A 112,514-nucleotide genomic window follows, 5' to 3' on the forward strand; every position below is an offset into this window, starting at 1 on the left:
GCCGCCCTCGTTGGTGAGGCGTATATAGTCGCCACCAACAAGAACTGTCAACAGCTCATTCGAAGTTTTTGAACTTTTTGCGACAGAAATTTCGGGCTCACTTTGTTGGTAGCCGACTGCCCCAACGGAACGCGGACAACACGGGTGGGCGGCCACGAAGGAGCCCTATTGCCGCCGCATTGCCGTTCGACACCAAGGCCAATGAAAAGGGCGTGGCGCCAACCGCGCAGTGCCCTTTCAAGAGCCTTATATGGAAGTGCGCGATAAGCTCTGCAGACAGGGTGCACCGCCTCTCTTTGTAGAGGGCTCTATAAGAGAAGTGCGCGAGGGGGAAACGACCGGGGCCTGGGGCTTCGTTGACTTCACCTGCCGTGACAGGCAAATGTCATGGCCACAACAAAAGCGACAAGCCGTTCCGCCCGGGGAAGAAGCAGCCCTTCTGGATGCCAGACACGGAAGATGTCATAGCCGAACTCGGCAACGAGCCGCCGCTTATCGCGGACGGCCGCAGCGGCCCGCCCGATCGGCGTGAGGTTTCCGCACGCTGGCTGTCGGGAACCTTTCTCACCGGCGTGACCTCGAGCGTGCTGATGGGCGTTGCGCTGTTCGCCGCCCTCGACGGGCGCCAGCAGCTGGCGACCCCGCCCGAAATTGCCGAACTGATCGGCCTGGCCAGCAATGGCGATTCCGGCGAGGTGGCCAAGACGACAAGGCTGGTGGCGCCGCGTCAGATCGCCAAGGCCAAGGACCGCCGCCGCATGGAAGTGTCGATGGTCACCAAGGTCGGCGACCGTGACGTCATCCACACCATGCCTTTCGTGCAGATCAAGATGGCGCTCGCCGCCGGCCACACCACCAACCGCGCCTACCCGCCTTTCGACCCCATGCAGGTGTTCGGCGACGACAGCGACGACGGTGCGGCGCAGCCGGCGGCGGCCTCCGCCGCTTCCGGCCAGATCTACGGCGCCAAGGTCGAAAGCGAGATGAGCCTGAAGACCGTCGACTTTCCGATCGAGACGGCTTCCTTCGACGAAAAGAGCGACCTGTCCGCCGATGAGGTGGAAAAGGTGGTGCGTGAAGCGGGCACCGACCTCAGCGACGGCGCCGTCCAGGTTGCTTCGCTCCATTATGTCGATCCGCAGCGATTTGGCGAAGCCTTTGCCGAGAGCATGGCCGGGTCCTACGACGTCAAGATCGTGCCGGAAAACGTCTCGGTGGCGCCGCGCGCCGCCGCCGACGACCAGGCGCCGGCGTTCGCCGAGGAAATCATCCCCTTCACCAAGGATCTCGACATCACCGAGGCCTTTGCTGATTCGGGCTATACGGGAGACGACGCCACCGGCATGGCCGAGGCGATCACCAAGCTGCTCAACGCGACGGCGCTCAAGGCCGGAACCGTACTTCGTGTCGGTCTCGAGGTGCGTGGCGATGCCGCCAAGGTCGTCCGCACCAGCGTCTACGACAGGACCCAGCACATCGTCACCATCGCGCTCGACGATCGCGGTCAGTATGTGCCGGCGCAGGAGCCGGATCCGAACCCCGAATTGCTGACGGCGTTCGATGATTCGTCGGCACCGGTGGTGGTGCGCGGCAACCTGCCCAACATCTATGACGGCATCTACCGCACCGCCTATTCCTACGGCATGTCGAAGAAGATGACACAACGGCTGATCAAGCTGCTGGCATCAGACGTCGACTTTCAGTCCCGCCTCAACCCCTCCGACCGCCTCGAAGTGCTGTTCTCGCAACCCGATGGCGACGACCAGACCTCGGACAGTTCCGAACTTCTTTACGTCTCGGCGACATTCGGCGGCACGACACGCAACTTCTATCGCTTCCAGATGCAGGACGGCAGCACCGACTATTTCGACGAGGACGGCTCGAGCGCCGAGCAGTTCCTGCTGCGCAACCCGCTGCCCAACGGCAGATTTACCTCCGGGTTTGGTGCCCGCAAGCATCCAATCCTCGGCTATGTCCGCATGCACACAGGCACCGATTGGGCCGCTCCCATCGGATCGCCGATCATCGCCGCCGGCAACGGCGTCGTTGAGAAGGCGGGCTGGGCCGGCGGCTATGGCAAGCAGATCATCCTGCGCCATGCCAACGGCTACGAGACGTCGTACAACCACCAGAGCGCTTTTGCCAAAGGCATCGAACCCGGCGTTCATGTCCGCCAGGGCCAGGTCATCGGTTATCTCGGCCAGACCGGTCTCTCCACCGGTCCGCACCTCCATTACGAGCTGATCGTCAACGGCACCAAGGTCGATTCGATGCGCGTCCGGCTGCCGGTTGGCAAGGTGCTGAAAGGCGATGACCTCGTCGCCTTCAAGCGCGAGCGCGAGCGCATCGACGACCTGCTGAAGCAGGAAGACAGCGATTCGCTGAAAGTCGCGAGCGCCAAGATCGACGGCTGATTCGTTGAAGTTCAGCCTTGGGGATCTTCGGCACGCCGCGACCATGGCAGCCGCTCGCCGGAAATGGTCGTCCACGCGATGACAGCCGAAAGCAGGCAAAGCAGCGCTGTCACCGACGAGACAGCGGAAAACGCAGCATCGCTGGCGGCGAGCCTTGCCGCATCGAGTGCCGGCGCAAGTCCGGCCGGTGCCGGTTCGCCGAAGCCAGGTACGCCGGGCACCGCATTCCCATCCAGTGCATTCGTGTAGACCCAGGCGGCAAGCGACCCCATCGCCGCCACCGCGATCAGGCCGCCGATGCGCGAAACGGCATTGTTTATGCCTGAGGCAGCGCCCGTATCCTTGTCTTCCACTGCCGTCATGATCGCGGTCGACAGCGGCGACACCACCAGCGCCATGCCGAGCCCCATCAGCGCCATCAGCGGAAATGTCCCCGCCCAGAAATTGTGGATGCCGGCATGGGTAAGCAACGCAAGTCCGGCGAAGGCGAGAGCCACGACCAGACTGCCGCAGGCAATCGGAAAACGCGGCCCGATCCGATCCGACAGCTGGCCGACCGGTCCCGACAGGAGCGCGATCGATGCCGACAAGGGCAGGAAGATGAAGCCGACCTCGGCCGTGCTCAATCCCCAACCGGCGATCAGCAGCATCGGCAGATAGAAAAGATTGGCCGACAGCGCGAAATAGAGGAAGAACGTTGCGACATTGGCGCCGGCGAAAGCGCCGATGCGAAACAGCGACAGATCGATCATCGGCTCGCGCTGCCGACGCTCGAAGAAGATGAAGACAGCCAGCAATACGGCGCCGGCGGCAATGCTTGGTCCCGACATATGACCCTCGCCGCTGGCGCTCATCGAGGTCAGCCCGTAGGCGAGCGCGCCGAAGGCCAATGTCGCAAGCGCCGCACCGCCGAGATCCAGACTGCGTTTGGCCGTCGGCGCATCGGCCGGGATCTTGGCCAGCAGAAGATAGATCGAGATGAGGCCGAGCGGCAGGTTGATGGCGAAGATCGCCCGCCAGATGCCGTCGCCGAAAGCCGAGAGCACAAGGCCGCCGAGCACCGGGCCAAGCGCCGTGGTCAGCGCCGAAGCCGCCGCCCAGATGCCTATCGCGCGGCCGCGTTCTTTCTTCGGGTAGGCCTTGGCGATGATGGCGAGGCTGCCCGGCACCATGATCGCGGCACCAATGCCCTGGATGGCGCGAAACGCGATCAGCACAGCCGCATTCGGCGCCAAGGCACAGGCAAGCGAGGCAACAATGAACAGCGCAATGCCTGCCACAAAGGCGCGGCGCAACCCGAATCGATCGCCGGCGGCGCCGCCGGCAAGGATCAGCGCCGAGAGCGTCAACGCATAGGCATTGGAAATCCATTGCGCCTCGGCAAGGCTGGCGCCGAGGTTGACACGGATCGCCGGCATGGCGATGGCCAGGATCGAACCGTCGATGAAGCCAAGTGCCGAGGCCAGGATCGCCGCGATCAACACAAATCGCCGCCGCGATTGCGGACAGAACGTACCGTTCGTGGCCGGGCTGGCCAGCGGGACCGTGGCGACTTCGCTTGGGGAATGCATGGAACCTTGCTTAGACCTCCAGCGCGCCGGCAACAACCGGCCAGTGGCTCGCAGTCATTGAAACCAGTCTCACCCTCAGACCAGCGGTCTTGCCAGGGTGGCACCTCTCCGGGTGCAAACGGCGGCAGTCATGCTAAGTTTCCGGGGAGCTGCTGGCGGGGAGAAATCGATGAAGCGTCCACTCGAACCATCGGCGGAGGGACGCGGCCGCATCGTCGGCATCACCGACGGGGTGTTCGCCATCGCGCTCACCCTGATCGTGCTCGAGATCCGGGTCCCGGCGCACGAGCCGATCCATTCGGAACGCGATCTGCTTGCCGCGATCGCAGCACTCGCGCCACGCTTCCTGACCTATGCCTTGAGTTTCCTGACGCTGACGATCTTCTGGTTCGGCCAGCAGGCGCAGCATGGGTTGATCGCCAAATCCGACAGACGGCTTGCCACGCTGAATCTCTGCTTTCTCGCCTTCATCGCCCTGCTGCCGTTCTCGACCGACCTGTTGGCCGACTTCCTCGAATTAAGGACCGCGGTGCTCGTCTACTGGCTCAATCTGCTGATGCTCGGCGTCACGCTGTTCGCCAGCTGGCGTTATGCGGAGCAAAGCGGCTTTCTGGCGGAAGATGTCGATGCGGAGACGCGACACACGGTCTACCTGCGTATCGTCAAGGCGCAGATCCTGTGGGCGATCGGGGCCGCACTCTGCCTGATCACCCCGTTGCTCAGCGTCGGCTTCATTCTGGTGGTGCAGCTGATCTACGCGGCCACGCCAAGCGCGAAGTGGGTGCGCAGGATCATCGGCTGAGGCGCAGCGGAGGCCGCTGGCTCTTCAATCGACAAACTCAACGGTGACACCCGGCGAGACGAGCTTGGCGAGTTCTCGCGCATCCCAGTTGGTCAGGCGCACGCAGCCATGGCTTTCGGTCTTGCCGATCTTCGACGGGTCCGGTGTGCCATGGATGCCATAGGTCGGCTTGTCGAGCGCGATCCACACCGATCCGACCGGGCCGTTGGGACCCGGCGGAATGGTCAGGATCTTGTCGTTCTGACCCTGCTTGAAATTGATGTTGGGGTTGTAGGTGTAGTTCGGATCGAGCGCGACGCGCGACACCGTGTGCGTACCGGACGGTGACGGCGTATCCGAAGAGCCGATGGTCGCGGGATAGGCCGCGACCAGCTTGCCCCCCGCGTCATAGGCGAAAACCTCTTTCTTGCCCTTGTCGGCGACGATGCGGGCGACCGGCGTCGAGACCAGCCGGCCAAAATTGGCCACCTTGATGATCGTGCCCGGGCGATTGAAGTTGGCGTCCGGGTTGAGCGCCTTGAGATAATTCTCGTCCATGTGGAAGCGCTCGGCGAGCGCTTCGGTCACCGAAATGTAGCCCATGCGGTCGAGCTGCGCCTTCTGGCTGTAGTCTTCCGGGATCGAGGCGACATAGGGGCCGGCCGCATCTTCCGGTGTGATGGTGTAGTTGGCGAAGGCATCGCCGCCGGATTGTGCAAGGGCCGTCTGGATTCCGACCGCATCGGTCGATCGCAGATTGCTGCCCGTGATTTCGTTGTAGGCGGCGAGCGCCTTGTCGACATTCGAACCGAACCGCCCATCGATGACGCCAGGTGAAGCGCCGCCCCGGTCGAGCAGCACCTGAAGCGCGGCGACATCCTGGCGCGCTCCCAGCGAAAGCGACGGCTCGACAGTGGTCTTGTCGCCGGCCTTTGGTGGCAGTGCCGCCTGATCGGCAGGCGCTGCCTGTTCGGCGGGCGCTGCCGGCTGGACAGGTTCTATCGATGCCTCGTCGAGCGGCTGACGCTTGATGGTGCGCGGCTCTGCCGGCTGTGGTGCCTCGGGATAATTGTTGTCGTAGCTGCCGTCGTCCTGGGGCGCCGGCGGGTAGGCTTCCACCGAATTGTCACTATTGGGATCGTATTCGTCGGCCGGCGGCGGGATGACCCGGCCTTCCTCTTGCAACTGCTTGCGGCGGAGCCGCGCCATATCTTCCGGATCGTCGAGATAGTAGCGGTCGTCTTCGGCGGGGACGCGACCAAGCTCGCGCAGCCTTGTCTCACGACGTAGCGCGCGACGGTCGAGCCGTGTCTGCGGCGGCTGGATGGCGATCACCTTGCCGGTATCGGCATCGACAATGACGCGGTTGCCCCTGGCGTCGTAATAGATGTCCAGATTGCCGTCCTGGGCGACAAGGATGCCGCTGGCAGCAGCAGTGCGAACAGCCCGTGGCGAGGTATCGTCGGTCGGCGCGGCCATTGCACTTGAAGAAAGTATCCCGGCGGCGAGCGCCGAGAGGGTGAAGATCGTCCGCAACATGGTGGCCAAACTCTCCGGTCCGTAATTGCCGCCGCCCGGCAGTGTCCCTGTGAGGCGAACCCTTCGCCAACAAACCAGTTACCCAACATATGGTTCCAACATGAACCGGGCATGAAGATGGCGGTTTTCCGGCGCCTCGATGAATGTCAGCTAGCGTGCGGCAAGCCCCAGTTCCTTGCACGCCTGCTTCGTCAGCTTGAGGACAACCAGGCGATGGCTCTCGCGCAGATAGTCCTTCAGCGCAGCATCATCCACACTCTGGCTTGTCCGACGCTGGATCCATGTCATGCCGCGCGAGGCAAGATAGGGCGCCGGCCGCAGTCCCGGTAGCTCCTTGAGCACGTCATAGGCAATGTCGGAGCATTTGAAGGTGACGAAGAGCTGCTGGCCTTGATCCCAGCCGCCGATCGCAAAGACCTTGGCCCCGACCTTCCAGACATGGGCACCGCCCCATTGGACGACATGGGTCGTTGAAGGCAGCGAGGCACAGAAGCTGTTGTACTCGTCCAGCGTCATCCCTGCCCTCGCCATTCATATGAAAACGCCGCGCATCCAGAATGGATGCGCGGCGTCGTATCAGGCTGCTGCCTCGGCCGCGACTATCGTCGGCTTCGAGCGGAAGTTCAGCCGGTCGGAGCCGGCCGTCACCTTGACGGTCGAGCCGTCGAGGATGTCGCCAAGCAGGATCTTCTCCGCCAGCGGATCCTGCAGTTCCTTCTGCATCACCCGCTTCAATGGCCGCGCGCCATAGGCCGGGTCGTAACCCTTGGCCGCCAGCCAGTCGATCGCCTCCTGGTCGAGGTCGAGCGTGATCTTGCGGTCGACAAGCAGGTTTTCCAGCCGCTTGAGCTGGATCTCGACGATGCGGCCCATATCCTGCCGGCGCAGCCTGTGGAACAGGATCACCTCGTCGATGCGGTTGAGGAACTCCGGCCGGAACGAAACCTTGACGACGTTCATCACCTCGTCGCGAACCTGGTCGACATCCTGGTCCTCGCCAAGATTGACCAGATATTCGGCGCCGAGATTCGACGTCATGATGATCAGCGTGTTGCGGAAATCGACGGTACGGCCCTGCCCGTCGGTCAGGCGACCGTCATCGAGCACTTGCAGCAGCACGTTGAACACGTCCGGATGCGCCTTCTCGATCTCGTCGAAGAGCACGACCTGATAGGGCCGGCGCCGCACGGCTTCGGTCAGCGCGCCGCCTTCCTCGTAACCGACATAGCCGGGAGGCGCGCCGATCAGCCGCGAGACCGAGTGCTTCTCCATGAACTCCGACATGTCGATGCGCACCATGGCGCTCTCGTCGTCGAACAGGAAGCTGGCCAAGGCCTTGGTCAGTTCGGTCTTGCCGACGCCCGTCGGTCCGAGGAACATGAACGAGCCGATCGGCCGGTTCGGATCCTGCAGGCCGGCCCGCGCCCGGCGCACGGCTTTCGAGACGGCTTGCACCGCCTCGCCCTGGCCGACGACGCGCTTGCCGATCTCGTCTTCCATGCGCAACAACTTGTCGCGCTCGCCCTGCAGCATCTTGTCGACCGGAATACCGGTCCAGCGCGAGACGATATGGGCGACGTGGTCGGGGGTGACCACCTCTTCGACCATGCCGACCTTGCCGTCCTGGGCTTCGGCGTCCTTGAGCTTCTTTTCCAGCTCCGGGATCTTGCCATAGGCAAGCTCGCCAGCGCGCTGGAATTCACCCTTGCGCTGGGCAATGGCGAGGTCGTTGCGAGCCTCGTCGAGCTGCTTCTTGAGGTCAGCCGCCAGCCCGAGCTTCTGCTTCTCCGCCTGCCATTTCGCGGTGATCTCGGTCGATTCCTCCTCGAGGCCGACGAGTTCCTTTTCCAGGCGGGCGAGCCGGTCCTTCGACGCGTCATCCGTCTCGACCTTCAGCGCCTCGCGTTCGATCTTGAGCTGCATGATGCGGCGATCGATTTCGTCCAGCGCCTCGGGCTTGGAATCGACCTGCATGCGCAGCCGCGAGGCGGCTTCGTCGACCAGGTCGATCGCCTTGTCCGGCAGGAAGCGGTCGGCAATGTAGCGGTTGGACAGCGTCGCCGCCGCCACCAGCGCCGAATCGGAGATGCGCACCTTGTGGTGCTGCTCATATTTCTCCTTCAGGCCGCGCAGGATCGAGACAGTGTCTTCCACCGACGGCTCGTCGACGAACACGGGCTGGAAACGGCGGGCAAGAGCGGGATCCTTCTCGACATGCTTGCGATACTCATCCAGCGTGGTCGCGCCGACGCAATGCAGTTCACCGCGCGCCAGCGCCGGCTTCAAGAGGTTCGACGCATCCATGGCGCCATCCGCCTTGCCGGCACCGACTAGCGTGTGCATCTCGTCGATGAACAGGATGATCCCGCCAGCGGCAGAGGTGACTTCCGAAAGCACGGCCTTCAGCCGCTCCTCGAACTCGCCGCGATACTTGGCGCCCGCGATCAATGAGCCCATGTCGAGCGCCATCAACTGCTTGTCCTTGAGCGATTCCGGCACGTCGCCGTTGACGATGCGCAGCGCCAGGCCTTCGGCGATCGCCGTCTTGCCGACGCCCGGCTCGCCGATCAGCACCGGATTGTTCTTGGTGCGGCGCGACAGCACCTGGATGGTGCGGCGGATCTCGTCGTCACGGCCTATGACCGGATCGAGCTTGCCGGCACGGGCATCGGCGGTCAGGTCGCGCGCATATTTCTTCAGCGCGTCATAGCCCTGCTCGGCACTCGCCGAATCGGCGGTGCGGCCCTTGCGGAGGTCATTGATGACCTGGTTCAACGCCTGCGCGGTGACGCCGGCCTTGGCCAGGATCTCGGCGGTCTTGGCCGATTTCTCCATGGCGAGCGCCTGCAGCAGCCGCTCGACCGTGACAAAGCTGTCGCCGGCTTTCTTGGCCAGTTCCTCCGCCGTCGAAAACACCTTGGCCAGCGGCTGTGCCAGATAGAGCTGGCCATTGCCGCCTTCGACCTTCGGCATCGCCTCGAGTGCCGCCTCGACGCCGAGTTTGACGTCGCGAACGCTGCCGCCGGCGCGCTCGATCAGCGACGCGGCCAAGCCCTCGTCATCATCGACGAGAACTTTCAGCATGTGTTCGGGAGTGAATTGCTGGTGGTTGCGCGAGAGCGCCATGGTCTGTGCGGACTGGATGAAACCGCGCACGCGCTCGGAATATTTCTCAAGGTTCATATCTGTCTCCTTCCATCACCGGCCCGCTTTGCGGCACCGGATCAGATTGCGGTGACGGACCCGCCCATTCGAGCCGGATCCTGTTCAGCCGAGATATGGTGCATAGGCCATGCTGTCTCAAGACGCTTTGATATCGGTCAACGCATAATATTCCGCCGCGGCACAAAACAAAAACGGCGGAGATTTCTCCCCGCCGTTCAATGTCTTGAAGAGCCGTTCGATCAGTTGTCGATGTCGACGATCACCGGTTCGGCGTTGCCGCTGTCGACCGGGGCTATAGCCACCTCGCCGGCGTCGGCATTGTCGCCACCACCGTCGACCTGGTCGGCATTGACGCGCGGACGGCGCGGACGCCTCGGGCGACGGGCGGCACTGCTTTCGGCAGCCTGCTCATTGAGTTCTGCCCGGGCGGCAAGATCTGCCGGCGACAGGTGCTCGAACAGCGGAGCCACCTCGGCGGCAATGGATTCGGACGCACTGGATTCAGTTGGCGAGCCGGTCTCCGCCTGGATCGGGGCCTCGTTGCGCTGCTGCTGACCGCCTTGTTCGGCCGACGAACCATAGTCGCGCTGGCCACCCTGGCCATAACCGCCATTGGGGCGACGATCGCGATGGCGCCCGCCATTGTTGTCGCGGCCGCCATTGTTGCGTCCGCCATTGTTGTCACGCGTGTCGCGGCCGCCTTCCCGGTTCAGCGCGACCTCGGCCGGCATACCCTCGATGATCGGCTGCGGACCGGCGCCATGGCTGACTGCGGGCACCTGTGTCTCGGAATTGGCGTTCCCGCTATTGCCGGCATTATCGAACTCGTCACGATCCTCATCGCCGTCATCGTCGAAGTCGTCGCGATTCTGCTGGACGTTCTGGATTGGCATTTGCGCCTGCGCGGCCGCGATGATGCGATTGTAGTGTTCGGCGTGCTGGAGATAATTTTCCGCCATGACCCGGTCGCCGGAGCTGTGCGCGTCACGGGCAAGGGTGGCATATTTTTCGGCGATCTGCTGAGCCGATCCGCGAATCTTCACGTCCGGGCCATTGCTCTCGTAGTTGCGCGTCAGGGGATTTGGCCCCTTGCGGTTGTTGTTGTTATTATTGTTGTTGCCACCGCCGCCGCCACTATTGTTGCGACCGCGCATGCGCCTGTTCTGCTGTTGTGGCCTCATTCGACTCTCTTCATTTTGAAATTTTCGAAAAACTCTTCACGAACGGAGGCGCTCATGCAGCCAGCCGTTTCGTCTCTTCACCGGCGTTCGCCCGCATCGATTGCGTTGGCGCCACGTGCCATCCTGTTCCGGTTACATCACTTGCCGGACGATTCCCGCACGAAGCTTGGGCGTCGTTTGCGCAAGAAGGCAGCTATTTCCAAGGGAACCGAATCGCTAAGAGCACTGCCTGCTTCGTCTCATCCGGTTGAGGCGACCCTAGCCGCATTCCCCTGTATTGCCAAGCGCTTTTTTCGCACTGCGTCAAGGCTTTCCCTGTTGAAAGACAAGAACCCTGTCGTTTCCGCCGAGATCGCCAAACACCCCAGCGGCCGCATAGCCGGCTGCGCGGAATATCTCGCTGACCTGGTTGCGCTGCGTGTGGCCGATCTCAACCGCGATTCTGCCTTCGGCTTCCAGAAACCTTGCCGCCTCGGCGGCGATGATTCTGTACGGGGCCAACCCATCCGCACCGCCATCAAGGGCCAGGCGCGGGTCGAAATCGCGGACTTCGTCCTGCAGATTTCCAATGTCTTGCGATCGTATATAGGGAGGGTTTGCGGCAATTACATGGTAACGGCCGGAAACTTTTTCGAACCAGTCGGACTGGAGCGCCGTGAACCGGCCGCCAAGCCCGAGTTGCCTGGCATTACGGGTCGCCGTCGCCAGCGCGCCAGCGGCAATGTCAACGCCTGTGGCGATCGCGGCCGGCGCGACGCTGAGCAGCGCCAGCGCAATGGCGCCGGTTCCAGTGCCGAGATCAAGGATGCGGCATTCGCCTTCCCGCGCCGCAATCGCCTCGACGAAGGGCAGCGCCGCCTCGACCAGCGTTTCGGTATCCGGCCGCGGTTCCAGCGTTTCCGGCGACAGCGACAGGCGCAAACCGTAGAATTCACGATAGCCCAGGATGCGGTGCACCGGCTCGCCGCCAGCGCGTCGTCGCAAAGCGGCATCGATTGCCGCGAGAGCGGCCGCCTCGACCTTGCGTTCCGGATCGGCAATCGCCTGCGTACGGCTCGTGCCGGAAAAATGTTCGACGATCAGCCGCGCGTCGAGTGCCGGATCATTGGCAGCGGCCACGGCAAGCCGCGACCGCGCTTCCCGAAGCAGCGGCCCCAGCGTCTCGGGCAGTTTGTCAGCCATCGATGCCGATGTCGGCAAGCAGCTTCGACTGGTGATCGGCGATCAGCGCGTCGATGATCTCGTCGAGTTCACCCATCATCACCCGGTCGAGCTTGTAGAGCGTCAGGTTGATGCGGTGGTCGGTGACCCGCCCTTGCGGGAAATTATAGGTGCGGATGCGCTCCGATCGGTCGCCCGAGCCGACCTGCGACTTGCGCGATTCCGAGCGCTCATCGTCAACCTTGCTACGCTCCAGGTCATAGAGTCGTGCCCGCAGGATCTGCATGGCCTTCGCGCGGTTCTGGTGCTGCGACTTTTCCGCCTGCACCACCATGATGCCAGTCGGCAAATGGGTGATGCGGACGGCCGAATCGGTGGTGTTGACGTGCTGGCCTCCGGAGCCGGAAGCGCGCATCGTGTCGATGCGGATGTCTTCAGCCCTTATGTCGATGTCGACTTCTTCCGCTTCCGGCAGCACGGCCACTGTCGCCGCCGACGTGTGGATACGGCCGCTCGCCTCGGTCGCCGGCACACGCTGCACGCGATGCACGCCGGATTCGAATTTCAGATGGGCAAAGACACCCCTGCCCGACACCGTGGCGATGATTTCCTTGTAGCCGCCGGCATCGCCGTCGCTGGCCGACACCGTCTCGAACCGCCAGCCGCGCGCGGCGGCGTAGCGCTCATACATGCGAAACAGGTCGCCGGCGAACAGGGCTGCCTCATCGCCGCCGGTGCCGGCGCGGATTTCGAGAATGGCATTCTTGTCGTCGGCGGCATCCTTGGGCAGCAAAAGGATCTGGATGTCCTTCTGCAGCGCCTCGATGCGGTCCTCGACCTCCGGCAGGTCGGCCTCCGCCAAGGCTCGCATCTCGGCATCGGTGCCCTTGTCGGAAAGCATCGCTTCGAGGTCGGCCTGCTCATGCTCGGCCGCGCGCAACGCCCTGACCTTTGCCACCATGTCCTGGATTTCGGCATATTCCGACGCCATCCGCACATAGGCATCCGGCGCCGGCCCGGCCGACATCTGCGCTTCGAGCATCTCGAAACGCTTGACGACTTGATCCATACGATCGCGGGGCAGGTTGACCATGATCAGGCGCTACAATGGGATCGAGCGGTCGTCGGCAAAGGCCTGCAGCAGCGCCCGCATCGGCAGCCCCTGCGCCGGCGCCATCAGATTGTCGTCGAAGAACGCCTTCAACTCCTCCAGCGGCAGTTCCGTCAGCATCGCCTTGACGGGGCCGATCGAGGCCGGCGACATCGAGATCGAGCGAAAACCGAGACCGATCAGGGCCATCGCCGAGATCGGCTTGCCGGCGAGTTCGCCGCACAGCGTCACCGGCGTGTGGTTACGCACGCCGGCATCGGCGATCTGCTTCAGGACGCGCAGGAACGGCGCCGACAGCGTATCGAAGCGGTTGGCCAATTGTGTGTTGCCGCGGTCGACGGCCATGACGAACTGGAAGAGGTCGTTCGAACCGACCGAAACGAAGTCGACCGCTTTCATCAATTCGTCGAGCTGGAACAGAAGCGACGGCACCTCCAGCATGGCGCCCAGCTTGAGGCTGGTCGGCAGATGGTGCGCAAAACGCGACAGATGCCGCACCTCGCGGTCGATGATCTCGCGCGCCTGGGCAATCTCGCCAAGCTCGGTCACCATCGGCAGCATCAGCTTGAGCTCACGCCCGCCACTGGCCTTGAGCAAGGCGCGGATCTGGGTGCGCAGCAGCCCCGGCCGGTCGAGGGTGAGACGAATCGCCCGCCAGCCGAGCGCCGGGTTCTCTTCCTGGATGGAGCCCTTGAAATAGGGCAGCACCTTGTCACCGCCGATATCGATGGTGCGGAAGGTAACCGGCTTGTCGCGCGCCGCGTCGAGCACGTCGCGATAGAGCCGCTCCTGGGCCTCGGCACGGGGAAACGTCGAAGCGACCATGAACTGCAGTTCCGTGCGGAACAGGCCAATGCCGGCCGCCCCGGCCTCGGCAAGCTGCGGCAGGTCGACGGCAAGCCCCGCATTCATCAGAAGGTCGACCTGCACCCCGTCCTTGGTCATCGACGGCTTTTTGCGCAGCTCGCGGTAAACCTCTTGCCGGCGAGCCCGGAAACGCACCTTTTCGGCATAGGCGGCCTCGAGATCGGGCTGCGGCCGCAAATGGATCACGCCCTCTTCGCCGTCGACGATGATGGCATCGCCATTTTCCGCCATGGAAACGGCGCCCTTCATCTGGCCGGCGACCGGGATACCCATGGCGCGCGCGACGATGACGACGTGGCTGGTGGCGGCACCATCCTCGAGTACCAGCCCGCGCATCTTCTCTCTGGGATAGTCGAGCAGTTCGGCGGCCCCCATCGAGCGGGCGACGATGATGGCGTCCTTCGGCAGCGAGGCCGCGACATCCTCCGGCCCGCGCCCCATCAACTGGCGCAGCAGCCGGTTGGCGAGGTCGTCGAAATCGCTCATCCGCTCGCGCAGATAGGGATCGGTCATGTGCAGCATGCGGGCGCGCATGTCGCTCTGCACTTTTTCCACCGCGGCCTCGGCCGTCAGGCCATTGCGGATCGCCTCTTCCAGCCGGCGCACCCAGCCGCGATCGTTGGCGAACATGCGATAGGCTTCAAGCACCTGGCGATGCTCGCCTTCGAAGGCGACGTCGCGGCGTTCCAGCATGTCGTCGATGGAGAGCCGGAGCGAGCCGAGCGAGCTTTCGAGCCGCCGAACTTCTTCCTCGCTGTCCTCGTTGAACAGATTGGTGACGACGATGCGCGGCTCGTGCAGCACGACGTGACCAAGCCCGACGCCTTCATTGAACGACAGGCCGGTGAAGCTGACCGGGCGGCGCAAATCGAGTTCGAGCCCGGGTCGGGTCAGCCGCGCCAGATCGCCGGTGGCGATCATCTCGGCAATGACCATCGCCGTGGTTTCCAGTGCCTCGACCTCGTCATCGCGGTAGTGGCGCATGGTCTTGTTCTGCACGACCAGCACTCCGAGCGTGCGCCCTGCCCGCAGCACCGGCACGCCAAGGAAGGAATTGTAGATCTCTTCGCCGGTCTCCGGCAGGTAGGCGAAGGCCGGATGTTCCTGCGCGTTGGAAAGATTGAGCGGCCGCGCGCTTGCCGCGATTGTGCCGACCAGACCTTGCCCCAGCCGCAACTGCGCCAGGTGGACGGCGTTCGGGTTCAGACCCTCGGTGGCGTAGAGTTCGAGCACCGAGTCGGCGCGCAGCACGTAGAGTGAGCACACTTCGGCGACCATGTTGGAGGCGATGTCGCGCACAATGCGGTCAAGCCGCTCCTGCGGCTCCAGCGGCTCTTGCATGAGCTCGCGGAGCCGTTTTAGCAAAACGCGCGGGCCACTGGCCTGATCACGCATCGCGGCTTCTTCTCCAATGGGCATTTTGCCCGCCGCAGTTTCGGCTGCGGCCGGCGCTCACGCAACAACTGATTCAGTCTTGCTACTGCTTATCCAGACCGTAGACCGAATGCAAAGTACGAACCGCGAGTTCAGTGTACGGACCGTCGATCAGGATCGAAATCTTGATCTCGGACGTCGTGATGGCGCGGATGTTGATCGACTTGTCGGCCAGCGCCTTGAAAGCGGTGGCGGCGACGCCGGCATGGCTGCGCATGCCGATGCCGATGACCGAGACCTTGGACATTCCGGCTTCCGATTGCACGACGTCATAACCGATGGAGGCCTTCAGGCGTTCGAGCACGGCAAGCGCCTTGTCGACATCCCCCGAAGGAACGGTAAACGTCATGTCGGTGTACTTGCCGTCCTCGGAAATGTTCTGGACGATCATGTCGACATTGATGTTTGCCTCGGCCAGCGGCCCGAAGATACCGGCGGCGACGCCCGGCCGGTCGCCGACACGGCGCAGCGAAATCTGCGCTTCGTCCTTGGCATAGGCAATTCCGGTGACGACCTGCTGTTCCACGATCTCTTCCTCGTCGCAAATGAGCGTTCCGGGCGGATTGAGCAAATCCCCCATTCCGGGCGCATCGGGATCGTCGAAGGACGACCGCACGAAGGTACGCACCCTGTGCACCATGGCAAGCTCGACCGAACGCACCTGCAGAACCTTGGCGCCGAGCGATGCCATTTCAAGCATTTCCTCGAAGGAAATCTTGGCCAGCCGCCGCGCCTTGGGCTCGATGCGCGGATCGGTGGTGTAGACCCCGTCGACGTCGGTGTAGATGTCGCAACGATCGGCCTTGACCGCCGCGGCGATGGCCACGGCACTGGTGTCGGAACCGCCGCGGCCAAGCGTGGAGATGCGATTGTCCGGGCCGATGCCCTGGAATCCGGCGATCACCGCCACCTGGCCCTCGCCGAAACGCTTGATCAGGAACGCGCCGTCAATGTCGAGGATGCGCGCCGCGCCGTGGGCGTTGTCGGTCTTGATCGGGATCTGCCAGCCCTGCCAGGAGCGCGCATGCACGCCCATATTCTGCAAGGTGATCGCCAGGAGGCCGGCCGTGACCTGTTCGCCGGAGGCGACGACCGCGTCATATTCGCGTGCGTCGTGCATCGGCGAGGCCTCGCGCGTCCAGCCAACCAGTTCATTGGTCTTGCCGGCCATCGCCGAAACGACGACCGCCACCTCGTGGCCGGCATCGACCTCGCGTTTGACGTGACGCGCCACATTGCGGATGCGGGCGATGTCGGCGACGGAGGTTCCGCCGAATTTCATCACGATGCGCGCCATGGAAGCGAAATGCCTTTGACTGAAGCCGGCTCGAAGCCGAAAGCGGAAGAGAACGCCCGGCTGACGCCGGCCGCTGAATGCGCGGCCTCCTTAGCCAAATGATGAAGGTTTCGCAAGGCTGGCGGCGGATTGCCGACTTCAAGACGGCGGCATATTGCGTTCCGGCGCGGCGGCCCTTACCAAATGCTGCCTGTGGGGAGTTCCTTTTGGTTCGGCATAACAGATGATTGTTCGTCTTCGGCGTGCCATGCGACGGCAATCGCTGCCGCTCGTCATCGGTTTCGCGGTGCTGGCGCTGATCGTCGGCACCCGAGCCGTGCTCGTCGAGAGCCAGAGGGCCAATCGCGCCGCCGCCCGCCAGGCAATCGAGTATCAGGACGCGCTTTCCGGACTGCTTTCGCTGGCGCAGGATGCGGAAATCGGTCAGCGCGGCTACCTGCTGACCGGTGAGAAATCCTATCTCGAGCCTTATCGGCAGGCCGTCGAGGCTATCCCGGGGCAACTTGCCCGCATCGACAGCATGACTGCTCCTGACAACGAACTCACCCCGCAGATCAGCCATATCAAAGAGGCGCTTTCGCAAAAGCAGGCCGAATTGGCAGAGACAATTGCCCTCTACGACCAAGGCAATGCAACGAAGGCGCTGGAACTGGTGCGCAGCGGCCAGGGCAAGGCCGCCATGAACGAGATCCGGGCCGGCATGGACGCGATCCGGCGTATCGGCGCTGCCACCATCGCCGCCCGCGACGAGCATACCGACCAGGTCGAGGCCTGGCTGCGCATCGGCTCGCTGGCCGCCCTGCTGGCGATCTTCCTGCTTGGCGCCTACACCATCCGTGAATCCCGGCGCCGCTTCCGCGAGGTGGCCGTTGCCCAGGAGGAGCTGATGCGCAAGAACATAGCGCTCGGCAATGAAATCCAGACGCGCGAAAAGGCTGAATCCCAGATTCGCCAGATGCAGAAGATGGAGGCCGTCGGTCAACTGACTGGCGGCATCGCCCATGACTTCAACAACATGCTGGCGGTGATCATCAGCGCCATGAACCTTGCCCAGCGCAAGCTGGCGCGTGGCGAGAACGACATCGCGAAATTCATCGAAGCTGCGACCGACGCGGCAACCCGGGCCGCCAACCTGACAGCCCGGCTGCTTGCCTTCTCGCGCCAGCAGCCCCTGGCGCCGCAGATCGTCGACACCAACCGTCTGGTGACCGGAATGTCCGATCTGCTGCGGCGGGCGCTCGGCGAAACCATCCGCATCGAAACCGTGCTGGCAGGAGGCTTGTGGAAGACCCACGCCGACCCGAGCCAGATCGAGAACGCCATCCTCAACCTCGCGGTCAACGCGCGCGACGCCATGGGCGACGACGGCAAGCTGACCATCGAGACCGCCAACAGCCACCTCGACGACGACTACGCCGCCACCAATGCGGAGGTCACGGCCGGCCAGTATGTGATGATCGCGGTCAGCGACACCGGTGAGGGCATGTCGCAGGAAGTCATGGCCAAGGCCTTCGAGCCGTTTTTCACCACCAAGCCGGTCAACAAGGGCACCGGCTTGGGATTGAGCCAGGTGTTCGGCTTCGTCAAACAGTCGGGTGGCCACGTCAAGATCTATTCCGAGCCCGGCGAAGGCACGACGATCAAGATCTACCTGCCGCGCTTTTTTGGGACCGAAGAAGCCGCCGTGCCGCCAGGGCGTGGCGAGCGTCCTGCGCCTGTTACCGAAACCATCCTCGTCGTCGAGGACGACGCCCGCGTGCGTGCTGCCACCACGGATGCCATGCGTGAACTCGGCTACACCGTCATCCATGCGGCGAGCGGCCAGGAAGCGTTGCAGAAGCTGGCGGAAAACCCCACTGTCGCACTCCTGTTCACCGACATCGTCATGCCGGGGATGAACGGCCGCAAGCTTGCGGAAGAGGCCGTGTCGCGCCGGCCCGGGCTGAAGGTCATCTTCACCACCGGCTTCACCAAGAACGCCGTGGTCCACAATGGCGTGCTCGACCATGACGTGCACTTCCTGGCCAAGCCCTTCACGATCGAGCAACTGGCGGCCAAGTTGCGCGACGTGCTCGACGCCAGCACTTGAGGTCTGGCACTTGTCAGCATTCAAAATTGCCGCCTTGACATTCGCGCCCTCACGCCCGACTTCCTAGCGCTCGAGGAGACCAATCTATGCCAGAGCCCCGACGATCGACGATCGATGCCGGAGAAGTGGAACGCTTTTCCGCCCTTGCCGCCGAATGGTGGAATCCGAACGGCAAGTTCCGCCCGCTGCACAAGTTCAACCCGGTCCGGCTCTCCTATATCCGCGACCAGATAGCGACGCGTTTCGGCCGTGATCCACGCGCGGCACGGCCTTTCGAGGGCCTGCGCATCCTCGACATCGGCTGCGGCGGCGGCCTTTTGTGCGAGCCGATGGCACGGCTTGGCGCCGAGGTGGTGGGAGCGGATGCCTCCGAAACAAACATCGAAGTGGCGAAGTTGCACGCGGCCGAGGGTAATGTGAGCATCGACTATCGCGCCACGACGGCTGAGGACCTGGCCGACGCCGGCGAGAAATTCGACGTCATCCTCAACATGGAAGTGGTCGAGCATGTCGCCGACATCGATCTGTTCGTCGCCAAGTGCGGCGAGATGGTTCGGCCCGGCGGCATCATGTTCGTGGCCACCATCAACCGCACGCTGAAGGCGCTGGGCCTTGCCATCATCGGCGCCGAATATGTGCTGCGCTGGCTGCCGCGCGGCACGCATCAATTCGGCAAGCTGGTGCGCCCGGAAGAGCTCGAAAAGGCGCTTGGCGGGGCCGGCCTGACCATCATTGACCGCACCGGCGTCACCTACAACCCGCTTGCCGACCGGTGGACGCGGTCGAAGGACATGGACGTCAATTACATGGTGCTGGCGGAAAAGGGATCGGTCTGACCCTGTATCCATTCAGGCATTGGATGTCCTATGCCATCTGACTTTCTGACTTTGCGCCATGGTGGTGATGAACACCCCGGCGGTGACGATGATCGCGCCTGCCCAGGTCAGCAACTGATAATGCTCGCCGAGGAAGATGGTGCCGGCAAACAGGCCGACGGCTGCGGCCACATAGCCGATCTGGCTGAGATAGACCGGGCCGCCGACCGCCTGCAGCCGAAAGAAGAAGGCGAACATCGCCGACGCCGACGCGACCTGCGCGACGACCACCAGCGGCACCCCGCCAAGCGGAGTGAAGGCCCCCACGCCCAGCAAGGCGAGAATACCGGCTAGCAGCAGCGCCGCCGATGCCAGATGGCTGCCGACGGCGAGCTCGATCGGGCCGGTGCCTTCCGGCCAGTCGACCGTGCGGTAGATGTTGCCGGCGGCAAGGCTGACCGGAATGAGCAGGCCCATCACCACCCAGAACAGCTCGGCCGGCTGACCGGCCTCGCCGCGTGTCACCGCCACCATGACGGCACCGACGAAGCCGACGGCGATGCCGACGATGCCCAGCATGTTAGGGCGCCGGACACGCAGCAGGATCGAGAACACCAGCGTGATCACCGGCGACAGCGTGAACATGATGCCGGTATAGCCGGCGCCAAGATGCGGTATGGCCGAGAACATCAGGAGATTGGGGACGGCATAGGACACAGCCGCGGTGACGAAGAAGTAGCGCAATTTGTGCGTGGTGAGCCGGATGCGCTGGCCGCGCAGCAGCAATGAGCACAGCAGCACGCCGCCGGCGCCGAGCGAGATGACGAAAGCCCAGACCATGGCTGGAACGCCGGCAGCCGTGGCAAGCTTGCCGAACGGCAGCGTCAGGCCGAGCAGGCCGCCGGTGACGACCAGCAGGCCGAGCGCCGAATCCCAGAGTAATTTCATGATCGAGCCCTGTCGTGCGCGGCCCTTGGCCAGCATTGCGTCTTGCGGTAAGATAATGGAAAGATTCTTAACGTCAAGATACATGATGGTGAGACAGTTGGACAGGGCTGCAAGAGCGATCGAGCAATGGAAACGGGAGCGGCCCGATCTGGATGTCTCGCCGATGGCCGTGCTCGGACGGCTGAACGAGGCTGCATCCCTGATCGCCCGCGAACGCCTCGCGCCGCTGTTTGCCCGCTATGGATTGCAGTCCGGGGAATTCGATGTGCTGGCGACGCTGCGTCGCTCCGGATCACCCTACGCGCTGACGCCGACCGCCCTCTACGAAGCGACGATGGTGACGTCGGGCGCCATGACCAACCGGCTCGACCGGCTCGAAACGTCCGGATTGATCCTGCGCGGCCCGCACCCCAACGACCGGCGCGGCATTGTCGTGCGGCTGACCGAAAAGGGTCTCGCCCTGGTCGACGAGGCCGTTACCGCCCATGTGGCCAACGAACATCAGATCCTGTCCGGCCTGACCCAGGCCGAACGGGAAACGCTCTCTCGTCTGCTGGAGAAACTGATCGGGACCGTGACCTGACCGGTCAGTTGCGGTCGTCCGGAAACACCGGGATCGGCATGAACTCGACGCCATCCTCGGCCAGGCTCTTGGCCTCCTCCAACGTCGCCTCACCATAGATGCCGCGCGCATCGCTCTCGCCGAAATGGATCTTGCGCGCTTCCTCGGCAAACTTGTCGCCGACATAGTCGGCGTTCTCGCGCACCTTCTCGGCCATCGCCTTGAGCTGCGCCAGGGCCTGCTTCTGCGCTTCGCCCATGGCGAGCGCTATCGTTTCCTGCTTGCGTGCCGTGGAGACGGCCGGTGCCATCAGCGCTTTCTGCACCTTGTGCGAGCCGCAGGTCGGGCAATCGACGAAGCCACGTTTCTTCTGCGTGTCGAAATCGTCGTTGCTGCGGAACCAGCCCTCGAATTCGTGCTCGTGCTCGCAGATCAGCGCAAAGCGTATCAAGACGCCGCACCCCTGAGTCGCAGCGCCTCGGACGAACCGGCATTGACGGTGAAATCCCGCGCATTTTTCAAGTTGGGGATCTTCTTGCGCGCCGCGGCCGACTGCGCCGGGTCGATCTCGGCGACGATCACCGCCGGCTCGTCATGCGCGGCTTCGGCGATGATGCGGCCCCACGGGTCAACGATCAGCGAATGGCCATAGGTCTCGCGGCCGTCCTCATGCAGGCCACCTTGCGCTGCGGCGACGACATAGGCGCCGTTTTCGATGGCGCGCGCCCTGAGCAGCACATGCCAGTGCGCCTCGCCCGTCTGACGGGTGAAGGCGGCGGGTACGGAGAGCAGATCGGCGCCGGCCAGCGCCTCGGCGCGGAACAATTGCGGGAAGCGCAGGTCGTAGCAGACCGCGAAACCCAGCTTTGCGCCTGCGATCCCTGTCACCACGGCCTCGGTGCCTGGCTCATAGGCGGCGGATTCGCGCCACGACTCGCCATTGTCGAGATCGACGTCGAACATGTGGATCTTGTCGTAGGTGGCGAGCGTGGCGCCGTCCGGGCCGAACAGCAGCGCCCGGTTGGCGAGCTTGCCGTCGGCACGCAGGATGGCGGTCGAGCCGATATGCAGGAAGACGCCGAGCTCGCTCGCCAGTCCGCGCGCGGTCGAGACAATGATGTCCTTGTCCTCGGAGGTGAAGGACGCGGCGCGCGCCTCCCTGTCGCGGATCAGCGCCCCGGTCATTTCCGGCGTCTGGATGTAGCTCGCACCTTGAGCCGCCGCTTCGCGCACCAGCCGTTCGAGATCGATCGCGTTGCGCTCGGGGCTTTCGCCTGAACGCATCTGGATCGCAGCGGCCTTGAAAACACCCATCGTCATATTCCTCAAATCGTCGCACCGTTGGCGAGCAGTCTGTCCAGCCGGCCCTCGGCCTCCAGCTCGTGGAGGTCGTCGCAACCGCCGACATGCGTGTCGCCGATGAAAATCTGCGGAAAGGTCGAGCGGCCATGAGAGCGGGAAATCATCTCCTGGCGCAGCTCCGGCGAAAAGGAAGCGTCGTGCTCGGTGTAAGCGACGCCCTTGCGCTCGAGCAGCCGCTTGGCTGCTGTGCAATAGCCGCACATCATGCGGGTGTAGATCGTGACGTCGACCATGGCGAATTCCGCTGTTCGTTGCCGACTTATATAGTCGCGGACTCGTCCGCCCGGAAGTCCCCCGGCAACACACGCGCAAAGGTCAGCACGTCGACAGCGCCGGCGCCACCCTTTTTCAGTGCCTTGGTGGCGGCGCGCACAGTGGCGCCCGTGGTGTAGACATCGTCGATCAGAAGCACCCTGCGGCCGGCAATCTCGATTTCCGCCTCGGCCGGCACCCGAAAGGCGGCCCGCACATTCTCCTCGCGTTCCTTTCGCTCCAAGCCGACCTGCTGGCGGGTGAGTTTCACGCGCCGCACCGCGGAGGGGGCGAAGGGCAGATCGCTGAGCACCGAGACCGCCCTTGCCAGTTCCGCCGACTGGTTGAACCGCCGCCTGAAGAAGCGCCGCCAGTGCAGCGGCACCGGCACCACCACATCCGCCTCGGCGATGAGATCCGCGCCGGCGCGCACCATCCAGCGCGCCATCCATGGCGCGAGATCCGTGCGGTCCTGGTATTTCAGCCCTTGCACCATCTGGCGGGCGACGCCGGAATACGCCACCGCGGCCCGCGCCCGCTCGAAGGGCGGTGGATCGGCAATCGCCTCGGCCGACAGAAAGCCCTCGCCCATATGGTGGGTGAATGGCGTGCCCATCACCGGGCACCATGGCCGTTCCAGCAGCCGCAGCTTCGGCCAGCAGGAGCCGCACAGCACGCCGGGCTGCGAGACATGCCGGCGGCAACCGGCACAGACCGGCGGAAACAGGATGCGCGCCGGCCAGGCGAGCGCCGATCGGGCGAAGTTGCTGATCGCGATGGGCTTGATCTTGGGCATCGGATCGGCCACGTGATTGGTCTTCGACGCCACTATATCAACTATATCAGAGCGTGGACAAACAAGGATCCGCCCGTTGCAGCCTATAATGGACACCTCTCTCTGGCTGGCGCACAAGCGGCGCGCGCTCACCGATCCGGTCGACGGCGCGGACTTCCTGATGAACCGCGCCGCCGAGGATCTTGCCGATCGGCTGGGTGCCGTCGAGCGCAAGTTCGGCAAGGCAGCGGTGCTGTTTTGCCAGACGCCGGCGGCGGCCAACGTGCTTGGCGACAGCGGCAAGGTAGCCGACATCGTCCGCGTCGAGACGGACGCTGCCTTCCTGAATGGCGCCGCCGGCTTGATCGCGCCGCTGGAAACCGTGCCATTCGAGCCGGAAAGCCTCGATCTGGCGGTCTCCCTTCTGTCGCTGCAAGCCGTGAACGATATCCCAGGCATGCTGATCCAGATCCGCCGCGCGCTGCGGCCGGACGGACTTTTTCTCGGCGCCTTCGCGGGTGCCGGCACGCTCGGTGAATTGCGTGAAAGCCTGCTTGCGGCCGAGACCGAGCTCTATGGAGGCGCCAGCCCGCGTGTCACCCCGTTCACCGACGTGCGCGATGCCGGTGCGCTCCTGCAGCGCGCCGGTCTCGCACTGCCGGTGGCCGACGTCGAGACGGTGACGGTGCGCTATGCCAGCCTGTTCGGCCTGATGGCGGACCTGCGCGCCATGGGCGAAACCAGCGCGCTCACAGATCGCAGCCGGCGGCCCGGCGCTCGCAGGCTGTTTGCCCGAGCGGCGGAAATCTACGCCGAGCGGTTTTCCGACCCCGACGGTCGCGTGAAGGCAAGTTTCTCGATCGTCTGGATGTCCGGCTGGGCGCCCGACGCCTCGCAGCAAAAACCGCTGAAACCGGGTTCGGCCAAGGTCTCGTTGAAGCGGATACTGGAAGGTCGCTAAGGGCAATAAACCGTCCGCAGGAGCGGACGCGCCAGGGTCAGGGCGCGAAGGCGTTCGAAAGCCTGCTGGTGTTGTCGCTGAACAGCCATGTGATCGAGTTGAAGACCTGGCCGACACCGCCAATGATGGTCAACGACAGCACCGCGACGATCAGGGCATATTCGACGACCGTGGCGCCGTTCTCGTCCTTCAGAAATCGTTGCAGCACTGTTTTCATGACCTCGATCCCTCTTGCCATGACTCTACCCTCGATCTGTTAAGAAAGGTTAACGGCAAAGGCTTAACAGGCGGTGAAACCACCGCCGTTTCGCAAATGCCTTAACCATGTCAGCAGTCGCCGCTGCTCTTGCCATCGGACCGGATAATGCAGACCGAATCCGGCTGCGGCTGCAGCACGCTGCGGCGCACCGTGTAGGTGTCGTGATGGCTGACCGAACCGGTGGCCGTCATGTCGAGCCCGCCAGGGAAATCATTGCGGGCAGCCAGCGTGCGCGTCTGGCTCTCGAGGAACGGGGTCGCGATCAGCGCCAGCGCCACCGCGGCAGAACCGAACAGCAGCGTGATGCGCAATATGCCCATGCCGGCGTCGGCGGCACGAAAGCCGCGCTCGGGCCGGATCGAGTCCCAATCCCTGTCTAGGCTCATGCTATCGCTCCCCAGCGAATCGGCGGCGCTGCCGCGACTTGCCTCAATTTTTCATGACGAGATAAATCTTCCATTAACGCTGGCTGATACGACACCCCGGCCGGCAGCCGGGCGCCTTCAAAGAAGATCGATGAGGAACGGGATCAGCGGTGCGTCGGCCGGCGGCATCGGATAGTCGCGCATCTGCTTTGGCCGCACCCATTTCAACGCCTGCCCTTCCCTGGGCTGAGCGATGCCGCGGAAGCGACGGCAGATGAACAGCGGCATCAGCAGATGGAACTCGTCATAGGAATGACTGGCGAAGGTGAGCGGCGCCAGGCAAGGAATGTCGGTTTCGATGCCGATTTCCTCATGCAGTTCGCGAATGATGCATTGTTCGGGCGTCTCGCCGGGCTCGACCTTGCCGCCGGGGAACTCCCACAGGCCGGCGAGTTGCTTGCCCTCGGGCCGCTGCGCCAGCAGCACGCGGCCATCGGCATCGACCAGCGCGCAGGCGGCGACCAGGAGCAGGCGCTTGCCGGCGATCGTCACGCCACTCATGCGCCAGGCGGCCGGCGATAGTGGTAGCGATAGACTTCGTCGAAGCCGAGCGAGCGGTAGAGCGCCAGCGCCGGCGCATTGCCGGCCTCGACCTGCAGCCAGGCTTCGCGCGCGCCACGCAGCCGCGCCCATTTCAGCGCCGACAGGATCAGGTTGCGGCCATGGCCCTTGTTGCGCGCCGACTTGTCGGTGGCGACCTCGAACAGGCCGGCGAGATCGCCGTCGTGCACGCAGATCAGCGTCGCCAGCGGTTCGGCCCCATCTTCGAGCGCGAAAAGCCCGGCCTCGGGCTGGATGGCGCCGATGATCTCCGACAGGCCAGGCCGCAGCGAAACATCCGAACCACTGACCTTGAGCGAGGCACCGATGAAGCGGCTGATGTCCTTCAGCGGGATCTGGTCCATGGCGGCATCGAGCTGGGCATCGGCCAGCGGCAGCCGCATGACCAGCGATTCGTCGAATTTGCTCCAGCCCTCCCTGTCGAGATGGCTGGCAAGATCGGGACCGGACAGCGGCGACATGCGGAAGGTCAGCGGCCTGCCATAGGCATCGAAACGGCGGCTGGCGCGGCCGATGCGATCGGCAATGTGCTGGATGTCGCCCGGATCGAGCGGATTGACCGAGTTCAGCCGCTTGGCCGGATGGCCCGCGGTCAGCCGCACCACCCAGGTGCCGTCATAGTGGACAGCGGCTGCCGGCCAGGCGCGAAAGCCGGCCGCCTCATAGCGGCGTACGATCGCGAGCATGCTTGCCGGATGCTTGGAAGCCAAAACCATCAGCTCCGATAATCGCCATTGATGGCGACGTATTCCTTGGTGAGATCGCAGGTCCACACCGTCGCCTTGCCGCGACCAATGCCGATATCGGCGCGGATGCGGATATCGTCGCGCTTCATGTAAGCCGACGTCGCTTGCTCGGAATAGCCCGGGTCGCGCTCGCCCTCGTGCGCCAGCCTGTTGTCGCCGAACCAGATCGACAACCGGTCGCGGTCGGCGGGCTCGCCGGCCTTGCCTACGGCCATGACGACGCGGCCCCAATTGGCGTCTTCGCCGGCGACCGCCGTCTTGACCAGCGGCGAATTGGCGATCGACAGCGCGATGCGCTTGGCCGATCTTGCCGACTTCGCCCCGGTGACCGTGACTTCGACCTGCTTGCGGGCGCCCTCGCCGTCGCGCACCACTTGCAGCGCCAGCGATTTCAGCACCTTGCCGAGCGCCCGGCGGAACGCGCCGAGGCGCGCATCCTTTGGATCGGAGATCGCCGGCGCGCCGCGACCGGCGGCCTTGCCGGTGGCGAAGATCAGCAGCGTGTCGCTGGTTGAGGTGTCGCTGTCGACGGTGACCGCGTTGAAGGTCTTGGCGGTGCCGCGCGACAAGAGATCCTGCAGCACGGGGGCGGCGATCGGCGCGTCGGTGGCGATGAAGGAGAGCATCGTCGCCATGTCGGGTGCGATCATGCCGGCGCCCTTGGCGATGCCGTTGATGGTGACATCGGTGTCGCCGAGCTTGACGGTCGCGGTCGCCACTTTCGGATAGGTATCCGTGGTCATGATGGCCTTTGCCGCTTCGGTCCACAGGTCAGGCTTGCCGTTGCTGACCAGTCCAGCCAGCAGATGGCTGAACTTGGTGGTGTCGAGCGGCTCGCCGATGACGCCGGTCGATGCCAGGAAAACCTCGCTGGCCTTGCAGCCGGCCGCCTTCGCCGCCGCCTCGCCCGTCACTGCGGTGGACTCGCGACCCTTCTTGCCGGTGAAGGCATTGGCGTTGCCGGAATTGACGACCAGCACCCGCGCTGTGCCAGCCCCGAGATTCTGGCGGCAGAAATCGACCGGGGCCGAAGGGCATTTCGATTTCGTGAAAACGCCGGCGACCGCGGTGCCCGCGTCGAAGACCATGGTCAAAAGGTCGGTGCGGTTCTTGTACTTTATCCCCGCCTCGGCGGTGGCGATGCGCACCCCCTCGATGGCCGGCATCTTGGGGTATTTCTTCGGCGCGAGCGGTGAAATCGTCGTGGACATGGGACCTCGGGCGGCAAAAATCGCAAGGGAAGGCCGGTTTGCCCGATACGCCGCGCGGGCGCAAGGGCGTTTTCGTCGCTGCCACCAAGCCGGAGCTCGCCCGGGATTAAGCTTGCATTTCAAATCTGTTGGCGTTGCCGGGGGCCATGGCATTATGATCCTGCCCCATGGGCAGGCTTGCGATCCTCGCTTGGGCATTTCTGGGACTTTTGCTGCTGAGCGCCGACGCTGAGCCGCAGCGGCGCGTGGCGCTCGTCATCGGCAACGGCACTTACGCCGAAGCCGGTACGCTGGCCAATCCGGTCAACGATGCGCTCGATATCGCCGACAAGCTGCGCTCCATCGGCTTCGAGGTCATCGAAGGCAATGATCTCGGCAAGCGCGAGCTCGAACGCAGCATCGGTGAGTTTTCCGATGCGCTCGAAGGCGCGGGCGTCGGGCTTTTCTACTATGCCGGCCATGGCCTGCAGGTCGAAGGGCGCAATTACATCGTGCCGGTCGACGCCAGGCTCGACATGCCGGTGAAGCTGCAGCTCGAGGCCGTGCCGATCGACGAAGTCCTCGACATCATGGAACAGCAGACCAAGGTCAGCCTCGTGTTCCTCGATGCCTGCCGCAACAATCCATTTGCCCGCAGCCTGAGCCGCAACGCCACAACCCGCTCGGCGACGGCGCTGGCCGGGCTCGCCCAGTTCGATTCGACGCGCGGCTCGTTCATTGCCTTCTCGACCGCGCCTGGCGCCGTCGCCATGGACGGAAGCGGGCGCAACTCGCCCTTCGCCGCCGCCCTGCTGCGGCACATCGCCGAACCCGGCCAGAGCATCAACGACATGATGATCGCGGTGCGCCGCGACGTGGTCTCGCAAACGCGAGAGGCCCAGCGGCCCTGGGAGCAGGGCTCGCTGCTTGAGCGTTTCGAGTTTGTGCCCAGCGGCGAGCCGGCGCTGCCAGCCAAGCCGGCGGCCGCACCGGTGCCGGCCACGCAGGTGGCGGCGCTTGAACGGTCAGTCGGCGACGACAAGGGATCGATCGAAAAATTCCTGCGCCAGGACTACCTGGTGCCCGATACCAGGGCGATGACCGAGACCGTCAAGCGGCTCTATGCACCGTCGGCCACCATTTTCGGCACGCGCTACGACGCCGATGCCATCGCCAGGGTCAAGACCGACTGGTTTGCGCGATGGGCCTCCTGGTCGCTCGGCCTCGAGCCCGGCAGCCTGGAGGTCACCTCGCATGGCGAGGACCGCACCGAGGCCGTCTTTGCGATGCGCTATGACTATGTGCCGAAGGACAAGTCGGCGGCACGGCTGACCGGCAAGGCGCGCGTCACGCTTGGGCTGGTCAAGGCAGACGATGGCTGGCGCATCGTCTCGGAGACATCGGAAGCGATGAATTGAACACCGGCCGGTGACGGCGAATGTCAGGGTGGGCCACCCCGCTATCATTGGCGACCTCCCCGGTGGTAATCCACGGTGCTGATCGCTTGCTTGTGGAAACAGTTCTGAAAACGGGCCGTTTCGTTTCGTCCCCAGCTCAACTATGATTGCCGGCGAAATTGTTGGCGAGGATGACAGGAATGGCCGAAGACGCCGATCCGGCGCGCAAATCAATCGGCGCACGGCGCAACCCCGACAGCGCCGGCGCCATTCTCGATGCAGCTGAAGCGGTGCTGGTCGAGGCCGGCTACGCCGGTTTCTCGATCGAGGCCGTGGCGCGGCGGGCACGCGCCGGCAAACCCACCATCTACCGCTGGTGGCCGAGCAAGGCGGCACTGCTGCTCGAAGTCTACCAGCGTCAGAAGCGTGTCGACATTCCCGATACCGGAAGGCTGGAGGAGGATCTCGTCGGCTTCCTGAAGAACCTGTTCTCGCACTGGCGCGAGACATCGTCGGGCAGCGTGTTCAGGTCGCTGATCGCCGAGGCGCAGTCGGATGAAATCGCGGCCGCGGCCCTTGCCGACTATGCCAGGGGACGCCGGGCTCATACCGGCCAGATGGTGGAGCGCGCCAAGGCCAGGGGCGAAATTGCCGACGATGTCGATTCAGCGCTGGTCGCCGACCTGATCGCGTCGTTCGCCTGGACGCATCTGTTGACCAATCGTCTCGACGAGGACGAAGCGACGATGCGCAAGGCGGTCCACTACGTGATCCGAGGCATAGCCGCGCCCGGCAAATAAAACACGACCGGCACTGGGTCGACAAAAAGAGGGCGCGGCAACCCTTGGCTGCCGCGCCCTCTTTCGAAAACTCTTCCAAGCTTACTTGGCGCTTTCCAGCGTATCGACCGCCTTCTTCAGGTTGGCATCCGGAATCTCGACCTTGGCGGCGCCGCGCAGCGACTTGACCAGCGCGAAATACTTGTCGCGGATGACCGCCTGCTTGGCCTGGTCCTTGACCTCGTCGAAGGCCGGCGGCTGCTTGGCGCGCTTGTCCTCCAGCTTGATGACATGCCAGCCGAACTGCGACTGCACCGGCTGCTCGGTGTACTTGCCGACCTCCAGCGCAAAGGCCGCCTTGTCGAACTCCGGCACCATCTGGCCAGGTCCGAACCAGCCGAGATCGCCGCCATTGGTCTTGCCTGAGGGGTCGCTGGTGTGCTCGTTGGCGAGCTTCTGGAAATCGGCGCCGCCGTCGAGCTGCTTGATGATGGCCTCGGCCTCTTCCTTCGTCTTCACGAGGATGTGACGGGCATGAACCTCGTTGACCGGCGGCGTGTTGGCGATTTCCTGGTCGTAGCGGGCGCGAACCTCGGCGTCGGTGACCTTGTCGACGACGCCCTTCTCGACCATCTCGCCATGCAGCGCGCGTTGCTGCAGGAAGGCCATGCGGCGCTGGAAGTCGGGATCCTTGTCGAGGCCGGTGGTGACCGCCTGGGCAGCCATGACGCGGATTTCGATGGCCGCCGAAAGCGCGGCGGCGCGGCGCTGCTCGGCCGGCAGCTGCGCGAACTGCTGCGACAGCTCGCCTTCGGCGAGCACGAGGTCGGCCTCGGTCAAGGGCTGGCCGTTGATCGTGGCGACGACGGCGTTCGGGTCGACGGGTGCAGGGGCAGGTGCTGCTGCGGGGGCAGGTGCAGCGGCATCAGCCGGGGCGGGAGCGGTTTCCTGCGCCATCAGGGGCGACAGCGAAAGAGCCGACAGGCCGAATGCCAGGCCAAGGCTGGCGAGCGACGCGCGGCGGAACAACAAGGACATGAAGATGACTCCGGTGAGGGATTGTAAAGAGCGGGGTGGCTTCCAGATCAGCCAGATTGTGGCGGAATTTGGCGCGACCGGCAGGGCCAGCGCGGCGTTGACATCAGTTGAGCCCCCTCTTATCTGTCCAACGACTTTGCGTCCAGAACCGTTTTCCGGGCGCTTTTTGTGTTTGCCCGTATTCAGGCGGTGCGTTCACGCGGAATTGATGGGGCCGGCCGGCGCCTGTCTCAAGATTGAGAATTCTATCGAAAGGACCATTGGATGGTCAGTCTCGGCGGTCTCGCCCGTAAGGTTTTCGGTTCCTCCAACGACCGTCGGGTCAAATCGACCCGGCCCCGTGTCGAGGCGATCAACGCCATGGAAAACGAGATGCGGGCGCTCTCCGACGAGGAGTTGGTCGGCCGCACCGCGAAATTCCGCCAGGACATCGCCAATGGCGCCACGCTCGATGACCTGCTGGTGCCTGCCTTTGCCACCGCCCGCGAGGCGGCGCGCCGTGTGCTCGGCATGCGTCCCTTCGATGTCCAGCTGATCGGCGGCATGGTGCTGCACAATGGCGGCATTGCCGAGATGCGCACCGGCGAGGGCAAGACCCTGGTCGCGACGCTGCCGGTCTATCTCAACGCACTCGCCGGCAACGGCGTCCATGTCGTCACCGTCAACGACTATCTCGCCACCCGCGACTCCGAATGGATGGGCCGCGTCTACAAGTTCCTCGGCCTCTCGGTCGGCGTCATCGTCCACGGCCTGTCCGACGAGGAACGTCGCGTCGCTTACGCCGCCGACGTCACCTACGCCACCAACAACGAGCTCGGCTTCGACTATCTGCGCGACAACATGAAATACGAGCGCGCCCAGATGGTGCAGCGCGGCCACAATTACGCGATCGTCGACGAGGTCGATTCCATCCTGGTCGACGAGGCGCGCACGCCGCTGATCATTTCCGGTCCGCTCGAGGACCGCTCGGAAATGTACAACACCATCGACACCTTCATCATCCAGCTGCAGCCGCAGGACTACGAGATCGACGAAAAGCAGAAGACCTCGATCTTCACCGAGGAAGGCACCGAGAAGCTGGAGAACCTGCTGCGCGACGCCGGCCTGCTGAAGGGCGAGTCGCTCTATGACGTCGAGAACGTCGCCATCGTCCATCATGTCAACAATGCGCTGAAGGCGCACCGGCTGTTCCAGAAGGACAAGGACTACATCGTCCGCAACGACGAGATCGTCATCATCGACGAGTTCACCGGCCGCATGATGCCCGGCCGCCGCTATTCGGAAGGCCTGCACCAGGCGCTCGAGGCCAAGGAGCACGTGACGATCCAGCCGGAGAACCAGACGCTGGCCTCCGTCACCTTCCAGAACTATTTCCGCCTCTACAAGAAGCTCGCCGGCATGACCGGCACGGCGCTGACCGAGGCCGAGGAATTCGGCAACATCTACAATCTCGACGTCACCGAGATCCCGACCAATCTGCCGGTCATCCGCAAGGACGAGGACGACGAGGTCTACCGGACGGTCGAGGAGAAATACAAGGCGATCGTCAAGGAGATCCGCGAAGCCAGCGCCAAGGGCCAGCCGACGCTGGTCGGCACCACCTCGATCGAGAAGTCCGAGCAGCTGGCCGAGCGCCTGCGCAAGGAAGGCTTCAAGGATTTCGAGGTGCTGAATGCTCGCCACCACGAGCGCGAGGCAGCGATCGTCGCCCAGGCCGGCAAGCCGGGCGCCATCACCATCGCCACCAACATGGCCGGCCGCGGCACCGACATCCAGCTCGGCGGCAATGCCGAGATGCGCATCGCCGACGAGCTGGGCGACATGCCTGAAGGGCCCGAGCGCGAGGCCATGGAAAAAGCGATCCGTGACGACATCGCCAGGCTGAAGGAAAAGGCGCTGGCTGCCGGCGGCCTCTATGTGCTGGCCACCGAGCGCCATGAATCGCGCCGCATCGACAACCAGTTGCGCGGCCGCTCCGGCCGCCAGGGCGATCCTGGCCGCTCGAAATTCTTCCTGTCTCTCCAGGATGACCTGATGCGCATCTTCGGCTCCGAGCGCATGGACGGCATGCTGCAGAAGCTCGGCCTCAAGGAAGACGAGGCGATCATCCATCCCTGGATCAACAAGGCGCTGGAAAAGGCGCAGAAGAAGGTCGAAGCGCGCAACTTCGACATCCGCAAGAACCTGTTGAAGTATGACGACGTCTCGAACGACCAGCGCAAGGTGGTGTTCGAACAGCGCATCGAGCTGATGGACGGCGAGGGCCTGCCCGAGATCATCGCCGAGATGCGCGAGGGGGTCATCGACGAGATCGTCGCCAAGGCCATTCCCGAAAACGCCTATGCCGAGCAATGGGATGTCGCGGGCCTGAAGGCCGAGGTCGCCGAATTCCTCAACCTCGACCTGCCCGTCGACGAGTGGGCCAAGGAAGAGGGCATCGCCGAGGACGATATCCGTGAGCGCATCACCCAGGCCGCCGACGCCGCCGCCAAGGAGCGCGCCGATCGTTTCGGTCCCGAGGTGATGACTTATGTCGAGCGTTCGGTGGTGCTGCAGACCCTCGATCATCTGTGGCGCGAGCACATCGTCAATCTCGACCATCTGCGTTCGGTCGTCGGCTTCCGCGGCTACGCCCAGCGCGATCCGCTGCAGGAATACAAGGGCGAGGCATTCGAGCTGTTCCAGGCGATGCTCGGCAATCTGCGCCAGGCCGTCACCGCGCAGCTGATGCGCGTCGAGCTGGTCCGCCAGGCCGCCGAGGCGCCGCCGCCGGAGGCGCCCGACATGTTCGGCACGCATATCGACGGCACCACCGGCGAGAATGATTTCGAAGGCGGCGAGACCGCCCTACTGGTCCGCCCGGATGCGACCGCCATCGTTGCTCCCGAGGACCGCGACCCGAACGACCCGGCGACCTGGGGCAAGGTCGGCCGCAACGAAGCCTGCCCGTGCGGCTCCGGCAAGAAGTACAAGCACTGCCACGGCGCGTTCGCGTAAGCACGCATTCTTCCTTCTCCCCGTTCACGGGGGTGAGGCGTGGTCCGCGCAGCGGACGAAAAGCCAATTGCTTGGCTTTTCGAACAACGAACGCCCGGAGCGATAGCGAAGGGCTTGCCCGAAGGGCGGATGAGGGGCAGCGCTGACTTTCGAAATTGGCGTCGCTAAAACCCTGCGAATGCCGCCTCGTCAACGGTCACTTCCTCGACCATCTTCACGCGCACGCCGATCTTCTGCTCCTTCAGCAAAGTCGCATAGCCCATCGCCATCGAGCAGGTCGATGGCCAGAGCCCCGTCGCGCAGGCTCGCGCGAGCACCCAAAAGCCCGTGCACAGGCGCTGCTGGACCAGCGCAGCGCAAATCTCCAAACCCTACGCGGCCCCTCATCCGCCTGCCGGCACCTTCTCCCCGTGAACGGGGCGAAGGAAGCCCCCCACCCAACCGTTTCTTAAGGTGTCTCCGCTACACCAAGGCCTGAAAAAGAGGCGGAAAACGGAGAGTAATCGGGGTGCGCTTTTCCGCGGCCACGACAGCCGGGCGGTTCCTGCCGCAGCGTTTGGCGCTGCGCATCGGGCCGTTGCTTGACCGCATCGACGCCGTTCTGTTCACCGCCGACGAGCGCGGCGAGGCCGGCCGCATGTCGGTCATCGCCTTCTCCATCCGCATCATCAGCGCCGTCATCGCCTTCGTCAGCCAGGTGCTGATGGCGCGCTGGATAGGCTCGTTCGAGTACGGCATCTTCGTCCTCGTCTGGGTGACGATGGTCATCGTCGGTAACCTCGCCTGCCTCGGCTTCCACACTTCGGTCATCCGTTTCATCCCCGAATACCGCGAGCGCGGCTTGATGGACGAACTTCGCGGCATCGTGCTGGCCAGCCGCCTGTTCGTGCTGATTGCCTCGACGATCATCGCCGGGCTCGGCGCGCTCGGCGTCTGGCTGGCTTCGCCGTGGATCGAAAACTACTATGTGATACCGTTCATCCTCGGCGTCATTTGCCTGCCGATGATCGCGCTCTCGGATCTGTTGCAAGGCCAGGCCAGGGCGAACAGCTGGGCGCTGTTCGCCCTGTCGCCAACCTATCTGGTGCGGCCGGTGTTGATCCTGCTGTTCATGGCGCTGATGCTGCTGGCGGGTTACGCACCCGATGCCAGGACGGCGATATTCGCCTCGATCACCGCCACCTACGTCACCACGCTCGGTCAACTCATCGGCGTCACCCATCGCCTGGAAAAGCGGATACCGGCCGGGCCGATGAAGGTGCATTTCGCCGAATGGTTCGTCGTCTCGCTGCCGATCTTCCTGGTCGAGAGCTTCTTCTTCCTGCTCACCAATGCCGACGTGCTGATGGTCGGCGCCTATATGGACCCCAACGACGTCGCCATCTATTTCGCTACGGTCAAGACGCTGGCGCTGGTGCATTTCGTCTATTTCGCCGTCAAGGCCGGCGTTGCCCAGCGCTATGCGCAGTTCACCCATGGCGAGCCGGAGAAACTTGCCGCCTTCGCCCGCGAGACGGTGTCGTGGACATTCTGGCCGTCGCTGTTGATGGCGACGCTGGTGCTGGCGCTGGGCGAGCCGATGCTGGTGCTGTTCGGCCCCGAATTCACCAGCGGCTATCCGCTGCTGTTCCTGCTCGTCTTCGGCGTCGTGGCGCGGGCCGCCGTCGGCCCTTGCGAAAGCCTGCTGACGATGAGCGGCAACCAGAACATCTGCGCCGCCGTCTATGCCATGACGCTGGCCTTCAACATCGCTCTCAACGTGGTGCTGATCCCGCTTTTCGGCCTGTGGGGCGCCGCGATGGCCACTGCCTTTGCCATGATCTTCGAGGCCAGCGCGCTGTCCTTCACGGTCTGGCGCAAGCTCGGCATCGTCATGCTGATCTTCGTACCCGCGAAAGGAGCCGCGTGATGGCCGCCGTCCCGTTGCTCGAGGAAACCAGCGGCGGCACGGCCGGCGCGATGGTGTCCGGCCTTGCCGGGCTGACCCGCGACGCCGATCCCGCCCATATCGAAATCCTCGCCAACAACCGGCCCGAGCGCAAACTGGCCATCTACCCGGCATCGGCCGGCTTCGACCTGGTCGAGGAACTGGACTATCTGTGCGCCCGCACCATCGAGCCGAACGTTTTCTTCAATCCGCGCTTCCTGGCGCCCGCCATGCCCCGGCTGGAGGATCGCGAGGTGCGGCTGGCGGTCATCCGCGACGGCGACGAATACCGCAACCGGCTGCGCCTGCTGGTGCCGTTCTCGGTCGAGCGGCCTGTGATGCCGCTCGGTGTCCCGGTCATGCGCACATGGTCGAGCCCGTTCGGTCCGCTCGGCACGCCGTTGGTCGACCGCGACGACCCGGTCGGCGTCGTCGAGGATTTCTTCGCGATGCTGTCACGCCCGCACCTCAAGCTGCCGAAAGTGTTCGTCCTGCCCGACATCCGGCTCGACGGCCAGGTGGCGAGCCTGCTCGCCACCGTGGCCGAGACGCGCGGCCTGATGCTGGTCACCACCGGCCAGACCGAGCGCCCCGTGCTGGAGAGCGCGCTCGACGGAGACGACTATCTGAAGGCCTCGCTGCGCTCACACCATTATCGCGAGTTCCGCCGCCTGAAGCGGCGCCTTGGCGACCTCGGCAAACTGGACCATATCGTGGCGCGCGGGCCCGAAGAGATCCGCCACGCCATCGAAAGCTTCCTGACGCTGGAAGCGGCCGGCTGGAAAGGTCGCGAACGCACCGCCATGGCGATCGACCGCTACCGCGCCGCCTTTGCCCGCGAAGCCGTGCACCGGCTGGCCGAGCAGGACATGTGCCGCATCCATTCGCTGACGCTCGACGGCCGCACCATCGCTTGCTTGATCGTCTTCGTCGAGGCCGGCGTCGCCTATACCTGGAAGACGGCCTATGACGAGACGCTGTCGGCCTATTCGCCGGGCACGCTGCTGATGATCGAGGTGACGAAGCAGCATCTCGACGACCCCAACATCATGATGACCGATTCCTGCGCCGTGCCCGACCATCCGGTGATGAGCCGGCTGTGGACCGAGCGCAAGCCGATGGGCACGCTGGTGATCGGACTGACACCCGATGCCGACCGACTCACCCGCCAGGCCGCCTCGCAACTGCATCTCTACCGCGAGACCCGCAACATGGCCCGCCTGTTGCGCAACCGGATGAAGAGCTTGTTGAAACGGCGGTAGACCATGATCTCGAACTTCCGCGGCTGGACGGGCACGCCCCTGCCGAGACCCGCTATTCGCACAATTCCACAAATCGGGACGGGCATGCATAATCCGATGCGACGCATGATCTCGAGGGCTGGAATGATCGGGCGGCACGGTTTCACTTTCGTGAGCACCGTCGTCGCCGTTTGGGCTCTGTCAGGTCTTCTGCCGGCGGCGAGCGCCGCCAACGCGTCGGTGTTCCTTGAAGACCAGACCTGGACCGAACTGCGCGATCTGATCGGCGCCGGCACGACGACGATCATTGTCCCGATAGGCGGCACCGAACAGAATGGTCCCGCCATGGCTTTGGGCAAGCACAATGTGCGGGTCAAGTTCCTGGCGGAAAAGATAGCCGGCCAACTGGGCAACGCCTTGGTCGCTCCCGTGATCTCCTATGTTCCGGAAGGGACCATCGATCCGCCGACCGCCCATATGCGGTTTCCCGGAACGATCACCATCAGCGACAAGACGTTCGAGCAACTGCTCGACTCCGCGGCCCGCAGCTTCAAGCTGCATGGCTTCAAGACCATCGTGCTGATCGGCGACCACGGCAGTTACCAGGCCGACGAGCGCCTTGTGGCGGATCGTCTCAATGCCGAATGGCGCAAGACCCCGGTCCGGGTTTTCGCGGCGCTCCAATACTATCAGATCAGCCAGGGCGCCTATGTCGACAAGCTCTTGTCGGCCGGTGCGACGCAGCCCGAGATTGGAACGCACGCCGGATTGGCCGACACATCGCTCATGCTCGCCATCGACCCTTCCATGGTGCGAAAGGATCGCCTTGCTGCTGCCCCGAAGCTCAATGCCGGCGACGGCGTCTATGGCGGCGATCCGACACGATCGTCGGCCGAGTTTGGCCAGCTCGGCGTGGACCTGATCGTCAATGGAACGACCGAAGCGATCCGCGAATTCACCGCAAAGCAGCAACCCAGATGATCAGGACATATTCGTGGTTCACGAGCTTGTTCGCGCCGCTCGTGTTGTCGCTCGCGCTGTCGTCGACATCAGCTCCGGCTGGCTCGTGCCCGGAGGATTGCAGCGATCCGCCGACGTCGCGCAGCCCCGTCAATATCTACGACCAGACGACGGCCGACTATTCGAGCCCGGCGACGATGGGCGCGTTACCACGCGTTTATGTTCCAAATCGTTCGTCCAACAGCGTATCGGTCATCGATACCGCAACCCTGAAGGAAGTGGACAGGTTCCCTGTTGGGCTGAAGCCGCAGCACGTCGTTCCCTCCTGGGACCTGCAGACCCTGTGGGTCGCCAACAACGCCAGCGGGACCGGCAAGGGCAGCGTGACGCCCATCGACCCCCAAACCGGCAAACCGGGTCACGAAATTCCAGTCGATGACCCCTACAACATGTATTTCATGCCGGACGGAAGTTCGGCCATCATAGTCGATGAAGCCTACGAGCGGCTCGATCTGCGCGATCCGCGGACAATGGCGCTGAAATCGACGATCCCCACGCCGACCTGCCCCGGCATCAATCACGCCGATTTTTCCGCCGACAATGCCTATGCCATCTTCACATGCGAATATGGCGCTGGCGGCCTCCTGAAGGTGGATCTGAAGAACCAGAAGGTGCTCGGCCACCTCGCTTTGTCGAAGATGGGCATGCCGCAAGACATCCGGCTTTCCCGCGACGGCAAGGTCTTCTATGTCGCCGACATGATGAACGACGGCGTGTTCCTGATCGACGGAGACAGCTTTTCCGAGATCGGCTTCATTGCCACCGGTATCGGAACGCACGGGTTTGTCGTCAGCCGTGACGGGACAAAGCTCTACGTTTCGAACCGCGGCTCGCACAAGATGGAGCAAGGCCGTTCGAAGGGGCCTGGCAGCGTGACCGTCATCGATTTCGCCACCCGCTCGGTCGTCGCGCAATGGCCCATACCTGGCGGCGGCAGCCCCGACATGGGAAATGTCAGCGCCGACGGCAAGCAATTGTGGCTGTCCGGCCGCTTTGACAGCGAGGTCTACATGATCGACACGGCCTCGGGCGCCGTGACGAAAATCCGGGTCGGCGTCGAGCCTCACGGCCTGACGGTCTGGCCTCAGCCCGGCAGATACTCGCAGGGCCATACCGGCAACATGCGCTGAGCACCGACGGCTCGATAAAATGAAATGGTGCCCCTAGCCGGGATCGAACCAGCACTCCTTGCGGAACTCGATTTTGAGTCGAGCGCGTCTACCAATTCCGCCATAGGGGCTCAGGCCGGGCGGCCTGGATGGGCGCGGACTATACGGTCGGAGGCCTGTTCGTCAACTGGCCAATTCTCAGCTACCCCGGATGCGACCAAACTGCGCCTTTCGATTTCGTGATGGTGCTGCCATTGTGCAGCGCGGAAAATCTTTCTAGACAGGCGGCGCATCAAGGCGCGGCGTGTCTGAAGAGATGGATGGCGTGCTTTGGGTTCCTTGTTTTGTCCCGAAACCGCTGCGCACTTTTGGGCGACACGCATTAGGAGTGCCGATGCTTCGCGGACTTTACGATTGGACCTTGTCGCTGGCGGCCAGGAAATCCGCTGAATGGTGGCTGGCCTTCATCGCTTTCGTCGAAAGCTCGGTGTTTCTGGTGCCGGCCGACGTGCTGTTCTTGCCGATGGCGCTGTCGCGGCCGGATCGCGCCTACCGCTATGCGCTGATCGCCACCGTCGCGTCGGTGCTGGGCGGCATCGCCGGCTGGTTCATCGGCCACTACGCCTATGACGCGGTGGCGAGGCCCATCCTCGAATTCTACGGCAAGTATGACGAGTTCGAGCAGTTGCGCACCTCGTCGGGCGTTGGCTTCATCATCCTGATGCTGATCACTTCGGGCGCTGCCCATTTGCCGCCGATCAAGGTCGTGACCATCCTGTCCGGCGTCATCGGCGTCAATCTGGCGCTGTTCATCGTGCTGGCGATCGTGGCGCGCGGCGCCCGCTTCCTGCTGCTGGCCTGGCTGTTGCGCCGTTACGGCGAGCCGATCCGCGAGTTCATCGAAAAGCGCCTTGGCCTGATCGCCGGTGCTGCAGCGGCTGCCCTGATTTTGCTCTATATCCTGGTCAAATACGCCCTCTAGTCCATCTCGCCCAGCGGCTTTGGGACACATGGATTGAAACGAGACTGAGCGGGCGGCGAACGCAAACGGACGAAAGACCCATGACAGCGACCATGAATGCCGACACCGGACGCCAGCGGACGCGGACCGCCTTGTTTCTCGCCGTCGCCATGGCCGCCACGGTGGGCTCGGCGCTGGGCTTCCAGTATCTCGGCGGTTACATCCCCTGCCACCTTTGCCTCCAGCAGCGCACGCCCTACTACGTCGGCGTGCCATTGATGGTGCTGGCGGTGCTTGCATCAACGCTGCATGCACCCGCATGGGTGCCGCGCGGCCTGCTGGCCGTCGGCGGCCTGCTGATGCTCTACGGGCTCTATCTCGGCGTCTACCACTCCGGCGTGGAATGGGCGTGGTGGCCGGGCCCGACCGATTGCACCGCGGGCGCCGGGCCGGTCGACACCGGCGGCAAGGGCGTGCTTGACGCGCTCGACAAATTCGTGCCGCCGTCCTGCGACAAGGCGGCGCTTCGCATCCTCGGCCTGTCGCTGGCCGGCTGGAACGCCATCGCCAGCCTTGTCCTCGCCGCCGTCGCCTTCCGCGGCGCCCTCACCCGCGATTAAGTACTGCGCCGACGCGAAATCGTTCAAAGAATTCGGCAGGCTGAGTCGTATGGAGTGATTGTCGAGAACCGAAGCGGAGCGGACATTTGGTCCGTGAGCATCGGAAGCGCAGACAATTGCTCCAGACGGCCAGCCTCCCGAATTCTCCAACGATCTCAAGGTTCGAGTTCAACATCCCAGTAGAGATAATCCATCCAGCTTTCATGCAGATGGTTGGGCGGGAACAGGCGACCGTTGTTGTGCAGATCATGCACCGTCGGCTGGAAAGGCTTCTGCAGCGGCCACATCTTGGCATGCGCCGGCATCATGCCGCCCTTCCTGAGATTGCAGGGCGAACAGGCGGCGACGACATTCTCCCACGTCGTCGCGCCGCCACGATGGCGGGGGATGACGTGATCGAAGGTCAGATCCTCGGGCGTGCCGCAATATTGGCACTGGAAGCGGTCGCGCAGGAAGACATTGAAGCGAGTGAAGGCCGGATGCCTGGACGGCTTCACATAGGCCTTCAGGCTGACGACGCTCGGCAGCTTCATCGAGAAGGTCGGCGAGGATACGGCGTGCTCGTATTCGGCGACGATATTCACGCGGTCGAGGAACACCGCCTTGATGGCGTCCTGCCACGACCAGAGCGACAGAGGGTAATAGCTGAGCGGACGGTAATCCGCATTCAGCACCAGCGCTGGAAGCCCATCCGGAGATACGGCAACCGTCACGTGTTGACCTCCTTCGTTCTAGGACCGAACGGCGCGGATACTGTAAGCCCGACATGACAGGGATGTGAAGCGGATTGTCGCGTCGCTGAAGCGCCAAAAACGCATGATTTTTATGCCTTTTCGCGGATTCAGGCCGGGGGCGCGGCATCCCGCCCCCTGGTTTCGCGATAATAGGACCAGAAAAGCCGCGATGCGACACCTCGCCACGGGCTCCATGATTCGGCCAATGCGATCAGCGTTTTCTCCGGCGGACGCGGATCGATCCCGAGCGCATGGCCGACGGCGCTCTGCAAGGCGACGTCGCGCGCGGGGAAGATGTCGGGGTGGCCGGCGGCAAACAAAAGATACACTTCCGCCGTCCACGGGCCGATGCCGGGCACCGCCGTCATCGTCGTGATCGCCTCCTGGGCGTCGAGCGAACAGAGGTGGTGAAGGTCGAGGCCGCCGACCACGGCCTGGGCGACGGCGATCAGACCACGCTGCTTCGGCCGCGACAGGCCGGCCTCGCGAAACATGTCCTCGCCGGCGGCAAGGATCGCCTGCGGCGTCAAGGGATCGACGAGCCTGATCAGCCGTCCAAAGATGGCATCGGCACTGGCGCGGGACACTTGCTGTGAGACGACGATCGAGGCGAGGCTCCTGAACCCTGGCTCCGAGAGCCGCAGCGGCACTTCGCCTGCCATGCCGCGTACCTTTTCCAGCCGCGGGTCGATCACGCAAAGCGCGTCGAGCCCCCGTGCAATGTCGTCGAGCGTGGCGATGCGTTGCATGCTTTCTTGTTCCTTGATCCTCTACAGGGTAGCAATTGGCGAAGCGCCGCAAAACATGATTGCCGCCGGACAGATGACACTCCTGACATTCCGCTTCGCGCCCAGCCCCAACGGCGAACTGCATCTCGGCCATGCCTATTCGGCGCTGCTCAATCAAAAATTGGCGCGCGCCGCCGGCGGGCGGCTGCTGCTGCGCATCGAGGACATCGACACGACGCGCTGCACGCCGCAATTCGAGGCAGGCATGCTTGCCGATCTGAAATGGCTGGGGCTTGGCTGGGAGGAGCCGGTGCGCCGCCAGTCCGAGCATTTCGCCGAGTATGGGGCGACGCTTGACCGGCTGATCCGCGAGGAACTCGTCTACCCCGCCTTCATGAGCCGTGGCGAAATCCGCGCCTTCATCACCGACAGCGAACGGCGCGGGCGCGACTGGCCGCGCGATCCCGACGGCGTGCCGCTCTATCCCCCGGCCGACAAGGCGCTGCCGGTGAAGGAACGCAAACGACGGATCGCCGACAACGCGCCCTTCGCCTGGCGGCTGGATGTCGGCACCGCCATGGCGCGTGTCGGCAAGGACCTCGCATGGGCCGAATTCGTGGATGAGACGCTTTCCGCGACGCGCTCCGTCGAAGCCCGTCCGCAGGACTGGGGCGACGTGATCGTGGCGCGCCGCGATATCCCGACCAGCTACCACCTCGCGGTCGTCATGGACGATGCGCTGCAAGGCGTCAGCCATGTCGTGCGCGGACAGGATCTGTTTTCCGCCACCGGCGTGCAACGCCTGCTGCAGGAAGTCCTGGAACTGCCGCGGCCGGCCTATTTCCACCATCGTCTCATCCTCGGGCCGGACGGACGAAAGCTGTCGAAGAGCCTGAAGGACACGGGCCTTGCCGCCTTGCGCGATGCCGGCGCGTCCCCGGAGGACGTCAGGCGGATGGTCGGGCTTTGATCTCTGCGCGGTTAGAGCAAACCACGCCTCGAATCCGCCGCCCGTTGAATTCCGGTGATGCATGGATCAATCGTTTCGTTTTGCGCGCCGGGTTGAACCGGATTAGAGCAGCGCCAACGGTCAATTCTCTGCAGCGCGGCGGTCTCCGGAAAATGCACAGCATCAAGCGGTTCATCCCCGCCACCTTCGTTGTCCTGTGGGCAACCGGCTTCATCGGCGCGCGCTACGCCATGCCATGGGCGGAGCCGTTCACCTTCCTCGCCGCACGTTTCGTCATAGCTGCCATCTTGCTGGCTATCCTGATGCCCGTGCTGGGCTCGAAGCGAGCCACGCGCGAAGAAGCGCTGCATGCCACCGGCGCGGGCATCCTGATGCATGGTGTCTATCTCGGCGCCGTCTTCTGGGCCATCCACAGGGGCATGCCGGCGGGGTTCTCGGCCCTGATCGTCGGCCTGCAGCCGCTGATCACGGCCGTTCTTGCCGGCAAGTTTCTCGGCGAGGCGATCCTGCCGCGCCACTGGCTTGGCCTCGGCATCGGCCTCGTCGGCATCGTCATCGTGCTGTGGCCAAAGCTCGGGGCGCTCGGCGGCGGCGTGACGGCGGCCACGCTGACCGCCTCGCTGGTCTCGGTGCTCGGCATGAGCGCCGGCACCATCTGGCAGAAGCGCTTCGCCTCCGGCGGCGACCTCGTCGCGGCGACCATGTGGCAATATGTCGGCGGTGCCTCGCTGATGATACTGGCCTCGCTCGCTTTTGAAACACGCACCGTCGTCATCAACGGCGAATTGATCTTCGCCATGGCCTGGCTGGTACTGGTGCTGTCGCTCGGCGCCATCTTCCTGTTGATGCTGATGATCCGCGACGGCGAGATGTCGAAAGTCGCCTCGCTGTTCTACCTGGTGCCGGCGGTGACGGCCATCATCGCCTGGGCCCTCTTCGACGAGCAGCTCAATGCGCTGCAGATCGTCGGCATGGCGATTACGACCTTCGGCGTTGGCCTGGCAACGGCTCGACAGACCAGGGCACAGGGTCAGCCGACTCGGGCACGCGCCTCCAGGTAGCGGCTGATCGCGGCATTGAGCTCGCCGCCAAGGATGAAGATCGCCGAGATCATATAAAGGAAAACCACCGCGATCATGATCGAGGCAAGGCCGGCATAGGTCGTCACATAGGACGAGAAATGATCGAGGTAGGAAGCGAAGACGGTCGAGCCGACAAGCCATGCCGCCAATGTGAAGATGATGCCCGGTACGATCGACACGAGGCGGCGCTTGCCCGCCGGGAGCCAGAAATGCACGGAAAACAGCCCGCCGACAATGACCACCGAGGCGATGACGTAACGCCATAGCGTGATCGTGCCCATATAGGGCTTGATACCCTCGATATGGGCTTCGGCGAGCCGCGCCAGCAGCGGCGCGAACACCAGAAGCACGCTGATGGCCAGGAACCCGGCCGTCGCGATCAGCACGAAGACGATGCTCTGCACCCGGCGGTAGATGATGCCGCGCGTCTCAGACACGCGATAGGCGCGGTTGAGCGAGGTGCGCAGCGCCTCGATGCCGTTCGAGGCAAAGTAGGCAGCCAGCAGCACGCCATACGTCAAAAGGTCGGTGCGCCTGACGGTCAGTACATTGAGCACTTCACGCGCGATCGGCTTGGCGATCTGTTCGGGCCAGGTGTCGAAGACCAGGTGCACCGCGGTGTCGGAGAACGCCTGCGCGCCAAGGAAGCTGGCGAGCGTCGTGGCAAAGATCAGGAACGGGAACAGCGCCATCAGCGAGGTGATCGCCAGATGGCTGGCCATCGCCCAGCCGTCATCGGTGTTGAAATGGCCGAGCGCGTCATAGAGAACGCGCTTGAGGGCTACGATCTTCCGCATTGAGAACCGCGTCCCTCCAATTGTCTCCACGCCGGGAATATGGGAAGGGATTGCGGCAAATGGCAACCCTTGGCGAAACCACGAGCAATCCCGCGCGAGAATTGCGCTCGATCATCGTCACCGGCGCATCCTCGGGAATAGGCGCCCACTGCGCACGTGCGTTGAAGACCGAAGGCTGGCGGGTGTTCGCGACGGCGCGCAAGCCTGAGGATATCGCTGCGCTCGAGGCTGACGGCATCGAGGCCTTCTATCTCGATTATAGCGAAGCCGCATCCATTGAGGCGCTGGTTGCATCGGTTCTCGAGCGTACGGGCGGCAAGCTCGATGCGCTGTTCAACAATGGCGCCTACGCTCAGCCCGGCGCCGTCGAGGACTTGGCCGTTGCGGCGCTCAAGGAGCAATTCGAGGCGAATTTCTTCGGCTGGCATGACCTGACCCGCCGTCTGGTGCCGGTGATGCGCCGTCAGGGTCATGGCCGCATCGTGCATTGTTCGTCGATCCTCGGCCTGACGCCGGTGCGCTTTCGCGGTGCCTATTCGGCGTCGAAACACGCGCTGGAGGCCTTGATGCTTTGCCAGCGCCAGGAACTGGCCGGCAGCGGCGTCCATGTCTCGCTGATCGAGCCTGGGCCGGTGACATCGAAGATCGCCAGCAATGGGCTGGTGTGGTTCTTGAAGAACATCGACCACGAGAACTCCGTGCATCGTGCGGACTACCAGGCACAACTGGAACGGCTGAGGGCCGGCGGCAGCCAATCACGGCTGAAGCCTGGGCCGGAAGTGGTTCACAAGGCGCTGCGCCATGCACTTCTGTCGCGGCGCCCGCGCCCGCACTATGTGGTAACAGTGCCGGCCAGAATCGGCGCCGCGCTCAAGCGCGTCCTGCCGGCATCGATGCTCTATCGCCTGCTCGCCAAACGCGCCTGACGCAAGGGAACTGGGAACGCAACAATGGCCACCACCTTCAACATCCTCGCCATTCTGGTCATGGTCGCCGTGGTGATCGTGCTCATTCGCGGTCTCATCAACATGATGCGTGGCGGTTCCGGCGTCACCTCGAACAAGCTGATGCAGGCGCGTGTTCTCCTGCAGGCCATGGCGCTGGCGCTGATTCTGCTGGCGGTGTATTTCACCCGCAAGTGAGGATATCGGCCGTTCGGGAGGCGACGTGGTCAAGCTCAACAAGATCTACACCCGCACCGGCGACGATGGCACCACGGGTCTCGGAACCGGCGAACGGCGGCTGAAATCCGATCTGCGGGTGGACGCCTATGGCACGGTCGACGAGGCCAATGCCTGCATCGGCATGGCCCGCGTCCACACCGCGCAGACCTATCAGGCGATCGACGCCATGCTTTCCCGCATCCAGAACGATCTCTTCGATCTCGGCGCCGATCTCGCCGTGCCCGACGACGGCAAGCCGCTCGGCTATGAGCCGCTGCGCATCATCGCCGCGCAGACCGGCCGGATCGAAAAGGATATCGACCTGCTCAACAAGGACCTTCAGCCGCTCAGATCCTTCGTGCTGAACGGCGGCTCGCCGGCGGCCGCCGCCCTGCATCTGGCCCGCACCGTGGCGCGGCGGGCCGAACGGCTGATGGTGGCCCTGGCCCAGGACCCGCGCGAGCACGTCAACCGCGACGCGCTGAAATACATCAACCGTGTCTCGGATTTCCTGTTTGTCGCCGCTCGGGCGGTCAATGACAACGGAAATGCCGACGTGCTATGGGTTCCCGGCAAGAACCGCTGAACTGTCCGAAAAGCGGAAGGGGCCGGGGATCGATGTTCATCCCGCTTTACGACACCAACAGGCTGCGGCATATCAGGCTGCAATATGTGACGATCGGCCTGATCGTGGTCAACGCCGTGGTCTATCTCATCACATCGCTCGGCGGCGAGAACTTCACCAATGCCGCGGTGCTCGGCCTCGGCTTCATCCCGTCGGTCGTTCATGACACCGCCGAGCTCGACCCCCGCTTTGTCGTCATCCCCGAAAGCCTGAGCTATCTCACCTATTCCTTCCTGCATGCTGACATCTTCCACCTGGGTGGCAATATGCTGTTCCTGTGGGTGTTCGGCGACAATGTCGAGGACGCGCTCGGCCATGTCCGCTATCTCATCTTCTACCTCTTGTGCGCCATCGCCGGAGCAGCCTTCCAGGGGCTCGTCGGATGGGACTCGCAGGTGCCGCTCATCGGTGCGTCGGGCGCCATTGCCGGCGTGGTCGTCGCCTATCTGATCCTCTATCCGCGCGTGAAGGTATGGGTGCTGGCTTTTGCCCGCATCCCGCTGCGCATTCCAGCCTTCATCCCGCTCGTCCTGTGGGTGCTTTTCCAGGTGGTGATGTTCGTCGCCGGCGGCGAGGACCAGATTTCCTGGGCTTGCCATATCGGCGGCATCATCGCCGGAGCCGTACTGGTGCTTGTCCTGCGCAGCCGCGGCGTACCGCTGTTTGCGCCCGCTGACGAGGATGTCGCCGTTACCCGTCCCGAACAGTCTCCGGTTTCCGCCCCGATGACGCCCGAGCCGCCCGCCGCGACGCCGCGCTGGGGGCGTGGAAACACGTCCAGTCCCGACTGAACCGATTTGAGCGGCTTGCCGCGTATTGACGTGCAGGGTTGCCGCAACTACGGAAACGTCTCCGTCCGAGCCCAAGGCGGTCAAAGACCAGAATTTCCATCCGGCCAGAATTCCGTCTGGCCGGAATTCAGTCAGGAATGTCGGCTTTCGACAACTCAGAAGGGGCGCAGGCTGTTATAGCGCGCCCAACTATCGTGAAGAGGTGACAGGCAAATGAAGATCCTTGTGCCCGTGAAGCGGGTTGTGGATGCGAATGTGAAGGTTCGCGTGAAGGCTGACGGTTCGGCGGTGGAGCTCGCCAACGTCAAGATGGCGATGAACCCCTTCGACGAGATCGCGGTCGAAGAAGCGATCCGGCTGAAGGAAGCCGGCAAGGCTGAAGAGATCATCGTCGTTTCGATTGGTCCGCAGCAGGCGCAGGAAACCCTGCGCACCGCGCTCGCCATGGGCGCCGACCGCGCCATCCTGGTCAAGACCGACGAGCAGACCGAGCCGCTCGGCGTTGCCAAGGTGCTGAAGGGCGTCGTCGACGCCGAGAAGCCCGGCCTCGTCATCCTCGGCAAGCAGGCGATCGACGATGATTCCAACCAGACCGGCCAGATGTTGGCCGCATTGCTCGGCTGGGCGCAGGGCACCTTCGCCTCCAAGGTCGTGATCGAGGGCGACAAGGCCAAGGTGACGCGCGAAGTCGACGGCGGCCTGCAGACGGTGGAGCTGAAGATGCCGGCGATCGTCACCGCCGACCTTCGCCTCAACCAGCCGCGCTATGCCTCGCTGCCCAACATCATGAAGGCCAAGAAGAAGCAGCTCGACGAAAAGACCCCGGCCGACTACGGCGCCGACGTCAAGCCGCGGCTGAAGGTCATCAAGACCGAGGAGCCAAGCGGCCGCAAGGCGGGCGTCAAGGTCAAGAGCGTCGCCGAACTGGTCGACAAGCTCAAGAACGAAGCCGGCGTGCTGTAAGCGATCGGGAAAGGAAAAAGAAAATGGCTATTCTTCTGATTGCTGAACACGACAACGCCACGCTTTCCGACCAGACTGCCAAGGCGCTTTCGGCCGCCCTGCAGATCGGTTCGGACGTGCATGTGCTGGTTGCCGGCAAGGGCGCCAAGCCGGCAGCGGATGCCGCCGCCAAGCTCAAGGGCGTAAGCAAGGTGCTGCTCGCCGACGCCGACGAACTCACCGAGCGTCTCGCCGAACCGATGGCCGCGCTCGTGGTGTCGTTGGCTGGCGCCTATGACACCATCATCGCGCCGGCGACCTCGTCGGGCAAGAATGTCGCGCCGCGCGTTGCCGCGCTCCTCGATGTCGCGCAGGTGTCCGAGATCATCGAAGTGGTCTCGCCCGACACCTTCAAGCGGCCGATCTATGCCGGCAACGCCATCCAGACGGTGCAGTCGACCGACGCCAAGAAGGTCATAACCGTCCGCACGGCCTCCTTCCAGGCTGCCCCCGAGGGTGGCTCGGCGGCGGTCGAGACGATCAAGGCGGCGGCCAATCCCGGCCTGTCCACCTTCGTCGAGAACAGGCTGTCGGAGACCGACCGTCCGGAACTGACCTCGGCCAAGATCATCATCTCGGGCGGCCGCGCGCTCGGCTCCTCGGAGAAGTTCCAGGAGGTCATCCTGCCGGTCGCCGACAAGCTCGGTGCCGCCGTCGGTGCTTCCCGCGCCGCGGTCGATGCCGGCTACGCGCCGAACGACTGGCAGGTCGGCCAGACCGGCAAGGTGGTGGCGCCCGATCTCTACATCGCCGTCGGCATCTCCGGCGCCATCCAGCATCTTGCCGGCATGAAGGATTCCAAGGTCATCGTCGCCATCAACAAGGACGAGGAGGCACCGATCTTCCAGGTTGCCGACTACGGCCTCGTCGGCGACCTCTTCGTCATCCTGCCGGAACTGCAAAAGGCGCTTTGACGCTTTCTGCCAAAGCGTATTAAATTGTGAGGGGTGGGGTAGACGAAGTCGCCCCGCCCTTTTAGTTTGCACCGCACAAAAAGCAGGCTGCAAAGGCCTTTTGACGGGATCGGTGTAATGAGCAAGATCGAGACGATCGGCATCATCGGCGCGGGCCAGATGGGCGGTGGCATCGCCCATGTCTCCGCGCTTTCGGGCTACAAGGTGCTGATCTACGATATATCGCCCGACCGGATCGAGAAGGGCATCGCCACCATCAGCGGCAACATGGCCCGTCAGGTGGGGTCCGGCAAGCTCGACGAGAAGGTGCGCAACGACGCGATGGCGCGCATTTCGGCAGCTCCGGCCATGGCCGATCTTGCCGGCGCCGATCTCGTGATCGAGGCGGCGACCGAAGACGAGACGGTCAAGCGCAAGATTTACGCGCAGCTCTGTCCCCTCCTCAATCCCGAAGCCATCCTGGCGACCAACACCTCGTCGATCTCGATCACGCGGCTCGCCGCGCAGACCGACCGGCCGGAGCGTTTCATCGGCATCCATTTCATGAATCCGGTGCCGCTGATGAAGCTGGTCGAGCTGGTGCGCGGCATTGCCACCGAGGACCAAACCTTCGAGGCGGCAAAGACCTATGTGAAGCAGCTCGACAAGACGATCACGGTTTCGGAGGATTTTCCGGCCTTCATCGTCAACCGCATCCTGCTGCCGATGATCAACGAGGCGATCTACACGCTCTACGAGGGCGTCGGCTCCGTCGATGCCATCGACACCGCCATGCGGCTCGGCGCCAACCATCCGATGGGGCCGCTGCAGCTTGCCGATTTCATCGGCCTCGACACCTGCCTGTCGATCATGCAGGTGCTGCACGACGGCCTGTCGGATTCGAAATACCGCCCCTGCCCGCTGCTGGTCAAATATGTCGAGGCCGGCTGGCTCGGCCGCAAGACCGGGCGTGGTTTCTACGACTATCGCGGCGAACATCCCGTTCCGACGCGCTAGTCAGGTTCGCGTCAGCGAACAGGCCGCCGGCCGATTGACCCTGATCAGGACGCGGCAGCCAGCGGCTCGGGCGGTTCTGTCTTGTTGTCGACCCCATCCGGCGCGACGGAAACGCATCCACGGCCGGCCGCCTTGGCGGCATAGCAAGCAGCGTCGGCTCTCGCGATGATTTCGTCGACCTCGCCACAATTGGCGCCGATCGCAGCCAACCCGATGCTGGCGCCGATCAGGTGGGGACGGCCGTCCCAGGTGAAATCCAGGCCGGCTATCGCATCGATGATGGATCGCGCCACAATCTTGGCGCGGGCAGCCGAACCCGATTTCAGGATGACCGCGAATTCGTCGCCGCCCAGGCGCGCGACGATGTCTTCGGGGCCAAGGACGCCGCGGATAGCCTCGGCGACCCGCTTGAGCAAGGCGTCTCCTGCCGCGTGGCCGCCAGTGTCGTTGACCAGTTTGAAGTGATCGAGGTCAACGAACATGAACTGATGTCCGCCGCCTCCGGCCGACACTGTCGTACAGTCCTTGCGCGCCTGAGCGACCAGTTCCTCCATCGTGCGGATGAAGCTCGAGCGATTGGCAAGGCCGGTCAGCGCGTCATGCGCGGCGGCGTGGGCAAGCTGTCGCTGCAGCGCGCGCGCATCGGTGAAATCCTGGAAGACGATGACCAGTCCGCAGAACTCGTTCCGCTCGTTCATGATCGGCGACACGACCTGACGGATGCTGCATCGCGTGTCGTCGCGCCGGATGAGGACGGCGCGGCTGTTCTGGTCGGAAGGGGCCTGGCCGATCGCCGGCCGAGTTACGCCGATCCTGTGACCCGTCTCCTCGTCTACCGCCCAGTAGACATGACCGAGCATCTTGCCGAGGGCCTCGCCGCCGGAAACTCCGGTCAGCTTTTCGGCGACCGGATTCATGAAGGTGACGCGGTTCGCGGCGTCGGTACAGATAACGGCATCGCCGATCGACTGGAGCGTCACTCTGAGTCGTTCCTTCTCGTCGGCGAGCATTGTCGCCGACACGGCGAGGCACTCTTCGGCCTGCTTGCGCCGGGTGATGTCGGTCAGGCTGCCAATGGCCCTGATCAGCCTCCCCCCGGCGTCACGCTCGATGACCTTGCCGCGGTCGAGGATCCATATCCAGTGGCCGTCCTTGTGGCGCATCCTGAACTCGGCCTCGAAGAATGGCGTCTTGCCTTCGAGATGGGCGCGATCCGCCTCGGCGACGGTCTCGCGATCGTCGGGATGGATCATCGTCAGCCAATGGTCGGGATCGCCATCGAGCTCGCCATCCGCATAACCAAGCATCCTGACCCAGGTCGAGGAATAGGTCGTGCCGCCCTTGCGCATGTCGAGGTCCCAGACGCCTTGGCCGGCGCCGGCGAGAGCGAAATTCCAGCGCGTTTCCGCTTCGGCGACGCGCGCCTCGGCCTGCTTGCGTGCGTCGATGTTCTCGATCTGCGAGACGAGATAGAGCGGACGGCCGCTTTTCTCGTCGCGAATGACGGAACCGGCAAGATGGGCCCAGACGGGGGTGCCGTCCTTCCGCAGGTAGCGCTTCTCGAACTGGAAGGCGTCGACGGTGCCGGCCTTCAGACCGGCCATCGTTTCCCGCCCTATCTGCAGATCGTCGGGATGCGTGATCTGGAAAAAGGTCAGCGCCTCGATCTCCTCGCGGCTGTAGCCGAGCATGGCGGCGAAGGCCGGATTGGCCTCGAGAATGCGCCCGTCGAGGCCGACAACGGCGATACCGATCGCCGAATCCTTCATCGCGCGGCGGAAGCGCTCTTCGCTCTGCGCGATCTGCCGGCGGTCCTTGGTGATCCGCCGAGCGAACAGGGCGGCGAGGAAGAGGCCACCCACCGCCACCCCTGCCGAGATCCGCAGCCAGAGTTTCAGCGCGTCAGGGCCGAGATCCAGTCGCGACAACACCATCGAGGCAACCGCGGCACAGAGGCCGGCCACGAGCAGCGCCGACCCTGCGTGCCCAAAAAATCGTCGGCCGGTCAATCCTCGCCACATCGCGATACGTGCCACCCCCGTGCGCAAACGGATGTTGTCGCGCTGAGCCTGATGGATTGGCTTTAAGGAAAGGTTGCCTGCGGCATGCCCGCGCCATCGCTAACCGACAAACATTGCCGGCATGATTAAGGATCCGTGTGCACGGAGCGCGATCGCGGCGGGCACTACCAGCGCACGAAAAACCGCCCGCCGAGCGCGCCGAGCAGCGCCAGCATCGCGATCGCTATGGTGTACCAGGTGGCGACGAAAAGCGGCGAATCGTCAAAGCAGTGCGCGGCGTAGAAGGTCGCAGCCAGTCCGCCGGCGAGCAGGCCGGCGACCGCTCCGGCAAGCACCGGCCGTGTCGGTGCGCCGTAGCGCAGCATCCACAGGAAGATGGCAAGCGGGCCGATGCCGATTAGCGGAATGAAGCCCATGCAGATCATCATGTTGGAGCCGACAAGGCGCGTTCCCCAGTCGGCTTCCGGCACAGCGAAAAGCTCCAGAACCACCGCCACCGCGACCAGCAGTGGAGCGGCCACCATCCAGGCCATCGCCCGGCCGGTGGCCGCGCCGGGCGTCGACAACGCACGGATCAGCGCGAAGGCGCTGACAGCAAGCACGATGGTGAAAACGAACTTTGAGACAAAACGCATCGTGTGCATCGCTGCCATGAAGTCCGGGCGCGGGCCGATCGTCAGCAGGAAAACGACTGCCGCGATGATGGCGGCCGCACCGGCGGCCAGCCACCATGCCGAGCTCAGCGGCATCGCCTTGCTGCGGGCATCGGCGTCCAGCGCCTTGATGAGATCGTCCGTCCTCATGTCATTCCCGCCCGAACCGCCCCTGCCCAAATCGCTTGGCTATCGCGGCAAGTCCCCGATGCAGCGACACCCGCACCGCCGTCTCGCTGATGCCGAATTTCGCCGCGGTCTCGCCGATTGACCGTCCTTCCACCGATACGGCCGAAACCACCGAACGCTGTGCCGGCGACAGCCCGTCCAGGGCCCGGTTTATGTCGCGCTCGCTGACGGTTTCCGTTTCCGGCTCGGCGAAAGTCTCGGCGATATCGTCGACATCGATCTCGATGCGCCGTCCACGCCGCCGGAACGCATCGATGAGCTTGAAGCGGGCAATCGCATAGATCCACGGCAACACCGGCGCATCCTGGCGCCAGGTATGCCGTTTCACATGAATGGCCAGCAAGGTTTCCTGCACGACATCCTCGGGATCGACCCCGCCCTGTACGATCTTGCGCCTGACAAAACCGCGCACCAGCGCGGCAATCCGGTGCAGAAAGTCGGCATAGGCCCTTTCGTCTCCCGCGATCGCGGCTCGCATCAGCCGGGAAAGCTCGGCCTCATCCTTGCCGCTCACAAGAGTTACTCCCCGGGTTTTCGCGCCTTGGCGCTGATTTGTTACGTGGCCGGCGAAATAATGTCCAAGGCAAATTACGGGCAAATCACGAAAGTTTGCGGGTTCCGGAGCGGCGACCGCAAACCGCTTCGCCTTACATCGGTAACGGCCTCGCGAACACACAACGGGCCAATCCGCCGAGCGGGCATCACGCGGAATTGTCCATCTGGCACCGGCTTTTGCGCCTCAGCGACCGATTGAAGCAGATCATCAATCTTGACTATCGCTGTCAGGTATCGATAGGTGCAGCCTGCGAGACCAAGACCAACGAGACCGAGGACGACGCCATGAGATACGCTCTTTCCACCCTTGCCGGCGCGGCGGCGCTTGCAATCAGCCTGATCGCCGGCCCGGCGATGGCGGAAGACGATGGCATCATTGTCTACAACGCCCAGCACGAAAACCTGACCAAGGCGTGGGCCGAAGGCTTCACCAAGGAAACCGGCATCAAGGTCACCGTGCGCAATGGCGGCGACAGCGACTTCTCCAACCAGATCGTCGCCGAAGGCTCATCCTCGCCGGCCGACGTGTTCCTGACCGAAAACTCGCCGGCCATGGTGCTGGTCGAGAGTGCCGGCCTGTTCGCACCCGTCGACGCCGACACGCTGGCGCAGGTTCCTCAGGACTATCAGCCGGCCAGCGGCAAATGGGTCGGCATCGCGGCGCGCAGCACCGTCTTCGCCTACAACAAGACCAAGCTCAACGCCGATCAGTTGCCCAAGTCGCTGCTCGATCTCGCCGACCCAAGCTGGAAAGGCCGCTGGGCCGCCTCGCCATCGGGTGCCGATTTCCAGGCGATCGTCAGCGCGCTTCTTCAGCTCAAGGGCGAGACCGCCACGGCGGACTGGCTGAAGGCAATGAAAACGAATTTCACCGCCTACAAGGGCAACAGCACGGTGATGAAGGCGGTCAATGCCGGCGAGATCGAAGGCGGCGTGATCTACCACTATTACTACTTCGGCGATCAGGCCAAGACAGGCGAAAACAGCAAGAATGTCGAGCTGCACTACTTCAAGAACCAGGACCCGGGTGCCTTTGTCTCGATTTCCGGCGGCGGCGTGCTGGCCTCGAGCAAGCATCCGAAGGAAGCCCAGGCCTTCCTGAAATGGGTCACGGGCAAGGGTGGCCGGGAGATCCTGAAGACCGGCGATTCCTTCGAATACGCGGTCGGCAAGGGTGCCGAGTCCAATCCGAAGCTGGTGCCGCTGGCCGATCTGCAGGCGCCGAAGGTCGACGCAACGACATTGAACTCGAAGAAGGTCACCGACCTGATGACCGCAGCCGGCTTGCTTTAGTTGCCGTTCGTCCTAAAAGGACAACCGACCGCGCTCCCGCGGGGAATTCACCTTCCGCGGGAGTGCTTTGTTTTTCGAGATGGCATTCGTCCATGACGACACGCTGTGTTCCCGACCGCAATCGCGGTCCTTCAATTGCTGCCACCGGGCGGCAGCGGCGCGGCGCCTGAACTGATGCAGTCCGTGGTCGATCTCGCACGCTCGGGCCTGCCTTCGGGCACAGGCCAAAGAACGCTGCGGCGCATGGCACCATGGATAGTCATCGCCGCCATCTTCGTTTCGCTGCTGTCGCTGCTGCCGCTTGCCTTCATTATCTGGATCGCGGTGCAGACCGGCTGGGAAACCGTCTCGGCGCTGGTCTTTCGGCCGCGCGTCGGCGAGCTTCTGGTCAACACCGGCCTGCTGGTGTTGCTGGCCGTGCCGATCGCCATCGTGCTGTCGGTTGCGCTGGCCTGGCTGACCGAACGCAGCGATCTGCCTGGCGCCCGGCTCTGGTCCTGGCTGTGCGTGGCGCCGCTGGCCATCCCCGCTTTCGTGCACAGCTATGCGTGGATCACCATGGTACCGCGGCTGCACGGTCTTTGGGCTGGCGTGCTTGTTTCCGTCATCGCCTATTTCCCGTTCCTCTACCTGACGGTGTCGGCGGCACTGCGCCGTCTCGATCCTGCCCTGGAGGACGCCGCGGCGGCGCTCGGCCTTGGACCCTGGCGTGTCTTCCTGCGCGTCGTGCTGCCGCAACTGCGTCTCGCCATCTGCGGCGGCTCGCTGCTGGTCGGACTGCATCTGCTGGCCGAGTATGGCCTCTATGTCTTCATCCGCTTCGACACCTTCACCACGGCGATCGTCGACCAGTTCCAGTCGACCTTCAACGGACCGGCAGCCAACATGCTGGCCGGCGTGCTGGTGAGCTGCTGCTTCGTGCTGCTCGGCATCGAAGTGCTCGTGCGCGGCGAAGAGCGCTATGCCCGCGTCGGCTCCGGCGCCGCGCGCTCTCAGCAGCGCACGCGTCTCGGTCGCGCCACCATCCCCAGCCTGTTGTTGCTCCTCGCCACCACACTGCTGGCGCTTGGCGTGCCGTTCGTCACCATCGGCCGCTGGCTTGTCGCCGGCGGCATGGAAGTCTGGCGCTTCGACGAGATTGGCCTGGCGCTCGGCCAGACGCTGTTCCTGGCGCTTGCCGGCGCGTTGCTGGCCACCGTTGCCGCCATGCCGATGGCCTGGATCTCGATCCGCGCGCCGGGACCGCTGCAACGCTTGCTGGAGAGTTGCAACTACATTGTCGGCTCGCTGCCCGGGGTCGTCATTGCGCTGGCGCTGGTAACCATCACCGTGCGCGTCGCGCTGCCGCTCTACCAGACCCTGTTCACCATCCTGGTTGCCTATGCGCTGATGTTCCTGCCGCGTGCCCTGGTCAGCCTGCGGGCGTCGATCGCCCAGGCGCCGGTCGAGCTCGAACGCGCCGCCTCGAGCCTCGGCCGGCCGCCGCTCAATGCGCTGTGGTCGACGACGATCCGCCTTTCGGCACCGGGTGCCGCCGCCGGCATGGCGCTGGTGGCGCTCGGCATCATGAACGAACTGACCGCGACCCAGATGCTGGCGCCGAACGGCACCCGCACGCTGGCGATGGCGTTCTGGTCCTACAGCGGCGAGATTGATTATGCCTCGGCGGCGCCTTACGCCTTCATCATGGTGGCGATGTCGCTGCCCCTGACCTGGCTGCTCTATGTCCAGTCGAAACGGATGGCCGGACGATGAGCTTTCTCGAGATCAGTGGCCTGCACAAGCATTACGGACCGGTGGCGGCACTTGCCGGTGTCGATCTGAGTGTCGCCAGCGGCAGCCGCACCGCGATCGTCGGCCCGTCCGGCTGCGGCAAGACGACCTTGCTGCGGCTAATCGCCGGTTTCGAGGCGCCGGACCAGGGCCGCATCGCGCTCGACGGCGAAGTACTGGCCAATGGCGGCAATGCCGTGCCGGCGCACCGCCGCGGTATCGGCGTGGTGGCGCAGGACGGCGCCCTGTTCCCGCATCTGACCATCGGCGACAACATCGGTTTCGGCATCAGCCGCGGCGACGACAAGCGCTCCGAGCGCATCGTCGAACTCGCCTACATCGTCGGACTGGACAAGGCGATCCTCAAACGCCGCCCGCACGAGCTCTCCGGCGGCCAGCAGCAGCGTGTGGCGCTGGCCCGCGCCATGGCGATGAAGCCCCGGCTGATGCTTCTCGACGAGCCGTTCTCGGCGCTGGACACCGGCCTGCGTGCCTCGATGCGCAAGGCGGTGGCCGAGCTTCTGGAAGCGGCCGGCATCACCACCATCCTGGTGACGCACGACCAGGCCGAGGCGCTGTCCTTCGCCAGCCAGGTGGCGGTGATGCGCGACGGCAAGTTCTCGCAGGTCGACACGCCGCGCGAGCTCTATCTCAGACCCAGGGACAGGATGATCGCCGAGTTCCTCGGCGACGCCATCATCCTGCCGGCAAAGATATCGGGTGGTTTCGCCAACTCGCCGCTCGGCCGCATCCCGGTCGACACCGCCGACAATCGCGACGTGGCCCGCATCATGCTGCGGCCCGAGCAGATCGCCCTGAAAAGAACCTCGCGCGAGGGGATGTCGGGCACGCCCGATATGCTGTTCGGCGAAGTGACGGAATCGGAATTCGGCGGCTCGATGTGCATGATCGCGGTGCGGCTCTTGAACAGTGCCGATCCGCCGGACGCGGCCGCGATCGGCAACACGCCGCTGATCCTGCGCAAGCCAGGCATGGATGCCCCTGCGGTCGGCGAGATTGTCCGGCTGACCGTGTTGGGGAAAGCGCACGTGTTTGCCTGAGCGCCCCACGCGTTAACACACGTGTGGATTCAGGCTCGGTCGGGTGCCATGTCCGCGGTGATGCGTTCACCGGTTTCGGCGGAATAGGTCGGCCACTGCTCCAGAAAATCGCAGCCATGCACCACCACGCGCCCGCCTGCGCTGTCGATCAGGATGACCGCGTAGGATGGCGGCGCCTGCTCGACGATCTCGCTCGATCTGTCGAGGGCAAGCGCGAACCTTGCATTCAGGCCGCGCTGTGCCGAGAACGGGATGCCGGCGACCGTGCCGGCGATGTCGCGATGGACGTGACCGAAGAAGATGTGGCGGACGTTTCCATGGCGCTGAAGCCGGCCGAGCAACCGCTCAGCATCCTCGAGACCCAGCGGGTCGAGCTGCGGCAGGCCGAGCCCGACCGGTGGATGGTGCATGAAGACGTAGGCGGCCCTGCCGGCGGCTTCCTCGAGCCGGGCATCGAGCCAGGCAAGCCGGCTTTCGCACAATTCGCCTTCGATGCGCCCTTCCGCCAGGCAATCGAGAAACAGCAGCACTTCGTTGCCGGTGTCATGGACAGACTGCACAAAGCCATTCTCGTCGACCGGGGTTTCCGGGAACGCCGCGACAAGATTGGCCCGCCGGTCATGGTTGCCCGGCAGCAGCCTGTACGGCACCGACAGCCTGCTCAGGGCAACGCGAAGATCGGCATAGCTCTCCGGCGCGCCGGTCTCGGTCAGGTCGCCGGTGAAGACGCAAAGCGCGGCATCGGCGTGATGCGCATTGATGTGCGCGATGCATGACGCCAGCCTTTGATGCAGGTCGGCCCCAAAGCGGCGCTCGCCGCGCCGGTCGAGATGCACATCGGTGACCTGGATGATTTTCATGATGCTTTCCTGGACTTGCCGAGGGCCAGCGGATTCATCACCGCGATGATGGGGGCTTCGGGATCAGAGCGCCGGCTCGGGTACGGATGCCTTGAAGACATCGAGGCGGCTTCCCGTCTCCGACGAGAAGAAATGCATGTCCTCGGGCAAGATCTTCAGCCCGACAGCACTGCCGGGCTCGGGGTGGACCGCCTCCGACGTCATCACCGAAAACGGCGCGCCGTCGAGATCGACATAGATGACCCGCCCCGCGCCCAGTTCCTCGACCAGGTCGACGGTGGCCTTGAGCGCGCCGGCCGTGCCAGGTGCCACCAGCCGGACGGCTTCGGGCCGGATGCCCATCGCGACCTTCGTGCCGACCGGCAGGCCGGCGCGTGCCATGGCCAGGCGCCGGCTGCCACCGAGCAATGACAGCCCGTCGAGTTCGACCGTGCCTTCCAGAATGTTCATCGCCGGCGCACCGACGAAAGTGGCGACGAAGCGGCTGGCCGGTCGGCTGTAGATCTCGGCGGGAGTGCCGACCTGCTCGACGCGTCCGCCGTTCATGACCACCAACCGGTCGGCGAGCGTCATCGCCTCGACCTGGTCATGCGTGACGAAGACGGAGGTGGCGTTCAGCCGGCGATGCAGCTTGCGGATTTCCGAGCGCATCTGGACGCGCAGCTTGGCGTCGAGATTGGACAGCGGTTCGTCGAACAGGAACACCTTCGGCTCGCGGATCATCGCACGGCCCATGGCGACGCGCTGCCTTTGCCCGCCGGAAAGCGCCATCGGCTTGCGGTCGAGCAGATGTTCCAGTTCCAGCGTGCGGGCGACTGCCTGGATCCGCTGCGTGCGCTCAGCCGAGGGAACACCAGCGACCTTGAGCGAATAGCCGATGTTCTGCGCCACGCTCATATGCGGATAAAGCGCGTAGTTCTGGAACACCATCGCGCAGCCGCGCTCGCGCGGCTCGAGCTTGTTGACCACGGTGCCGTCGATGGCGATCTCGCCATCGGAAATCTCTTCCAACCCGGCGATCATTCGCAGAAGCGTGGACTTGCCGCAGCCGGACGGTCCCAGGATGACGACGAATTCGCCCGACGCGAAATCGAGGTCGACCCCGTGCACGACCTGGGTCTTGGCATAGTTCTTCTTGACGCCGCGTATCGCGATGGAGGCCATTTTTCGTCTCCTGTTTATTTCTCGGTGGCGATCAGGCCGCGCACGAACCAGCGCTGCATCAGCACCACGACGACCAGCGGCGGCAGCATGACGATCAGCGTACCGGCCATGGCGATATGCCATTCCGGGGCACCGCCGACATTGGGGATGAGTTGCTTGAGCTCGGTCACCGCCATCGCATGCGACTGGTCGGTGGTGATGAGCAGCGGCCACAGATACTGGTTCCAGGCCCACAGGAACATGATGGTCCCGAGCGCGGCCATGTTGTTGCGCGACAGCGGGAGCAGCACATCGATGAAGAACCGCAGCGGGCCCGCGCCGTCCATGCGCGCGGCCTCGGTCAGTTCGTCCGGCACGGTCAGGAAGAACTGGCGGTACAGGAACGTGCCGGTCGCGGTGGCGACCAGCGGCAGTATCAGGCCGCTATAGGAGTTGAGCAGTCCCAGGCTGAGGGAGACCTGAACACCCGACACTTTTTCGATCAGCCAGGAAAGCCCGGTCAGGTCCAGGATCGCCTGATAAGGCTCGAGTACGTTGGCGACCACAGCGTAGGTCGGCACGATACGCACTTCGAGCGGCAGCATCAGCGTGATGAAGATCAGCCAGAATATCAGCATGCGGCCGGGATAGCGGAAGTACACGATCGAGAAGGCGGTGAGCGCCGAGATGATCACTTTGCCGGCGGCGACGCCGGTCGCCATGATGAGGCTGTTGAGCAGCTTGGGACCGAGGTCGGCCGTCGTCCAGGCGGTCTTGATGTTGACCCAGAAGTCGCTGCCCGGCAGCAACGACATCGGCACATCGTTGACATCCCTGAGATTGTGCGACGCGGCGACCGCCACGACCACGAACGGCGCGACGCAGAAGACGAAGCCGACGAACAGGATCAGATGCGTGAAGAAATTGAGGATTGGGGTGCGCTCGACCATGTCATTCTCACCGGTAGTGCACGCGCCGCTCGATGAAGCGGAACTGGAAGATGGTCAGCACGATGATGAGCAGCATCAGAATGATGCTCTGTGCCGCGGCACCTGAATAGTCGAGGCCTTTGAAGCCGTCGGAATAGATCTTGTAGACCATCAAATTGGTGGCGTTCGCCGGGCCGCCAGCGGTCATGATGTCGACGATGCCGAAGGAATCCTGGAAGCTCTCGGTGATGTTGATGACCAGCAGGAAGAAGATCGTCGGCGTGATCAGCGGGAACTGGATGTCCCAGAAACGCCTGATGACGCCGGAGCCGTCCATGGCCGCCGCCTCGATCAGCGAGCGCGGGATGGCCTGGAATGCGGCGAGGAAGAAGATGAAGTTGTAGCCGACATATTTCCAGGAAAAGGCGGCGATGATCGAAGCCATGGCATCGGCGCCGTCGAGGCCGGGGTCCCAGAAGCCGGGCCAGATCTGGTTGACGACAGCCATGAAGCCGGCTTCAGGCGCCAGGATGAAGCGGAACGCCATCGCCAGCGCGGGTGCGGCGATGCCGTAGGGCCAGATCAGCACCACGCGATAGAGACGCGAGCCGGTGAGCTGGCGATCGGTCAAGGCGGCGAGCACCAGCGCGATGAACATCGCAAGACCAGTGCTGATGCCGGCAAAGACAAGGCTGGCGGTGATCGAGTTCCAGTAGTCGGCGCTGGACAGGATGGAGCGGAAATTGTCGAGCCCGACCCAGATGTTGCCGCCACCCCACGGCTGCTGCAGCGTCAGCGACCAATAGACCGCCTGGCCCGCCGGCCAGTAGAAGAACGTGAAGATCAGGAGGATCTGCGGCACCGCAAAGAGGATGCCGATCGTCCAGCTGCTGAAGGTAACCCGTTTTTCCATCGGTCCCGCCGACGCCGCTCAAACGGCAGTCTAGATTATGAAATGGCCGCCCGTCGATCCAAGCATGATCCCGAAAGTGGAAACCGGTTTTCGGAAGTGATCATGCTCGCAAGAATACGGGCGGCCCTGGAGTTTTCAGCGATCAGGGCAGGGTCTTGCCCGGATAGGTCTGCTGGAAGCGGTCGAGGATGGCGTCGCCGTTCTTGACCAGCGTATCGAGGCCTTCCTGGACGCTGACCTTGTTGGCGAAGATCGCCTGCATCTGCGTGCCGAACTCGGCACGGATCTGGGTAAAGTTGCCCAGCCGGATGCCACGGGTGATATCGGTCGGCTCCGTCGCGGTCAGGCTGGCGATCGCGGTTTCACGGCCCTTGTAGGGCGCCTTGTCGTAGAAGCCGCTGGACTTCATGTAGTCGAAACCCGACTTGGTCACCGGGATGTAGCCGGTGTTGGTCGACCAGAACAAAGCGGTCTTGGGATCGTGGATGAAGTTGAGGAACGCGGCCGCGCCCTTGTATTCCGCATCCGACTTGCCGGAGAGAACCCACAGCGACGCGCCGCCGACGAGCGAGTTCTTGCGCTCGGTGCCGGCATAGACCGGCAGCTCGGCGACATCCCAGTTCATGCCTTCCTTCTGCGTCTTGCCGACGGTGCCGTGATCGCCGACCGAGGTCATGATCACCTGGCAGGTGCCGGAAGCGAACGCCTGGACCATGTCCTGGCCAAGGTCCTTGGACTTGATCTTGATAAGGCCGGCGTCATACCACTTCTTCAGATCGGTGACGTACTGCACGAACTTGGTCTTGTTGACTTCGAGACGGGCGTCGAGGCCGTCATAGCCATTGTTCTTGGTCGCGATCGGCTGGTTGTGGAGGGCCGAGAACTGCTCCATCAGCTGCCAGCTTTCGTTGGCCGAGATGTTGATCGCCATCGGGCAGTCGTAACCGGCGTCCTTCATCGCCTTGAGGTCGGCGCCGACATCTTCCCAGGTCTTCGGCGCCTCGGTCTTGCCGATCTTGGCAAAGGCATCCTTGTTCCAGTACATCAGCGCCGTCGAGGAATTGAACGGGAACGACAGCATCTCGCCCTTCGACGTCGCGTAGTAGCGCGCGATGCCGGGGAAATAATCGCTGTAGTCGATCTTGTAGCCGTTTTCCTCCATCAGCTTGTCGGCCGGCTTGTAGGCGCCCGACAGCATCATGGTTGCGGTGCCGACATCATAGACCTGGACGATCGCGGGCTGCTTGCCGGCGCGGAAGGCGGCGATGGTGTTCTGCAGCGTGGCGTCGTAATTGCCCTGGCTGGTGCAGACGACCTCATAGTCGGACTGCGAGGCGTTGAAGTTCTTGCACAGCGTGTCGACGACACGTGCGAGGTCGCCCGAAAGGCCGAACCAGAAGTCGAATTTTACTGGCTCTGCAAAGGCAGGCATCGCCAGCGCGGTGCTGAGCGCGCCAGCGGCAAGGGCAGCAAAGCCCCGCTTGATGATCGTCATGATTTCTTCCCTCTTGAGTGGCTGTTGACAAGGGTCTTGCGCAAGTCCTTGCCCGCTCTCTTAGAGAAGGTATGTGACAGTTCTGTTGTGGCCTTTTCAGGCCTGTGGACAGCCGTCGCTCCTCCCCTTCGGCGGTGCACCGGCATGAAAACGTCATACCGGCGCTTTAGGTAGCTAGGGCAGCTGCCGATGACGTAAAGACCCAAATGGCAGCCATGGTTATCCGGCTAAGGGGATGAATGAAGATGCTGGTGCAGCGGTTGACCCATGTGCCTGTCGCTGACCGGCAGGAGATGCGCGAAGGCCTGCGTGACAGCACCACGCATCTGCGGCATGCCGTCGCCATTCCGGCACTTGGCGAGATCGAGATCGGCGGCATGGCGTCACGCGAGAACGCCGGCGACGCCTTGAAGGTGGTGGCCTGGAACGTCGAGCGGCTCCGCCATGGCGATGCGGTCGCGGCAACACTTGGCGGGCAGGCTCCCGACGTCGTTCTGCTGTCCGAAGTCGACAAGGGCATGGCCCGCTCCGGCAATGGCCATCCGCTCAGCGTGCTCGCCAACCGGCTTGGCCATGCCTATGCCTATGGTGTCGAGTTCGTCGAACTCGGCGGCGGCAACGACGCGGAACGGTCGGCGACCGGCGCGGTCGAGAATGCCGAAGGCTTTCACGGCAATGCGGTGACCAGCGCCATCCCGCTGCTGCGTCCTTTCCTGGTGCGCCTCGACGCGGCAGGCGGCTGGTTCCAGGCGGAGCGCGGCCAGCCACGCATTGGCGGACGCATGGCGATCGGCGGCCAGGTGCATATCGGCAACCGCAGGGTGACGCTCGTTTCGGGCCATCTTGAAAACCGCACTGATCCTGCCGGCCGAGCCATCCAGACCAGCCATCTCCTGGATGCCATCGACAAATATGACCCGGAGGCGCCGGTGCTGCTGGGCGGCGACTTCAACACCCTGACCGCCAGCCATGAGGAACGCCATGACGATGCCGGAGCCTGGGCTCAGCGAATGGCGGCCGAGCCCGACCGGTTGATCGATGTCGAGCCGCACGAACCGCTGTTCGCGATTCTCGCCGGGCGTGGCTACGACTGGAAGGCCGCCAACAATCTCGACCTGCCCACCCAGCGACGCGAGGCCGGCGATCCCATGCCGGTCGGCCGCATCGACTGGTTTTTCACACGCGGCCTTGTCGCAAGTGATCCGGCTGTTCTTCCGGCGGTGCTGCCGGATGGCAGCCCGAGTTCGGATCATGAGGCTCTGGCGGTAACCATCCGCATTGCATGACGCCGCAAGCCGGTGGATGTCGGCTGCTTGCCCGCCTCAGCTGCCCAGCGCCGTCTCGACCAGCCGTTTGGCGTCCGGCCCCGACCACTCGGCCGGACCGTTCATATGGGCAATCAGGCAGCCTTCGCCGTCGATCAGCATGGTGACGGGAAGGCCGAGCGCCAGGCCGCGCGTCTTGAGGTCGTTGAACAGCGCCATCGTCGAGTCCCTGTAGTAGCCGAGTGTCTCGACGCCAGTGTCCTTGAGGAACTTCTTCGGCTTCACATCGTCGCCGGCATCGACGTTGACGGCGACCACCTGGAAGGCGTCGCTGCCCTTTTCCTTCTGCAGCGCATCGAGCGCCGGCATTTCGGCGCGGCACGGCGCGCACCACGTCGCCCACAGATTGAGCAGCATCGTCTTTCCGGCATGGTCGGCGATCGTCATCGGCTTGCCGTCCGGGCCATTGAAGGCGAGGTTCTTCAAGGATTGCGGCGGATCGGCCGGCAAAAGTGCCGCGACCTCGCCTGTCGCCGCGGCCGCGATCTTCTTGGCGCGGTCGCTCTTGGCGGCGCAGGCGACATCGTCCTTGCTCTCGCCGACCGCGACTTGGTTCGCGGCATTGTTGCCAGACCGGGTCTCGCTGACATATACCGCGACCGCGCCGGCCAGCACGCCCGCCACCAAGGCGGCCAGGATCAGGCGTGGGGCCGGGAAGAATCTATTACCGTCTGCCATTTTCTCAAAACTGCTCCGAAGCACGGGTTATAGCGATGAGCGACACGAAGACCAGCAACCAGATGTGGGGCGGACGTTTTGCCTCGGGTCCGGCCGCGATCATGGAAGCGATCAACGCGTCGATCTCGTTCGACCGCAAACTCTATGCGCAGGACATCAGAGGCTCGATCGCCCACAGCGAGATGTTGGCGCAAACGGGCATTATTTCGGCGGCCGATCAAGAAAAAATCGCTCACGGGCTGAACACGATTCTGAAAGAGATCGAAGCCGGCACGTTCGAGTTCTCGACCCGGCTGGAAGATATTCACATGAACATCGAGGCTCGCCTCGCCGACCTGATCGGTCCGGCGGCCGGCCGCCTGCACACTGCCCGCTCGCGCAACGACCAGGTGGCTGTCGACTTGAGGTTGTGGGTCAAGGACGAGTGCTTTCGCGTCGCCGAGGCGCTGAAAGGGCTGATCAAGGCGCTGCTGGAGCGGGCCGAGGAGCATGCGGCGACCGTGATGCCGGGCTTTACCCATATGCAGGCGGCGCAGCCGGTGACCTTCGGCCATCACTGCATGGCCTATGTCGAGATGTTTTCGCGTGACCTGTCGCGCGTCCGCGACGCGATCGAACGCATGGATGAAAGCCCGCTCGGTGCCGCGGCGCTTGCCGGCACCAGCTTCCCGATCGACCGTCACAGAACCGCCAAGGCGCTCGGCTTCCGCGAGCCGATGCGCAATTCGCTGGACAGCGTTTCGGATCGCGATTTCGCGCTGGAGTTCCTCGGCATGGCGGCGATCTGCGCCACGCATTTGTCGCGGCTGGCCGAGGAAATCATCATCTGGTCGACGCCGCAATTTGGCTTCGTCAGGCTCTCGGACAGCTTCTCCACCGGCTCCTCGATCATGCCACAGAAGAAAAACCCCGACGCCGCCGAATTGGTGCGCGGCAAGACCGGCCGCGTCACCGGCCATCTTGTCGGCCTGCTGACGGTGATGAAGGGCATGCCGCTGACCTATGGCAAGGACATGCAGGAAGACAAGGAATCGGTGTTCGACGCCGCCGAGACGCTCGATCTCATGCTGGCCGCGATGACCGGCATGGTCTCGGACATGACGGTGAACGCAGCGGCGATGAAAAAGGCCGCCGGCTCCGGCCACGCGACCGCGACCGACCTGGCCGACTGGCTGGTGCGCACGCTCGGCCTGCCGTTCCGCGAGGCGCATCATGTCACCGGCCGGGCGGTGGCACTGGCGGAAGAGAAGAAGGTCGGGCTGGAGAAGCTTTCGCTGGAGGACCTGCGGTCGATCAATCCCGGTATCACATCCGATATATTCTCTGTGCTGGCGGTGCAGAACTCGGTCAAGAGCCGCACCAGTTTCGGCGGCACGGCGCCGTCGGAAGTGCGCAAGCAGATCCGCGCCTGGAAAAAGCGGCTGACGAAGGCGTGAGCTAGGGTGCAATACGCAGAGAACTCGGCTAAAAGCGGCGGCTGGCAAAAGTTTCGGACGGATGGATCGATGACCGGAAGCAGGATTTTGGTGACGCTGACGCTGCTGGTGGCGATTGCGGCCGTCTCGGCCTGCGGCCGCAGGGGCGCTCTCGACACGCCCTATGAGGCCGCCGTGCAAGCGCGCAAGGATGCCTCGAAGGCCCACCAGCCTGTGCCGCCGGAGCCGGAAAAACCGGTCCAGGACAAGAAGTTCATCCTCGACCCGCTGATCTAGAGCCGAAGAGATCGGGTTCGGTTTTCCAAACCCGATCTCATCGTGCTCCAACTTTCCGGAACCATCTCGTGAACCATTTCGACTACCGCGACGGCGTACTGCATGCCGAGGACGTGGCGATCCCCGATATCGCCGCACAGGTCGGCACGCCGTTCTACTGCTATTCGACGGCCACCTTGACCAGGCACTACCGGGTTTTCGCCCAGGCCTTTGCCGGGCTCGACGCGCTGGTCTGCTACGCCATGAAGGCCAATTCCAACCAGGCGGTTCTGAGAACGCTGGCACGGCTCGGCGCCGGCGCCGACGTGGTGTCGGAGGGCGAATTGCGCCGGGCGCTGGCCGCCGGCATCCCGGCCAGCAAGATCCTGTTCTCGGGCGTCGGCAAGACCGCGCGCGAAATGGACTTTGCGCTGACCGCTGGCATCCTCTGCTTCAACGTCGAATCCGAGCCCGAACTCGAGCTCTTGTCGGCGCGTGCCGCGGCACTCGGCAAGGTGGCGTCGATCTCGCTGCGCATCAATCCCGACGTCGACGCCAAGACCCACAAGAAGATCTCCACCGGCAAGGCCGAGAACAAATTCGGCATCCCGTGGCAGAGGGCGCGGCAGGTCTATGCCCGCGCGGCACAGCTTCCGGGCATCAGGGTCACCGGCATCGACACCCATATCGGCAGCCAGATCACCGAACTGCAGCCCTTCGACGACGCCTTCGCGCTGCTTGTCGATCTTGTCGGTACGCTTCGCACTGACGGCCATGCCATCGAGCATGTCGATCTCGGCGGCGGCCTCGGCATTCCCTATCGCATCGACAACAACCCGCCTCCGCTCCCCGACGCCTATGCCCAGATCGTCAGGAAGCATGTCACAAGGCTCGGGCTCAAGGTGATGTTCGAACCGGGCCGGCTGATATCAGGCAATGCCGGTATCCTGGTCTCCGAGGTGATCTTCGTGAAGGAAGGCGACGCCAAGAACTTCCTCGTCGTCGACGCCGCCATGAACGACCTGATCCGGCCGACGCTCTATGACGCCTTCCACGACATAAGGCCTGTGGTGCAGCCACCGGCCGACACGCCGCGCATGATGGTCGACGTGGTCGGCCCGGTTTGCGAGACGGGCGACTACCTCGGCCTCGACCGCGATCTGCCCAGGCTGAAGAGCGGCGACCTGATAGCCGTTTCCACCGCCGGCGCCTATGGCGCGGTGCAGGCCGGCACCTACAACACCCGTCTGCTGGTGCCCGAGGTGCTGGTCGACGGCGACCGCTTCCACGTCGTGCGTCCGCGCCTGACCTATGACGATCTGATCGGGTTGGATTCAGTACCCGACTGGCTCGCATAGAGGGCGCCACGCGCGCCGCTGTTACAGCCGGTTCTGGATGAGCGCCCTGGTGTCGGCGATCCTGTCCTCGTCGCGGCGGTAGAACGTCCATTGCTTGATGCGCCTGGTTCGCAGCAGGCCGGCTTGGGTCAGCACGCGCATATGCTCGCTGAGCGTCGCTTGCGTGATGCCGAGCTTCTCGGCAATCAACAGCGCGCAAACGCCGTCCTCGACCAGATCGCCGTCGACCTGGCGCGGGAAATGCGCGCGCGGATCCTTCAGCCAATCGAGGATCTGCAGCCTGCGTTCGTTGGCGATCGCCTTGAGGACATCGACCTCTTGCATTTAGTCATTTTGCCAAGTTACTAATTACTGTCAACCCCAGGGAGATATCCATGTCGCAGGGCAACACGATCACACGCGAACGCATTGCCGCGATGGAACCGCGCATCCGCCCCTATGTGCGCCACACGCCAGTGCTGCGCGTCGACATGGCCGACTTCGACCGCGCGCCGCTGGCGGTCGACCTCAAGCTCGAATGCCTGCAGCATTCCGGCTCGTTCAAGGCGCGCGGCGCCTTCACCAACCTCCTGGAACGGCCGGTTCCCGAGGCCGGCGTCGTCGCCGCATCGGGCGGCAACCATGGCGCCGCCGTTGCCTATGCCGCCATGCGGCTGGGTCACAAGGCAACCATCTTCGTTCCCGAGGTGAGCCCGCCGGCCAAGCTGGAACGGATCCGCAGCTACGGCGCTGAACTGATCGTCGGCGGCGCTCGCTATGCCGAGGCCCTGGCCGCCAGCGAACGCTTCGCCGAGGAAACCGGTGCCTTGCAGATCCATGCCTTCAACCAGGAGGAAACGCTTGTCGGCCAGGGCACGCTTGGGCTGGAAATCGAGAGCGATCTGCCCGATATCGACACGCTGCTGGTCGCCGTCGGTGGCGGCGGTCTGATCGGCGGCATCGCCGCCTGGTTTGCCGGCCGCATCCGCATCATCGCCGTCGAGCCGGAAGGGGCGCCGACGCTTCATCGCGCCTTCGAGGCCGGACGACCCGTCGACGCACCGGCCGAGGGCATCGCCGCCGATTCGCTGGCGCCCAAGCGCGTCGGCGAGATGATGTTCCCGATCGCCGAGGCCTTTGTCGAACGCTCCATCCTGGTCAGCGATGACGACATCATCGCCGCGCAGAAGGCGCTGTGGAACCGGGTGCGCATCATCTCCGAGCCGGGCGGCGCCGCCGCGTTCGCGGCCGTGCTGTCCGGACGCTACGCGCCGGGACCCGGTGAACGGGTCGCTGTGCTGGTCTGCGGCGCGAACGCGAATCCCGCGACCTTCTGATCGCAACCACCGCGGCGGACTTCACGTTTTTTGGAACCGCCTCGCCTTTGCCGTGTTTGCTGGTATTCTTCGAGTCGTGAGGCATGGGCTATCCTGCCCGCCCCATGGAAGGGCCGATGACGGAACGACCCACCTTCAGCAGCGATCGCGGCCTGGCCGGGCGCCTTGCCTTGAGCCGGCTGGCGACGCGGGTCTCGATGATGGTCGAGCGCGGCTGGCCGTTACTGCTGCCGCTTGTCATCGTCGGCAGCCTGTTCCTCAGCGTCTCCTGGCTCGGCCTCTTCTCGCGGTTGCCGGATATCGCGCGCATCGGCGTGGTCGCTGCATTCAGCATCGCGGCACTGGCCGCGCTCTATCCGCTGCGCTTCTTCCGCATGCCCGGCGCCGCCGAGGTCGATCGCCGCATCGAGGCGGCCAATCACTTGTTGCACAGCCCGGTGCAGGTGCAGACCGACCGGCCAAGCGGCAGGGAAAGCAGCTTCTCGCAGGCGCTCTGGCGCGAACACCAGAAGCGCATGGCCGGAAAGCTCGACAACCTGGGCGCCGACCTGCCGCGCACGCGCGTGCCGGAGCGCGACCCCTGGGGGCTGCGCGCGGTAGCGGCACTTCTGCTGGTTACCGCCTTTGCCTTCTCCTTCGGGCCGACCGGCGGCAGACTGAGCGACGGATTCAACGCTCACGGCGCGCATGATGTCGTGCCGCCGCGCATCGACGCATGGGTGACGCCGCCGGCCTACACCGGCAAGCCGCCGATCTTCCTGACCGCCGACGCCAACCAGATGACGCCGACCTTCACCGTTCCCGATGGCAGCGACGTCTCGCTGCGCGTTACCGGTGGCTCGGGCGAGGAAACGCTGGCCTATGCCGGCAAGGATGGCAATTCCCGCGCCATCGACCCGGCTGGCCCGCAGGCCGCCGCCACTGCCAAGCCGGCGGCAAGCCCGGCGACGCCGTCCAAAGTGCGCCAATTCACCGGCAAGCTGACCGGCGACGGCACGCTGACGCTGAAGTCGGGCGATGACGAGCTTGGCCGTTGGGCCTTCGCGATCGTGCCCGACAAGCCGCCGCAGATCCGCTTCGTCGGCGAGCCGAAGCGCGCCGCCAACGGCGCCTTCGAACTCAACTACCAGATCGACGACGACTATGGCGCCGCGACCGCCAAGGCGGTCTTCGCACTGGCCGATCCGCAGGCGCCGAATGCGCATCCGCTCTATGGTCCGCCCGAGATGCCGCTGACGCTGCCGCGCCGCGGTGGCAAGTCGAATGCCGCCAGGACGTCGAAGGACCTGACCGAGCATGTCTGGGCCGGCAGCAGCATCAAGCTGACGCTGGTCGCCACCGACGATGCCGGACACACCGCGTCGAGCGAGACCAAGACGCTGACGATGCCGGAGCGGCCGTTCGCCAACCCGCTGGCGCGGGCGGTGATCGAACAACGCCGCCTGCTCGCGCTCGACGGCAACGCCAAGCCGCGTGTACTCGACCTGGTGGACGCGATCACGCTGCGGCCTGAAGACACCTTCGACAACATGGCTCACTACCTCGCCATCATGAGTGCGCGTAGCCGGCTGAAGATGGCCGCCAGCGACGACCAGTTGCGCAACGAGGTCTCCTATCTCTGGGAAATCGCGCTCGGCATCGAGGAAGGCAATCTCTCGGCCGCGGAAAAGCGGCTGCGCCAGGCGCAGCAGGCGCTGCAGGACGCCATCAAGAATGGCGCCAGCGACGCGGAAATCGAAAAGGCGATGAAGGAACTGCGCGAGGCGATGAACCAGTTCCTGCAGGAATTCGCCGAGCGCGCCAAGCAGAACCCGAACGCACCGCAGATGCAGCAGAACGGCCAGGAACTGCGCCAGAGCGACATCGACCGCATGATGGACCAGATCGAGAACCTGGCGAAGTCGGGTGATCGCGACAAGGCGCAGCAGTTGCTGTCGCAACTGCAGGACATGATGAACAATCTGCAGGCCGGCCGTCAGCAGCAAGGCGGCGAGCAGGACAGCCAGATGCGCCAGCAGATGGACAAGCTGGGCGAGATCCTGCGGCGCCAGCAGGAGATGATGAACGACACCTTCCGCATGGACCAGATGCAGCGCGGCGAGCGTCAGCGTGGACAGAACCGTGATGAGCAGCTTGGTGGCGGCCAGGATGAGAACCTGCCGGGTGTGGGACAGGACCGCGATCCGCTCGCCCGGCCAAAGTCGATGACGCCACAGGAATTCGCCGATGCACTGAAACAGCTGCAGCAGGGTCAGGGCCAGCTGAAAAGCGACCTCGAGCAGTTGAAGAAGGGGCTCGAAGGCATGGGCATGGAGCCCAATGAAGGCTTTGGCGAGGCCGGCAAGTCCATGGGCAACGCCGAACAGGCGCTCGGCGAAGGCCAGGGCGATGAGGCCGTCGGTCACCAGGGCCGGGCTCTGGAGGCGCTACGCAAGGGTGCCAAGGACATGATGAAGCAGATGCAGGCCATGCAGGGCGACCAGGGCGGCAGCCAGGAGGGCGGCCGCCAGCAGAACGCCGATCATGACCCGCTCGGCCGGCCACGCGCCAGCCAGGGCCCGGATTTCGGCGATTCGGTGAAGGTGCCCGACGAGATCGACGTGCAGCGCGCGCGCCAGATCCTGGAAGCCATCCGCAAGCGGCTCGGCAACGCGCTCAGCCCCGACATCGAACGCAGTTACCTGGAACGGCTGCTCGAGCTGAAATAGGGATCGCCGCCCGCTTCCGACCTCACCCGAAGACTTCCCGAACGGTTGCAACACCATGCCGAAACTTGGCACTGTCACGCCCATTCTGCGCATCTTCGACATTGCCAAGGCACGCGAATTCTATGTCGGCTTCCTCGGCTTCGACGTGCGGTGGCAACATCGCTTCGACGACAATGCGCCGCTCTACATGGCGGTCGGCCGCGATGACTGCGTCCTGCATCTCAGCGAGCATCACGGCGACGGCGCACCCGGCATTGCCGTGCGCATCAAGGTCGAGGACATCGCGGCCCTGCATCGCGAACTGACGGCCAAGAAGTACCGTTTCGCCAGGCCGGGCCTGGAGGAGACGCCGTGGAAGACCCGCGAAATATCGGTGAGCGACCCGTTCGGCAACCGGCTGCATTTCCATGAGGAAGCGGCGAGCTAGAGCATGATCCCGAAAAGTGGAATCCGGTTTTCGGGAAAGATCATGCTCAAACAAAGAGATAGAGCCCATCCCGATTCCATCGGGATGGAACAGGCTCTAGTCTTGCCTGTTGACGAATGCCTCACGGATCGCCTCTTCCATGCCGTCGATCGCCTCGCCGAAGGCATTCGGGTTGCGATGCATGACCACATTCGAGGAATCAACGTGGCCGAACCCGTCCGCTAAAGTCAGTTCGCGACAGTCCGCCGGAATGTTGCTGCGCGAAATCGGCGCGATCGCCAGTCCCGAGGTGACGGCGAGCTTGAGGCCGCCAGTGGTGTCGCTCGTATAGGCGACGCGATAGGCAAGACCGAGTTGCTCCAGCGATTTGATGGCGAAGTCCTTGCACCAGCCGGCCCGGTTGTAGAGCGCGATCGGCACCGGCCGCTCCTCGTGCATATGGTGCAGGTTCGATGTCACCCATACGGTTGGGTCGTGCATCAGGACTTCGCCGCCGGCGGGATCCTGCCACTCGAACACCACGCACAGATCGAGTTCCCCGGCGGCGAGCGCCGCCAATTGCGCCCCCGAATGCGCGTAGCGTACGGTGACCTCGACCTTTGTGTGACGTTTCGAAAATGCACCAAGCGCGCGCGACAGGATGGCCTGGCCATATTCCTCCGGGATGCCGATGCGCACCGGCCCGCCGAGCGGTGCTGCAGCCATCGACGCAGCCGTCTCATCGAGCAGCGAAACAATGCGGCGGGCGTTGACGATGAGTTCGCCGCCACGCCGCGTCAGCGCGACGCCGCGTGAACCGCGCTCGAACAGGCTGTCGCCGACTAGGCCTTCGAGCTTCTTCATCTGCATGGATACAGCCGACTGGGTGCGGCCGGCGAGTTCCGCCGCCCTGGTGAAATTGCCGGCCTCGGCAATGGCGACGAAGGTGCGCAGGAGATCACTGTCAAGGGTTGGCCGCATTCTATCCGCCATAAGGAAATTTGATCACTGGTATCATTCCAATTCGTTTGCAACATGTCAAACACCGGATGATAGTCGCTTCACCCATTGGATATGCGGCTGCGAAATCAGCCGCGGACCAACCTAAGAGTCCTCACTCGTGCCCGCTGCCCGAAACGGTGGCGGGTTCTTTTTAGCTTGCGGCAAGCGTGCTTGCGGCCCTGGTACTGGAGCCTGGATCCTCATGCGGAATCGGATGGTGCTCGGCATCCTGAGCCTGTGCCTGGGCGTGCTGGTCTTCTCGCTGCAGGATCCGCTCGTCAAGGCCGTGTCGAGCGGCTATCCGGTGACCGAGGTGATGGCGATCCGCTCGATCGTTGCCTTGCCGATCCTGATCGTTCTCGTCCACGCCGATGTCGGGCTGCATGCGATCCTGTCGCGGCGGTTCGGCCTGCTGACGATGCGCGCCTTCATCCAGTTCACCTCCTACACCGTTTACTATCTGGCCATCGCCGCCTTGCCGCTGGCCGACGCGGTGGCGCTCTATTTCATGGCGCCGCTGTTCATCATGGCGCTGGCCGGACCGTATCTTGGCGAGCGCGTCTCCTGGCGGACGCTGGCGACCGTGCTGATCGGACTGCTCGGCGTCCTCGTGATGTTGCGCCCCGGCGCAGGACTGTTCGACTGGGCGGCGCTGCTGTCACTGGGCTCGGCGGCGCTCTACGGTTTCTCGCAGCTGATGGCCCGCAAGATCGGCGATACCGAATCGTCCACCGTCATGGCCTTCTATCAGAACGGCGCCTATCTGGTCGGCGCTGCCGTGGTTGCCGGCGCGTTTCACCTTGCCGGCATAACCCACGCCGTCCACCCGAGCCTGGAATTCCTGGTGCGGCCATGGCTGTGGCCGACGCTGCCGGATTTTCTCAAGATGGCGGCCTGCGGTTTCGTCGCCTCTGCCGGCATGATCCTGTTGTCGCAGGCCTACCGGATGGCGCCTGCCAATCGCGTTGCCACCTTCGAATACACCGGCATCCTGTGGTCGCCGCTGTGGGGTTTCCTGTTCTTCGCCGAGGTACCGCGATCGACGACCGTGATCGGTGCCGCCCTTATCATCGGCGCCGGACTGCTGGCGCTCAGCACGGAACGGCGCAAGAGCGCCGCGCCGGCGTTGGCAGCCACCGATCCTGCCTGATCAGGCGAAGCAGATCAGTGCGCGTTCGACGCGCGAGCGGATTTCGGCGAGCGTAAAAGGCTTTTGCACGACATCGAGGATGATGCCGTTCAACTCCTCGGCACGCTCACGCTGGTCGGCATAGCCCGTCATCAGCATGATCTTCATCGAAGGGAACAGCGCTGCCGCCGCAATCGCCATCTCGATGCCGTCCATCTCCGGCATGCGGATGTCGGAGACGACGAGATCGTAGCGGCCATGCGCCGCCTGGATCAGCGAAAGCCCTTGCGCGCCGTCCGCGGCAATGTCGATTGTGTGCCCGGCGCGTTCAAGCGCGCGGGCTGCGAGAGTGCGGACGGACTCATCGTCCTCGACGATCAGAAGCTTTGCCATGGCCGGCATATTTGGCGGTGAAAAGTTGACTTTTCCTGAAGGCGCTGAGGATCGGCGAGCCTTCTTGGAAGTCGCTCAGACGTCACCTTTGACGACACCGACAAACGGCAGTTCGCGAAAGGCATGGGCAACGTCCATGCCGTAGCCGACGACGAAATAATCGGGACAGTCGAAGCCGACATAGTCGGCGGTGAGCGCGGTCTGGCGGCGCATGCGCTTGTCGAGCAGCACGGCGATGGAACAGCTTTTGGCGCCGCGCGACAGCATCAGATCGCGGGTGAAGGTCAGCGTCTTGCCCGATTCAAGGATGTCGTCGATGAGCAGCACGTCACGGCCGGCGACCTCATTGTCGATATCGCGCAGCACCCTGACCTCACCACTGGTGGTACCGGCGCCATAGCTGGAGATGAAGATGAACTCGACCTCCGGCGACAGGCCGACATCGTGCATGGCGCGGATGAGATCGGCGGCGAAGATGAACGAGCCCTTCAGCACCGAAATCACCAGCAGGTCATGATAGTCGTGGCCGGCGATCTCCTTGGCGAGTTCGAGATTGCGCCGTGCGATCGCCGATGCTGAAAACAGGACTTCGATGTCCTTGCCGCGTACAACTGGCATTTTTCGCCCCCTCAAGATTTCTACCCAAGACGCCTTCACGCCCAGCGTGTGTTGAGATTCAGGTCAGGCCAAGCCGAAAACGGCGGTTTCCGAGAACCGGAGCGGAGCGTACTCAAAGTACGTGAGCACCGGAAGCGCAGGGAACCGCCGTTTGCAGGCCGGCCTCACCTGAATATCGACACACGCTATTGGGCGAAGGTGACCAATACAGTCCTTACGCCGTTCTTAGGCACGTCGAGACGGCTGGCAAAGCCGAATCTTTCGCCCGACGCCAGCGAACGGCCGGATGTCCCCAACGTATAGCGGGTCAAGCGTCCGTCATTGCCGGTCACCCGGATTTCGAGCGCCGGCAGTTGCGCCGGTTTCGTTCCGTCATTGGCGGCCTCGCCATCGACGAACAGCACCGGGTTTGGCCCGGAGGCGTCGACGCGTGACGTGACCCCTGAAATGGTCAGCGCCGAGGCTTGCCCGCCGGACAGGAATGGTGCCTGGCGCACCAGCGCATGCCCGCCGGAGACCCAGAAAGCGGCAAGGGCGGCGCCGACGCCGGCGATCCAGAAGATCGGTCCGCCGCGCGCGGCCGGCGGCCGCTCCGCCGGGGCCTCGGGCTTGCGCAGCATGTCCATGCCCTCGATGGACGGCGGGACGATCACCCGAGGCGGCGGCGATGCGCTTTCAGCGGCAGCGGCAAGGCGTGGCATCACCTCATAGTCGGCGTCGATGATATCGGCCGCCGATCCGCGCATGATCCGGTCCGCGACGGCATTTGCCGGCGGATCGGTCATGATTTCGCCGGAAACCGGGCGCGCGGTTCGATCCTCAGCCATCATGGCCCCAGCATTGCAGCACGTGTTCGCTTTTCGTTTCTTTTGCGTAAACGCAAATGGTTAACGCTTCCCCACCGGAGCCCTCGTGACGAGCCGAAAGCGCCCAGGAATTAACCGCCGGTTAACCATGCCGGCCGATGGTCTTTTCCCAGAACAGGCCGGCTTGCCGCCGCCAGAGCCGGATGATCTCAGGTCGAATCGACCCGAAATCTGAATCCGCCTCTGAACTAAAAAGAGATAGAGCGTGATGTCGTCCGAAAACCGCCTCACACTTTTCGGCATCATGCTCTAGAAATTTCAGGTCGTCGAAAGTGATTCGTTTCGAAAATGTCGGCCTCCGCTATGGCATGGGTCCGGAAATCCTCCGCGACATCTCCCTGCACATCCCGGAGCGCTCCTTCCAGTTCCTGAGCGGGCCTTCGGGCGCCGGCAAGACGACCTTGCTGCGCCTGCTGTTCATGTCGCTGAAGCCGACGCGCGGGTTGATCACCATCTTCGGCAAGGACCGCTCGCGCATCTCGCGAAGCGAACTGCCGCATCTACGACGGCGCATCGGCGTGGTGTTCCAGGACTTTCGCCTGCTCGACCACATGACCACCTACGAGAATGTCGCGCTGCCGCTACGCGTGCGAGGGCGCGAGGAAGCAAGCTATCGTACCGATGTCACCGAGCTGTTGAAATGGGTTGGCCTTGGCGAGCGCATGCATGTGCTGCCGCCGGTCCTGTCCGGCGGCGAGAAACAGCGCGCCGCGATCGCCCGTGCGCTGATCGAACAGCCGGAGATCCTGCTGGCCGACGAGCCGACCGGCAATGTCGATCCGCCGCTGGCACGACGCCTGCTGCGGCTATTCATCGAGCTGAACCGTCTGGGCACGGCGGTGGTGATCGCCACCCACGACCTCGGCCTGATGGAGCAGGTCGACGCACGCCGCATGATCCTGGCTGGCGGAAGGCTGGACATTTATGACTGAGCTGTCCGCCGAACATCTTGATGACCACGACGCCGAAGCGGCCGTGGCCAGACCGCGTGCCCAGCGCAAGATGGCGCCTATCGTGCCGGCGCAGAACATCGCCGGGCGGGCGCTGGTGCTGGTCATCGCCATCATGACCTTCCTGTCCTGCCTGACTTTCGGCGCGGTGACGCTGGTGCGCGACACCGCCTCGGTCTGGGAGAACCAGATCTCGCGCGAGGCGACGATCCAGATCAAGCCGGCCGACGGCCTCGACATGGAGGCGGCCCTTGCCCAGGCCTCGCAGATCGCCGGCGAGTTTCCTGGCGTGAAGGCGACCCGGATAATCGATCGCGAGGCGACGGCAAGGCTGCTGGAGCCCTGGCTGGGTTCCGGCCTCAACATCGACGAGCTGCCGGTGCCGCGTCTGATCATCGTCACCATCGACGAGAACAGCCCGCCCGATTTCGCCGCCATGCGCGCCGCGATCACGCCGAAACTGCCGAGCGCGTCGCTCGACGATCACCGCACCTGGGTCGACCGGCTGGTGGCCATGGCCCGCACCACCGTGACCATCGGCATCGCCGTGCTGGCGCTGATGCTGTCGGCGACGGTGCTGACCGTGGTGTTCGCAACGCGCGGCGCCATGGCCGGCAATGGCCACATCATCGAGGTGCTGCATTTCGTCGGCGCCGAGGCACGCTTCATCGCGCGCGAATTCCGCCGGCATTTCCTGGTCACCGGCATGAAGGGCGCCGCCGCCGGCGGAGCGGCGGCCGTGCTTGTCTTCATCGTCTTCTCCTGGTGGTCGTCGCGCAACATCGCGACACCGCAGGCCGACCAGGCAACCGCCCTGTTCGGCAATTTCGCCATCGGTTCGGCAGGTTATCTCGGTGTCGTGCTGATGGTGCTGGTGATCGGCGCGCTGACGGCGGCAACCTCGCACGCCACCGTCGTCGCCTATCTCAGCGACATCGACGTCCGCCAACCGGATGCAGGCTGACGGCATGGAAAAAGGTCGGGTGATCACGGATGGAGAATTGGCGTAACGCAAAGTGCGTCTTTTACCTACCAAAGGCCGCATTTCGGGGTTAACCATATGGAGATGGACGCGCGGGACTCGACCGGGACGGCTGGACAGATGCCAGTGGTTGTTCGTTTGCACGACCACGGCAAGGCTAGCCGTTTGAAGACCGTCCTGCGCATTTCCGCCCTGTCCCTGCTTGTGCTCGCGACATTGTTTGCCGGCGGTTTTGGCTGGTTCGCCAACAAGGTCAGCCATCTGACGACGCCCGCCAACCCGGCCAAGGCCGATGCGATCATCGTGTTGACCGGCGGCCAGTCACGCCTCGATGCGGCGATGGATCTGCTGGCGTCCGGAAAAGGCGAGCGGCTCTTGATCAGCGGCGTGCATCCTTCGGCCAGCCGCCGCCAGCTTCAGGCCGCGACCGGCGGTGACAAGAGGCTGTTTTCCTGCTGCGTCGATATCGACCGCGCCGCGCTCGACACGATCGGCAATGCCGAGGAAAGCGCCAAATGGATTGAAAGCCATGCCTATGGCACGGTGATCCTCGTCACCAACAATTATCATATGCCGCGCAGCCTGCTGGAAATGCGCCGGCTGCTGCATGGCGCCAAGCTCGAGCCCTATCCGGTGGTCAATTCCAACCTCGACAATGGCGGCTGGCTGACCAAGCCGCGGGCGCTGCGCGTGCTGTTCACCGAGTACAACAAGTATCTGCTGGCGCTGGCGCGGGGTATCGTGCCAGTCAAGCCGACACCCGACGGCATCGCGCTGGCTGAAACAGCGGCCGGCGGCTAAACCCGTTTCATTCCCCGGCGCCGACCTTCGAGGCTTCTCGGAGGCGCACGATTTCCTGCTCGAGCCGCTCGATGCGCCGATCCCGCTCGGCAAGTGCCGCCGCAACATCGGCCGCCTCGAACCGTTGCGGAATGTGTTGCGGGCAATTGGCGTCCCAGGCCGAAACCGTGAACAGGATGACCTGCTCCGGGCGCGCCTTGTAGTCCCGCGGCATCAGCCTCGCCATCAGTTCAGCGTCGCCTTCCACGACCCGCGCGGAGCCCCAGATCTTGATGCGCTGGCGGTGGGCGTAATCGATCAGGAACAGGAAGGCTCGCGAATTGTCGGCCAGATTGCCCTGGGTGATGAACTGCCTGTTGCCGGAAAAATCGGCGAAGCCGATCGTGTGTTCATCCAGCACCTTGAGGAAGCCCGCAGGCCCGCCACGATGCTGGATGTAGGGCTGGCCATCGCCATTGGCCGTCGACAGGAAGACGCTGGTCTGCGTCTCGATGAAGGCGGCAAGGTCTGGCGTGATATCAGCTTGCCAGCCGCCACGCTCCTCGACGCGGGCATAGGACTGACGTGAGCCCTTGCGGGCCTGGATCGCCTTGACGGTCGGCGTGAAGGCGACGTCGCTGGTGAAAGCATGCGCGTTCATCGAAAGCCTCCTTACGGGAAGGTGCTAAAGCCCGAGCTCCGAAAGCGACGGGTGGTCATCCGGCCGCCGGCCGAGCGGCCAGTGATATTTGCGGTCGGCCGCGCCGATCGGCCGGTCATTGATGCTGGCGATGCGCAGGCGCATCAGGCCATGTTCGTCGAATTCCCAGTTCTCGTTGCCATAGCTGCGGAACCATGAACCGCTGTCGTCGCGCCATTCATAGGCAAAGCGCACTGCGATGCGGTTGCCATGGAACGCCCAGACCTCCTTGATCAGCCGGTAATCGAGCTCGCGGCTCCATTTCCGTGTCAGGAAAGCCTGGATGGCATCACGCCCTTGCAGAAATTCGGCCCGATTGCGCCAGCGGCTGTCTGTCGTATAGGCAAGCGCGACGCGCGCCGGGTCGCGGGAATTCCAGGCATCTTCCGCCATGCGTGCCTTTTGCGCGGCGGTCTCTGCCGTAAACGGCGGAAGCGGTGGGCGGGCTTCGGACATGGCAACTCCTCTGCGATGAATAAGTGGAGACCGGCGGATACCGCTGACCCACTCCGGATTCAGGCAGCATCGCGGACAGAAACAACCGAAAAATCGATTTCGGTGCGGACAACCTCATTCATATAATTGGTCCAGGTGTTCAGAGCGACGCGCTGGCCTCATATGCACCTTTCCATTCGACGGATGCAGATGGCATATTTGCAATCAACCCTTCCATTTTCCGGAAGAAGTGATGGGCCGCCTCGACGGTGGAGGCCGGCAGCTTTCCGCCGCAAGCCGTTCCGGCATTCCGCTTGCGAAGGTCAGCCGATCGATGCTGGGGTTGCCGACGTGGGGATGACGCGAGTGCTTTTCTACCAGATCGTCGCCGTTCTACAGTCAGGAGTGCAGCCGGCCAGGGCCGGCTGCCGGTGAAACTGCGCGCATTCCTCGATTTCGCGGCGCCGCGCCTGAGGGAACGTCTGGCGCAAGCAAGCTGGTAGAATGAGCCGTATCGCCCTGTTTCCTTTTTGCCCGCGCTTGGTGTAACCAACGCACACCTCCTCACCGGACCTCCCCCATGCTCTATGTCAGATCGCTGGCGTTCAATTTCGTCTTCTACGTCAATCTGATCGTCCAGATGATCCTCTGGACCCCCTACTATTTCCTGTCGCCCCGTCACCGCGCCTGGTTCGTACCGAAATTCTGGTCGCGCACCTCGATGTGGCTCTATGACAAGATCGCCGGGACGAGGAACGACATCACCGGCCAGGAAAACCTGCCCGAAGGCTCCTTCATCCTGGCGCCCAAGCACCAGTCGTTCTGGGACGCGATTGCCTTCTTCCCCTTCCTCCAGGATCCGCTCTACATCCTCAAGCGGGAACTGACCTGGATCCCGTTCTTCGGCTGGTACATAATGAAGATGCGCATGATCCCGGTCGACCGCGGCAGCCGTTCCAAGGCGCTGAAGGCGGTGGTTGCCGCGACCAAGGAAGAGATGGCGCGCAATCCGCGCCAGCTGATCATCTATCCCGAGGGAACGCGCCGGGCGCCGGGCGACGAGCCTGCCTACAAATACGGCATCGTCGAAATCTATGCACAGCTTGGCGTCCCGGTGGTGCCGGTCGCCCATGTCGCCGGCCTCTACTGGCCGCGCCGCAAATTCCTGCGTTATCCCGGCACCATCAAGGCGCGCTTCCTGCCGCCGATCCCGCCTGGCCTGAGCAAGGACGAATTCATGGCGCGGCTGATCGGCGAGACCGAGGCTGCCTGCGACCAGTTCCTCATCGAGGCATCCCGCGCCTCAAACCCGCCTGCCCTGCCGCCGACGGCGGTGAAACGGCTGCGGGAGCTCGGCGCCAAGGCCTGAAGCGAGAGCTCTCGGAGCAACGCTCAGCCGAACATGGCCAGCGCGGTGGTCAACACCAGCGTTGCCGCAAAGATCAGATTGATGATCCGCGAGGCCACAGGCTGGCGCAGGAAACGCGCGAACACTGCTCCCGCGACAAGCCACAAGACATGGATGGCGACGATCATCAGCGCGAGAACGGCCAGCTTCAGCCATGGACCAAGCTCAACGGCACCCTGTTTCGAAGAGGCGCCGGCGAACACGGCGGCGATCGCCACATAGGCCTTCGGGTTGGCGACCGCCAGCAGGAAGCCGCCCGGGAATGTCGGGCGTGCGGCCTGGCCGGCATGCGTTGCCAAGGGCGGAGCGGTGGCGATCCTGAACGCCAGGTAGAGGATGTAGCCGGCAGACGCGACCGCCAGCAGCGGCGCGAGCCGCGGCATCGAGGCAAGCATCGCCGCCACCCCGGTCGCCACCACCAACAGCACGGCGATCGTGCCCAGGACGATCCCGCAGGCATAGCGCAGCGAGCGGCGCAGGCCAAAGGCGGCACCGACGGCGGTGACGCTTATCGTTGCCGGCCCGGGGCTGCCCATGACGACCGTCGCGGCAAGCACCAGCGCGAACAGCTGACGCCAAAGGTCCGGCTGCGAAAGAAGCGATTCGGCCATCTCACCCTCTGCCTTGCCCCGTGCGAAGGACGGTATGGCAGCACAAGAGGGTCGTCTTGGACGTTCGTGCGCGTAGCGGTCGCCTAGAGCATGATCCCGAAAAGTGGAATCCGGTTTTCGGGAAAGATCATGCTCAAACAAGGAGATAGAGCCCCATCCCGATTCCATCGGGATGGAACAGGCTCTAAAGCTTCAGCCGCTGGCCTTGTCGAGCTCGGCCATATCGTTGGCGGTCAACTTCAGCGACACCGCCTTGATCAGGCTGTCCATCTGGCTCGGCTTGGTGGCGCTGGCGATCGGCGCGGTGACGCCTGGCCGCGCGATCACCCAGGCAAGCGCCACTTCCGCCGGCTTGGCCGAATGCCGGGCCGATACCGCATCCAGTGCGGCGAGGATGCGCATGCCGCGTGCATTCAGATAACTTCCGACGTCGTCGCCCCGCTCGCTTTGGCCGAGATCGGCATCGCTGCGGTATTTGCCGCTGAGGAAGCCCTTGGCCAGGCTGAAATAGGTGATGACGCCGATCTCCTCGGCGACGCACAGATCGCGCAACGGCCCATCGAAGGAGGAGCGATCGTAGAGATTGTATTCGGGCTGCAGCACCTCGTAGCGCGGCAGGCCGCGCAGGCTCGCCACGTCGAGCGCCGCGCGCAACTGCCCGGCATCGAGGTTCGAACAGCCGGCATAGCGGATCTTGCCCTTGGCGAGCAGCTTCTCATACGCGCCAAGGGTTTCCTCATAAGGGGTGGCCGGATCCGGCCAGTGCGACAGATAGAGGTCGATGACGTCGGTCTGCAGCCGCTTCAGCGACGCGTCGACCGCCTTTTCGATATAGGCGGCGGACAAGTCCTTGCGGCCTTGCCCCATGTCCGAACCGACCTTGGTGACCACGACGACCTTGTCGCGGTTGCCGCGATCCTTCATCCACTTGCCGATGATCGTTTCCGATTCACCGCCCTTGTTGCCGGGAACCCAGCGCGAATAGGCGTCGGCCGTATCGACGGCGTTGAGGCCGGCGCCGACAAAGCGGTCGAGCAGATCGAAAGACGTTTTCTCGTCGGCGGTCCAGCCGAATACATTGCCGCCCAGAACCAGCGGCGCGATGGAAAGGTCGGTACGACCGAGACGGCGTTTCTGCAAGACGGATCTCCGTGATGACTGGATCGGGCGGATGCCGCCCAGGTTCGGGACCTAACCTAGGTCGTGCCTCATCGAGGTCAAAGGCCTGGCCGCCTTTTCCGCAGAGCCAGCGCTTCACAAAGGCGCGACCCGCCTGGCGACGTCCTCGAGCCAGTGGTCGCGAATGCCCAGCGCCTCGAGGTGCTCCAGCGTGCTGAGCACATAGTCCTCGTTGTTGCCGGATTGGCCGACAGCGCCGCGCACCACGGCCGCCGCATGCGCCGCGTCCAGTGCACCGGCATACTGCTCGTGCCCGCGGTCGACGATGTAGGCCACCGCCTCGACCATCCCGCCACCATTGAGGCGAATCTTGAGCGTGCGCTCGAGATAGACGTTGGTGACCAGCTCGCGCTCGCGCAAATAGGCGATCACCTCGTCGCGCAATTCACCGGGAACGCGGAACGCCAGGCCGACGCAGGAGCCGCCATGGTCGAGGCCGAGCACCAGCCCCGGCCGTTCAGGCGTGCCGCGATGCACGAAGGAGTAGACGCAAAGCGAGCGCCGGTAGCCGTGCAGGCGCGCGCGCTGTGTCTCGACATGCGCAAAACCCGGCCGCCAGATCAGCGAACCGTAGCCAAACACCCAAAAATCGCCCATATCGCCGCGCCTGATTGCAAAAGATGCCAACACCGCACCGAATCGGTGTTTTTTCCGCCCGTCTCTGTCTACCTATTGTTGTCGGAATCGAAGGTCCGTCCACCAATACCCATGCGTTAACGAGAGCCAAAGCATGACGTCAAGTGACGAACGCCAACCGAGTAACCGTCGCCGCCTGTGGTGGCTTGTGGCGTTCATCGTCATACTGTTCGCCATCTACAGCGGCGGCTGGTTCTATCTGGCGGACCGGGTCAGAAGCGAGGCCGACAAGGCAGTCGCCACGCTCAACAAGAGTGGCGTCGCGGCCGGGTGCGCCAATCTGCAGGTCAGCGGCTACCCCCTGAGCTTTGCCATCTCTTGCGACAACCTCGCTTATGAGGACGATGCCAGGAACATCGCCGCCTCGGCCGGCAGTTTCAATGCCGTCGCCCAGATCACCCAGCCCCTGTCGCCGGTTGCCGATCTGCGTGGTCCGCTCAGGACCTCGGTCCCGGGCATGGTGCCGCTGTGGATCGACTGGGACAATCTGCAGGCCAACGTCAAACTGTCATGGCCGCTGCCGCGGCGGATCTCGCTGCAGGCCGAGGGCCTGTCAGGCCAGACCGACCCGGCCGACGACACCGATCCGGTGCAGTTGTTCAGCGCCGGCAAGGCGGCCGGCCAGTTGCAGCCGAACGGCGGCGATATCGACTATCTCGGCAGCTTTGGCGATCTCGAGATCAACCCCGACGCAATCGGCGGGCGCGCCTTGCCGCCCCTCGATGCCAGCGGCGACGCCACGCTGAAGAATGGCGTTGCGCTGATCGGCACGCACGTGCAGAGCCTGCGCGGCCAGAAGATCGAGATCCGCAACCTCGACCTGTCGTCGGGGACGGCGCGCGTCACGGTTTCCGGACCGCTGTCGGTCGACGCCGACGGCCTGATCGATGCCGATCTGATGATCAGGCTGAAGGATCCGAAGGCCGTGGCGGCAATCCTCGGCACCGCCATCCCCGAGCAGAAAAGTCAGATCGAACAGGGCTTTGGCGCCTTGGCGATGCTCGGCAACGAACCGTCCATGCCGCTGAAGGTGGTCAAGGGCAAAGCCTCGCTCGGCTTCATCCCGCTGGGCAAGATCAAGCCGGTGGAATAACCCTTCCATGGCAAGACCGGTGAAGCTGCTGAGTGTTGGCGCGCTGACGCTGGACACCATCCTGCGTGTCGAGACACTGCCGGCGCACCAGGGAAAATTCATCGCCTCCGACGGCGTCCAGATCGCCTCGGGCATGGCGACGAGCGCTGCCTGCGCCGCGCATCGCCTGGGCGCCGAGGTGTCGCTGTGGGCGAGCGCCGGCGATGATCCGGTCGCCGATCATCTGGTTGCCGCGATCGAGGCCGAGGGCGTCGATTGCGGCTTTGTCCGCCGTGTCGGCGGCGCCCGCTCCGCGCTGGCGTCGATCCTTGTCGACGCGCAAGGCGAGCGCATCATCGTGCCATTCTATGACAGCCAGGCCCAGGCCGACCCCGAAGCCTTGCCGGCGGCCAACCTCTCCGCATTCGATGCCGTGCTGGTCGACGTGCGCTGGCCGGGTGCGGCAGCGCTTGCGCTGAAGGCGGCGCGCGCTATCGGCCGGCCGGCGATCCTCGATGCCGATACCGCGTCAAGCGACGTGCTGGAGCAGCTCTTGCCGCTGGCGTCCCACATCGTGGCTTCGGAGCCGGCAGCGCGCATCCTGTGCAATCAGGATCTCGACCCGCGTCAGGCCTGCGAGGCGCTTGCCCGGCGCACCGACGCCTTTGTCGCGGTCACCGGCGGCGCGGCGGGAACCTGGTGGTTCGATCGCGCGGCGGGATCATCCCGTCATGTGGCGGCACCGAAGATCAAGCCGGTCGACACACTGGCCGCCGGCGATGTCTTCCACGGTGCCTTTGCCGTCGGGCTGGCGGAAGCCATGCCGGTCGAGCACGCCTTGCGTTTTGCCAGTGCCGCCGCCGCGCTCAAATGCCTGCGCTTCGGTGGCAGGCTCGGCGCCCCGGACAGGGCCGAGACGCTGGCCATGGTTGCGGCGACCTGGCCTGCGCTACCATAGCGTCATAAGGTCTGTTGAGATTCAGATCAGGCCGGGTCGGAGTCGAAGACGGGCGCGAAGCGACCAAACAAGGTGATTTCCGAGAACCGGAGCGGATCGTACTTTTGGGTACATGAGCACCGGAAGCACAGGAAAACGCCGTTTGCAGGCCGGCTTCACTTGGATATCAACAGACCTTAGCTCTTGGCCGGGTGCTCGACCGCTTGGCGGCCGAAGTCGGGCACGTCGATGTCCTGGCCGGCCTCGATGATCGAGCGGCGCACGGCTCGGGTGCGGGTGAACAGATCGAAGAGTTTTTCGCCGTCGCCCCAGCGGATCGCCCGTTGCAGCGACGCCAGATCCTCCGAGAATCGCGCCAGCATTTCGAGGATGGCGTCCTTGTTGTGCAGGCAGACGTCGCGCCACATGGTCGGGTCTGAGGCGGCAAGGCGGGTGAAGTCGCGGAACCCGGAAGCCGAATATTTGATGACCTCGGACTTGGTCACCGACTGCAGATCATCGGCGGTGCCGACGATGTTGTAGGCGATGATGTGCGGCAGGTGCGAGACGATGGCCAGCGTCATGTCGTGATGCTGGGGGTCCATCGTGTCGATGTTGGCGCCGCAGCGGCGCCAGAATTCTGAAAGCCTCTCCAGCGCATCCGGATCGGTGTCCGGCAGCGGCGTGAAGATGCACCAGCGATTGTCGAACAGGTCGGCGAAACCGGCATCCGGCCCGGACTTCTCGGTGCCCGCCAGCGGATGGCCGGGAATGAAATGCACGCCCGCCGGCACATGCGGCTGCATCTGCGCGATGACCGATGCCTTGGTCGAGCCGACATCGGTGAGGATCGCACCCGGCTTCAGCGCCGGCGCGATTTCCTCGGCCACCGCGCCGGACGAGCCGACCGGCACCGAGACGATGACCAGATCGGCATCGCGGACCGCTTCTTTCGCGTCGGTGGTGTAGGAATCGCCTAGCCCAAGCTCTTGCGCCCGCGCCAGCGTCGCCGCGCTGCGGGTCGAGATGGCGACGTGACCGGCCAGCCCCTCGCGGCGGATGACGCGGGCCAGCGACGAGCCTATCAGGCCGATGCCGACCAGCGCGATCTTCTCAAACATCGGTGATGCCATGGTGCTCTAGCTTTTCAGGAATGTCGTGAGTGCGGCGACAACGCCGCGATTGGCCTCTTCGGTGCCGATGGTCATGCGCAGCGCGTTGGGAAAGCCATAGCCGGAAACGCGCCGCAAGATATAGCCGCGCGCGGTGAGATAGTCGTCCGCCGCCGCTGCGGAGTGTTTCTGGTCATCGGGAAAATGGATGAGGACGAAATTGCCGACGCTGGGCGTCACCCGCAACCCAAGCCCCGTCATCTGTTCGCTGACCCAGGCCAGCCAGGTCTCGTTGTGGGCGACGCTGCGCTCGACATGGGCGCGGTCGCGGATCGCCGCGATGCCGGCCTCGATCGCCGTTGCATTGACGTTGAACGGGCCGCGCACACGGTTGATGGCGTCGACGATGTGCATCGGCGCGTACATCCAGCCGATCCGCGCCCCGCCAAGACCGATCTTGGAGAAGGTGCGGGTCATCACGACGTTCTCGGCGCTACCGACCAGTTCGATGCCGGCTTCATAATCGTTGCGGCGGACATATTCGGCGTAGGCCGCGTCGAGCACGAGCAGCACATGCCTGGGCAGGCCGGCATGCAGGCGACGCACCTCCTGGAACGGCACATAGGTGCCGGTCGGATTGTTGGGATTGGCGAGGAACACGATTTTCGTGCGCGGCGTGACGGCGGCCAAGATCGCATCGATGTCGGCGCGCTCATTGGTCTCCTTGACCGCTACCGGGACGGCACCTGCCGACTGGATATAGATCTTGTAGACCATGAAGGCGTGTTCGGTGAAGATCGCCTCGTCCCCGGGCGCCAGATAGGTCTGCGCCAGCAGGCCGAGGATCTCGTCGGAACCGTTGGAACAGATGATGTTCTGTGCGTTGAGGCCATGCACCTCGGCGATCGCTTCGCGCAGCCGCCTGGCAGTGCCGTCGGGGTAGATGTCGAGCTTTCCGGCAATCTCCCGCGCGGCTTCGATCGCCTTCGGCGAGGGCCCCAGCGGATTCTCGTTCGACGACAGCTTGTAGACCTTGCCGACGCCGGCCGGCGCCGTGCTCTTGCCCGGCACATAGGCGTCGATGTCCATGATGCCCGCGCGCGGGGTTGGTCGTGCCTGATCCGGTGTCTGCTTCATTTCGAGATATCCATCGAGAAAGGCTCCCGGCAGGAGCCGCAGCGGAAATACAAGTCATGACCGGCAATGTCGAGAGGTGGCGGTGGTGCCAGTGGCCGGCATTGACGGCAAGGCGGGCAAGTTCTAGAAGAACCTCGACAGTTCCGTGGTGATTTGGCCGGTCGGCTTGCAGCCACGTTAAACAATTCGCTAAAGGGCCGTTTGCGTGACGTAACCGGCTTTGCGAAGGCAATGCCGGTTTTTTATTGTCCGCGACCGGGCGGATGAGCGCATCGGCCCGAAAATCGGCAGCGATTTTTCGAAAAGCACGATGCGGAATGGTAGAGAGACATGATGGCCGCTCTGCGTGCTCGCAAAACCAACAACGAGGCCGACCAGCCGTCGAGCCCGGTGTTGCGTTTTGGACCTGACAAGCCGCTCAAGCTCGACGCCGGCACGCTGTTGTCGCCGTTCCAGATCGCCTACCAGACCTATGGCACGCTCAATGACGCCCGTTCCAATGCCATCCTCGTCTGCCACGCGCTGACCGGCGACCAGCACGTCGCCAACACCAATCCGGTGACCGGCAAGCCGGGCTGGTGGGAAGTGCTGATCGGCCCGGGTAAGATCATCGACACCAACCGCTTCTTCGTCATCTGCTCAAACGTCATCGGCGGCTGCCTGGGCTCCACCGGCCCGGCCTCGACCAATCCCGCCACCGGCAAGCCCTATGGGCTCGACCTGCCGATCATCACCATCCGCGACATGGTGCGCGCGCAGCAGATGCTGATCGACCATTTCGGTATCGAAAAGCTGTTTTGCGTGCTCGGCGGCTCGATGGGCGGCATGCAGGTGCTGCAATGGGCGTCGAGCTATCCGGAGCGCGTCTTCTCGGCGCTGCCGATCGCCACCGGTGCCCGCCATTCGTCGCAGAACATCGCCTTCCATGAGGTTGGCCGGCAGGCCGTGATGGCCGATCCGGACTGGCATGGCGGCAAATATTTCGACTACGGCAAGCGCCCCGAAAAGGGGCTGGCGGTGGCGCGCATGGCCGCCCATATCACCTATCTGTCGGAAGCCGCCCTGCACCGGAAATTCGGCCGCAATCTGCAGGACCGCGAAGCGCTCACCTTCGGCTTCGATGCCGACTTCCAGATCGAAAGCTATCTGCGCCACCAGGGCATGACCTTCGTCGACCGCTTCGACGCCAATTCCTATCTCTACATGACGCGGTCGATGGACTATTTCGACCTCGCCGCCGACCATGGCGGCCGATTGGCCGATGCTTTTGCCGGCACGAAAACCCGCTTCTGCCTGGTGTCCTTCACCTCGGACTGGCTGTTTCCGACGGAGGAGAGCCGCTCGATCGTGCACGCGCTCAACGCCGCCGGCGCATCGGTGTCCTTCGTCGAGATCGAGACCGACCGTGGCCACGACGCCTTCCTGCTCGACGAGCCGGAGCTGTTTGCCGCCATCAACGGCTTCATCGGCTCTGCGGCTCGCGCCAGAGGGCTCGCATCATGAGCGTCAACCGCGACCAGCGTGTCGACCTCGAGGTCGTCGCCAACCTCATCCCGCCACAGTCCCGCGTGCTCGACGTCGGTTCGGGCGACGGCTCGCTGCTCGAACTGCTGCAGGACACCAAGCAGGTCGACGGCCGTGGACTCGAACTGTCGCAGCGCGGCGTCAACGAATGCGTGGCGCGCGGCCTCTCGGTCATCCAGGGCGATGCGGACAAGGATCTCGAATTCTATCCCGACAAGGGCTTTGACTTCGTCGTGCTGTCGCAGACGCTGCAGGCCACCCGCAACCCGAAGCTGGTGCTCGACGAACTGCTCAGGATCGGCAATCGGGCGATCGTGTCCTTCCCCAATTTCGGCCACTGGCGGGTGCGCCTGTCGCTGTTCCTCAACGGCCGCATGCCGGTGACCAAGGACCTGCCCTATTCCTGGTACGACACGCCCAACATCCACTTTTGCACCATTCGCGACTTCGTCAATCTGTGCGACGAGCTTGGCGCGACGGTGGAAAAGGCAACCGCGCTCGACGCCAATGGCCAGAAGATCGGCCTGTCGATGCCGTGGTGGTTCTGGAATTTCTTCGGCCAGCAGGCGGTGTTTTTGCTGAGACGGTAGCTTCGTTCGCCATGCGCTTATTTCGCAAACGCCCTTTGCCAGTAGAAATCCCGCCGGACGTCCTGGCCGGGATAAAAGCCGGAATCTTGATCTGCACGTCACCGCGTAGCGGCAGCAATCATCTCGCTGGATTGATGGCAGCCGCCGGACTTGGCAACCCTCTGGAATGGTTCGGCGGCCGCCGGGTTCTCGAATTGCCGAACTATCCTCGCGATCCCCGTGCCCAGGTCCTGCGTGCCTTGACGGATGGGCGATCTACATCCGGAGTTTACGCGGTCAAACTGTTTGCCAGCCAGTTTTCCCAGGTAGCCAAGACTGTGGATCTCCCTGCCAGCCTTCCAGGATTGCGCTATGTGCGTCTCACCCGTCGCGATCTGCTTGGTCAGGCAATTTCGTGGACGCGCGCTCGTCAAACTGGTCGGTTCCGCTCGACCGAGACCAGCCGGCAGGCACCGCGCTACGACGGTGCGGCGATCGCCGAGTCGCTTGAAAAAATCGCGCTGGAAAATCTGGCCTGGGATATCTGGCTCGCGAAGAACGGATTGCCCTTCCTGTCGTTGATATACGAGGAAATCTTGGAGGCCCCACGGGCGAATCTCGAGAAAATCGCATATCTGGCGGATGCCAAGATCGCCTTTGAGCCTACGTCTGTCCCCAACTCTGGTCTCGAAATTCAACGAGACACCATCAATGCGGAATGGAGGGAGCGTTTCTTGTCGCAGTACTCCGACACCTCAAGATTTCTGGCCAGCAATCGTCGTATTCGCGTTTTCCGATAAAAGTTCGCGCTCAGGTTCCGATTTGATCGTAAAGGCATCCGCCAGGGTACACCTGATAGCGGAGCGCCATACGAAACGATGTCGCTTGATCGGCAGGGGTTGCCTTTACATTGGGTTGCGGGAACTATAGCCACCCAGGCACTGATAGCTGGTCGGTGCAGAGATGGCTGAAGAACGCACAACATATTCACTCGTCGTGGAAATGGAGAACGCCAGGTCCATCGATTGGGCCGAGGTCGGCGTTGGACTGAAGGCCTTGGCGCGTGAAATTGCCGCCGTTTCTTCGAACGGCTTGGCAAGACCCAAGGTTGTCATTGCTCACGGCGGCAGAGACACGGATGCAAAATCTCTTCTTGACGACATCACGGCCGAAGCGCCGCAACTGGAACAGGTTGCCGACCTGATCTTTGCCGCTTGCCCAGGAGGACGATATTATGACCTCAAGAACAATGGAGTCCTGAAGACAGATGGAGATGTGGTTGTCTTGACCGATTCCGATACGGTTCCGGAGCCGGGGTGGCTCTCGGCTCTCCTTGGACCTTTTGAGGACCCGGAGATTATCTGCGTAAACGGCTACACATATCTTCTGTACGACGATTTCTTTTCCAGGACGTTTGCGCTGATTTGGTTTTTCCCGATGGCGCGAGGAGACAAGCGATTTGCTTCGAAACGGGCGATCAACGCCAACAATATAGCCTTTCGACGTCTCTGGATTACGAACAACCCTTTTCCGAAGCACAATGGCTTCAAGGTTTCCTGCACTTTGCTGATGCGTAAACTGCAACGCGAAGGTCATGAAATTCTGAACGTTAACGCACGCGTCTACCATTACGCGCCGCGCGGTTGGAATTCTTTTACTGGCGTGCGCTGGTAACCGGCCGTGATGCCGATCGGAAATTTGTCGAGCTCAGTTCACCCAGCCGCATGCAACGGGTGGTCAAGTCATTCAGCCGTTGGTTCACCATGTCCTGGCGTACAACGCGACGTATTGTGGGCCATGCCCGCGAGACAGGAATGCCCCTTTGGCAAATTCCCCTCTCCCTGATCGTCGGTCAGGCATTTTATGGCTTGGCGTTTTGGGGTCAGTTCAGTTTCGCAACCGGTATTGTCCGGGACGAAATCGAACTCGTGCCGGACTATATCGGACACAGCTAGACGCTTCGCGGCGGTCCTTCGAATTGCGCCTGCAAATGTTGAATTGACCAGGAGCAATCGACTACTCCAGGACATCCGTGGCCTTGTGCGGATGTCCAACGCCGGTGACGAAGATCACGTCGGATTCCGAATTCTCGGTCCGCAGCCCCAGGATCGCCTGGTAGGCGGGCGATTTGTACCATGCGCGCACATGTTGCCTATCCGGGAATTCGATGACGATCAGATGTCCCGGCCAACTGTTTTCGACGACCTCGAACTCGCCGCCATGGACGACGAAGCGACCGCCGAAGGGCTCCAGCGTGGCATCGATCTTCTCGAGATATTCTTCGATCCACGGTCCTGGCGTGACGTGGCGCATATGGGCAACGGCGTAGGCGGTCATGACTGTACTCCCTCTCCATCGAAGCCGATCAGCCGGCCTCGCAAGGGCAATGTGCCGAAACACCGACCCCAAGGCGATTACGCCCGAGGTAATGGAATACATGCGGTCTGGCGGTGGTGGATCGACCTCCCCGCCGGTGATTCGCCCCCCTTTTCCGGCAAGGCTGTTGCAATTGGAACGCTAGGGGCAGGAATTCGTCATTTCACGAGGGGTTGGGCACCGGCGCGGTGAGTGACACGAGCGGCTGTTTTATATAGCGTGGCGTCGAATACGATTGAGGTGTGGCGGAGGGGGAAGTCCGATCCATTCGACCGCTGTGAAAATCGAAAAGTCCTGGATTAACGCGCATCCTTGCGCGGGAAACAGCTGACGCGACATGGTCGGGATCATCGAACCCCTCATCACGGTCATAACGCCAACTCACAACCGGCGCGAAACAGTGCTGCGCGCGGTGGAAAGCGTGCTTTCCCAGAGCATGCCGAGACTTGAGCATATTGTCGTCGACGATGGCTCAAACGATGGAACCGAGGCCGCGCTTGCCCGCATTTGCGACCCACGGCTGATCTATGTCGGCGCCAAATGGCGAGGCGCCAACGCCGCCAGGAATGCCGGCATCGAGCGGGCGCGGGCGCCTGTGGTGACATTCCTCGATTCCGACGATGTCTACCTGCCGCACCGGCTCGAACGAACCCTGAGCTGGTTTGATGACAATCCGGTGCTTCAGGTCCTGATCAGCTCGTTTGTCTCCCTGAAGGGCAATCGCGCCACCAACTGCGTCAACCGCGATGTGTTCCTGAGCCCGACGATGCTGGAACGGGCGCTGGTCGCGCAGACGATCTTCATTGCCGGTTCAGCGATAACGGCCCGCCGCGAGGCCTTGCTGGGCATTGGCGGCTACGATAGTGACATCACCCGGATGCAGGATCGGGAATTGCTGCTGCGTCTTGCCCGGCGCTTCGGCGCGCAATTATCCGAGGACATGGACTGGACGAAATACAATTCGGAGAATTCGATTTCGGGCCGCCGCGACGGCTATGTCGAAGCCTATGCGAACCTGATGGGCAAACACCCGCATATTGCCCACTCCTATCCGCACATTCCGCCCTACATGATCTCGCGGCAGATCATTGCCGATATCCTTAGAGGCCGGATACCGGAGGCATTTGCGGGTTACATGGCCAACCGCTCGTCGGCGGCGCTCGGCTACTCGCTGCCGGAACTGATGCACGGCTATGTCCATGGCCGGCGCTGGCGCCGTGATCTTAAAAGGCTTGGTGCCCGTCCGGCCTGATATGTGTCCCCGAAAGCATGCCGGCTTTGGGACGGCGACATGCCCAAGCAGGTCCGGCGCAAGGTCATCTGTCGAGCTCCGGAAAAAACGGATCGGAATAGAACCGTCTGTCCCGTTCGCCCTGCAGGCAGTCGATGGGAGCCGCGGCATCGACGGGGACGACACTGCCCCTCTCCTGAATGCCGCTGACCTCGAGGATCAATTTGCGCCGGATGGCCGTGGAAAACTCGGCGGCCGCATGGATCGGCAGCACAAAGGAACCGGGCCCCCCGGTCACGCACTGGGCATAATATTGATCAAGATGGCTGAAGGTGGGCGACGGGCTGATCAGGATCGGCAGGCCGTTGACGACGATGCCTTTGGCGATGGCGGCATCGCGTGTCGTGGTGACCGGCGGCCCGATATTGTTCGGACCATCGCCGGAAATATCGATGACGCTGCGTTCGCCCTGGAAGGCAGTGCGATCGAAAAGCTCGGCGCCGAAGGCAAGCGCACCGGAAATCGAGGTGCCGCGAAAGCTGCGGAACGGGCGCGCCGCGACCTTGTCGGCAAAGCTGTTGGCGCTTTCGGCGCTGTCGATGATTTGCCAGCCGATGACCGCGTCATCGCGCACCGTGCCGGCCCATTCGAAATAAGCGAGCGCGATACGGCCCGTGCTGCCGGCGCGGACCGCCTTGATGAAATCGGGATGCCGCAGCGCCTCGACATAGCCGGCGCGCTGGAGGGCGAATTCCCTTTCGTCCATCGACAGCGAGATGTCGACAGCCAGCACCAGCTCGACGTCCACGGCCAGCGCATCGGGCGGCGAGGCAACAGGAGCTGCCTGGGCGCAGGCAAGACAGGCGAGCAGGCGGAGAGCATCAAGCATGGCCAGTGCCGAGGTTGTTTCTGCGGGAAGCTTCCCTCGCGATCACGGCGAAATAAAGCTCTGCGCCCATGGCCCGGACGTCGGCTTACCTCTTGCGGCGCGCGGCGACCGGCGGCGGTTCGATCGCGCCCGCCCTGATATGGGCAGGTTTCAGGGCCTGTGCACCGGTATCCTTCATGATGGTCAAAGCGCGTGGAAAGAACCGGATGTTGTGCTGGCCGCGTCCGATGTTGAGGATCGCGGCTCCGGGCAAGCGCTTCTCCAGCATCGACAGCACCCGCCGCAGCGAGGGTCCGTCGAACGCGTCCATGGCTTCGTCGATGATCACCCATTTCGGCTGTCGCAAGGCGAGCCTGGCGAAGGCCAGGGAGCGCTGTTCGTCATCGCCCAGTTCGTGCTCCCAGCGCGCGGAGCGGTCGAGCGAGGACGCCAGGCGCTCGAGCCCGACCTCGGCAAGAACCTCCGAAATCTGGGCATCACTCGCCGGCGCGGGTCCGTTCGAATGATCGAGGATCTCGCGCAACGTACCGGCCGGGAAATATGGGATGCGCGGCACGAATATGAGGGTTTCCCCTGCCGGCAGGCCGATCCGTCCGCGTCCCCAAGGCCACAGTCCGGCGATGGCGCGGAAGAACAGCGTCTTGCCGGCGCCCGGGTCGCCGGTGATCATGACGCGCTCGCCGGCGCGGATTTCGACATGCTGGTCGCCGAGCCTGGTGCACCCCTCCGGCGACGCCACTTCGAGTTTCTCGAAGGTCAGGCTGCCGCCAGGGTTCTCGACGAACTCGATCCGTTTCTCCGTATCGTGCAGCACATCGGTTTCACCGAGCGCGATGCGGAAATCGGCAACGCGCATCAATGTGGCGCGCCAATCGGCGATGCTGCCGATGTTGTTGATGAACCAGCGCAAGGAAGAATGGACCTGGTTGAAGGCGCCGACCGCCATCATCAGCCCGCCAAAACTGATGTCACCTGCGAAGTAGACCGGCGAGGCGACCAGGATCGGGGCCACGACGGTGATCCAGCCATAGGTATCGGTAACCCAGGACAGGTTGATCTGGGCGGTGTAGATGCGCCGCATGGCGCCGAGCACCGTGCCGAGGTCGAGTTCGAGCCGTCGCCTGGCGTCGGCCTCGCCATGGTACAACGCGATGGCGTCGACATTCTCATTGACGCGCACCATCGAGGAGCGCAGCTCCGCCTCCCGCGTGTAGCGGTCGCTGTTGAGACGGATCAGCGTCCGGCCGACCAGCCAGCTCAGCCACGAGGCGGTGCCGGCATAGAGGATGGCGGCCCAGACCATGTAGCCGGGAATCGCAAGGGAGGTCCCGCCAATGTGGAACACGAAGCCCGAAGACAGTTCCCACAACACGCCGACGAAGGACACCAGCAGGATGAAGGACTGAAGCAGGCCGACGCCGAGATCCGTCGACAGGTCGGACAGATGCGCGGCATCCTGCTGCATGCGCTGGTCGGGGTTGACGCCGATGGCGCCGGCATTGGCCAGCCGGAAGGCGCGCGCCGGCCGCGTCCACTGGTCGATCAGGTCGAGCGTCAGCGCCTCGCGTAGCTTCAGCCTGATCATCTGGTTGAGCCAGGTCTGGCCGATATTGAGCACCAGAAGCCCACCGGCTATGGCCGCGAAGACGAGAAGCTGGTGCAGGAAGGCCGCCATGTCGCGGCGTGCAAGCGCATCGTAGAAAGGCTGGTTCCAGCGGTTGAGCAGAACCTGGCCGATCGACGTTGCGATGATGACGGCCACGATGCCAACCGACGTCCAGAGCAACCACTTGCGAACCGGCGATCCCATCAGCGCCTGCTTGATCGTCGCCACCTGATCACGCAGGCTGCTGGCTTCGACCGCCGCAACCGGCCGGGCGAAAGCGTCGTTGTCCGGTTGATCAGCCATGGCCGAGGTCCTTGCGTTCAGAAGCGGTGCTGAAACCGGATGGAGAGACTTGACGGCATTGGTCTTTCAAGGGCCGCGCATGACAGATAGGTCGGGAAAAGCTCCGCGTCGCAAGTTTTCACCATGATCACGAAGGTGTCACCTGGCGAACCGACGAGATTGCCCCCTCGGCGTGGCGGCCGAGCCGCGTGGCGCCATGCGGCGACAGCACCGGCACGAAGACGCGGCGAGACGTCCGCTGAGCGACCGGCACGCCCTGATAGAGCCGTTTCTGCGCCTCGACGACGATGACGCCGGAAAAGATCGGCCACAGCCGCCGGCCGGCGCGTTCGAGCACGTTGTGAAAGCGCATCATGAAGCGCCGCCGCGATGGCGGGAAGAACAGGGCATCGGACCAGGCCGCGGGCGTGAAATTCGCCTCGCGCAGCAATTCGGTGAGCTGCCCGCGCGAAAAAGGCCGGCCATTGCCGAACGGCGTGTGCTCGAAGCGCGCCCAGACGCCGCGCCGGTTGGGTACGACGATGACGACGCGCCCCGCCGGCGACAGCACGCGCCAGATTTCGTTCAGCGTCTCGCGCGGGTTTTCGACATGCTCGAGTGAGTGGACGAGCAGCATGCGGTCGATGCTGGAATCGACCAGCGGCAGTTCCTCGTCGAAGACCAGTGCCGTCGCGGTCGGCCCCGTCGCCGGCCAGACCACCGCGCCCTGCGTCGCCGGCATGAAGGCAAAGACCCGTTCGGCGTCAGTGCCGAAGCGCTCCAGCCAGGGCAAGGTGTAGCCGAGGCCAACCAGCCGCTCATTGGGCACGACAGCCCATATCGATGACAGCGCCATGGTGATCGAGCGCTCGGCGAAGCGGCCGAGCGTTGTCGAATAGAAGGAGCGGAGATCGACGATGTCGGAATGCATGCGAGGGATGTAGCCGTGATAGCATCGGGTTTCAACAAAAGGCCTTGATGAGCCCGTCTTTCCGGGATGACATTCGTCACCCCTGGGATGACATTCGTCACCCCTGGGATGACATCCGCGTGCCGGGGCCCTATCTGTGCGGCGACAACGGAGAGACGAGAATGCCGGTCGAAATCGAACAATTCATGTGCCGCAGCGACAATTTCGGCGTGCTGGTGCATGACCCGAAAAGCGGCCAGACGGCGATCATCGATGCGCCCGAGGAGGCGCCAATCCTGGCCGCGATCAAGCGCACCGGCTGGAAGCCGACGATGATCCTGACCACGCATCACCATGTCGATCACGTCGAGGCCAATCTGGCGCTGAAGGAACGCTTCAAGCTGCGCATCGTCGGACCGGAGGCGGAAAAGGCCAAGATTCCCGGCATCGACGAAACCGTCGAAGAGGGTTCCGTCGTTCATCTCGGCGACGAGAGGATCGAGGTGATCGCCACGCCCGGCCACACCGCCGGCCATGTCTCCTATTACTTTCCGGCATCGAATGTGGCGTTCACCGCCGACACGCTGTTCGCGCTGGGTTGCGGGCGGCTGTTCGAATGCAAGCCGCCGGTGATGCATGAATCGTTGAAGAAGCTTGCCGCGCTTCCCGCCGCGACTGTCATCTATTGCGGTCATGAGTATACGCTCGCCAACGCCCGTTTCGCACTGACCGTCGACCCGACCAATTCGGCGCTGAAGGAGCGGGTTGTCAGGATCGAGGCGCTGCGCGCCGACGGCAAGCCCACCCTGCCGACGACGATCGGCGAGGAACTGTCGACCAATCCCTTCCTGCGCTGGCATGACCCTGCGATCCGCAAGCATCTGGGTATGGAAAAGGCGAGCGATGCCGAGGTGTTCGCCGAGATCCGCAAGCGCAAGGACAATTTCTGAGACTGGTGGTATCGTCGAAACCATGACGAGCTCCGCGGAAATCATCGCCATCCTCGGTCTGAAGCCACATCCGGAAGGTGGCTGGTACGCGGAGACCTTTCGCGATCACAATGGCGGCGCGCGCGGCCATTCGACGGCGATCTACTTCCTGCTGGAACAAGACCAGTTGTCTGCCTGGCACCGGGTCAAGGATGCCGCCGAAGTCTGGCATTTCCATGCCGGCGCCCCACTGGCGCTGTCGATGTGGGAGGAAGGCAGTGCCATGATCGAGCAGGTGCTTGGCGTCGGGCTGGCGGCGGGCGAGCGACCGCAGGTCGTCGTGCCGGCCGGCTGGTGGCAATCGGCGCGCAGCCTCGGCGAATGGACGCTGGTCGGCTGCACCGTCGCGCCGGGCTTTGATTTTGCCGCCTTCGAACTGGCCGAGCCAGGCTGGAGTCCTACCTTAGCAGGAAACCGAGGGTGATCCCCAGCTGAGCGGCGTAGTAGAGCGCCCAGACGGCAAAGCGCATCCAGATGCGATGCGGCGAGATGGCGGCCACCAGGAATTTTTCGGTGGCGAGCAATCCGTCGGATGCCATGAACAGCACGGCGCCGCCGATCAGCCACGCATTGCTTGTCGTCAGGGCAGACATGCCCATCGCCAGGATCGCCGCGACATAGACGGCGATCGGGACACGCAGGCCGGGACCGACGCGACGCCAGAGCGCCGCCAGCATGACGATCGCAAACACGGCCATCGCCAGCGCGATCGCCCCGCGCCACGATTCGGCGCCAAGCAATCCCAACCCGCCACCGCTGCGCAGGAACAGCGCGACATAGACGATGTGCGCGACGAGAAAACTGGCCAGCCCGCCGAGAAAGGCCTTTTCGCCGTCGCGCGACAGGAAGGCGTCGCCAACGGCGCTGAGCGCGAGAGCGGCGACCAGCAGGAGCGGGCCGCCCTGCAGCGCCGCCAGCACGGCAAGCATCGCCACGGCGAGCGTCTTTGCCGCCGAGCGGGCAAGCGTTGGCGCCATGCCCAGCGTGAAGGCGTAGATCACCGCCGCCACCAGCGAAAAGATCAGCGTCGCATTGGCATTGGCGTCGATGCCGCCGGCAAATGGCAGCGTCATGCCCCGGCTCCGCTTTCGGATGCCCCGGCTCGGCTCTCGGATGCCTTCACCCCGCTTTCGGCTGGCGCCGACTTGCGCAGGAACAGCGATTTCGCCGCAAGGGCCGCGCCGCCGGTGATCAGCACGCAGGCGGCCAGGATGCGCAGCGATGGCTCGGCGACGCCGGCCGCGATCAGCACCAGCGTCGACAACAGCGGCGCCGCATAGCTTGCCGCCCCGAGCACCTGGATGTTGCCACGCTTGACGCCGATGTCCCAGGCATAGAAAGCCGCCCCCACGGGCATCAGGCCGAGCCCGAGCACGGCCAGCCATTGGCCGGCACCGTCAGGCAGCACGGTTTGTTCCAGGGCCAGGTGGCAGACGAGCGACAGCACCGCGGTGGCCGCGCAGAACCAGGTGACGACGCTGGTCGGCACCGATGGGAAGCGCCGCGACAAAAGCGAATAGGACGACCACAGCAAAGCGCAGACGGCGGCCATCGCATAGCCGAAGGCAAAGCGGGCGTCGAATGCGAGACCGCCGCCCTTGGTGACGATCAGCACGGTGCCGGCAAGGCCGAGAAGCGCGCCGACGACATGGTTCCAGGCCAGCCGTTCGCCCGGCATCAGCGCCGAACCAAGCACGATCAGCAGTGGCCACAGATAGGCAATCAGGCTCGCCTCCACCGCCGGCGCATTGCGCAGCGCCGTGAAGTAGAAGAAGTGGTAGCCGAACAGGCCGGCAATGCCGATCAGCCAGACTTGCGGCGGTGTCTTCTGGCTCTTGTCGGAGGCCGGCATGAACAGCCGCGCGACCAGCCCGACCCCGGTGCCGATCGAGAAGGTGATCGCCGACAGCAGGAACGGCGGCACCCTGCCGGATGCATCCGTAAGCAGCGCCAGCAGCGCCCACATGGCGACCGCCGAAAAGCCGATCAGTGTCGCGCGCCCCATTCTGTCTCCAGTGGCACGCCCCATCCTGTCTCCAGTGATGCGCCTTGCCTATTGTACCGCTTCGAAACGCCCGGCGCTGATCGTCAAGGTGCCGATCTGGGTGCCGACCGTGGCGTGGATCGGCGCATATACTCCGGTTTGGCCGAGCGGCGCAAACGTCACCATCATGCGGCTGCGGTTCTTCAGATAGTTCAGCGCCTTGCGGCCCTTGCGATAGCCCGCCACCGGCTCGAAACCCATCCGGCAGGTGACGGTGTCGCCCTTGTAGCCCTGCACCGAGATCGTGCCTTTCGAATCGTAGGTCAGCGTCAGATCGGCGCGCATCTCGCCATCATAGAACTTCACCTTGCGGCCGCAGACCTGGTCGAGACTGTCGGCATGGATGACGGTAGCCGCCATCGGATCGAGCACCGACGCCAGGTCGCTGGCGCCGAGCGGCACCCAGCTCTTGGGATCGCGCTTGCCCGGCGCCGGGACGACCTGCGTCGAGGCGACCGAGCCATTGGCAAAGCGGATATCGACCACCGATGCCTTCTTGCCGGAGGTGTAGTCGGCACGGAACGCCTGCGGCACCATCTTCTTGCCCGAAATCGTGCCTTTGGACGAGATCGTACCACGCGTATCGTCGAACAGTTTGGCCAGACCCGCGGCGCTGACGCTGCCTTCGATCGCGTAGGCGCCGTTCTCATAGTGGCTTGAGAACGTCGATCTCGCGATCGAGAGACCGAGGAATGAGACCGTGTATTCGCCCTTGAAGGACTGTGGCGAGGCAGCTGCAGCGGCGGACGGCAAGGCAATGGCAAGCACGGCAACAAGGGCGTGTGACGAACGATGCATGGCGGGATCGGTCCTCGATTTTTCGACCGGAGGCGGGCAACTCCGGTCTGGCATGTCCCTATGAGACCGCTTATAGGGTGAAATCCGGCCTTAATATGAAATGCCGGGCGCTTCCGTGGGCAAGCCGGAGCTTGACGCACCGGCGAAATGCAACTATGGAACGCCAACTTTTTCCATAAGGCCGCCTGACCAGAACCGCGCGCCACCCGGCGTGGGCACAAAGGTTTGGCAAGCCCCGAGAACTGAAGGTTAGAACAATGTCCCGCACCTGCGAACTCACTGCCAAGGCAGTCATGTCCGGCAACAATGTGAGCCACGCCAACAACAAGACCAAGCGTCGCTTCCTGCCGAACCTCGTCAATGTAACGCTGATTTCGGAAGCGCTGAACCAGAATGTGCGCCTGCGCATTTCGGCCAACGCGCTGCGTTCGGTCGAACATCGCGGCGGTCTCGATGCTTTCCTGGCCAAGGCCGACGTCAAGGAATTGTCGCAGCGCGCGCGCCTGCTGAAGAAGCAGATCGCCAAGAAGCTGGCTGATCAGCCCGCTGCCTGATATCGTTTAAGGCGGGGGACGACCGCCCTGGCCAACCTCTTGTTGGCCTCGAGCATCGGATCGAAGCCCAAGGGTCTCGGCAATCCGGTGCCCGAATACGAAGCGAGCATCGCCCGGATGGGCATGATGCTCCGCTGGTTCCATTACCCAGGATAAAAAAATGAAGTCCTTCTCGCGATACCTGCCATTCGTGGCCGCCATGGCGCTTGTCGTCGTGGCGTCGAACATTCTCGTGCAGTTCCCGATGCAGGGACAGATCGGCAGCCTTTCGCTGGCCGACCTTTTGACCTGGGGCGCCTTCACCTATCCCTTCTCCTTCCTGGTCACCGACCTCGCCAACCGCCGCTATGGGCCTGCCGTGGCGCGCCGGATCGTGTTTGTCGGCTTCATGATGGCGGTGGTCTGCTCGATCCTTGTCCCGCCCTTCCTGTTCCGCCACGGCCTGATCGAATTCGAAACCGCCGCCGACCGGCTGGTGCGCATCGCGGCGGCGTCCGGCGCTGCGTTCCTCAGCGCGCAATTGCTCGACGTGACCGTGTTCAACCGGCTGCGCCGGCAGAGCTGGTGGCGGGCGCCGATCGTCGGCACGCTGGTCGGTTCGGTGTTCGACACCGCCGTGTTCTTCACCGTCGCGTTCTCGGCCACTTTCGCCTTCGCTGGCCCGAACGACAGTTTCGCGCTCGAAACCGCACCGCTGATGGGCGTCTTCCATGTCGACGCCATGCGTTGGGTTTCGTGGGCGCTTGGCGACCTCAGCGTGAAGCTGATCATCGCCGTGGTGGCGCTTATCCCCTACCGGCTGCTGGCCACCCGTTGGAGCCAGCCGGCGCTGGCCGCATAGTCATGATTCCGAAAAGGGGAATCAGGCAGTGATCCCCTGGGTCCAGCTGGATTCTGCGAAGACGCCCGACGGCGCGCAGGAACTTCGCCTCAAGCGGCGCGGTTCCGAATTCTCGATCATGCTGGGCACCAACGAGCTGATGAACAGCCGCCTCAGCGGCTCCGAGGAAGCGCTGGCAAAGCTCTCCTGCCAGAAGATTGCCAGCCATCGGCAACCGAGAATCCTCGTCGGCGGGCTTGGCATGGGGTTTACGCTGCGCGCCGCACTCGCCGAGTTGGGGGGCGATGCCGAAATTGTTGTCGCCGAGTTGGTGCCAGCCGTCGTCGCCTGGGCACGCGGCCCGATGGCCGAGGTGCTTGGCGGTTGCCTCGACGATCCGCGCGTCACCATTCAGGAGACCGACGTCGGGCAGCTGATACGGTCGCCGGCGTTGGGCTATGACGCCATCCTGCTCGATGTCGACAACGGCCCGGAAGGCATCGTGCACAAATCCAACGATGCGCTTTACAGCCTGCAGGGCCTGGCGGCCGCACGCACCGCCCTCAAGCGGGGCGGCGTGCTGGCCGTGTGGTCTCAAGGCTCGGACAGTGGCTTCACCCGGCGGCTGAAGCAGGCGGGGTTCGCGGTCGAAGAGGTCAACACGCGCGCCAACGGCAAGCGCGGCGCGCGTCATGTCATCTGGATCGCCACCAACGGCTCCCGGCCCTGACTGGAAGCCAGGCAGCGGACCAGCCGCGGGCGGTGTGAACTGTCGGGGGCGATTGATCCGTCTCGGCCAGAACCTGGCCGAGCCGGTCGAGGTGCCGTTCCGCCGGCATGCGGCGTTCCGTGATCCAGTCGGCGAGCGGAGCGAGCCCGCCCGGCTCGATCCGGCAGGTGCGCACCCGCCCGATCTTTTCGCTGCGGATCAGCCCGCAGGCCTCTTATGCAGGGAGTCACCCGTCCTCTCCTCCGGAGGGGGACAGGTGGCGCTTCGAAGCAGCGACGGAGTGGGGGAAGGCGTCCGACCAAATCGAACACACCCAAATCGAAGCCGCCCGTTGAAAGCCCTCAACTTCAGGTTCGAGTTGGAGCGCCGCTCAATCCTTGTGGAGAATGAATTCCAGATAGAGGTTGCGCTGCAGGATCGAGTGGTTGTCGTCGGAGATCAGCGACACCATCAGCGCACCGTCGTCGCGGGTCCAGACGTCGAGCCCTTCCATGTTGTCGATCTGGTAGCCCATGTCGGCTTCCAGCAGCACCGGCCCATCAGCGACCGCGCCCTTCTCGACGCTCTCGCCATAGATGCGCCGCAGCCGCATCTTGACGCCGCTGGCCATCGAAAAACTGCGCTCCAGCAGCAAAAGGTCACCGTCCGGCAGGAAGGCACCGTCGGTGATGTCGAAGTCGCCGTTGCGCTTGACGGTGAAGACGCCCTTGTGCGGCCCTTCGATGATGGCGGCATAGATGTTGCCGGCCTTGTCCAGGCTCTTCTCCGACACCACCACCAGCCCGCCCTGATGCTGGCCGTTGGCACTGGCATGGGTGACGGTTTCGAAGCCGCGATTCTGGCGCAGTTCCCGGGCCGGAACCAGGAAGTCCAGTTGTTTGAACGGCGCTTTCATGTCGTCAGGATCGATCTTGAACTGGGCGACGCGGTGGTTGCGCTCGAAGCCGACCGTGGCGATGCCGTCCTTGACGGCGAGGCCTTCGGCGTCGACTTCCCACTTCTTTTCGATTGCCTGACCTGATCCGTCGACCATCTGCTGCATATGAAAATTCCGGACGCCGGATGGCCGCCTGTCGGCGTCGCGGACCACCGTGCCGAAAAACCAGAAGCCGGTGTCGGCCACCCCGACGAAATCGCCGCCGGCTTTCAGAAATCGGAAGGCCGACAGCGCACCGAAGTCGCGCGACGGCGAGGTCATCTCCAGCCCGCCGACGAATTCGAGCGGTCCGAACTGCTTGTCGGCACGGCCAATCTGGAATTCGGTGATCGGGCGAGCCGAGATTTCGATCGGCTCGACCGAGGCCGGGCCGGCCGAACCGGCTGGCGCCGAAGCCACGCCGACAAGCAGGACGATGGCGGCGAAAAGCGTCCGTCGAAGGCCGCCGCGCGGAAAAATCATCCGGCGCGCCGCATGCCGCCGCGCCGCGTGTCGCGCGCGCTTTCCTCGGCGAACAGCGAAGCCAGTTGCTCGGTCATGGCGCCGGCCAGTTCCTCGGCATCGACGATGGTGACCGCGCGCCTGTAATAGCGAGTGACGTCATGGCCGATGCCGATGGCCAGCAATTCGACCGGCGAGCGCGTCTCGATCAGCTCGATGACGGCGCGCAGATGGCGCTCGAGATAATTGCCCGGATTGACCGACAGCGTCGAATCGTCGACCGGCGCGCCGTCCGAGATCATCATCAGGATCTTGCGCTGTTCCGGGCGGGCGATCAGGCGATTGTGCGCCCACAGCAGCGCCTCGCCGTCGATGTTTTCCTTAAGCAGGCCCTCGCGCATCATCAGGCCGAGATTGCGCCGTGCCCGCCGCCACGGATGGTCGGCCGACTTGTAGATGATGTGGCGCAAATCGTTGAGCCGGCCCGGATTCGGCGGCTTGCCGTCCTTCAGCCATTTCTCGCGCGCCTGCCCGCCCTTCCAGGCCCGGGTGGTGAAGCCGAGGATCTCGACCGAGACGCCGCAGCGCTCCAGCGTGCGCGCCAGGATGTCGGCGCAGGTGGCAGCGACCGTGATCGGCCGGCCGCGCATCGAGCCGGAATTGTCGAGCACCAGCGTCACCACCGTGTCGCGGAATTTGGTGTCGCGCTCCTGCTTGAAGGACAACGGCTGCATCGGGTCGATGACGACGCGCACCAGCCGTGCCGGGTCGAGATAGCCTTCTTCCAGGTCGAAGTCCCAGGACCGGTTCTGCTGCGCCATCAGGCGGCGCTGCAGCCGGTTGGCCAGCCGCCCGACGACGCCGGACAGATTGGCAAGCTGCTTGTCGAGGAAGGCGCGCAGCCGGTCGAGTTCCTCTTCTTCGCACAGCTCCTCGGCGCCGACCGTCTCGTCGAAGGCGGTGGTGAAGACCTTGTAGTCGATTTCCTTCGGCAGGTTGGCGAAGGGATTGTCGTTGCGGCGCGCCTCGCCGGGGGTCTCGGCATCCGCGTCGTCATCGTCGGACAGATCGTCGGCGGTGGCGTCGGATGCCTCCGTCTCGGCCGACTGCTCGTCGTCGGCCGAAGCCTCGGCATCCTCGGACTGCGACTGTTCGGAGCCGGAATCCTCTTCGCCGCCTTCCTCGCTTTGCTCCTCGCCTTGCGGCTGGTTGTCGTCATTGTCGTCGGAGTCTTCCGTCTCCTGGTCGTCGCCTAGCTCCTCGGCCATTTCCATGGAAGCGAGCATCTCGCGCACGACGCGGGCGAAGGCCTGCTGGTCGTCGAGCTTGGCTGAAAGTCCGTCGAGGTCGGCCTTGGCCTTTTCCTCGACCCAGGGGCGCCAGAGCTCGACCAGCCGCTCGCCGCTCTTCGGGATCGGGCGGCCGGTCAGCTTCTCGCGCACCATCAGCGCCAATGCTTCCTCGATCGGCGCGTCGGCCTTGTCCTTGACATCGACGAGGTTGGCCTTGGCGTATTTGTCCTCCAGCATCGAGCCGATATTGTCGGCCACACCTTGCATGGCTCTGCTGCCGATCGCCTCGACGCGGGCCTGCTCGACCGCATCATAGATGGCACGGGCCTGCTTGCCTTCCGGCGCCAGCTTGGTGTGGATGCGCACGTCATGGCAGGCGCGCTTCAGCGCCATGGAATCGCCGAGGCCGCGGGTGATGGCGATGTCGGTCTTCGACGCCTTCTTTGGCAGTTCGGGCAAGCGGGCGCGGCTGCCGGCGAGTGCCGGCCTATCCTTGGCGAAAGCGACTTCCAGATCCTTGTCGCCGGCGATGGCGCGCATGCAGACGGAGACGGCGCGCTTGAAGCTATCGGCTTCAGAACCCGTCTTCGACTTGTTGCGCGTGTTGTCGCCCGGACCCGCCATCGATTATTCCCTGGAGCACGACGTTGCCGGACAAGTCATATGACCATCCGGCATCGCGCTCTTAGCCCAGCACCACGTTGGCGGCACTCTCGGGCAGATCCTCGCCGAAGGCGCGCTGGTAGAACTCGGCAACGACCGAGCGTTCCAGTTCGTCGCACTTGTTGAGGAAGGTCAGCCGGAACGCCATGCCGATATTGCCGAAGATCTCGGCATTCTCGGCCCAGGTGATGACCGTGCGCGGGCTCATCACCGTCGACAGATCGCCATTGATGAAGGCCGAGCGCGTCATGTCGGCGACGCGCACCATCTTGTTGACGATGTCCTTGCCCTTGCCGTCGCGATAGTGCTTGGCCTTGGCCAGCACGATGGCGACTTCATTGTCGTGCGGCAGATAGTTCAGCGTTGTGACGATCGACCAGCGGTCCATCTGCGCCTGGTTGATCTGCTGGGTGCCGTGATAGAGGCCGGTGGTGTCGCCCAGCCCGACCGTGTTGGCGGTCGAGAACAGCCGGAACGCCGGATGCGGACGAATAACCCGGCTCTGGTCGAGCAGCGTCAGCCGGCCCGACGATTCCAGCACGCGCTGGATGACGAACATCACGTCCGGACGACCGGCGTCATACTCGTCGAAGCACAGCGCGACATTGTGCTGATAGGCCCAGGGCAGGATGCCGTCGCGGAATTCGGTGATCTGCAAGCCATCCTTGACGACGATCGCGTCCTTGCCGACGAGATCGATACGGCTGACATGGCTGTCGAGGTTGACGCGCACGCAAGGCCAGTTGAGGCGGGCGGCGACCTGTTCGATATGGGTCGACTTGCCGGTGCCGTGATAGCCCGACACCATGACGCGGCGGTTGTAGGCAAAGCCCGCCAGGATCGCCATGGTCGTGTTCTTGTCGAACAGATAGTCGGGATCGATGTCGGGCACATGTTCGCTGGTCGCCGAATAGGCCGGCACCACCATCTTGGACTCGAAACCGAATTTTTCCTTCACCGACACCGTGGTGTCGGGCAGGTTGGCGATGTCGCGATCGACCTTGTTCATATCTCTCAACGTCTCCACGGGCGAAACGCCTGATTTCGCCGGCAATCGATTTTGTTCGGGGGCGGTCTTAGAGCCTTTTCCAATCTTATGAAAGTTGGAAAAATGCCCCGACCGAAAGGTCGCTCAGCACAGGCCCGCCTGTTTGAGCACGCGATAGGCCTGCAGCACATCGCGGAACCGGTCTTCCGAACCTCTGTCGCCGCCATTCGCATCCGGATGGTGACGCTTCACCAGTTCCTTATAGCGCGCCTTGATCTCCTTGCCAGTCGCCTTTGTATCAAGGCCAAGCGTTTCCAGTGCCTTGGCCTCAAGCGGCTTGGCCTTGCGCTCGCGCGCCTCGCGCGGATCCTTCGGCCCCTTGAACAGGTCGAAGGGGTCGCGCATGCGATTGTAGTAGCCGGCGCGGCCGGAACGCATCTGGGCCATATCGGGCGACGAACGCGTCGAGGCGCCGTTGACCCCCATTTTCCAGGTCGGCCGATGGCCGGTCATCGCTTCCTTCTGGAAGCGCGCGACCTCGGTGTCCGGGACGCCGGAGAAATAGTTGAAGCCCTTGTTGTACTCGCGCACGTGGTCGAAGCAGAAGCGGAAATACTCGCCCTCCTTCATGCGCCCGACCGGCGCCCGATGGGTGCCGGCCTCCTTGCAGCCATCCCACTGGCAGATCGGCGAATGCGACTTCAGCTCCGCATCCTTCTCCGGACGGATGCGAATCTTCTCGAAATATTTGGGGTACGGCTTCATCTCACCCATTTATGGGGCGTTCGCAGATGCGAAACAAGAATTGACATTTTCGCGATGATCGCCCTAACCGCTGAATCGCGGCATAAAGCGGGCGAATGGCGGATTTTGTTGCGCGGTAGCCCCATTTTCCAAACCGATTCCGGTTTTACGGGCTGCTGCGCCAGCCATATGTGGTGAAGGGAGACGGCGATGTCCATACAGACGACCATGGAAGACAAGCTCAACAGGGCATTTTCGCCGGACCGGCTGGTCATCATCAACGAAAGCCATCTCCATGCCGGCCATCACCATTCTGGCTCCGACCATCACGGCACCTATGATGGCACCGGCGAGACACATTTTCGCGTCCGCGTCGTCGCTTCCGCCTTTGTCGGCATGAGCCGCATCGACCGTCACCGCGCCGTCAACGAGTTGCTTGCCGACGAACTGAAGGCCGGCGTGCATGCGCTGGCAATCGAACCGGCGGCTCCCGGCGAAAAGACCCGCTGGTAGGCCAGGTCGCTCTCGCCTTCCGCAGCGCTCAGAGCACCGCTTCGATGAGAAACGGCCCGCGCCGCGACAAAGCACTGTCCAGAAGCGCGTCGAACCGTTCGCACGTGTCGGCGCGGGCTGCCTCCACGCCCATGCCTTTCGCCAGCGAAACCCAGTCCAGCGAGGGATGGTCGAGGTCGAGCATCCGCCTGGCATTCTCGCCGATCGCGCCGACGCCGACATTGCGCATTTCACCATGCAGGATCGCATAGGTCCTGTTGGAAAAGACAATCGTCACCACGTCGAGATTTTCCCTCGCCTGCGTCCACAGTCCCTGCACCGTGTACATGCCGCTGCCATCGGCCTCCAGATTGATCACCTTGCGACCGGGACAGGCGATCGCCGCCCCGGTTGCCATCGGGATGCCTCCGCCGATCGATCCACCCGTGCCCATCATGTAGTCGTGCGGCGCGGCAAAGGCCGACAGCGCGAAGAAACGCCGCGCCGAAGTGATCGCCTCATCACAGATGATCGCATCCGCGGGGAGCTTTCGCGCCACCGACAGTGCGATGGCATCTTCCGTCAGCTTGCCACTCGGCGTTGCCTCCTCGGGGAACGCGGTGGCAAACACCGTTTGTTGCGACGGCTTTATGCCGAGCTCGTCGCGAAGCGCTTCCAGCGCGGCCTGCAGATCGTCGCCATGGCCGGCAAGCGTCAGCACCTGGCAGCCGTCGCGAACGAGCCGTCCGGGTTTTCCCGGATAGGCGAAGAAGGCAACCGGCTCCTTCGCGCCGACCAGGATAAGGACGTCGATATCCCTGAGCAGCGCCGTCGCCGCATCGACCGGATAAGGGATGCGGCTCGGGGCGACACGGCCGCGCCCGCGTTGCATCCGGGCGATCAGGACCTCGCTGAACAGACGGACATCGCCGGCTGTCGATATCTGGCCGGCGATTTCAAGCGCGTCGGCCCGCGCTGCTCGGCCGCGGACGATCATGCCGGCACGGCCCGGAGCGGCCCGGATCGCAGCCGCTACCTTTCGCACGGCGTCCATGTCGACGGCGGGCGGCGGCGCAAGCTTGACCTTGCCGACCGAGACCGCGCCAACCTCGCCCCATGCCGCATCCGCAGGCAGGATCAGCGTTGCGACGCCCGGAGGTGTCAGCGATGCACGAAAGGCCGCCTGGGCCGCCGGCGCGACATCGGCCGGACCGTCGACGCGGCCGACCCAGTTCGACATTGGCGCCGCCAGGCTCTCGATGTCGCTGGTCAGCGGAGCGTCGAGCGCCAGATGGTAGGAGGCATGGTCGCCGACAATGTTGATCATCGGGCTAAACGCGCGCCGGGCATTGTGCATGTTGGCCAGGCCGTTGGCCAAGCCCGGGCCGGTATGCAGCAGCGTCGCTGCGGGGCGGTCGGCCATGCGCGCATAGCCGTCGGCGGCACCGGTCACCACGCCTTCGAACAGGCCGAGCACGCAACGCATCTCGGGTTTGCGGTCGAGCGCTGCAACGAAATGCATTTCGGATGTGCCGGGATTGGCGAAGCAGACCGTCACATCATTGGCCAGCAGCACGTCGCACAGGACATCGGCGCCATTCATGAAATTCTCTCCCATCTGACGATTAGGAGCAATTCCAGGAAAAGTGTGAAACGGGCTTCCGTCGGAATTGCGATGAAACAAACAGATGGAGCAATTGCACCCGCGGACGCCCGCGCGGCAATATCCCGCCGCCACCTTTGATCTGATCCAGTTCTTGTATCCGCTCAGCCCACCGTCGCTTTCAGGAACGCCAGCGCGGCAGTGGTCAGCGCGTCGCCGTCCTCGCCGAAATCGCGGTCGATCGACATATGCGTATAGGCGCTACCGTCGAACAGCGTGACCTTTGTGCCGGTGGCGCGCAGGCGCTCGGCAAAGGCCTTCGAGTCCTCGCCACGGCCAGGCGCCCGCGAATAGGCGATGAAGGTTGGCGGATGCTGGCGGCCGTCGACATAGCTGACCGGAGACAGGGCAGCCCATTGCGCTGGATCGGAAAAGACCCGCGCATAGGCCCGGACCATGCCGCCATTCTTGGAGAGTGCCGCAAGATCATAGGCCCTGGTGTCGTCGAGAATGAGTGCCGCGACGCCAAGCAGCCCGCCGCGCATGCCGGTCAATGCAATCAGATGGCAGCCGGCCGAATGGCCCATCCCGACAATGCGGCTGGGGTCGCCGCCATGCTGGGCGATGTTGGCGCGCACATAGGCATAGGCCTTTTCGACATCGCCAGCCTGGGTCGCGACATCCGCCCGGGGCAGCATGCGATAGTCGATCGAGACGAAACAAAAGCCGTTGGCGAGCAGGAAGGCCGGCTTGGCGCCCACCTGGCTGCGTTTGCCAAACTCCCAGGCACCGCCATGGACGAAGAAGACGACAGGCAAACCCTTTGCGCCATCAGGCGCGTAGATATCGAGCTTGGCCGGGCCGTAGTCGAAGGTTTTGGGAGATGGCGACGACTGGCGCGCGAAAGTCTTGGCTGGCAGAAAAGCCGCCATCGAAGCCAAAAGCAGGGTTCGCCGATCAATCACCCCAGGGCGTCCCCGGCTGGCCTGATCCTCAACCGGGCGATCCGGTTCTTGTCGCGCTTCATCACGATAAAGCGCTTGCCGTGGAACGTAAAAGCCTGCTTCTCCTCGGGGATCGACTGCGTCTCATGGATGACGAGGCCGGCAATGGTGGTCGCTTCCTCGTCCGGCAAGTCCCAGTCGAGCGCCCGGTTCAGGTCGCGGATCGGCACATTGCCGTCGACGACGACGGAGCCGTCGGCCTCCTGCTTGACGCCCTGGATATCGACATCGTGCTCGTCGGCGATCTCGCCGACGATCTCCTCGATGATATCTTCCAGCGTCACCAGGCCTTCGACCTCGCCATACTCGTCGACGACGACGGCAAAATGCGCCTTTCGGCGCAGGAAGGCGTTGAGC

111 protein-coding genes, 1 tRNA gene and 1 riboswitch (1 of these 113 cut by a window edge) are annotated in these 112,514 nt (G+C 63.9%); of the genes, 53 read left to right on the top strand and 59 right to left on the bottom strand.

Annotated elements, in window-relative coordinates:
* Positions 1–443: 443 nt before the first annotated feature.
* Positions 444–2,414 (top strand): M23 family metallopeptidase, encoded by a 1,971-nt coding sequence (locus NR193_RS15765; protein WP_167365283.1) that lies wholly within the window; start codon positions 444–446, stop codon positions 2,412–2,414.
* A gap of 11 nt (positions 2,415–2,425) precedes the next feature.
* Here NR193_RS15765 and NR193_RS15770 read toward each other — a convergent pair whose 3' ends face one another.
* Positions 2,426–3,985 carry an MFS transporter gene (locus NR193_RS15770; RefSeq protein ID WP_256751714.1) on the bottom strand — a complete coding sequence of 520 codons (1,560 nt, stop codon included), beginning with the start codon at positions 3,983–3,985 and terminating at the stop codon, positions 2,426–2,428.
* 169 nt (positions 3,986–4,154) lie between these two features.
* Between NR193_RS15770 and NR193_RS15775 the strand changes: the two genes are divergently transcribed.
* The gene (locus NR193_RS15775; RefSeq protein ID WP_256751715.1) at positions 4,155–4,787 is read left to right on the top strand and encodes a TMEM175 family protein; all 633 of its coding nucleotides are present in this window, start codon (positions 4,155–4,157) and stop codon (positions 4,785–4,787) included.
* A gap of 24 nt (positions 4,788–4,811) precedes the next feature.
* Here NR193_RS15775 and NR193_RS15780 read toward each other — a convergent pair whose 3' ends face one another.
* From NR193_RS15780 to NR193_RS15815, 8 genes are all read right to left on the bottom strand, one after another.
* Positions 4,812–6,305 (bottom strand): L,D-transpeptidase family protein, encoded by a 1,494-nt coding sequence (locus NR193_RS15780; protein WP_256751716.1) that lies wholly within the window; start codon positions 6,303–6,305, stop codon positions 4,812–4,814.
* Between the two features lie 150 nt (positions 6,306–6,455).
* On the bottom strand, positions 6,456–6,821 hold the full coding sequence (locus tag NR193_RS15785) for an MmcQ/YjbR family DNA-binding protein (RefSeq protein WP_256751717.1): 366 nt from the start codon (positions 6,819–6,821) through the stop codon (positions 6,456–6,458).
* A 60-nt stretch (positions 6,822–6,881) separates the two neighbouring features.
* Positions 6,882–9,488 (bottom strand): ATP-dependent chaperone ClpB, encoded by a 2,607-nt coding sequence (gene clpB, locus NR193_RS15790; RefSeq protein WP_256751718.1) that lies wholly within the window; start codon positions 9,486–9,488, stop codon positions 6,882–6,884.
* Between the two features lie 221 nt (positions 9,489–9,709).
* The gene (locus NR193_RS15795) at positions 9,710–10,651 is read right to left on the bottom strand and encodes a DUF4167 domain-containing protein (RefSeq protein ID WP_256751719.1); all 942 of its coding nucleotides are present in this window, start codon (positions 10,649–10,651) and stop codon (positions 9,710–9,712) included.
* Between the two features lie 303 nt (positions 10,652–10,954).
* A complete protein-coding gene (gene prmC, locus NR193_RS15800) occupies positions 10,955–11,833 on the bottom strand; it encodes a peptide chain release factor N(5)-glutamine methyltransferase (protein WP_256751720.1) in 879 nt (292 codons plus the stop codon).
* Positions 11,826–12,905, bottom strand: coding sequence for a peptide chain release factor 1 (gene prfA, locus NR193_RS15805; protein ID WP_256751721.1), 1,080 nt, complete (start codon positions 12,903–12,905; stop codon positions 11,826–11,828). The genes prmC and prfA overlap by 8 nt, the downstream gene beginning before the upstream one ends.
* A gap of 9 nt (positions 12,906–12,914) precedes the next feature.
* Positions 12,915–15,185: a phosphoenolpyruvate--protein phosphotransferase gene (gene ptsP, locus NR193_RS15810; protein ID WP_256751722.1), complete on the bottom strand. Its 2,271-nt coding sequence runs from the start codon at positions 15,183–15,185 to the stop codon at positions 12,915–12,917.
* Positions 15,186–15,267: 82 nt separating this feature from the next.
* Complete coding sequence (locus NR193_RS15815) at positions 15,268–16,521, bottom strand: aspartate kinase (RefSeq protein WP_256751723.1); 1,254 nt, start codon at positions 16,519–16,521, stop codon at positions 15,268–15,270.
* Positions 16,522–16,768: 247 nt separating this feature from the next.
* Between NR193_RS15815 and NR193_RS15820 the strand changes: the two genes are divergently transcribed.
* A complete protein-coding gene (locus tag NR193_RS15820) occupies positions 16,769–18,610 on the top strand; it encodes a CHASE3 domain-containing protein (protein WP_375162707.1) in 1,842 nt (613 codons plus the stop codon).
* Positions 18,611–18,696: 86 nt separating this feature from the next.
* Complete coding sequence (ubiG, locus tag NR193_RS15825; protein ID WP_256751725.1) at positions 18,697–19,446, top strand: bifunctional 2-polyprenyl-6-hydroxyphenol methylase/3-demethylubiquinol 3-O-methyltransferase UbiG; 750 nt, start codon at positions 18,697–18,699, stop codon at positions 19,444–19,446.
* A 12-nt stretch (positions 19,447–19,458) separates the two neighbouring features.
* On the opposite strand, the gene NR193_RS15830 is transcribed toward ubiG, so the two are convergent.
* Complete coding sequence (locus tag NR193_RS15830; RefSeq protein ID WP_256751726.1) at positions 19,459–20,373, bottom strand: DMT family transporter; 915 nt, start codon at positions 20,371–20,373, stop codon at positions 19,459–19,461.
* Between the two features lie 97 nt (positions 20,374–20,470).
* Between NR193_RS15830 and NR193_RS15835 the strand changes: the two genes are divergently transcribed.
* Positions 20,471–20,956 (top strand): MarR family winged helix-turn-helix transcriptional regulator, encoded by a 486-nt coding sequence (locus NR193_RS15835; RefSeq protein WP_256751848.1) that lies wholly within the window; start codon positions 20,471–20,473, stop codon positions 20,954–20,956.
* Between the two features lie 4 nt (positions 20,957–20,960).
* Here the strand turns inward: NR193_RS15835 and NR193_RS15840 are convergent, their stop codons facing one another.
* From NR193_RS15840 to NR193_RS15855, 4 genes are read right to left on the bottom strand one after another with little or no spacing between them, the layout of a single operon-like run.
* Positions 20,961–21,386 (bottom strand): DUF1178 family protein, encoded by a 426-nt coding sequence (locus NR193_RS15840; RefSeq protein WP_091585387.1) that lies wholly within the window; start codon positions 21,384–21,386, stop codon positions 20,961–20,963.
* Positions 21,383–22,249, bottom strand: a complete 867-nt coding sequence (locus tag NR193_RS15845; RefSeq protein WP_256751727.1) for a carbon-nitrogen hydrolase family protein — start codon at positions 22,247–22,249, stop codon at positions 21,383–21,385. Before NR193_RS15845 ends, NR193_RS15840 begins: the two co-directional genes overlap by 4 nt.
* A gap of 11 nt (positions 22,250–22,260) precedes the next feature.
* Positions 22,261–22,530: a glutaredoxin 3 gene (grxC, locus tag NR193_RS15850; RefSeq protein ID WP_256751728.1), complete on the bottom strand. Its 270-nt coding sequence runs from the start codon at positions 22,528–22,530 to the stop codon at positions 22,261–22,263.
* 26 nt (positions 22,531–22,556) lie between these two features.
* Positions 22,557–23,357, bottom strand: coding sequence for a ComF family protein (locus tag NR193_RS15855; RefSeq protein ID WP_256751729.1), 801 nt, complete (start codon positions 23,355–23,357; stop codon positions 22,557–22,559).
* Positions 23,358–23,421: 64 nt separating this feature from the next.
* On the opposite strand from NR193_RS15855, the gene NR193_RS15860 reads away from it, so the two are divergent.
* Positions 23,422–24,285: a methyltransferase domain-containing protein gene (locus tag NR193_RS15860; protein WP_256751730.1), complete on the top strand. Its 864-nt coding sequence runs from the start codon at positions 23,422–23,424 to the stop codon at positions 24,283–24,285.
* A gap of 37 nt (positions 24,286–24,322) precedes the next feature.
* Here the strand turns inward: NR193_RS15860 and NR193_RS15865 are convergent, their stop codons facing one another.
* The 5 genes from NR193_RS15865 to argJ form a co-directional block, all read right to left on the bottom strand.
* Positions 24,323–24,502: a Flp family type IVb pilin gene (locus NR193_RS15865; RefSeq protein ID WP_256751849.1), complete on the bottom strand. Its 180-nt coding sequence runs from the start codon at positions 24,500–24,502 to the stop codon at positions 24,323–24,325.
* A gap of 110 nt (positions 24,503–24,612) precedes the next feature.
* Entirely contained in the window at positions 24,613–24,930 is a 318-nt protein-coding gene (locus NR193_RS15870) for a hypothetical protein (protein WP_256751731.1), read from the bottom strand.
* 117 nt (positions 24,931–25,047) lie between these two features.
* Positions 25,048–25,470, bottom strand: a complete 423-nt coding sequence (locus NR193_RS15875; protein ID WP_091585374.1) for a (deoxy)nucleoside triphosphate pyrophosphohydrolase — start codon at positions 25,468–25,470, stop codon at positions 25,048–25,050.
* Complete coding sequence (locus NR193_RS15880; protein WP_256751850.1) at positions 25,467–26,216, bottom strand: N-acetyltransferase; 750 nt, start codon at positions 26,214–26,216, stop codon at positions 25,467–25,469. Before NR193_RS15880 ends, NR193_RS15875 begins: the two co-directional genes overlap by 4 nt.
* Before the next feature lie 29 nt (positions 26,217–26,245).
* The gene (gene argJ / locus NR193_RS15885; protein WP_256751732.1) at positions 26,246–27,487 is read right to left on the bottom strand and encodes a bifunctional glutamate N-acetyltransferase/amino-acid acetyltransferase ArgJ; all 1,242 of its coding nucleotides are present in this window, start codon (positions 27,485–27,487) and stop codon (positions 26,246–26,248) included.
* Between the two features lie 167 nt (positions 27,488–27,654).
* Between argJ and NR193_RS15890 the strand changes: the two genes are divergently transcribed.
* Together NR193_RS15890 and NR193_RS15895 are read left to right on the top strand one after the other, a co-directional pair.
* The gene (locus NR193_RS15890; protein WP_256751733.1) at positions 27,655–28,884 is read left to right on the top strand and encodes a caspase domain-containing protein; all 1,230 of its coding nucleotides are present in this window, start codon (positions 27,655–27,657) and stop codon (positions 28,882–28,884) included.
* Positions 28,885–29,063: 179 nt separating this feature from the next.
* Complete coding sequence (locus NR193_RS15895) at positions 29,064–29,663, top strand: TetR/AcrR family transcriptional regulator (protein ID WP_256751734.1); 600 nt, start codon at positions 29,064–29,066, stop codon at positions 29,661–29,663.
* A gap of 81 nt (positions 29,664–29,744) precedes the next feature.
* Here NR193_RS15895 and NR193_RS15900 read toward each other — a convergent pair whose 3' ends face one another.
* Positions 29,745–30,680 carry a peptidylprolyl isomerase gene (locus NR193_RS15900; RefSeq protein ID WP_256751735.1) on the bottom strand — a complete coding sequence of 312 codons (936 nt, stop codon included), beginning with the start codon at positions 30,678–30,680 and terminating at the stop codon, positions 29,745–29,747.
* Between the two features lie 264 nt (positions 30,681–30,944).
* On the opposite strand from NR193_RS15900, the gene secA reads away from it, so the two are divergent.
* The 5 genes from secA (at position 30,945) to NR193_RS15925 (ending at position 38,995) form a co-directional block, all read left to right on the top strand.
* A complete protein-coding gene (gene secA / locus NR193_RS15905) occupies positions 30,945–33,677 on the top strand; it encodes a preprotein translocase subunit SecA (RefSeq protein WP_256751736.1) in 2,733 nt (910 codons plus the stop codon).
* A 508-nt stretch (positions 33,678–34,185) separates the two neighbouring features.
* Complete coding sequence (locus NR193_RS15910) at positions 34,186–35,586, top strand: lipopolysaccharide biosynthesis protein (protein ID WP_256751737.1); 1,401 nt, start codon at positions 34,186–34,188, stop codon at positions 35,584–35,586.
* Complete coding sequence (locus NR193_RS15915) at positions 35,586–36,866, top strand: GNAT family N-acetyltransferase (RefSeq protein WP_256751738.1); 1,281 nt, start codon at positions 35,586–35,588, stop codon at positions 36,864–36,866. Before NR193_RS15910 ends, NR193_RS15915 begins: the two co-directional genes overlap by 1 nt.
* Before the next feature lie 150 nt (positions 36,867–37,016).
* Entirely contained in the window at positions 37,017–37,826 is an 810-nt protein-coding gene (locus NR193_RS15920) for a creatininase family protein (protein WP_256751739.1), read from the top strand.
* On the top strand, positions 37,823–38,995 hold the full coding sequence (locus tag NR193_RS15925; protein ID WP_256751740.1) for a YncE family protein: 1,173 nt from the start codon (positions 37,823–37,825) through the stop codon (positions 38,993–38,995). The genes NR193_RS15920 and NR193_RS15925 overlap by 4 nt, the downstream gene beginning before the upstream one ends.
* Positions 38,996–39,020: 25 nt before the next feature.
* Here NR193_RS15925 and NR193_RS15930 read toward each other — a convergent pair.
* A tRNA-Leu gene (locus NR193_RS15930) sits at positions 39,021–39,105 on the bottom strand.
* Between the two features lie 263 nt (positions 39,106–39,368).
* Here NR193_RS15930 and NR193_RS15935 point away from each other — a divergent pair.
* Both NR193_RS15935 and NR193_RS15940 read left to right on the top strand, forming a co-directional pair.
* On the top strand, positions 39,369–39,956 hold the full coding sequence (locus tag NR193_RS15935) for a YqaA family protein (protein ID WP_256751741.1): 588 nt from the start codon (positions 39,369–39,371) through the stop codon (positions 39,954–39,956).
* Positions 39,957–40,036: 80 nt separating this feature from the next.
* Positions 40,037–40,555 carry a disulfide bond formation protein B gene (locus tag NR193_RS15940; protein WP_256751742.1) on the top strand — a complete coding sequence of 173 codons (519 nt, stop codon included), beginning with the start codon at positions 40,037–40,039 and terminating at the stop codon, positions 40,553–40,555.
* Between the two features lie 155 nt (positions 40,556–40,710).
* On the opposite strand, the gene NR193_RS15945 is transcribed toward NR193_RS15940, so the two are convergent.
* Positions 40,711–41,268, bottom strand: a complete 558-nt coding sequence (locus NR193_RS15945; RefSeq protein WP_006328497.1) for an HNH endonuclease — start codon at positions 41,266–41,268, stop codon at positions 40,711–40,713.
* 128 nt (positions 41,269–41,396) lie between these two features.
* Entirely contained in the window at positions 41,397–42,038 is a 642-nt protein-coding gene (locus tag NR193_RS15950; RefSeq protein WP_256751743.1) for a DNA-3-methyladenine glycosylase, read from the bottom strand.
* Positions 42,039–42,111: 73 nt separating this feature from the next.
* On the opposite strand from NR193_RS15950, the gene gluQRS reads away from it, so the two are divergent.
* Both gluQRS and NR193_RS15960 read left to right on the top strand, forming a co-directional pair.
* Positions 42,112–42,987 (top strand): tRNA glutamyl-Q(34) synthetase GluQRS, encoded by an 876-nt coding sequence (gene gluQRS / locus NR193_RS15955; RefSeq protein ID WP_256751851.1) that lies wholly within the window; start codon positions 42,112–42,114, stop codon positions 42,985–42,987.
* 152 nt (positions 42,988–43,139) lie between these two features.
* Positions 43,140–44,048 carry a DMT family transporter gene (locus tag NR193_RS15960; RefSeq protein ID WP_256751744.1) on the top strand — a complete coding sequence of 303 codons (909 nt, stop codon included), beginning with the start codon at positions 43,140–43,142 and terminating at the stop codon, positions 44,046–44,048.
* Here the strand turns inward: NR193_RS15960 and NR193_RS15965 are convergent.
* Complete coding sequence (locus tag NR193_RS15965) at positions 44,018–44,866, bottom strand: YihY/virulence factor BrkB family protein (RefSeq protein WP_256751745.1); 849 nt, start codon at positions 44,864–44,866, stop codon at positions 44,018–44,020. The genes NR193_RS15960 and NR193_RS15965 overlap by 31 nt on opposite strands.
* A 59-nt stretch (positions 44,867–44,925) precedes the next feature.
* Between NR193_RS15965 and NR193_RS15970 the strand changes: the two genes are divergently transcribed.
* The 7 genes from NR193_RS15970 (at position 44,926) to NR193_RS16000 (ending at position 50,357) form a co-directional block, all read left to right on the top strand.
* Positions 44,926–45,792, top strand: coding sequence for an SDR family oxidoreductase (locus NR193_RS15970; RefSeq protein ID WP_256751746.1), 867 nt, complete (start codon positions 44,926–44,928; stop codon positions 45,790–45,792).
* Between the two features lie 24 nt (positions 45,793–45,816).
* Positions 45,817–46,008, top strand: coding sequence for a twin transmembrane helix small protein (locus NR193_RS15975; protein ID WP_256751747.1), 192 nt, complete (start codon positions 45,817–45,819; stop codon positions 46,006–46,008).
* Between the two features lie 25 nt (positions 46,009–46,033).
* Positions 46,034–46,615, top strand: a complete 582-nt coding sequence (locus NR193_RS15980) for a cob(I)yrinic acid a,c-diamide adenosyltransferase (protein ID WP_256751748.1) — start codon at positions 46,034–46,036, stop codon at positions 46,613–46,615.
* Between the two features lie 32 nt (positions 46,616–46,647).
* Positions 46,648–47,445: a rhomboid family intramembrane serine protease gene (locus NR193_RS15985; RefSeq protein ID WP_256751749.1), complete on the top strand. Its 798-nt coding sequence runs from the start codon at positions 46,648–46,650 to the stop codon at positions 47,443–47,445.
* A 213-nt stretch (positions 47,446–47,658) separates the two neighbouring features.
* Entirely contained in the window at positions 47,659–48,408 is a 750-nt protein-coding gene (locus NR193_RS15990; RefSeq protein ID WP_256751750.1) for an electron transfer flavoprotein subunit beta/FixA family protein, read from the top strand.
* Positions 48,409–48,431: 23 nt separating this feature from the next.
* A complete protein-coding gene (locus NR193_RS15995; RefSeq protein ID WP_256751751.1) occupies positions 48,432–49,361 on the top strand; it encodes an electron transfer flavoprotein subunit alpha/FixB family protein in 930 nt (309 codons plus the stop codon).
* Positions 49,362–49,478: 117 nt separating this feature from the next.
* On the top strand, positions 49,479–50,357 hold the full coding sequence (locus tag NR193_RS16000; protein ID WP_091585341.1) for a 3-hydroxybutyryl-CoA dehydrogenase: 879 nt from the start codon (positions 49,479–49,481) through the stop codon (positions 50,355–50,357).
* Positions 50,358–50,401: 44 nt separating this feature from the next.
* Here the strand turns inward: NR193_RS16000 and NR193_RS16005 are convergent, their stop codons facing one another.
* The 3 genes from NR193_RS16005 to NR193_RS16015 all read right to left on the bottom strand — a co-directional run bounded on the left by NR193_RS16005 (position 50,402) and on the right by NR193_RS16015 (position 53,734).
* Positions 50,402–52,321 carry a PAS domain S-box protein gene (locus NR193_RS16005; protein ID WP_256751752.1) on the bottom strand — a complete coding sequence of 640 codons (1,920 nt, stop codon included), beginning with the start codon at positions 52,319–52,321 and terminating at the stop codon, positions 50,402–50,404.
* A gap of 221 nt (positions 52,322–52,542) precedes the next feature.
* Positions 52,543–53,181, bottom strand: coding sequence for an NrsF family protein (locus NR193_RS16010; protein WP_256751753.1), 639 nt, complete (start codon positions 53,179–53,181; stop codon positions 52,543–52,545).
* A gap of 1 nt (position 53,182) precedes the next feature.
* Positions 53,183–53,734 (bottom strand): sigma-70 family RNA polymerase sigma factor, encoded by a 552-nt coding sequence (locus NR193_RS16015; RefSeq protein WP_057143847.1) that lies wholly within the window; start codon positions 53,732–53,734, stop codon positions 53,183–53,185.
* Positions 53,735–54,060: 326 nt separating this feature from the next.
* On the opposite strand from NR193_RS16015, the gene NR193_RS16020 reads away from it, so the two are divergent.
* The 3 genes from NR193_RS16020 to NR193_RS16030 all read left to right on the top strand — a co-directional run bounded on the left by NR193_RS16020 (position 54,061) and on the right by NR193_RS16030 (position 57,902).
* Positions 54,061–55,068 carry an iron ABC transporter substrate-binding protein gene (locus NR193_RS16020; RefSeq protein ID WP_256751754.1) on the top strand — a complete coding sequence of 336 codons (1,008 nt, stop codon included), beginning with the start codon at positions 54,061–54,063 and terminating at the stop codon, positions 55,066–55,068.
* 174 nt (positions 55,069–55,242) lie between these two features.
* Positions 55,243–56,823 carry an iron ABC transporter permease gene (locus NR193_RS16025; protein ID WP_256751852.1) on the top strand — a complete coding sequence of 527 codons (1,581 nt, stop codon included), beginning with the start codon at positions 55,243–55,245 and terminating at the stop codon, positions 56,821–56,823.
* Positions 56,820–57,902, top strand: coding sequence for an ABC transporter ATP-binding protein (locus tag NR193_RS16030; RefSeq protein WP_256751755.1), 1,083 nt, complete (start codon positions 56,820–56,822; stop codon positions 57,900–57,902). The genes NR193_RS16025 and NR193_RS16030 overlap by 4 nt, the downstream gene beginning before the upstream one ends.
* Before the next feature lie 29 nt (positions 57,903–57,931).
* On the opposite strand, the gene NR193_RS16035 is transcribed toward NR193_RS16030, so the two are convergent.
* The 5 genes from NR193_RS16035 to NR193_RS16055 form a co-directional block, all read right to left on the bottom strand.
* Positions 57,932–58,762, bottom strand: a complete 831-nt coding sequence (locus NR193_RS16035) for a phosphodiesterase (RefSeq protein WP_256751756.1) — start codon at positions 58,760–58,762, stop codon at positions 57,932–57,934.
* Between the two features lie 63 nt (positions 58,763–58,825).
* Entirely contained in the window at positions 58,826–59,926 is a 1,101-nt protein-coding gene (locus NR193_RS16040; protein WP_256751757.1) for a sn-glycerol-3-phosphate import ATP-binding protein UgpC, read from the bottom strand.
* A 14-nt stretch (positions 59,927–59,940) separates the two neighbouring features.
* A complete protein-coding gene (locus NR193_RS16045) occupies positions 59,941–60,855 on the bottom strand; it encodes an ABC transporter permease subunit (RefSeq protein ID WP_256751758.1) in 915 nt (304 codons plus the stop codon).
* A 7-nt stretch (positions 60,856–60,862) separates the two neighbouring features.
* Positions 60,863–61,747 (bottom strand): carbohydrate ABC transporter permease, encoded by an 885-nt coding sequence (locus NR193_RS16050; protein ID WP_256751759.1) that lies wholly within the window; start codon positions 61,745–61,747, stop codon positions 60,863–60,865.
* Positions 61,748–61,889: 142 nt separating this feature from the next.
* Positions 61,890–63,242, bottom strand: coding sequence for an extracellular solute-binding protein (locus NR193_RS16055; protein ID WP_256751760.1), 1,353 nt, complete (start codon positions 63,240–63,242; stop codon positions 61,890–61,892).
* 239 nt (positions 63,243–63,481) lie between these two features.
* Between NR193_RS16055 and NR193_RS16060 the strand changes: the two genes are divergently transcribed.
* Positions 63,482–64,528: an endonuclease/exonuclease/phosphatase family protein gene (locus NR193_RS16060; RefSeq protein ID WP_256751761.1), complete on the top strand. Its 1,047-nt coding sequence runs from the start codon at positions 63,482–63,484 to the stop codon at positions 64,526–64,528.
* A 36-nt stretch (positions 64,529–64,564) separates the two neighbouring features.
* Here the strand turns inward: NR193_RS16060 and NR193_RS16065 are convergent, their stop codons facing one another.
* Positions 64,565–65,245, bottom strand: a complete 681-nt coding sequence (locus NR193_RS16065) for a TlpA disulfide reductase family protein (protein ID WP_256751762.1) — start codon at positions 65,243–65,245, stop codon at positions 64,565–64,567.
* 35 nt (positions 65,246–65,280) lie between these two features.
* On the opposite strand from NR193_RS16065, the gene argH reads away from it, so the two are divergent.
* From argH to lysA, 3 genes are all read left to right on the top strand, one after another.
* Positions 65,281–66,681: an argininosuccinate lyase gene (argH, locus tag NR193_RS16070; RefSeq protein ID WP_256751763.1), complete on the top strand. Its 1,401-nt coding sequence runs from the start codon at positions 65,281–65,283 to the stop codon at positions 66,679–66,681.
* Positions 66,682–66,750: 69 nt separating this feature from the next.
* Positions 66,751–66,957, top strand: a complete 207-nt coding sequence (locus tag NR193_RS16075) for a lipoprotein (protein ID WP_256751764.1) — start codon at positions 66,751–66,753, stop codon at positions 66,955–66,957.
* Between the two features lie 68 nt (positions 66,958–67,025).
* Positions 67,026–68,294 carry a diaminopimelate decarboxylase gene (gene lysA, locus NR193_RS16080; protein ID WP_256751765.1) on the top strand — a complete coding sequence of 423 codons (1,269 nt, stop codon included), beginning with the start codon at positions 67,026–67,028 and terminating at the stop codon, positions 68,292–68,294.
* A 21-nt stretch (positions 68,295–68,315) separates the two neighbouring features.
* Here lysA and NR193_RS16085 read toward each other — a convergent pair whose 3' ends face one another.
* The gene (locus NR193_RS16085; protein WP_256751766.1) at positions 68,316–68,618 is read right to left on the bottom strand and encodes a helix-turn-helix transcriptional regulator; all 303 of its coding nucleotides are present in this window, start codon (positions 68,616–68,618) and stop codon (positions 68,316–68,318) included.
* Positions 68,619–68,668: 50 nt separating this feature from the next.
* On the opposite strand from NR193_RS16085, the gene NR193_RS16090 reads away from it, so the two are divergent.
* The 3 genes from NR193_RS16090 to NR193_RS16100 all read left to right on the top strand — a co-directional run bounded on the left by NR193_RS16090 (position 68,669) and on the right by NR193_RS16100 (position 72,745).
* The gene (locus NR193_RS16090; protein WP_256751767.1) at positions 68,669–69,610 is read left to right on the top strand and encodes a threonine/serine dehydratase; all 942 of its coding nucleotides are present in this window, start codon (positions 68,669–68,671) and stop codon (positions 69,608–69,610) included.
* Between the two features lie 116 nt (positions 69,611–69,726).
* Entirely contained in the window at positions 69,727–72,318 is a 2,592-nt protein-coding gene (locus tag NR193_RS16095; RefSeq protein WP_256751768.1) for a TIGR02302 family protein, read from the top strand.
* 55 nt (positions 72,319–72,373) lie between these two features.
* A complete protein-coding gene (locus NR193_RS16100) occupies positions 72,374–72,745 on the top strand; it encodes a glyoxalase superfamily protein (RefSeq protein ID WP_256751769.1) in 372 nt (123 codons plus the stop codon).
* Between the two features lie 96 nt (positions 72,746–72,841).
* Here NR193_RS16100 and NR193_RS16105 read toward each other — a convergent pair whose 3' ends face one another.
* Entirely contained in the window at positions 72,842–73,705 is an 864-nt protein-coding gene (locus tag NR193_RS16105; protein ID WP_256751770.1) for a LysR substrate-binding domain-containing protein, read from the bottom strand.
* 223 nt (positions 73,706–73,928) lie between these two features.
* Between NR193_RS16105 and NR193_RS16110 the strand changes: the two genes are divergently transcribed.
* The gene (locus NR193_RS16110) at positions 73,929–74,876 is read left to right on the top strand and encodes a DMT family transporter (protein ID WP_256751771.1); all 948 of its coding nucleotides are present in this window, start codon (positions 73,929–73,931) and stop codon (positions 74,874–74,876) included.
* Here NR193_RS16110 and NR193_RS16115 read toward each other — a convergent pair whose 3' ends face one another.
* The 3 genes from NR193_RS16115 to NR193_RS16125 all read right to left on the bottom strand — a co-directional run bounded on the left by NR193_RS16115 (position 74,877) and on the right by NR193_RS16125 (position 76,696).
* Complete coding sequence (locus tag NR193_RS16115; protein ID WP_256751772.1) at positions 74,877–75,248, bottom strand: response regulator; 372 nt, start codon at positions 75,246–75,248, stop codon at positions 74,877–74,879. It lies immediately after the preceding gene.
* Between the two features lie 75 nt (positions 75,249–75,323).
* On the bottom strand, positions 75,324–75,866 hold the full coding sequence (hpt, locus tag NR193_RS16120) for a hypoxanthine phosphoribosyltransferase (RefSeq protein ID WP_256751773.1): 543 nt from the start codon (positions 75,864–75,866) through the stop codon (positions 75,324–75,326).
* Between the two features lie 185 nt (positions 75,867–76,051).
* Positions 76,052–76,696, bottom strand: a complete 645-nt coding sequence (locus NR193_RS16125; protein WP_256751774.1) for a hypothetical protein — start codon at positions 76,694–76,696, stop codon at positions 76,052–76,054.
* Between the two features lie 308 nt (positions 76,697–77,004).
* Between NR193_RS16125 and ftsE the strand changes: the two genes are divergently transcribed.
* The 3 genes from ftsE (at position 77,005) to NR193_RS16140 (ending at position 79,465) form a co-directional block, all read left to right on the top strand.
* Positions 77,005–77,664: a cell division ATP-binding protein FtsE gene (gene ftsE / locus NR193_RS16130; RefSeq protein ID WP_023757234.1), complete on the top strand. Its 660-nt coding sequence runs from the start codon at positions 77,005–77,007 to the stop codon at positions 77,662–77,664.
* Complete coding sequence (locus NR193_RS16135) at positions 77,657–78,646, top strand: ABC transporter permease (RefSeq protein ID WP_256751775.1); 990 nt, start codon at positions 77,657–77,659, stop codon at positions 78,644–78,646. Before ftsE ends, NR193_RS16135 begins: the two co-directional genes overlap by 8 nt.
* A 96-nt stretch (positions 78,647–78,742) precedes the next feature.
* The gene (locus tag NR193_RS16140; protein ID WP_256751776.1) at positions 78,743–79,465 is read left to right on the top strand and encodes a YdcF family protein; all 723 of its coding nucleotides are present in this window, start codon (positions 78,743–78,745) and stop codon (positions 79,463–79,465) included.
* A gap of 7 nt (positions 79,466–79,472) precedes the next feature.
* On the opposite strand, the gene NR193_RS16145 is transcribed toward NR193_RS16140, so the two are convergent.
* Complete coding sequence (locus NR193_RS16145; protein WP_256751777.1) at positions 79,473–80,105, bottom strand: pyridoxamine 5'-phosphate oxidase family protein; 633 nt, start codon at positions 80,103–80,105, stop codon at positions 79,473–79,475.
* A 24-nt stretch (positions 80,106–80,129) separates the two neighbouring features.
* Positions 80,130–80,600, bottom strand: coding sequence for a DUF1348 family protein (locus NR193_RS16150; protein WP_256751778.1), 471 nt, complete (start codon positions 80,598–80,600; stop codon positions 80,130–80,132).
* 559 nt (positions 80,601–81,159) lie between these two features.
* On the opposite strand from NR193_RS16150, the gene NR193_RS16155 reads away from it, so the two are divergent.
* On the top strand, positions 81,160–81,948 hold the full coding sequence (locus NR193_RS16155; protein ID WP_256751779.1) for a 1-acyl-sn-glycerol-3-phosphate acyltransferase: 789 nt from the start codon (positions 81,160–81,162) through the stop codon (positions 81,946–81,948).
* Between the two features lie 23 nt (positions 81,949–81,971).
* On the opposite strand, the gene NR193_RS16160 is transcribed toward NR193_RS16155, so the two are convergent.
* The 3 genes from NR193_RS16160 to NR193_RS16170 form a co-directional block, all read right to left on the bottom strand.
* Positions 81,972–82,598, bottom strand: a complete 627-nt coding sequence (locus tag NR193_RS16160) for a LysE family translocator (RefSeq protein ID WP_256751780.1) — start codon at positions 82,596–82,598, stop codon at positions 81,972–81,974.
* A 192-nt stretch (positions 82,599–82,790) separates the two neighbouring features.
* The gene (locus tag NR193_RS16165) at positions 82,791–83,738 is read right to left on the bottom strand and encodes an aldo/keto reductase (RefSeq protein WP_256751781.1); all 948 of its coding nucleotides are present in this window, start codon (positions 83,736–83,738) and stop codon (positions 82,791–82,793) included.
* 114 nt (positions 83,739–83,852) lie between these two features.
* Positions 83,853–84,374, bottom strand: coding sequence for a gamma-glutamylcyclotransferase (locus NR193_RS16170; protein ID WP_256751782.1), 522 nt, complete (start codon positions 84,372–84,374; stop codon positions 83,853–83,855).
* A gap of 133 nt (positions 84,375–84,507) precedes the next feature.
* Here NR193_RS16170 and NR193_RS16175 point away from each other — a divergent pair, with 133 nt between their 5' ends.
* Together NR193_RS16175 and NR193_RS16180 are read left to right on the top strand one after the other, a co-directional pair.
* Positions 84,508–85,506, top strand: coding sequence for a DUF2125 domain-containing protein (locus NR193_RS16175; RefSeq protein ID WP_256751783.1), 999 nt, complete (start codon positions 84,508–84,510; stop codon positions 85,504–85,506).
* 7 nt (positions 85,507–85,513) lie between these two features.
* The gene (locus NR193_RS16180; RefSeq protein ID WP_256751784.1) at positions 85,514–86,443 is read left to right on the top strand and encodes a sugar kinase; all 930 of its coding nucleotides are present in this window, start codon (positions 85,514–85,516) and stop codon (positions 86,441–86,443) included.
* Between the two features lie 176 nt (positions 86,444–86,619).
* Here NR193_RS16180 and NR193_RS16185 read toward each other — a convergent pair whose 3' ends face one another.
* Entirely contained in the window at positions 86,620–87,555 is a 936-nt protein-coding gene (locus NR193_RS16185) for a prephenate/arogenate dehydrogenase family protein (protein ID WP_256751785.1), read from the bottom strand.
* A gap of 6 nt (positions 87,556–87,561) precedes the next feature.
* Positions 87,562–88,671 carry a histidinol-phosphate transaminase gene (gene hisC, locus NR193_RS16190; RefSeq protein ID WP_256751786.1) on the bottom strand — a complete coding sequence of 370 codons (1,110 nt, stop codon included), beginning with the start codon at positions 88,669–88,671 and terminating at the stop codon, positions 87,562–87,564.
* A gap of 135 nt (positions 88,672–88,806) precedes the next feature.
* A riboswitch (SAM riboswitch) is annotated at positions 88,807–88,884 on the top strand.
* 120 nt (positions 88,885–89,004) lie between these two features.
* Between hisC and NR193_RS16195 the strand changes: the two genes are divergently transcribed.
* The 5 genes from NR193_RS16195 (at position 89,005) to NR193_RS16215 (ending at position 92,719) form a co-directional block, all read left to right on the top strand.
* Positions 89,005–90,174 (top strand): homoserine O-acetyltransferase, encoded by a 1,170-nt coding sequence (locus NR193_RS16195; RefSeq protein ID WP_256751787.1) that lies wholly within the window; start codon positions 89,005–89,007, stop codon positions 90,172–90,174.
* On the top strand, positions 90,171–90,785 hold the full coding sequence (metW, locus tag NR193_RS16200) for a methionine biosynthesis protein MetW (protein ID WP_256751788.1): 615 nt from the start codon (positions 90,171–90,173) through the stop codon (positions 90,783–90,785). Before NR193_RS16195 ends, metW begins: the two co-directional genes overlap by 4 nt.
* Positions 90,734–91,564, top strand: coding sequence for a Stf0 family sulfotransferase (locus NR193_RS16205; RefSeq protein ID WP_256751789.1), 831 nt, complete (start codon positions 90,734–90,736; stop codon positions 91,562–91,564). The genes metW and NR193_RS16205 overlap by 52 nt, the downstream gene beginning before the upstream one ends.
* 163 nt (positions 91,565–91,727) lie before the next feature.
* Positions 91,728–92,438 (top strand): glycosyltransferase family 2 protein, encoded by a 711-nt coding sequence (locus NR193_RS16210; protein WP_256751790.1) that lies wholly within the window; start codon positions 91,728–91,730, stop codon positions 92,436–92,438.
* Positions 92,408–92,719 (top strand): hypothetical protein, encoded by a 312-nt coding sequence (locus NR193_RS16215; RefSeq protein WP_256751791.1) that lies wholly within the window; start codon positions 92,408–92,410, stop codon positions 92,717–92,719. Before NR193_RS16210 ends, NR193_RS16215 begins: the two co-directional genes overlap by 31 nt.
* Positions 92,720–92,780: 61 nt before the next feature.
* Here the strand turns inward: NR193_RS16215 and NR193_RS16220 are convergent, their stop codons facing one another.
* A complete protein-coding gene (locus NR193_RS16220; protein ID WP_256751792.1) occupies positions 92,781–93,101 on the bottom strand; it encodes a DUF1330 domain-containing protein in 321 nt (106 codons plus the stop codon).
* Between the two features lie 376 nt (positions 93,102–93,477).
* Here NR193_RS16220 and NR193_RS16225 point away from each other — a divergent pair, with 376 nt between their 5' ends.
* Complete coding sequence (locus NR193_RS16225; protein WP_256751793.1) at positions 93,478–94,392, top strand: glycosyltransferase family 2 protein; 915 nt, start codon at positions 93,478–93,480, stop codon at positions 94,390–94,392.
* 64 nt (positions 94,393–94,456) lie between these two features.
* Here NR193_RS16225 and NR193_RS16230 read toward each other — a convergent pair whose 3' ends face one another.
* The 3 genes from NR193_RS16230 to NR193_RS16240 all read right to left on the bottom strand — a co-directional run bounded on the left by NR193_RS16230 (position 94,457) and on the right by NR193_RS16240 (position 98,079).
* Complete coding sequence (locus NR193_RS16230) at positions 94,457–95,260, bottom strand: DUF1194 domain-containing protein (RefSeq protein ID WP_256751794.1); 804 nt, start codon at positions 95,258–95,260, stop codon at positions 94,457–94,459.
* Positions 95,261–95,345: 85 nt separating this feature from the next.
* Complete coding sequence (locus tag NR193_RS16235) at positions 95,346–97,169, bottom strand: ABC transporter ATP-binding protein/permease (RefSeq protein ID WP_256751795.1); 1,824 nt, start codon at positions 97,167–97,169, stop codon at positions 95,346–95,348.
* 127 nt (positions 97,170–97,296) lie between these two features.
* On the bottom strand, positions 97,297–98,079 hold the full coding sequence (locus NR193_RS16240; RefSeq protein ID WP_256751796.1) for a class I SAM-dependent methyltransferase: 783 nt from the start codon (positions 98,077–98,079) through the stop codon (positions 97,297–97,299).
* A gap of 161 nt (positions 98,080–98,240) precedes the next feature.
* On the opposite strand from NR193_RS16240, the gene gloB reads away from it, so the two are divergent.
* Positions 98,241–99,008, top strand: a complete 768-nt coding sequence (gene gloB / locus NR193_RS16245; protein WP_256751797.1) for a hydroxyacylglutathione hydrolase — start codon at positions 98,241–98,243, stop codon at positions 99,006–99,008.
* 22 nt (positions 99,009–99,030) lie between these two features.
* Complete coding sequence (locus NR193_RS16250) at positions 99,031–99,471, top strand: cupin domain-containing protein (RefSeq protein ID WP_256751798.1); 441 nt, start codon at positions 99,031–99,033, stop codon at positions 99,469–99,471.
* Here the strand turns inward: NR193_RS16250 and NR193_RS16255 are convergent.
* From NR193_RS16255 to NR193_RS16265, 3 genes are read right to left on the bottom strand one after another with little or no spacing between them, the layout of a single operon-like run.
* A complete protein-coding gene (locus tag NR193_RS16255; RefSeq protein ID WP_256751799.1) occupies positions 99,446–100,120 on the bottom strand; it encodes a lysoplasmalogenase family protein in 675 nt (224 codons plus the stop codon). The genes NR193_RS16250 and NR193_RS16255 overlap by 26 nt on opposite strands.
* Entirely contained in the window at positions 100,117–101,052 is a 936-nt protein-coding gene (locus NR193_RS16260) for a DMT family transporter (RefSeq protein WP_256751800.1), read from the bottom strand. Before NR193_RS16260 ends, NR193_RS16255 begins: the two co-directional genes overlap by 4 nt.
* A 48-nt stretch (positions 101,053–101,100) precedes the next feature.
* A complete protein-coding gene (locus NR193_RS16265; RefSeq protein ID WP_256751801.1) occupies positions 101,101–101,889 on the bottom strand; it encodes a DUF3108 domain-containing protein in 789 nt (262 codons plus the stop codon).
* A 257-nt stretch (positions 101,890–102,146) separates the two neighbouring features.
* Between NR193_RS16265 and rpmB the strand changes: the two genes are divergently transcribed.
* The 3 genes from rpmB to NR193_RS16280 all read left to right on the top strand — a co-directional run bounded on the left by rpmB (position 102,147) and on the right by NR193_RS16280 (position 103,993).
* The gene (rpmB, locus tag NR193_RS16270; protein WP_091585249.1) at positions 102,147–102,443 is read left to right on the top strand and encodes a 50S ribosomal protein L28; all 297 of its coding nucleotides are present in this window, start codon (positions 102,147–102,149) and stop codon (positions 102,441–102,443) included.
* Positions 102,444–102,603: 160 nt separating this feature from the next.
* Entirely contained in the window at positions 102,604–103,284 is a 681-nt protein-coding gene (locus NR193_RS16275; protein ID WP_256751802.1) for a queuosine precursor transporter, read from the top strand.
* 28 nt (positions 103,285–103,312) lie between these two features.
* On the top strand, positions 103,313–103,993 hold the full coding sequence (locus tag NR193_RS16280; RefSeq protein ID WP_256751803.1) for a hypothetical protein: 681 nt from the start codon (positions 103,313–103,315) through the stop codon (positions 103,991–103,993).
* Positions 103,994–104,363: 370 nt separating this feature from the next.
* On the opposite strand, the gene NR193_RS16285 is transcribed toward NR193_RS16280, so the two are convergent.
* From NR193_RS16285 to NR193_RS16300, 4 genes are all read right to left on the bottom strand, one after another.
* The gene (locus NR193_RS16285; RefSeq protein ID WP_256751804.1) at positions 104,364–105,392 is read right to left on the bottom strand and encodes an esterase-like activity of phytase family protein; all 1,029 of its coding nucleotides are present in this window, start codon (positions 105,390–105,392) and stop codon (positions 104,364–104,366) included.
* Complete coding sequence (gene cobT, locus NR193_RS16290) at positions 105,389–107,287, bottom strand: cobaltochelatase subunit CobT (RefSeq protein ID WP_256751805.1); 1,899 nt, start codon at positions 107,285–107,287, stop codon at positions 105,389–105,391. Before cobT ends, NR193_RS16285 begins: the two co-directional genes overlap by 4 nt.
* Before the next feature lie 61 nt (positions 107,288–107,348).
* Positions 107,349–108,335, bottom strand: a complete 987-nt coding sequence (cobS, locus tag NR193_RS16295; RefSeq protein ID WP_091584803.1) for a cobaltochelatase subunit CobS — start codon at positions 108,333–108,335, stop codon at positions 107,349–107,351.
* Between the two features lie 123 nt (positions 108,336–108,458).
* Positions 108,459–109,088 carry a J domain-containing protein gene (locus tag NR193_RS16300; RefSeq protein WP_091584801.1) on the bottom strand — a complete coding sequence of 210 codons (630 nt, stop codon included), beginning with the start codon at positions 109,086–109,088 and terminating at the stop codon, positions 108,459–108,461.
* Positions 109,089–109,268: 180 nt separating this feature from the next.
* On the opposite strand from NR193_RS16300, the gene NR193_RS16305 reads away from it, so the two are divergent.
* Positions 109,269–109,571: a BolA family transcriptional regulator gene (locus tag NR193_RS16305; RefSeq protein ID WP_256751806.1), complete on the top strand. Its 303-nt coding sequence runs from the start codon at positions 109,269–109,271 to the stop codon at positions 109,569–109,571.
* A gap of 28 nt (positions 109,572–109,599) precedes the next feature.
* On the opposite strand, the gene NR193_RS16310 is transcribed toward NR193_RS16305, so the two are convergent.
* The 3 genes from NR193_RS16310 to NR193_RS16320 form a co-directional block, all read right to left on the bottom strand.
* Positions 109,600–111,153, bottom strand: a complete 1,554-nt coding sequence (locus tag NR193_RS16310) for an acetolactate synthase large subunit (RefSeq protein WP_256751807.1) — start codon at positions 111,151–111,153, stop codon at positions 109,600–109,602.
* Positions 111,154–111,317: 164 nt separating this feature from the next.
* Positions 111,318–112,118, bottom strand: a complete 801-nt coding sequence (locus tag NR193_RS16315; protein ID WP_256751808.1) for an alpha/beta hydrolase — start codon at positions 112,116–112,118, stop codon at positions 111,318–111,320.
* Positions 112,115–112,514: the final stretch of an HlyC/CorC family transporter gene (locus tag NR193_RS16320; protein WP_256751809.1), read on the bottom strand. The gene runs 503 nt beyond the window's last position; only the last 400 of its 903 coding nucleotides appear in the window; the start codon falls outside the window, past its right edge; the stop codon is at positions 112,115–112,117. The genes NR193_RS16315 and NR193_RS16320 overlap by 4 nt, the downstream gene beginning before the upstream one ends.

The sequence above is a fragment of the Mesorhizobium sp. Mes31 genome, assembly GCF_024519675.1.
GTDB lineage: Bacteria > Pseudomonadota > Alphaproteobacteria > Rhizobiales > Rhizobiaceae > Mesorhizobium.

Coding starts and splice junctions, on each gene's coding strand:
- NR193_RS15765 (WP_167365283.1), top strand. CDS start 444: ATGCCAGACACGGAAGATGTCATAGCCGAACTCGGCAACGAGCCGCCG.
- NR193_RS15770 (WP_256751714.1), bottom strand. CDS start 3,985: ATGCATTCCCCAAGCGAAGTCGCCACGGTCCCGCTGGCCAGCCCGGCC.
- NR193_RS15775 (WP_256751715.1), top strand. CDS start 4,155: ATGAAGCGTCCACTCGAACCATCGGCGGAGGGACGCGGCCGCATCGTC.
- NR193_RS15780 (WP_256751716.1), bottom strand. CDS start 6,305: ATGTTGCGGACGATCTTCACCCTCTCGGCGCTCGCCGCCGGGATACTT.
- NR193_RS15785 (WP_256751717.1), bottom strand. CDS start 6,821: ATGACGCTGGACGAGTACAACAGCTTCTGTGCCTCGCTGCCTTCAACG.
- clpB (WP_256751718.1), bottom strand. CDS start 9,488: ATGAACCTTGAGAAATATTCCGAGCGCGTGCGCGGTTTCATCCAGTCC.
- NR193_RS15795 (WP_256751719.1), bottom strand. CDS start 10,651: ATGAGGCCACAACAGCAGAACAGGCGCATGCGCGGTCGCAACAATAGT.
- prmC (WP_256751720.1), bottom strand. CDS start 11,833: ATGGCTGACAAACTGCCCGAGACGCTGGGGCCGCTGCTTCGGGAAGCG.
- prfA (WP_256751721.1), bottom strand. CDS start 12,905: ATGGTCAACCTGCCCCGCGATCGTATGGATCAAGTCGTCAAGCGTTTC.
- ptsP (WP_256751722.1), bottom strand. CDS start 15,185: ATGCGTGATCAGGCCAGTGGCCCGCGCGTTTTGCTAAAACGGCTCCGC.
- NR193_RS15815 (WP_256751723.1), bottom strand. CDS start 16,521: ATGGCGCGCATCGTGATGAAATTCGGCGGAACCTCCGTCGCCGACATC.
- NR193_RS15820 (WP_375162707.1), top strand. CDS start 16,769: ATGCGACGGCAATCGCTGCCGCTCGTCATCGGTTTCGCGGTGCTGGCG.
- ubiG (WP_256751725.1), top strand. CDS start 18,697: ATGCCAGAGCCCCGACGATCGACGATCGATGCCGGAGAAGTGGAACGC.
- NR193_RS15830 (WP_256751726.1), bottom strand. CDS start 20,373: ATGAAATTACTCTGGGATTCGGCGCTCGGCCTGCTGGTCGTCACCGGC.
- NR193_RS15845 (WP_256751727.1), bottom strand. CDS start 22,249: ATGGGTGTTTTCAAGGCCGCTGCGATCCAGATGCGTTCAGGCGAAAGC.
- grxC (WP_256751728.1), bottom strand. CDS start 22,530: ATGGTCGACGTCACGATCTACACCCGCATGATGTGCGGCTATTGCACA.
- NR193_RS15865 (WP_256751849.1), bottom strand. CDS start 24,502: ATGAAAACAGTGCTGCAACGATTTCTGAAGGACGAGAACGGCGCCACG.
- NR193_RS15870 (WP_256751731.1), bottom strand. CDS start 24,930: ATGAGCCTAGACAGGGATTGGGACTCGATCCGGCCCGAGCGCGGCTTT.
- NR193_RS15875 (WP_091585374.1), bottom strand. CDS start 25,470: ATGAGTGGCGTGACGATCGCCGGCAAGCGCCTGCTCCTGGTCGCCGCC.
- NR193_RS15880 (WP_256751850.1), bottom strand. CDS start 26,216: ATGCTCGCGATCGTACGCCGCTATGAGGCGGCCGGCTTTCGCGCCTGG.
- argJ (WP_256751732.1), bottom strand. CDS start 27,487: ATGTCCACGACGATTTCACCGCTCGCGCCGAAGAAATACCCCAAGATG.
- NR193_RS15890 (WP_256751733.1), top strand. CDS start 27,655: ATGGGCAGGCTTGCGATCCTCGCTTGGGCATTTCTGGGACTTTTGCTG.
- NR193_RS15895 (WP_256751734.1), top strand. CDS start 29,064: ATGGCCGAAGACGCCGATCCGGCGCGCAAATCAATCGGCGCACGGCGC.
- NR193_RS15900 (WP_256751735.1), bottom strand. CDS start 30,680: ATGTCCTTGTTGTTCCGCCGCGCGTCGCTCGCCAGCCTTGGCCTGGCA.
- secA (WP_256751736.1), top strand. CDS start 30,945: ATGGTCAGTCTCGGCGGTCTCGCCCGTAAGGTTTTCGGTTCCTCCAAC.
- NR193_RS15915 (WP_256751738.1), top strand. CDS start 35,586: ATGGCCGCCGTCCCGTTGCTCGAGGAAACCAGCGGCGGCACGGCCGGC.
- NR193_RS15925 (WP_256751740.1), top strand. CDS start 37,823: ATGATCAGGACATATTCGTGGTTCACGAGCTTGTTCGCGCCGCTCGTG.
- NR193_RS15935 (WP_256751741.1), top strand. CDS start 39,369: ATGCTTCGCGGACTTTACGATTGGACCTTGTCGCTGGCGGCCAGGAAA.
- NR193_RS15940 (WP_256751742.1), top strand. CDS start 40,037: ATGACAGCGACCATGAATGCCGACACCGGACGCCAGCGGACGCGGACC.
- NR193_RS15950 (WP_256751743.1), bottom strand. CDS start 42,038: ATGCAACGCATCGCCACGCTCGACGACATTGCACGGGGGCTCGACGCG.
- gluQRS (WP_256751851.1), top strand. CDS start 42,112: ATGACACTCCTGACATTCCGCTTCGCGCCCAGCCCCAACGGCGAACTG.
- NR193_RS15960 (WP_256751744.1), top strand. CDS start 43,140: ATGCACAGCATCAAGCGGTTCATCCCCGCCACCTTCGTTGTCCTGTGG.
- NR193_RS15965 (WP_256751745.1), bottom strand. CDS start 44,866: ATGCGGAAGATCGTAGCCCTCAAGCGCGTTCTCTATGACGCGCTCGGC.
- NR193_RS15970 (WP_256751746.1), top strand. CDS start 44,926: ATGGCAACCCTTGGCGAAACCACGAGCAATCCCGCGCGAGAATTGCGC.
- NR193_RS15975 (WP_256751747.1), top strand. CDS start 45,817: ATGGCCACCACCTTCAACATCCTCGCCATTCTGGTCATGGTCGCCGTG.
- NR193_RS15985 (WP_256751749.1), top strand. CDS start 46,648: ATGTTCATCCCGCTTTACGACACCAACAGGCTGCGGCATATCAGGCTG.
- NR193_RS15990 (WP_256751750.1), top strand. CDS start 47,659: ATGAAGATCCTTGTGCCCGTGAAGCGGGTTGTGGATGCGAATGTGAAG.
- NR193_RS15995 (WP_256751751.1), top strand. CDS start 48,432: ATGGCTATTCTTCTGATTGCTGAACACGACAACGCCACGCTTTCCGAC.
- NR193_RS16000 (WP_091585341.1), top strand. CDS start 49,479: ATGAGCAAGATCGAGACGATCGGCATCATCGGCGCGGGCCAGATGGGC.
- NR193_RS16010 (WP_256751753.1), bottom strand. CDS start 53,181: ATGAGGACGGACGATCTCATCAAGGCGCTGGACGCCGATGCCCGCAGC.
- NR193_RS16020 (WP_256751754.1), top strand. CDS start 54,061: ATGAGATACGCTCTTTCCACCCTTGCCGGCGCGGCGGCGCTTGCAATC.
- NR193_RS16025 (WP_256751852.1), top strand. CDS start 55,243: ATGCAGTCCGTGGTCGATCTCGCACGCTCGGGCCTGCCTTCGGGCACA.
- NR193_RS16030 (WP_256751755.1), top strand. CDS start 56,820: ATGAGCTTTCTCGAGATCAGTGGCCTGCACAAGCATTACGGACCGGTG.
- NR193_RS16035 (WP_256751756.1), bottom strand. CDS start 58,762: ATGAAAATCATCCAGGTCACCGATGTGCATCTCGACCGGCGCGGCGAG.
- NR193_RS16040 (WP_256751757.1), bottom strand. CDS start 59,926: ATGGCCTCCATCGCGATACGCGGCGTCAAGAAGAACTATGCCAAGACC.
- NR193_RS16045 (WP_256751758.1), bottom strand. CDS start 60,855: ATGGTCGAGCGCACCCCAATCCTCAATTTCTTCACGCATCTGATCCTG.
- NR193_RS16050 (WP_256751759.1), bottom strand. CDS start 61,747: ATGGAAAAACGGGTTACCTTCAGCAGCTGGACGATCGGCATCCTCTTT.
- NR193_RS16055 (WP_256751760.1), bottom strand. CDS start 63,242: ATGACGATCATCAAGCGGGGCTTTGCTGCCCTTGCCGCTGGCGCGCTC.
- NR193_RS16060 (WP_256751761.1), top strand. CDS start 63,482: ATGAAGATGCTGGTGCAGCGGTTGACCCATGTGCCTGTCGCTGACCGG.
- NR193_RS16065 (WP_256751762.1), bottom strand. CDS start 65,245: ATGGCAGACGGTAATAGATTCTTCCCGGCCCCACGCCTGATCCTGGCC.
- argH (WP_256751763.1), top strand. CDS start 65,281: ATGAGCGACACGAAGACCAGCAACCAGATGTGGGGCGGACGTTTTGCC.
- NR193_RS16075 (WP_256751764.1), top strand. CDS start 66,751: ATGACCGGAAGCAGGATTTTGGTGACGCTGACGCTGCTGGTGGCGATT.
- NR193_RS16085 (WP_256751766.1), bottom strand. CDS start 68,618: ATGCAAGAGGTCGATGTCCTCAAGGCGATCGCCAACGAACGCAGGCTG.
- NR193_RS16090 (WP_256751767.1), top strand. CDS start 68,669: ATGTCGCAGGGCAACACGATCACACGCGAACGCATTGCCGCGATGGAA.
- NR193_RS16095 (WP_256751768.1), top strand. CDS start 69,727: ATGACGGAACGACCCACCTTCAGCAGCGATCGCGGCCTGGCCGGGCGC.
- NR193_RS16100 (WP_256751769.1), top strand. CDS start 72,374: ATGCCGAAACTTGGCACTGTCACGCCCATTCTGCGCATCTTCGACATT.
- NR193_RS16105 (WP_256751770.1), bottom strand. CDS start 73,705: ATGCGGCCAACCCTTGACAGTGATCTCCTGCGCACCTTCGTCGCCATT.
- NR193_RS16110 (WP_256751771.1), top strand. CDS start 73,929: ATGCGGAATCGGATGGTGCTCGGCATCCTGAGCCTGTGCCTGGGCGTG.
- NR193_RS16115 (WP_256751772.1), bottom strand. CDS start 75,248: ATGGCAAAGCTTCTGATCGTCGAGGACGATGAGTCCGTCCGCACTCTC.
- hpt (WP_256751773.1), bottom strand. CDS start 75,866: ATGCCAGTTGTACGCGGCAAGGACATCGAAGTCCTGTTTTCAGCATCG.
- NR193_RS16125 (WP_256751774.1), bottom strand. CDS start 76,696: ATGATGGCTGAGGATCGAACCGCGCGCCCGGTTTCCGGCGAAATCATG.
- NR193_RS16135 (WP_256751775.1), top strand. CDS start 77,657: ATGACTGAGCTGTCCGCCGAACATCTTGATGACCACGACGCCGAAGCG.
- NR193_RS16140 (WP_256751776.1), top strand. CDS start 78,743: ATGGAGATGGACGCGCGGGACTCGACCGGGACGGCTGGACAGATGCCA.
- NR193_RS16145 (WP_256751777.1), bottom strand. CDS start 80,105: ATGAACGCGCATGCTTTCACCAGCGACGTCGCCTTCACGCCGACCGTC.
- NR193_RS16150 (WP_256751778.1), bottom strand. CDS start 80,600: ATGTCCGAAGCCCGCCCACCGCTTCCGCCGTTTACGGCAGAGACCGCC.
- NR193_RS16155 (WP_256751779.1), top strand. CDS start 81,160: ATGCTCTATGTCAGATCGCTGGCGTTCAATTTCGTCTTCTACGTCAAT.
- NR193_RS16160 (WP_256751780.1), bottom strand. CDS start 82,598: ATGGCCGAATCGCTTCTTTCGCAGCCGGACCTTTGGCGTCAGCTGTTC.
- NR193_RS16170 (WP_256751782.1), bottom strand. CDS start 84,374: ATGGGCGATTTTTGGGTGTTTGGCTACGGTTCGCTGATCTGGCGGCCG.
- NR193_RS16175 (WP_256751783.1), top strand. CDS start 84,508: ATGACGTCAAGTGACGAACGCCAACCGAGTAACCGTCGCCGCCTGTGG.
- NR193_RS16180 (WP_256751784.1), top strand. CDS start 85,514: ATGGCAAGACCGGTGAAGCTGCTGAGTGTTGGCGCGCTGACGCTGGAC.
- NR193_RS16185 (WP_256751785.1), bottom strand. CDS start 87,555: ATGGCATCACCGATGTTTGAGAAGATCGCGCTGGTCGGCATCGGCCTG.
- hisC (WP_256751786.1), bottom strand. CDS start 88,671: ATGAAGCAGACACCGGATCAGGCACGACCAACCCCGCGCGCGGGCATC.
- NR193_RS16195 (WP_256751787.1), top strand. CDS start 89,005: ATGGCCGCTCTGCGTGCTCGCAAAACCAACAACGAGGCCGACCAGCCG.
- metW (WP_256751788.1), top strand. CDS start 90,171: ATGAGCGTCAACCGCGACCAGCGTGTCGACCTCGAGGTCGTCGCCAAC.
- NR193_RS16210 (WP_256751790.1), top strand. CDS start 91,728: ATGGCTGAAGAACGCACAACATATTCACTCGTCGTGGAAATGGAGAAC.
- NR193_RS16220 (WP_256751792.1), bottom strand. CDS start 93,101: ATGACCGCCTACGCCGTTGCCCATATGCGCCACGTCACGCCAGGACCG.
- NR193_RS16225 (WP_256751793.1), top strand. CDS start 93,478: ATGGTCGGGATCATCGAACCCCTCATCACGGTCATAACGCCAACTCAC.
- NR193_RS16230 (WP_256751794.1), bottom strand. CDS start 95,260: ATGCTTGATGCTCTCCGCCTGCTCGCCTGTCTTGCCTGCGCCCAGGCA.
- NR193_RS16235 (WP_256751795.1), bottom strand. CDS start 97,169: ATGGCTGATCAACCGGACAACGACGCTTTCGCCCGGCCGGTTGCGGCG.
- NR193_RS16240 (WP_256751796.1), bottom strand. CDS start 98,079: ATGCATTCCGACATCGTCGATCTCCGCTCCTTCTATTCGACAACGCTC.
- gloB (WP_256751797.1), top strand. CDS start 98,241: ATGCCGGTCGAAATCGAACAATTCATGTGCCGCAGCGACAATTTCGGC.
- NR193_RS16250 (WP_256751798.1), top strand. CDS start 99,031: ATGACGAGCTCCGCGGAAATCATCGCCATCCTCGGTCTGAAGCCACAT.
- NR193_RS16255 (WP_256751799.1), bottom strand. CDS start 100,120: ATGACGCTGCCATTTGCCGGCGGCATCGACGCCAATGCCAATGCGACG.
- NR193_RS16260 (WP_256751800.1), bottom strand. CDS start 101,052: ATGGGGCGCGCGACACTGATCGGCTTTTCGGCGGTCGCCATGTGGGCG.
- NR193_RS16265 (WP_256751801.1), bottom strand. CDS start 101,889: ATGCATCGTTCGTCACACGCCCTTGTTGCCGTGCTTGCCATTGCCTTG.
- rpmB (WP_091585249.1), top strand. CDS start 102,147: ATGTCCCGCACCTGCGAACTCACTGCCAAGGCAGTCATGTCCGGCAAC.
- NR193_RS16275 (WP_256751802.1), top strand. CDS start 102,604: ATGAAGTCCTTCTCGCGATACCTGCCATTCGTGGCCGCCATGGCGCTT.
- NR193_RS16285 (WP_256751804.1), bottom strand. CDS start 105,392: ATGATTTTTCCGCGCGGCGGCCTTCGACGGACGCTTTTCGCCGCCATC.
- cobT (WP_256751805.1), bottom strand. CDS start 107,287: ATGGCGGGTCCGGGCGACAACACGCGCAACAAGTCGAAGACGGGTTCT.
- cobS (WP_091584803.1), bottom strand. CDS start 108,335: ATGAACAAGGTCGATCGCGACATCGCCAACCTGCCCGACACCACGGTG.
- NR193_RS16300 (WP_091584801.1), bottom strand. CDS start 109,088: ATGGGTGAGATGAAGCCGTACCCCAAATATTTCGAGAAGATTCGCATC.
- NR193_RS16305 (WP_256751806.1), top strand. CDS start 109,269: ATGTCCATACAGACGACCATGGAAGACAAGCTCAACAGGGCATTTTCG.
- NR193_RS16310 (WP_256751807.1), bottom strand. CDS start 111,153: ATGAATGGCGCCGATGTCCTGTGCGACGTGCTGCTGGCCAATGATGTG.